The organism is Streptomyces sp. NPDC058701 (assembly GCF_042715295.1).
Taxonomy (GTDB): Bacteria; Actinomycetota; Actinomycetes; order Streptomycetales; family Streptomycetaceae; genus Streptomyces.
On sequence record NZ_JBHXSY010000001.1, the window covers coordinates 212,003 to 326,130 of the forward strand.

A 114,128-nucleotide genomic window follows, 5' to 3' on the forward strand; every position below is an offset into this window, starting at 1 on the left:
GGCGGGCGCTGTGTCGGGGTTTCCGTACACCGTTGTACGGACCGTATGAGGGGTCCCGCCCTTTGCGGGGCGAGGGGCCGACGGCCGGAGGCCGGCGCAGCCGGGCGAAGCCCGGGAGGCCGCCTGCGGCCGAGCGGTGCGAGCCCGGCATCCCAGAGTGGTCATGGCGGGCGCTGTGTCGGGGTTTCCGTACACCGTTGTACGGACCGTATGAGGGGTCCCTCCGGGGAGGGGGCCCGGCGGCCCGTGGGCCGCCGGGGTGGGGCGGGTCAGACGGTGATGGAGCGGTCCGTCGGCTTGACCGGGTACGGCAGGGCGCTGGCGCCGGTCAGGAACCGGTCCACGCCGCGGGCGGCCGAGCGGCCCTCCGCGATGGCCCACACGATGAGCGACTGGCCGCGGCCGGCGTCACCGGCGACGAAGACGCCGTCGACGTTGGTCGCGTAGGCCGCGTCGCGCTCGATGTTGCCGCGCGCGTCCAGCGCCAGGCCGAACTGCTGGACCAGGCCGTTCTCCTGGTCCGTGCCCGTGAAGCCCATCGCCAGGGTGACCAGCTGCGCCGGGAGGACGCGCTCGGTGCCGGGCTTCGGAGTGAGCTTGCCGTCGACGAACTCCACCTCGGTGAGGTGCAGCGACTGGACGTTGCCGTCCTCGTCGCCCTCGAAGTGGGTGGTGGAGACGGAGTAGACCCGCTCGCCGCCCTCCTCGTGGGCCGAGGTGACCTTGTACAGCATGGGGAACGTCGGCCACGGCTGGTGCGCGGCCCGCTCCTCCGACGGGCGCGGCATGATCTCCAGCTGCGTGACCGAGGCCGCGCCCTGGCGGTGGGCGGTGCCCACGCAGTCCGCGCCGGTGTCGCCGCCGCCGATGACGACGACGTGCTTGCCCTCGGCCGTGATGGGGGGCGCCATGAAGTCGCCCTCCTGCACCTTGTTCGCGAGCGGCAGGTACTCCATCGCGAAGTGGATGCCGTTCAGCTCGCGGCCCGGGACCGGGAGGTCGCGGGAGACCGTGGCGCCCGCCGCGATGACCACCGCGTCGAACCGCTTGCGGAGGTCGGTGGCGGTGATGTCGCGGCCGACCTCGATGCCGGTGCGGAACTTGGTGCCCTCCGCGCGCATCTGCTCGATGCGGCGGTTGATGTGCACCTTCTCCATCTTGAACTCGGGGATGCCGTAGCGCAGCAGCCCGCCGACGCGGTCGGCGCGCTCGTACACCACGACCGTGTGCCCGGCCCGGGTCAGCTGCTGGGCCGCGGCGAGGCCCGCCGGGCCGGAGCCGATGACGGCGGCGGTCTTGCCCGAGAGCCGCTCGGGCGGCTGCGGGGTCACGTTGCCGTTGTCCCACGCCCGGTCGATGATCGAGACTTCGACGTTCTTGATCGTGACGGCCGGCTGGTTGATGCCGAGCACGCACGCCGACTCGCAGGGAGCCGGGCACAGGCGCCCGGTGAACTCCGGGAAGTTGTTCGTGGCGTGCAGGCGCTCGGACGCCGCCGTCCAGTCCTCGCGGTACGCGAAGTCGTTCCACTCCGGGATCAGGTTCCCGAGCGGGCAGCCGTTGTGGCAGAACGGGATGCCGCAGTCCATGCAGCGGCCGGCCTGCTTGCTGATGATCGGGAGCAGCGAGCCCGGAACGTAGACCTCGTTCCAGTCCTTGAGGCGGTCGGCCACCGGACGGGTACAAGCGGTCTCGCGCGCTGTGGTGAGGAAGCCCTTCGGGTCAGCCATGGGTCGCCGCCTCCATCATCTTCTCAGTGGTCTCGGACTCCGAGAGTCCGGCCAGCTCAGCGGCGTCCTTGGCGGCGAGCACTGCCTTGTACGTGGTCGGGATGATCTTGCTGAATCGATCCGCCGCGGCGGGCCAGTCAGCGAGGAGCTTCGCGGCCACGGTCGAGCCGGTCTCCTCCTCGTGGCGGCGCACCACATCGTGCAGCCACTGCTTGTCCGTGTCGGACAGGTCGGTCTCGACGGCTCCCGCGTTGCCGACGTTGACGTTGGCGGGGTCGAGGTCGATGACGTACGCGACGCCTCCCGACATGCCGGCCGCGAAGTTGCGGCCCGTCTCGCCGAGGACCACGGCCCGGCCGCCGGTCATGTACTCGCAGCCGTGGTCGCCCACGCCCTCCGAGACGACGAGCGCGCCGGAGTTGCGGACGCAGAAGCGCTCGCCGGTGCGGCCGCGCAGGAACATCTCGCCGCCGGTCGCGCCGTAGCCGATCGTGTTGCCGGCGATCGTCGAGTACTCGGCGAGGTGGTCGGCGCCGCGGTCCGGGCGGACCACGATCCGGCCGCCCGAGAGGCCCTTGCCGACGTAGTCGTTGGCGTCGCCCTCCAGGCGGAGCGTGATGCCCTTCGGGACGAAGGCGCCGAAGGACTGGCCGGCCGAACCGGTGAAGGTCAGGTCGATGGTGTCGTCGGGCAGGCCCGCGCCGCCGAACCTCTTCGTGACCTCGTGGCCGAGCATCGTGCCGACGGTCCGGTTGATGTTGCGGATCGCGACCCGGGCGCGCACCGGCTGGGCCTGCTCGGCCGCGTCGGCGTTCAGCGCGTCGGCGGCGAGCTTGATCAGCTCGTTGTCGAGGGCCTTCTCCAGACCGTGGTCCTGCTCGATGAGGGCGTGGCGGACCGCGCCCTCGGGCAGCTCGGGCACGTAGAAGAGCGGCTCCAGGTCGAGGCCCTGGGCCTTCCAGTGCGTGACGGCCTTGGTGGTGTCGAGGAGTTCGGCGTGGCCGACGGCCTCCTCGATCGTGCGGAAGCCCAGCTCGGCGAGGATCTCGCGGACCTCCTCGGCGATGAACTCGAAGAAGTTGACGACGAACTCGGGCTTGCCGGAGAACCGGTCGCGCAGGACCGGGTTCTGCGTGGCGATGCCGACCGGGCAGGTGTCCAGGTGGCAGACGCGCATCATGACGCAGCCGGAGACGACGAGCGGCGCGGTCGCGAAACCGAACTCCTCGGCGCCGAGCAGCGCGGCGATGACCACGTCGCGGCCGGTCTTGAGCTGGCCGTCCGTCTGGACCACGATGCGGTCGCGCAGCCCGTTGAGCAGCAGCGTCTGCTGGGTCTCGGCCAGGCCGAGCTCCCAGGGACCGCCCGCGTGCTTCAGCGAGGTGAGCGGCGAGGCGCCCGTACCGCCGTCGTGGCCGGAGATGAGGACGACGTCCGCGTGGGCCTTGGAGACGCCCGCCGCGACCGTGCCGACGCCGACCTCGGACACGAGCTTCACGTGGATGCGCGCGGCCGGGTTGGCGTTCTTGAGGTCGTGGATCAGCTGAGCCAGGTCCTCGATGGAGTAGATGTCGTGGTGCGGCGGCGGGGAGATCAGGCCCACGCCGGGAGTGGAGTGCCGGGTCTTGGCGACCCACGGGTAGACCTTGTGGCCGGGCAGCTGGCCGCCCTCGCCGGGCTTGGCGCCCTGCGCCATCTTGATCTGGATGTCGTCCGCGTTGACCAGGTACTCGCTCGTCACGCCGAAGCGGCCGGAGGCGACCTGCTTGATGGAGGAGCGGCGCGCCGGGTCGTACAGGCGGTCCGGGTCCTCGCCTCCCTCACCGGTGTTGGACTTGCCGCCCAGCTGGTTCATGGCGATGGCGAGGGTCTCGTGGGCCTCGCGCGAGATCGAGCCGTACGACATGGCGCCGGTGGAGAAGCGCTTGACGATGTCGGCGACCGACTCGACCTCGTCGACGGAGATCGGCGGACGGGCCGCCGCGCCCTCGGTCTTGAAGCCGAAGAGCCCGCGGAGCGTCATGAGGCGCTCGGACTGCTCGTTCACCCGGTCCGTGTACTGCTTGAAGATGTCGTACCGGCGGTTGCGCGTGGCGTGCTGGAGTCGGAAGACCGTCTCCGGGTCGAACAGGTGCGGCTCGCCCTCGCGGCGCCACTGGTACTCGCCGCCGATCTCCAGCGCGCGGTGCGTGGCCGCGATGCCGGAGGCCGGGTAGGCCTTGGCGTGGCGCGCGGCCACCTCCTTGGCGATGACGTCCAGGCCGGCGCCGCCGATCTTGGTGGCGGTACCGCTGAAGTACGCCCCGACGAACTCCTCGTTCAGGCCGACGGCCTCGAAGACCTGGGCGCCGCGGTAGGAGGCGACGGTGGAGATGCCCATCTTGGACATGACCTTCAGGACGCCCTTGCCGAGCGCGTAGATCAGGTTCTTGATGGCCTGCTCCGGCTCCAGGCCGGACAGGAAGGTACCGGCGCGCAGCAGGTCCTCGACGGACTCCATGGCGAGGTACGGGTTGACCGCGGCCGCGCCGTAGCCGATGAGCAGCGCGACGTGGTGGACCTCGCGGACGTCGCCGGCCTCGACCAGCAGGCCCACCTGGGTGCGCTGCTTGGTGGCGATGAGGTGGTGGTGCACGGCGGAGGTGAGCAGCAGCGACGGGATCGGCGCGTGCTCGGCGTCCGAGTGGCGGTCGGAGAGGACGATCAGGTGCGCGCCGTTCGCGATGGCCGCGTCGACCTCGCCCCGGATCTCGTCCAGGCGGGCGGCCAGCGTCTCGCCGCCGCCGGAGACCCGGTAGAGGCCGGAGAGCGTGGCGGCCTTCATGCCCGGCATGTCGCCGTCGGCGTTGACGTGGATGAGCTTGGCCAGCTCGTCGTTGTCGATCACCGGGAAGGGCAGGGTCACGCTGCGGCAGGACGCGGCGGTCGGCTCCAGCAGGTTGCCCTGGGGGCCGAGCGAGGACAGGAGCGAGGTGACGAGCTCCTCGCGGATGGCGTCCAGCGGCGGGTTGGTGACCTGCGCGAACAGCTGCGTGAAGTAGTCGAAGAGCAGCCGGGGCCGCTCGGACAGCGCCGCGATCGGGGAGTCCGTACCCATGGAGCCCAGCGGCTCGCCGGCGGTACGGGCCATCGGCGCGAGGATGACGCGCAGCTCTTCCTCGGTGTAGCCGAAGGTCTGCTGGCGGCGGGTGACCGAGGCGTGGGTGTGCACGATGTGCTCGCGCTCGGGCAGGTCCGTCAGCTCGATCTCGCCGGTCTCCAGCCATTCGGCGTACGGAGCGGCGCCGGCCAGCCCGGCCTTGATCTCGGAGTCCTCGATGATCCGCTTCTGGGCGGTGTCGACGAGGAACATCTTGCCGGGCTGCAGGCGGCCCTTGCGGACGACCTTGGCCGGGTCGATGTCGAGCACGCCGACCTCGGAGCCGAGGACGACGAGACCGTCGTCGGTGACCCAGTAGCGGCCGGGGCGCAGGCCGTTGCGGTCGAGGACCGCGCCGACCTGGGTGCCGTCGGTGAAGGTGACGCAGGCCGGCCCGTCCCAGGGCTCCATCTGCGTGGAGTGGTACTTGTAGAACGCGCGCAGCGCCGGGTCCATGGAGGTGTGGTTCTCCCACGCCTCCGGGATCATCATCAGGACGCTGTGCGGCAGGGAGCGCCCGCCGAGGTGGAGCAGCTCCAGGACCTCGTCGAAGGAGGCCGAGTCGGAGGCGTCCGGGGTGCAGATCGGGAAGATGCGCTCCAGGGCGCCGTCGCCGAACACTCCGGAGGCCAGCTGGGACTCGCGGGCCTTCATCCAGTTGCGGTTGCCCTTGACCGTGTTGATCTCGCCGTTGTGCGCGACGAAGCGGTACGGGTGGGCGAGCGGCCAGGACGGGAAGGTGTTCGTCGAGAACCGGGAGTGGACCAGGGCGAGCGTCGACGCGAAGCGACGGTCGGAGAGGTCCGGGAAGAAGGGCTCCAGCTGGCCGGTGGTCAGCATGCCCTTGTAGACGATGGTGCGCGCGGAGAGCGACGGGAAGTACACCCCGGCCTCGCGCTCGGCGCGCTTGCGCAGCACGAACGCCTTGCGGTCCAGCTCGATGCCGGTGCTGCCGTTGCTGACGAACAGCTGGGAGAAGGCCGGCATGGTGGCGCGGGCGCCGTTGCCGAGCAGGTCGGGGGTGACGGGCACCTCGCGCCAGCCGAGGACCGTGAGGTCCTCCTCGGCGGCGATGGCCTCGATCCGCGCGACGGCCTGTGCGGAGCCGTCGGCGGGCAGGAAGGCGATGCCGACGGCGTACGCGCCGGCTTCGGGGAGCTCGAACCCGGCCACCTCGCGCAGGAACGCGTCCGGCACCTGGGAGAGGATTCCGGCGCCGTCGCCCGAGTCGGGCTCGGAGCCCGTCGCGCCGCGGTGCTCGAGGTTCCGCAATACGGTCAGCGCCTGCTCGACCAGCGTGTGGCTGGCCTCGCCGCTGAGGTTGGCCACAAAGCCGACGCCGCAGGCGTCGTGCTCGTTGCGCGGGTCGTACATGCCCTGCTGGGCGGGGCGACCGTCCATGGGCGACCAGGCGGTGGTGCTGGGGCCGGTCGCGGAGTGCGTGGATGCGGAACGCATCGGCTCTCCCGTCGTCGTCGTGGCATATGTGCATAAGCCGAGGGACGACGTTGGCCCTCTGCGAAATTTCGTGCAGATTACATGATGACGACAATCCCGAGAAGCGGATATGCCATTCCAGCATGCGGACAGTGCACGGGCAGAAAAGTGGGGACCTTGGCGGGCGAATCAGCGTGCGATCACGGGCCGAAGATCCCGGCGCGAGGGGCATCGTTGCCCCTGGGCGCCACCCGGCAGGGGCCGGGGGACGCCATGGTGTGATGCCCGGCGGACACGGAAGCGAAACCGCCGAGTAACGAACTACTTATGTCGCGTACTGCATAGTGTCTCATTCCCTGCGCGGTCAGCCTACGGCTCCACCGATCCAGGTTCCCAGGATGTACGTCACACCCGCGGCCGCGCCACCCAGGACGAGCTGGCGCAGCCCGCTGTACCACCAGGACCTGGCCGTGACCCGGGAGACGACCGCCCCGCAGGCGAACAGCCCCACCAGGGCGAGCAGCACCGCCGGCCACAGCGAGACCGCCCCGAGCAGGTACGGCAGCACGGGCAACAGCGCACCCAGTGCGAAGGAGCCGAACGAGGACACCGCCGCGACCGTCGGGGACGGCAGGTCCTCGGGGTCGATCCCGAGCTCCTCGCGGGCGTGGATCTCCAGCGCCTGCTCGGGGTCCCGGGAGAGCTGCATGGCCACCTCGCGGGCGAGGGAGGGGTCGACGCCGCGCGAGACGTAGAGCTCCGCCAGCTCCTCCATCTCGTCGACGGGGTGCTTGCGCAGCTGCTGGCGCTCCACGTCGAGCTCGGCGAGTACCAGCTCGCGCTGCGAGGCCACCGAGGTGTACTCGCCGGCCGCCATCGAGAACGCGCCGGCCGCGAGGCCCGCCAGCCCGGTGATCGCCACGACGTGCGGGGCGACGGCGCCGCCGGCGACGCCGGTCATCAGGGCGAGGTTGGACACCAGCCCGTCCATGGCACCGAAGACCGCCGGGCGCAGCCATCCGCCGTTGACGTCGCGGTGGGTGTGGTTGTCGCGGTGGGCGGTGTGCAGCGGTGCTTCGGTGTCGATGATGGACATGGCGGTGCTCTTCTCCCCTTTTGTACGAGTGGGTACGCGAAGTCGACGCGCAGCCGACGCGCGGACACCCACTCCCCCTGAACACCTCGAACCTACGCACGATTTTTGCCGCCCGCCAGCAAGGAAGGCCGTACTTACCTGCGGTTTTGCGGCTCGGCGACCGGGTGACGAGAGCCCGCGCGGGGTGTTTCGCGGCGAGCGACAAACCAGATGTCATGGCACAAATCCCCCAAGGGCTCATCATGAGTCCCATCAAATGGAGAGGCGCGCCATGGAGCTGATTGCATGCAATCCGCAGGTCCTCCTCGAACGGGCCAGGGGTGCTCTTCTGGGACTCGCGGTGGGTGACGCGCTGGGCGCCCCCGCGGAGAACATGAAACCGTCGGAGATCCGGGCCAGGTGGGGCCGCATCGAAGGCTTCGTGTCGGACGACCCGGCGGGCACCGACGACACCGAGTACGCGATCTTCTCCGGGCTCCTGCTGGCCCGGCACGGTACGGCGCTCACCGTCGCCCACGTGGAGCGGGCCTGGCACCACTGGATCGCGGACCTCGACGAGGGCCCCTTCCGCGGCGCGGGCTTCTCGGAGCGCGGCACGCTGGAGAACCTCCGCCGGGGCCTCGCGGCCCCCATCTCCGCGCAGCACCGGCACGCCTGGTCGGACGGGCTGGCGATGCGGGCGGCCCCCTTCGGGGTCTTCGCGGCCGGCCGCCCGGCCGAGGCGGCGCGGCTCGTCGCGATCGACGGCTGCGTGAGCCACGACGGGGAGGGCATCTACGGCGGCCAGGCCGTCGCGGCGGGCGTCGCGGCGGCCATGGCCGGCGGCTCCCCGGCCTCCGTGGTCTCGGCGGCCCTGTCGGTCATCCCCTCCGACTCCTGGACGGCCCGCTCCCTGCGGCGCGCGGTGACCGCCGCCCCGCGCGGCGAGCGGGCCGTACGCTCGGCCGTCGTCATCGGCGGCTACCCGTGGACGGACCTGGCGCCCGAGGCGGTGGGCCTGGCCTTCGGCGCGTTCGCCGCGTGCGGGGGCGACTTCGCCGCCTCCGTCCTGACCGCCGTGAACATGGGGCGCGACGCGGACACCACGGCGGCGGTCGCGGGCGCGCTGGCCGGCGCCATGTCGGGCGCCGAAGCGATCCCCGCCGCCTGGGCGTCGGCCATCGGCCCGGTCCGAGGCAGCTGCCTCCCCTCGATGCGGGGCTACCACGTCCTGGACATCGCGGACCTCCTCACCCCCGAATACGAGACCCCCCGATGACCCCGCCCCCGTACACCCCGGACCCCGTGACCCCCCACCCGGCTCCGCCGGCCCCGGCCCCCGCGAGCCCGGCGGCCCCGGCCGGGACGGCCGGCCGCCCGCCCGACCCGACTCCCCCGGGCGCGACGGCCCCGGACCCGGCGGCCGCCCGTGCCACGGCCCCGGAGCCCGCCCCGGCGGGCCCGGACCCGCTTCCCGGCACGACGTGCCCCGCTCCCCCGCGGTGGACGGCCGCCGCCCCGCGGACCGCCGCCCCGCCGAGCACCGCCCTCCCGGCGCCGGACACCCCGACCGCGCCGGGGGTTCCGGGGCCGGGCGGCGGCCCGGAGCCCCGTACCGCCGCCGCCGGGCTCGCGCCCGTACCGGACTCCGCGCCGCGAGCACCCCGTACGGCCGGGGTCCGGATCGCCGGGCACCCGGCCGGGCCCCCCGCGGACCTCCCCCGCCCGGAGCCCCGTACCGCCGCGGACGCGACCGGCGGCGCGGACGGCCGGCGGCGGATCGAGGGGCTGCTGCTCGGGCTCGCCGCCGGCGACGCGGCCGGCTGGCCCGCCGCCCGCCACCGCGCCAGCCGGATGCCCGAGTGGACCCGGCGCCTCACCCGGGAGCTCGACACCTTCGCCGAGCAGAACGCCACCACCACCCTCCCCGTCCCGATCGCCCTCAACCAGCCCCCGGAGCCGCTGCGCCTCGGCCCCAGCGACGACGCCGAGTGGGCGGCCTTCGCCGCCGAGTCCGTGCTCACGGCCGCCGGGGTGCTGCTCAGCGACCTCTCCCGCTCCCGCCGGATGCGCGCCGCCATCGACCTCGCGTGGAACGCCCTCGCCTCGGAGGTCGCCGCGGCCGCGGAACGCGCCCCCGAGGTGGAGTCCGCCGTGCTCCCGCTCCGCGCCCGGATCTCCGTCCGCGCCGGCCTGGGCAACCTCGCCGCCGGCCTGCGCCCGCCCGCCACCGGCCACGACAACCCGCACTACTTCGACGACGCCGCCTGCGTCCGCGCCTGCGTCCTGGCCGTCGTCCACCCCGGATCCCCGGCCACCGCCGCGGACCTGGCCGAGTTCGACGCCCGCTACACCCAGGACGGCGACGGCGTCCACGGCGCCCGCGCGATGGCCGCCGCCATCGCCACCGCCCTCGCCGGCGCGGACGTCGACGCCGCCGTCGAGGCCGCCCTCACCCAGCTCCCCGAGTCCAGCGAGATCGGCCGCAACGCCCGGCACGCCGTCGGGCTCGCCCGCGCCCACCTCGCGGCGAACGCCGAAGGCGGCGCCTTCGCCATCGTCCCCACCCTGGAACACGAGATCGTGGACCACGTGTACAGCTACGGGATCGCCGCCGCCGAGACCGTGCCCGTCGCCCTCGCGCTCGCGACCGCCGCCCGCGGCAAGGTGGCGGAGGCCGTTCCGGCCGCCGCCTGCCTGTCCCGCGTCGCGGACTCCGCCCCCGCCCTCGCCGGCGCCCTCACCGGCGCGCTCGGCGGCGGCGACTCGATCCCCGCCGCCTGGCGCGAGGCCTGCCGGACCCTGTCCGGCTGCGCCCTCCCCCGCCTCGCCGGAACCGACCTCGTCGCACTCGCCGCGCTCCTCGCGCGTACGGAACTCACCTCACCCAAGGGATGATTCGGACATGACGCTCACGTTGGAGGACCGGGCCCACGGCGCCCTCGTCGGAGCCGCCGTCGGCGACGCGCTCGGCGGCCCGGTGGAGGGCTGGACCCCGGACCAGATCGTGGAACGGCACGGTGGCCGCGTCCGCGGCATCGTCGGCCCCTGGTACGAGGACTGGCGCACGGCGCGCCCCATCGCCCCGTACCACAAGGGCGACGGACACGTCACGGACGACACCTTGATGACGCACGCGCTGGTACGGGTCTACGAGGCCGTGCGCGACCACCTCGACGCCTACGCGGTCGCCGACCACCTCGTCCCGGACCTGATGGGCAACCCCCGCTGGATCCCCGAACTGGAGGCGGAGGCACTGCCGTTGCAGCGGATCTTCCTCGCCGAGAAGTGGATCGTGACGCGGCTGCACTACGCGCACGTGGACCCGCGCGAGGCCGGCAGCGGCAACATCGTCAACTGCGGTGCGGCGATGTACATGGCGCCGGTCGGCATCGTCAACGCCGGCAACCCGGAGGGTGCGTACGCGGAGGCGCTGGACGTCGCGGGCGCGCACCAGTCCTCGTACGGACGGGAGGCCGCGGGCGTGTTCGCGGCGGCCGTGGCGGCGGCGTGCGTCCCGGGCGCCACCGCCGCCTCGGTGGTGGACACCGTCCTGGCCCTGGCCAAGGACGGCACCCGCGCGGCCGTCGCTGCGGTCGCCGAAGCGGCCTCCCGTCACCGGGACGTCGAGTCCGCCCTGGTCCCGCTGCGGGCGGCCGTCGCCCCGTACGACTCGGTGGGCCCCGAGTACCGCAAGCCGTCCCTGGGCGCCCGGCGCCCGTCCCGTCTGCACTCCATCGAGGAGCTCCCCGTCGCGCTCGGCATGCTGCTGGTCGCGGACGGCGCGTACGAACCCTCGGTGCTCGGCGCCGTCAACTACGGCCGCGACTGCGACTCCATCGCCACCATGGCGGGCGCGATCGCCGGGGCCCTCGGCGGGGAGTCCGCCGTCCCCGAGTCCTGGGCCAAGCAGGTCGCCGAGGCCAGCCGCCTCGACCTGCACGCGCCGGCCGCCGCGCTGGCCGCGGTGACCCGCGAGGTCTTCGCCCTCGACCGCTCCCGCCGCCGCACCCACGAGGCGGCCTTCACCGCGATCGCCGCCCCCCGGTGACCCGCCCCGACCCCGCCGCGCCGCCGGTCCCCCACGGGGCCACGCCCGTCGGTCCGCCCGGGTCCACCGCCGGAACGACGCCGCCCGGGACGACGCCGACCGGCGCGTCGCCGACCGGGGACGGCCGGACCCCCGACCCCGCCGGCGGCCCACCGCACGGCGGCGCCGACGCCCCCCTCGGCTTCCGCTCGGCATCCGGAACCCGGGCAGGCCGCACCGGCGTCGCCGCCACGGTCCCCGCCGGGGTCACCGCCCCCGCGCCCACCCGGCCCGGGTCCGGCCCGGAGCCGGGGCAGGGACGGGATTCCGGGCGCAGGCCGCCGGCCGCCGAGCGGGCCGTACGGGTCACCTGGGCGCAGCCCGAGGACCTCGTCGGGCACGAGCTCCGGCAGGCGGCCGAGGACGGCCGGGACCCCGGGCCCGCCCGCCGGGCCTGGCTGGCGGCCGGCGGGCATCCCGCGCCCGAGCGGGCCGGCGCCTCCCCCTGCCCGGCCGGGCCGGAGCTCCGCGCCCTCGCCACCCGGCTGCTGGACGAACTCGCCCTGCTGCCCTCTCCGCTGGCCGCCGACGAGCCCGCGTCCTGGGAGGCGGTCCGCGCCACCTGGCCGGCCGGCGCCCCGGGCCCGCGCGGCACACCGGGCCCGCCGGACGGCACCCGGCCGGGCCCCGCCGTACCGGGCCGCGCCGCCCCGGGACCCCGCGCACCGGAGCCGGCCCCCGCCGCCGGTCCCCGGCTCGCGGCCCGGCTGGAAGCCGCCTGGCTGGGGCGGGCCGCCGGGTGCCTGCTCGGCAAGCCCGTCGAGAAGCTGCCCCTGGCCGCCATCCGGGCGCTGGCCCGCGCCACCGGGAACTGGCCGCTGAACGACTGGTTCACCGCCCGGGGCGTCCCCCCGGAGCTGCTGGCCGCCCACCCCTGGAACCGCCGCTCGGCCCCGACCTCCCTCGCCGAGAACATCGACGGCATGCCCGAGGACGACGACCTCAACTACCCCCTCCTCGGCCTGCTCCTGCTCCAGCGGCACGGCAAGGGGTTCACCACCGCGGACGTCGCCCGCCTCTGGCTCGACGAACTGCCCGCCGGACGGACCTTCACCGCCGAGCGCGTCGCCTACCGCAACCTCCTCCTCGGGCTGGAGCCGCCCGCCACCGCCACCCACCACAACCCGTTCCGCGAGTGGATCGGCGCCCTCATCCGCGCCGACGTCCACGGCTGGACCCACCCCGGCAATCCGGCCGCCGCCGCGGCCCAGGCGTACCGGGACGCCACCCTGACCCACACCGGCAACGGCGTGTACGCCGCGCTCCTCGTCGCCGCGGCCACCGCCGAGGCCGCCACCGGCGCCGTGGACGTCCACGGCGCGCTGCGGGCCGGGCTGGCGGTCGTACCGCCCCGCTCCCGGCTCGCCGAAGCCGTCCGGTTCGCGATCGCCGCGGCCGCCGAGGAGCCCGACTTCGACCGCGTCGTCGACGCCCTGCACGCGCGCTACGGCCACTACCACTGGGTCCACGCCGTTCCCAACACCGCCCTGATCGCGGCCGCCCTCACCCACGCCGGCGGGGACTTCACCCGCTCCGTCTGCCGCGCCGTGTCGGGCGGCTGGGACACCGACTCCAACGGCGCCACGGCCGGAGCCCTCGCCGGACTGCTCGCCGGATCGCCGGACGCCCTCCCGGAACGCTGGACCGCCCCGCTGAGGAACCGCCTGTCCACCACCGTCCCCGGGTTCGACGGCACCGGCTTCGACACCCTCGCCCACCTCACCGCACAGGAGGCAGCACGCTCATGACGGCCATCGCCGTGCTCGGCAGTACGAACATGGACCTCGTCGCCTACGTCCCCAAGGCCCCCCGCCTCGGGGAGACCGTCACCGGCACCGCCTTCCGCACCGTGCCCGGCGGCAAGGGCGCCAACCAGGCCGTCGCGGCCGCCCGCCTCGGCGGGAGCGTGGTGATGATCGGGGCGGTCGGGGCCGACGAGTTCGGCGTACGGCTGCGCTCCGCGCTCGCCGCGGCCGGAGTCGAGACGGCCGCGCTGCGCACGGTCGAGGGGGCCAGCGGCACCGCCCACATCACGGTGGACGACGAGGGCGGCAACAGCATCGTCGTCATCCCCGGCGCCAACGGCCGCGTCACGGGGCTGGAGGCGGGCGACGACAGCCGCATCGCCGCCGCCGACGCCCTGCTCCTCCAGCTCGAACTACCCCTGGAGGCCGTCCTCGCCGGAGCCCTGGCCGCCCGCGCGCACGGGGTCCGCACGGTCCTGACCCCGGCCCCGGCGCAGCGGCTGCCGGCCGAACTCCTCGCCGCGACCGACCTCCTGGTGCCCAACGAGCACGAGGCGGCGGCCCTCACCGGGCTCACCGACCCGCACCGGGCCGCGGCGGCCCTGCTGGACGAGGTACCGGAGGTGGTCGTGACGCTGGGCGCCGCCGGGGTGCTGTACGCCGCGCGCGGCCGCGCACCGCTCACCGTGCCGGCGAGCCGGGTCCGGGCCGTGGACACCACCGCGGCCGGGGACACGTTCGTCGGCGCCCTCGCCGTGGCTCTGGGCGAGGGCCGCCCGATGCCGCTCGCGCTGCGCTGGGCCTCGGCGGCGGCCGCGCTCTCCGTCCAGCGGCCCGGGGCCCAGGACTCGATGCCCACCCGCGCGGAGGTCTACGCCTTCACCCCGCCCGGCTCCGACGCGGCGCCCGCGCCCGGCTCCGACCCGGCGCCCGGATCCGTCGGGCCCGTGGACCGGACGGCCTCCGGGAATCCCGGCCGCGGAACCCCGGCCGGCCCCGGATCCGCCGGCACCTCCGGAGCCGCCTCGTGACGCCCTCCGGCGCGGCCCCCGGCCCCGCCCCGCGCACGGCCGCCACCGGGACGGCCGCCACCGGGACAGCCGTCGGCACCGCCACCGGCACCCCTCGGGCCGCCGGCCCGGCCACCGGCGCCGCGGCGCCCGCCCCGGGGCCCCTGCGAGGGCTCCGCGTCCTCGACCTCGCCAGTCTCTTCGCCGGGCCCCTCGCCGCCACCCTGCTGGGCGACTTCGGCGCCGAGGTCGTCAAGGTCGAGCACCCCGGCCGGCCCGACCCGTCCCGGGGGCACGGCCCCGCCAAGGACGGCGTCGGCCTGTGGTGGAAGCTCCTGGGCCGGAACAAGCGGACCATGACCCTCGACCTGTCCACCCCCGGCGGCCGGGACGTCCTGCTGCGCCTCGCCGCCACCGCGGACGTCGTCGTCGAGAACTTCCGCCCCGGCACGCTGGAGAGGTGGGGCCTGGGCTGGGCCGAGCTGTCGGCCGCCAACCCGCGGCTGGTCCTGGCCCGCGTCACCGCGTTCGGCCAGCACGGGCCGTACGCCCACCGCCCGGGCTTCGGCACCCTCGCCGAGGCGATGAGCGGCTTCGCCGCGATCACCGGGGAGCCGGACGGGCCGCCGACCCTGCCGCCCTTCGGCCTGGCGGACTCGATCGCCGCGCTGACCACCGCGTACGCCGTGATGACCGCGCTCGCCGGACGCGACCGCACCGGCGTCGGGCAGGTCGTGGACCTGGCCATCATCGAGCCGATCCTCACCGTGCTGGGCCCGCACCCCCTCTGGTACGACCAGCTCGGCTACGTGCAGCCCCGCACCGGCAACCGCTCCACGAACAACGCGCCCCGCAACACCTACCGCAGCCTCGACGGGCGCTGGCTCGCGGTCTCCACCTCCGCCCAGTCCGTCGCCGAGCGCGTGGTGCGCCTCGTCGGCCGGCCCGAGCTGATCGGCGAGCCGTGGTTCGCGACGGGTTCCGGCCGGGCCGCCCACGCTCCCGTACTGGACGAGGCCGTCGGCGGCTGGATCGCCCGGCACAAGGCGGACGAGGTCCTGGCCGCCTTCGAGGACGCCCAGGCCGCGGTCGCGCCGGTCTACGACGTACGGGACGTGATGGAGGACCCGCAGTACGCGGCCCTGGACACCGTCACCGAGGTCGAGGACCCCGAACTCGGCCCGATCCGGATGCAGAACATCCTCTTCCGGCTCTCCGAGACCCCGGGCGGCATCCGCTGGGCCGGCCGCCCGCACGGCGCGGACACCGATGAGGTCCTCGCCGAACTCGGCCTGACCGGAACCGAGATCGACGCACTGCGGACGGAGGGAGTCCTGTGATCCTCACCTGGCTCTACGCACCGGGCGACCGTCCGGCGGTGGTGGCCAAGGCCCTCGCCTGCGGGGCGGACGCCGTCATCGTGGACCTGGAGGACGCCGTACCGGCCTCCCGCAAGGAGTACGCCCGCTCCGCCACCGCCGAACTGCTCGACGAGCGGCCACCGCTCCCCGTCCACGTACGCGTCAACGCCCTGGACTCCCCCTGGGGCGGCGCGGACCTCGCGGCCCTGGCCGGCCTGCACGGCCTCGCCGGCCTGCGACTGCCCAAGATCAGCTCTCCGGAGCAGATCACCACGGCCGCCGACCGGGCCGGCGGCGTCGGCCTGCACGCCCTCCTGGAGTCGGCTCTGGGGGTGGAGCGCGCGTACGAGATCGCCCGCGCCCACCCCTCCCTGCGCGGCCTCTCGCTGGGCGAGGCGGATCTGCGGGCCGACCTCGGCGTCAGCGCCGATGCGGGACTCGACTGGTGCCGCTCCCGGGTGGTGGTGGCGGCGCGGGCCGCGGGCCTCTCACCCCCGGCCCAGTCGGTGTTCCCCGACATCCGGGACCTGGAAGCACTGGCCGCCTCCTGCGCCCGCGGCCGGTCCCTGGGCTTCCTCGGCCGGGCCGCGATCCACCCCCGCCAGCTGCCGGTGATCGAGCGGGCCTACGTCCCCGCGGCCGAAGAGGTCGCCGCCGCCGAGGAGGTGCTCGGCGCCGCCCGCGACACCCCGGGGGCGCTGGCGCTGCCCGACGGCCGGTTCGTGGACCCGGCGGTGGTGGCCGCGGCCCACCGCACCCTGGCCCTGTCCCGCCGGGCGCCCACGCGGTGAGGGCACGCGGCGTCCGGACCCGGCGCGCGCCGCCCGGGGAACGCGGGAGGGGCGCCGCGCGGTGCGCGGCGCCCCTCCCGGAACATTCCGGTCAGGCCTTCCCGGCCTCCGGGCTCCCGCCCTCGGCCGGTTCCGCCTTCCGCAGGTCCGCCGTGACGGGGCCCTTCGGCTCGGCCGTGCCGGCCGGCGCGGCGTCCGCGGGCTCGGCGTCCGCGGGCGCGGCCTTCGTCAGGACGGAGGCCTTGGACTCCGCGGCCGGCTTCGCGCCGGGCTCGGCCTCGCCCTTGACGGCGCCCTGGTCCGCGTCCTTGCCTGCGCCGTCGGCGGTGTCCCGGGCTCCGGCGGCGTCCTCGGCGGCGCCGCCGGTCCCGTCCTCGCCCTTGTCCTTCGTGGCGCCGGGGGTCTCCGGCTCGACGACCGCCTCGCGGCCCGGCCGCAGCCTGGCCGACAGCACCAGGTAGACCACGGCCAGGACGAAGACGACGATCGACGTCCAGACGTTCAGCCGCAGGCCCAGGATGTGGTGCGCCTCGTCGACCCGCATGTACTCGATCCAGCCCCGGCCCACGCAGTACGCGGCGACGTACAGTGCGAACGCCCGCCCGTGGCCGAGCGTGAAGCGGCGGTCGGCCCAGATCACCAGCACGGCGACGCCGACGCACCAGAGCGACTCGTACAGGAACGTCGGGTGGTAGGTGCCGGCGACGCGGTTCGCGCCCTCGCTGATCTCCACCGCCCACGGCAGGTCGGTGGCCCGGCCGTACAGCTCCTGGTTGAACCAGTTGCCCCAGCGCCCGCAGGCCTGGGCCAGCGCGATGCCGGGGGCCAGGGCGTCCGCCCAGGCCGGCAGCGGGATGCCGCGCAGTCGGCAGCCGATCCAGGCACCCACCGCGCCGAGCGCGATGGCACCCCAGATGCCGAGGCCGCCCTCCCAGATCTTGAAGGCGTCGACCCAGTTGCGGCCCTCGCCGAAGTACAGCTGGTAGTCGGTGATCACGTGGTAGAGGCGACCGCCGACCAGCCCGAACGGCACCGCCCACACGGCGATGTCCGCGACCGTCCCCGGCTTGCCGCCTCTGGCGACCCACCGCTTGTTGCCGAGCCAGACGGCGACGAAGACGCCGACGATGATGCAGAACGCGTAGCCGCGCAGCGGGATCGGTCCGAGATGGATCACGCCGGTCGACGGGCTGGGGATGTAAGCAATGTCCATGGCAGAGCTGACGCTACCCTGCCGGGTGGTGCGGACCGCAACCACCCGGCAAGCCGAAACCAAATCCACACACGGCACAGGGGCCGCTCAGTCCCCGGACGTACCGCCCGACGGCGCCTTCGAGGATCCGGTGGACGAGCCGGCGGACGAGCCGTCCGCGCCGCCCTTCGAGGCCGTCCGCGACCCGCCGCCCGACGGCGTGGCCGACGGCGAGGCCTTCGTACCGGCACCCGCACCGCTGCCGCTGCCGTTTCCGCTGCCGGACGACGCGTCCGCCGACGGCGTGGCCTTGCCCGCCCCCTTCGCCGAGGCCTCGACCTTCTCCTTGAGCTTCTGCGGGGTCAGCGGGTTCGCCTGGTCGGCGAAGATGTCCTTGCCGTCCAGGAGCACGGTCGGGGTCCCCCGGAACTTGCCCTCCCGGAACGCCTCCTGCGACTTGGCCACCCAGCTGTTGTGGGTGCCTTCCTCGACGCAGGCCCGGAACGCGGGGGTGTCCAGTCCCTCCACCTTGCCGGCCAGCTCCAGCAGCCTGGCGTTCTTGCCGAAGGCGTCGTCGACCTCCTCCGGCTGGTTCTGGAAGAGCACGTCGTGGTACGCGGAGAACTTGCCGACGTCCTGCGCGCAGGCCGCCGCGTTGGCCGACTTCAGGGAGCCGCTGCCGCCCATGTTCCCGTCGATGAGCGTGACGATGTGGTAATCGACCTTGAGCAGGCCCTTGGCCTCCAGGTCGTGGACGGTGTCCCGGTACTGGTCCTCGAAGCCCTTGCAGGCGGGGCAGCGGAAGTCCTCCCACACGGTGAGCGTGGACTTCGCCTCGCCCTTGCCCGTCTGGATGGCGAGCGCGTCCTTGCCGGTGGCCCCCGAGGGGGCGACCACCGGACCGGCCTTGTCGGCGCCGCTCTTGCCGGTGTTGGCCGCGATCAGGCCGACGACGGCGGCCAGGCCGAGGACGCCGACCACCGCCGCCGACACGACGAGGGTCCGCCGGCGCTTGTCCCGGGCCTTCTCCCGCTGGCGCTCCTCCTGGAGTCGCTCCCGGGCCGATCGTTTCGTCGCATCGCGGTTCGCACCGTCGTTCTTCTCGCTCACGTTCCGCCAAACGAAGCAGGGAGGCACTCGCGTGCCTCCCTGCCCCCACTTCCACCCGATCGGGTTACAGAACCCGTCCGGGAAACGCTCTGCGTCAGCTCCTGCGTACGCCTTCCGCAAGCTCGGCCGCAAGCGCGCGCACCCCGGCCAGCCCGGCCGGCAGGTCCGGGGCGTCCAGCAGCAGCTTCACGAAGGCCGAGCCGACGATGACGCCGTCGGCGAAGGCGGCGACCTGCTTGGCCTGGACGGCGTTGGAGACGCCCAGCCCGACGCAGACCGGCAGGTCGGTGGTGGCGCGGGTGCGGGTCACCAGCTCCTGGGCCTGGTTGCCGACCGATTCGCGGGTGCCGGTGACCCCCATGAGGGAGGCGGCGTAGACGAAGCCGGAACCGGCCGCGGTGATCGTGGCCAGGCGCGCGTCCTTGCTGCTGGGGGCCACGACGAAGACGGTCGCCAGACCGTGCTTCTCCGCGTGCTCCCGCCACAGGGCGGACTCCTGGACCGGCAGGTCGGGCAGGATGCAGCCGGCGCCGCCCGCCGCGGCCAGCTCGGCCGTGAACCGCTCGACGCCGTAGCGGTCGATCGGGTTCCAGTACGTCATCACCAGGACCGGGGCGCCGGTGGCCGCGTGGGCCTCGCGTACGGTCCGCATCACGTCCGCGATCTTCACGCCGCCGCGCAGGGCGATGTCGTCGGCGGTCTGGATGACCGGGCCGTCCAGGACCGGGTCGCTGTGCGGGAGCCCGATCTCGACGATGTCGGCGCCGCCCGCGATGACGGCCTTGACGGCCTCGATCCCGCCGTCGACCGTGGGGAAGCCCGCCGGGAGGTAGGCGACCAGGGCGGCGCGGTCCTCGGCCTTCGCCTTGGCGAGGGTCGCGCTCAGCAGGTCGATGGTGCCGGTTCCCGTTCCGGCCGGAGTGGTGGCGTTCACTTGTCGTCCCCTTCGGAGAACTCGTTCTCGGCGACTTCCCCGTCGGCGTCGTACAGGCCGAAGTAGCGGGCGGCGGTGTCCATGTCCTTGTCGCCGCGGCCGGACAGGTTGACCACGATCAGGCCGTCCCGGCCCAGCTCCCTGCCCAGCTCCAGGGCTCCGGCCAGCGCGTGCGCCGACTCGATGGCCGGGATGATGCCCTCGGTGCGGGACAGCAGGCGCAGGGCCTGCATGGCGGCGTCGTCGGTGACCGCGCGGTACTCGCCGCGGCCGGAGTCCTTGAGGTAGGAGTGCTCCGGGCCGATGCCCGGGTAGTCCAGGCCGGCCGAGATGGAGTACGGCTCGGTGATCTGGCCCTCCTCGTCCTGGAGGACGTACGACCGGGAGCCGTGCAGGATGCCGGGCTCGCCCGCGGTCAGCGTGGCCGCGTGCTCACCGGTCTCGACGCCGTGTCCGGCGGGCTCGAAGCCGACCAGGCGCACGTCCGCGTCCGGGATGAAGGCGTGGAAGAGGCCGATGGCGTTGGAACCGCCCCCGACGCAGGCCGCGACGGCGTCGGGCAGCCGTCCCGCGCGCTCCAGGATCTGGCGGCGGGCCTCGACGCCGATGACGCGGTGGAAGTCGCGCACCATGGCCGGGAAGGGGTGCGGGCCGGCGACCGTGCCGAAGAGGTAGTGGGTCTGGTCCACGTTCGCGACCCAGTCGCGGAACGCCTCGTTGATGGCGTCCTTCAGGGTCCGGGAGCCGGACTTCACGGCGATGACCTCGGCGCCCAGCATCCGCATGCGGGCCACGTTCAGGGCCTGGCGCTGCGTGTCGATCTCGCCCATGTAGATGGTGCAGTCGAGGCCGAAGAGGGCGCAGGCGGTGGCGGTGGCCACGCCGTGCTGGCCCGCGCCGGTCTCGGCGATGACCCGGGTCTTGCCCATGCGCTTGGTGAGCAGTGCCTGGCCCAGCACGTTGTTGATCTTGTGCGAGCCGGTGTGGTTGAGGTCCTCGCGCTTGAGGAAGATCCGCGCGTTGCCCGCGTGCTCCGCGAAGCGGGGCACCTCGGTGAGGGCGCTGGGCCGGCCGGTGTAGTGGACCATGAGCTCGTTGAGCTCGGCGGCGAAGGCCGGGTCCCCCTTGGCCTTCTCGTACTCGACGGCGACCTCGTCCACCGCGGCGACGAGCGCCTCGGGGATGAACTTGCCGCCGAAGGCACCGAAGTAACCCTCGGCGTCGGGGACGTGACCCTCCGGGTCCGGAATGAAGAACTCGCTGGACATGTCCAGTGCTCCTACGGGGATGCGAGATACGGCGGGGTGGTGTTCACCGTATTGCGCCGCCCGCCCGTGACGCTCACACCCCGCTGGAGCGTGGCGTGCGTACGGTTCGGAGCGGCCCGTGCCCGGAGCCGGCGGCTCGGGGGCACAGGGCCGTACGGGGACCCCGCGCGGTACTCGCCGCGCGGCGTTCCTCGTCTACGGCGCGCTGGGGCGCCGCCATCGCATGCCGTTGACCTGACCGGGCTCGGAGCCGATCACGTACCGGACCCGCCGCCCGTGCACCCGCCGCGCGGGGGCACGGCAGCCGCGGGGGCGGCAGCCGCGCGCCAGCGGCGCGTGCGCCGTCGGCACCCCGGCCCGGCCGCGGAGGCCGGGTCGGGTACGGACGGTGGGGCGGTCGTGGGTCACGGGACGGGTCAGCTCCGTCCGTGGCGCAGCGCGGGGTGGGCGCCGGCGGCGACGAGGTCGGCCACGGCCGACTTCGGGTCGCGGCCGGTGACCAGGGACTCCCCGACCAGGACGGCGTCGGCGCCCTCGTTGGCGTAGGCGATCAGGTCGTGCGGCCCGCGGATGCCGGATTCGGCGATCTTGACGATGTGGGCCGGGATCTCCTGGACGACGCGCTCGAAGACGGAGCGGTCGACCTTGAGGTCCTTGAGGTTGCGGGCGTTGACACCGATGATCTTGGCGCCGGCGGCGACCGCGCGCTCCACTTCCTCCTCGTCGTGAACCTCGACGAGCGGGGTCAGGCCGATGGACTCGGCCCGCTCGATGAGGGAGACGAGGGCCTCCTGCTCCAGGGCCGCGACGATCAGCAGGGCGAGGTCGGCGCCGTAGGCGCGGGCCTCCCAGAGCTGGTACGCCGTGACGATGAAGTCCTTGCGCAGGATCGGGATGTCCACGCGGGCGCGGACGGCCTCCAGGTCGGCGAGCGAGCCACCGAAGCGGCGCTGCTCGGTGAGGACGGAGATGACCGCCGCACCACCCGCCTCGTAGTCGGCGGCGAGCCCTGCCGGATCGGCGATCGCGGCCAGCGCGCCCTTGGAGGGGCTGGAACGCTTGACCTCGCAGATCACCTTGACGCTGTCACCGCGCAGTGCGGCGACGCCGTCCTTGGCCTGGGGCGCCTTGGCGGCACGCTCCTTGAGCTCGTCGAGGCTGACGCGGGACTGCCGTTCGGCAAGGTCTTCGCGGACCCCTTCGATGATCTCGTCGAGCACACTCACGCGAGCGGCCCCCTTCCGGGTCGATGACGGTCGGCCGCCTTGCAGACACGTTCCACAGCAAGGTCGACACTCAAATGGTATCCGCAGGACGCCTCGGCTCGGCACCCGGTTGACGCCGTCCCAGTAACTGGACATTCGGAATGCCGGCTTCATTTGCCCTGCGTACGGGCCTCAGGGGGCCAGGGCGGAACCGAGGGAAAGGTTCCGGACGACGGCGAAGAGCAGCGCCGCGGCACCCAGACCCCACCAGTGCAGCGGCTTCAGCACGGGAGTCGGGACGGTCCCGCCGCGGACGGCGCGAACCAGCCACAGGGCCAGGAATCCCGCGAACGCGAAGTAGCCGACGACGGCGAGGGCATTTGCCCCGAAAGCTGTGACCAGATCGCCGTGGGCGAACGCGTGCGCGCTGCGCAGGCCCCCGCAGCCGGGGCACAGTACACCCGTCAGCCGGAAGAGCGGGCAGACCGGGTAGTGCCCGGGCTCGTTCGGGTCGACGGCGCCCACGTAGGCGAAGGCGCCGACGGCCGCGGCCAGGGTGAGCAGCGGGGCGGCCGGCCGCCGGACCGCGCGGGCCCGTACGCCGGGAACGGGCGCCGTGGGCGCGGGACCCCGGGGAGCCGGGCCCGCGGGATCCGGTCCCTCGGCGGGCGGAGCGGCCGGCGGGGTGGCGGGGGGTACGCGCGCCACCGGCGGCGGCCCGGCTTCGGGGGTGCGAGAGGCGTCCACCCGCTGATTCTCTCCGCTCACGTCAAAAGGCGCAGCCCGACGGGGCCGCGCCTTTCGGATGCGCCGGAACTCAGACCTTGGCCGGGGCCTTGGACGCGGCGATGACCTTGGCGAGGTCGCGGTGGGTGGCCTTCGGCGCCCCCATGCCCGCGGCCTTCATCCCCATGCCCACGACACCGCCGAGGACGACGACGACCAGGCCGGCCCAGAAGCCGAGCGGGTTCGCCAGCACCATGAAGGCACCGGAGATGCAGAAACCGATGAAGGCGATCATTACACCGGTCCAGGCGGCCGGGGTGTGTCCGTGGCTAGTGCCCGCCATGAGTTGCTCCTCGTTGCTCTGTCGCACGTGCTGTGTCGAACGCTCGGGGTCATTGTCCCGCACCGCGCGCGGGGATCGTTCAGCGGGTCGGGTCCTCGCCGCGGTCGAGAGCCTTCCACAGATCCTCGGGCCGGTCCGGGTCAATCGCCGCGGCCCTGCGGGTTCGGGGGCTGCCGTCACGCTCGTAGCGGCCCCCCATCGAGGGCCAGCTCCGGCCGAAGCGCAGCGCCAGCAGGCCGGCGGCCAGGATCAGCACCGCGCCGGCGGCCGTGACGGACGGCCACGCCGTGTGGGTCAGGCCCGCCACGTGCGCGGCGGTGTCCGCGGTCGTACGGGCCGCCTGCGCGTCCAGGGCCTCGCGGCCGTCGGCACCGAGGACGGCCGCGAGGGCCGCGCCCAGGCCGCTGAGCGCGAGCAGGCCGGAGACCAGGAGGCGGCTGCGGCCGCGCACCGCGAACACGGCGACCAGGGCCGCGAGGCCCACGATGGCCAGGGCGGCGGGCAGGCCGGTGACGTCCCGCCCGTCGGCCGTCAGCGGCAGCGCGTCGGCGCCGATCGCCGCGGTGCCCCGGGCCCAGGTCCGGCCGGAGGCCAGCAGGACGACGGTGGCGCCGAGGGCGCCGAGCAGCAGGGCGGCGGCCACGCTGCGGCGGCCGCCCCGACTGTCGGCGGAGGCGTGGCCGGCGGGGGCGCCGCCGGCTTCGTGGCCGTCGGCGCTCTCGGCGGCGGCATCGTTTCGGGGCGGGGGTACGGCACTCACGTACCCCACTATCCCCTACGCCCTCAGGAGCCGTGGAGGCGGTTCGCCGCTCCCACCGCGCGGAGCACGGCGGCCGCCTTGTTGCGGCACTCCGCGTCCTCCAGCTCGGGCACCGAGTCGGCGACGACCCCGGCGCCCGCCTGGACGTACGCCGTCCCGTCGCGCAGCAGCGCGGTGCGGATGGCGATGGCCGTGTCGGAGTCGCCGGCGAAGTCGAGGTAGCCGACGCAGCCGCCGTAGAGGCCGCGCCGGGAGGGCTCCAGCTCCTCGATGATCTGCATGGCCCGGGGCTTCGGCGCGCCCGAGAGGGTGCCGGCCGGGAAGCAGGCGGTGAGCACGTCGAAGGCCGTCTTGCCCTCGGCGACGCGGCCCGTGACCGTGGACACGATGTGCATGACGTGGGAGTACCGCTCGACGGACATGAAGTCCACGACCTCGACGGATCCCGGCTCGCAGACCCGGCCGAGGTCGTTGCGGCCGAGGTCGACGAGCATGAGGTGCTCGGCGCGTTCCTTGGGGTCGGCCATCAGCTCCTCGGCGAGCTCGTGGTCCTCCTGCGGGGTGGCGCCGCGGTGGCGGGTGCCGGCGATGGGGTGGACCATGGCCCGGCCGTCCTCGACCTTGACCAGCGCCTCGGGGCTGGAGCCGACGACGTCGAAGCCGTTCTCGAAGCGGAAGAGGTACATGTACGGGGACGGGTTGGTGGCCCGCAGCACCCGGTAGACGTCCAGCGCGGAGGCGTGGCAGGGGGTCTCGAACCGCTGCGAGGGCACCACCTGGAAGGCCTCGCCGGAGCGGATGCGCTCCTTGATGTCCTCCACGGCGGCCTGGTACTTCTCGCCGCCCCACAGCGCCGAGTACTCGGGCAGCTCGGAGGCCGGCAGCGGGGCGGGCGTGTAGGGGGCCGGGCGGGAGAGGTCGGCCTCCATCGCGTCGAGGCGGGCCACGGCGTCGGCGTACGCCTCGTCCACGCCCGAGTCGAGGGCGTTGTGGTTGATGGCGTTCGCGATGAGCTGGACGGTGCCGTCCCAGTGGTCCAGGACCGCCAGGTCGGAGGTGAGCAGCATCGTCAGCTCGGGCAGTTCCAGGTCGTCCCGGGTGTGCTCGCCGATGCGCTCCAGGCGGCGCACGATGTCGTAGCCGAGGTAGCCGACCATGCCGCCGGTGAAGGGCGGTGTCCCGCCGGCGAGGTCGCGCGGGGTGTGCAGGGCCTCGACCGTGGCGCGCAGGGCGTCGAGCGGGTCGCCGCCGGTGGGCACGCCGACGGGCGGGGTGCCCATCCAGTGCGCCTCGCCGTCGCGGACGGTCAGGGTCGCGTCGCTGCGGACGCCGACGAAGGAGTAGCGGGACCAGGAGCGGCCGTTCTCGGCGGACTCCAGCAGGAAGGTCCCCGGGCGTTCGGCGGCGAGCTTGCGGTAGAGCCCGACGGGGGTGTCCCCGTCGGCCAGCAGCTTGCGGCTCACGGGGATGACGCGGCGGTCGGCCGCGAGCTTGCGGAACGTCTCAAGATCCATGGCGGTGCGAACCTACCTGTTCTCGGCTGCGGCGATCGGAAGGACGTCGGCGTCGAAGCAGGTGCGGGTGCCGGTGTGGCAGGCGGCTCCGACCTGGTCGACCTTGACGAGCACGGTGTCGGCGTCGCAGTCGAGGGCGACGGATTTCACGTGCTGGAAGTGGCCGGAAGTATCCCCCTTGACCCAGTACTCCTGGCGGCTGCGGGACCAGTACGTGCAGCGGCCGGTGGTCAGGGTGCGGTGCAGGGCCTCGTCGTCCATCCATCCGAGCATGAGCACCTCACCGGTGTCGTACTGCTGGGCGATGGCCGGTACCAGGCCGTCGGCGGAGCGCTTGAGGCGCGCGGCGATGGCGGGGTCGAGGTTGCCGGGGCGGGGGGACGTAACCATGCGGCCATTGTGCCGGGCGGCGGGCCGCGGTACGGATCACCGTCCGCCTGATGGGCGGGCACAAGGCGGGTTCCGGCCGTAGGCTGGCCCGCATGTCTACCCATGCGAAGCGCGAACGCCTCTTGCTGGCGGACCTGTTGGAGGCGGCCGGGCCGGAGGCTCCGACCCTGTGCGAAGGCTGGACGTGCCGGGACCTCGCGGCGCACGTCGTGGTCCGCGAGCGGCGGCCGGACGCGGCGGGCGGCCTGCTGCTGAACGCGCTGAAGACCCGGCTGGACAAGGCGATGGACGAGTACCGGGCCAAGCCGTACGAGGAGCTCGTCCAGCTGATCCGGACCGGGCCTCCGAAATTCTCCGTGTACGCGCTGAAGCAGATCGACGAGGCGGCGAACGCGGTGGAGTTCTACGTGCACGCGGAGGACGTCCGGCGGGCGCAGCCCGACTGGTCGCCGCGGGAACTGGACCCGGTGTTCTCGGACTCCCTGTGGTCCCGGCTGGAGAAGCTGGCCCGCCTGACCGGGCGGCGCTCGCCGGTGGGCCTGGTCCTGCGGCGGCCCGACGGCCGGACGGCGGTGGCGCGCAAGGGCGTGCCGGTGGTGACGGTGACGGGCGAGCCGGGCGAGCTGACGCTGTTCTGCTTCGGCCGGCAGGACTCCGCCGCGGTGACCCTGGACGGTGACAAGACGGCGGTCGCGGAGCTGACCACGGCGGAACTGGGCCTGTGACGACCGGAGGCCCCGCCGGTCGGGCGGGGCCACCGGGGCCGGGCGGTTCGCGGGACGGTCAGCGGACCGGGTGGCCCGCTTCGCGCAGGGCCGTCTTGACCTCGGAGATCCGCAGGTCGCCGAAGTGGAACACCGACGCGGCCAGCACCGCGTCCGCGCCCGCCGCGATCGCCGGCGGGAAGTGCGCGAGGCTGCCGGCGCCGCCCGAGGCGATCACCGGGACGGTCACGTGCCGGCGTACGGCCGCGATCATCTCGGTGTCGTAGCCGTCCTTGGTGCCGTCCGCGTCCATGGAGTTCAGCAGGATCTCCCCGGCGCCCAGCTCGGCGGCCCGGTGGGCCCACTCGACGGCGTCGATGCCGGTGCCCTTGCGGCCGCCGTGGGTGGTGACCTCGAAGGAGCCCGAGGCGGTGCGGCGGGCGTCGACGGACAGGACGAGGACCTGTCGGCCGAAGCGCTCCGCGATCTCCTGGATGAGCTCGGGGCGGGCGATGGCGGCGGTGTTCACGCCGACCTTGTCCGCGCCGGCCCGCAGCAGCTTGTCGACGTCGTCCGCGGTCCGGACGCCGCCGCCCACGGTCAGCGGGATGAAGACCTGCTCGGCGGTGCGGCGCACCACGTCGTAGGTGGTCTCGCGGTTGCCGGAGGACGCGGTGATGTCGAGGAAGGTCAGCTCGTCGGCGCCCTCGGCGTCGTACAGCTTGGCCATCTCCACCGGGTCGCCGGCGTCGCGCAGGTTCTGGAAGTTGACTCCCTTGACGACGCGGCCGTTGTCCACGTCCAGGCAGGGGATCACGCGTACGGCGAGGGTCATGCGGACGCCTCCCCGGACCGGGTCGCGGCGTCGGCGTCGGCGTCGGCACCGGTCAGGACCGGCCCGAAGGCCTCGACCTCCACCTCGACGACCATGCCCGGGTCGACGAACCCGGACACGATGAGCATCGAGGCGGCGGGCCGGACGGAGTCGAACAGCTCCTTGTGGGCGCGGCCGACCTCCTCCACGTCGCGGGCGTGGGTGAGGTACAGGCGGGTGCGCACCACGTGCTCGGGGCCGAGTCCGGCCTGGGCGAGCGCCTTGAAGGCGACGCCGAAGGCGCCGACCGTCTGGTCGTACGGGCCACCGGCGTCGGCCGCGGTGCAGCCGGAGACCAGCACCAGGCCGTTCGGGAGCTGGACGGCGCGGGAGTAGCCGATGACGTCCTCGTAGGCGCCGCCGGAGGAGATGCGGCGTACGGCGTCGGAGCTCATGCGGAGACCACCTTCAGGGCTTCTTCCAGGGTGAAGGCCTTGGCGTACAGGGCCTTGCCGACGATCGCGCCCTCGACGCCCAGCGGGACCAGCTCGGAGAGCGCCCGCAGGTCGTCCAGGGACGAGATGCCGCCGGAGGCCACGACGGGCCGGTCCGTGGCGGCGCAGACGTTCTTCAGCAGCTCCAGGTTGGGGCCGGTCAGCGTGCCGTCCTTGCCGATGTCGGTGACGACGTAGCGGGCGCAGCCCTCGGAGTCCAGGCGGGCGAGGGCCTCGTACAGGTCGCCGCCCTCGCTGGTCCAGCCGCGGCCCTTGAGGGTGGTGCCGCGGACGTCGAGGCCGACGGCGATGCGGTCGCCGTGGTCGGCGATGGCCTTGGCGGCCCACTCGGGGGTCTCCAGGGCCGCGGTGCCGAGGTTGACGCGGGTGCAGCCGGTGGCGAGCGCCGCGGCGAGCGAGGCGTCGTCGCGGATGCCGCCGGACAGCTCGACCTTGATGTCCATCGCGCCGGTGATCTCGGCGACCAGGGCGCGGTTGTCACCGGTGCCGAAGGCCGCGTCGAGGTCGACCAGGTGGAGCCATTGCGCGCCGGAGGCCTGCCAGGCGAGGGCCGCCTCCAGCGGAGAACCGTACGAGGTCTCGCTGCCGGAGACGCCGTGCACGAGGCGGACGGCCTGTCCGTCGCGGACGTCGACCGCGGGGAGGAGTTCCAGCTTCGCTGAGGACACGGGCATCAGAGGGTCTCGATCCAGTTGGTGAGGAGCTGGGCCCCGGCGTCGCCGGACTTCTCGGGGTGGAACTGGGTGGCCCACAGGGCCCCGTTCTCCACCGCCGCGACGAAGGGTTCGCCGTGGGTGGCCCAGGTGACGCGGGGCGCGCGGATGGCCGGGTTGGTGACCTCCAGGCTCCACTCGCGCGCCGCGTAGGAGTGCACGAAGTAGAAGCGGGCGTCGGCGTCCAGGCCGGCGAAGGCCTGGCTGTCGGCCGGGGCCTCGACGGTGTTCCAGCCCATGTGCGGGACGATCGGGGCCTTGAGCGGGCCGACCGTGCCGGGCCACTCGTCGAGGCCCTCGGTCTCGACGCCGTGCTCGATGCCGCGCTCGAAGAGGATCTGCATGCCGACGCAGATCCCCATGACCGGGCGGCCGCCGGAGAGCCGGCGGCCGATGATCCAGTCGCCGCGGGCGTCCTTGAGGCCCTTCATGCAGGCGGAGAAGGCGCCGACGCCGGGGACGAGGAGCCCGTCGGCGTCCATCGCCCGGTCGTAGTCGCGGGTGATCTCCACGTCCGCGCCGACGCGCGCGAGGGCGCGCTCGGCGGAGCGGACGTTGCCGAAGCCGTAGTCGAAGACGACGACGTTCTTGGTGGGTCCGGCAGTGCTCATTCCCAGATCCCTTGGATGCGCAGGACTCCGGCGGCGAGGCACATCGCGGAGCTGATGGCGAGCAGGATGATGACCGACTTGGGCATCTTCTGCTTCTGGAAGGAGTAGACGCCGCCGGCCAGGAAGAGGCCGAGGACGATCAGGACGGTGTTGAGGCCGTTCACGGCTAGAGGGCGCCCTTCGTGGAGGGCAGGATGCCGGCCGCGCGCGGGTCGAACTCCGCGGCGTAGCGCAGGGCGCGGGCGAGCGCCTTGAACTGGCACTCCACGATGTGGTGGGCGTTGCGGCCGTACGGGACGTGGATGTGCAGGGCGATCTGGGCCTGCGCGACGAAGGACTCGAAGATGTGCCGGGTCATCGTCGTGTCGTAGGTGCCGATCATCGGCGCCATGTTCTCGGGCTCGGTGTGCACGAGGTACGGGCGGCCGGACAGGTCGACGGTCACCTGGGCGAGGGACTCGTCGAGCGGCACGGTGCAGTTGCCGAAGCGGTAGATGCCGACCTTGTCGCCCAGGGCCTGCCTGAAGGCGGCGCCGAGGGCGAGGGCGCTGTCCTCGATGGTGTGGTGGCTGTCGATGTGCAGGTCGCCCTCGGTCTTGACCGTGAGGTCGAAGAGGCCGTGGCGGCCGAGCTGGTCGAGCATGTGGTCGTAGAAGCCCACGCCCGTCGACACGTCGACCTTGCCGGTTCCGTCGAGGTTTATCTCGACGACGACCGAGGTCTCCTTCGTGGTGCGCTCGACCCGTCCGATGCGGCTCATGCCTGCTGCTCCTTCTTCAGTGCGCGAACCGCTTCCAGGAACGCGTCGTTCTCGGCCGGGGTGCCGGCGGTGACCCGCAGCCAGCCCGGTACGCCGTTGTCCCGGACCAGGACGCCCCGGTCGAGGATCTTCTGCCATGCGGTGTGGGAGTCCGGGAACCTGCCGAACTGGATGAAGTTCGCGTCGGACTCGGTGACCTCGAAGCCGATGCCCCGCAGCTCGGTGACGAGCCGGTCGCGCTCGGCCTTGAGCTGCTCGACGTAGCCGAGCAGGGTGTCGGTGTGCTCCAGGGCGGCCAGTGCCGTCGCCTGGGTGACGGCCGACAGGTGGTACGGCAGGCGCACCAGCTGGACGGCGTCCACGACGGCGGGGTGCGCGGCCAGGTAGCCCAGGCGCAGTCCGGCGGCGCCGAAGGCCTTGGACATCGTCCGGGAGACCACGAGGTTCGGCCGGCCCTCGATGAGGGGCAGGAGCGAGTCCCGGTGGCTGAACTCCACGTACGCCTCGTCCACGATCACGATCGAGGGCTTGGCGGCCTGGGCGGCCTCGTAGAGCGCCAGGACCGTCTCCGCCCCCACCGCGGTGCCCGTGGGGTTGTTGGGCGAGGTGATGAAGACGACATCGGGGGCGTGCTCGGCGACGGCCCGCTCCGCGGCCTCCACGTCGATGACGAAGTCCTCCCGGCGCGGACCGGAGATCCAGCCGGTGCCGGTGCCGCGGGCGATCAGCGCGTGCATCGAGTACGAGGGCTCGAAGCCCATCGCGGTGCGGCCGGGCCCGCCGAAGGTCTGCAGCAGCTGCTGGAGGACCTCGTTGGAGCCGTTGGCGGCCCACACGTTCTCCCGGGCGACCGGGTGCTTGCCGGTGCGCGTGAGGTAGGCGGCCAGCTCGGTGCGCAGTTCGACGGCGTCCCGGTCGGGGTAGCGGTTGAGGGTGCGGGCGGCGTCGGCCACGCGTTCGGCGATCCGCGCGACGAGCTCCTCGGGGAGCCCGTACGGGTTCTCGTTGGTGTTCAGCTGGACGGGCACGTCGAGCTGCGGGGCGCCGTACGGGGTCTTGCCGCGCAGCTCCTCGCGGACGGGGAGGTCGTCGATGCCGAGGTCGGCGGTCACTGCTGGGGGACCTTCCATGCGCTGTGCTGGTCTGGTACGGCTCCGCCAAAACGCGCCTTCAGGGCGGCGCCGTGCGCGGGCAGGTCCTCGGCCTCGGCCAGTGCCACCACGTGGTGGGTGACCTCGGCGAGGGCGTCGCGCGTGTAGTCGACGATGTGGACGCCGCGCAGGAAGGACTGCACGGACAGGCCGGAGGAGTGGCAGGCGCAGCCCGCGGTGGGCAGCACGTGGTTCGATCCGGCGCAGTAGTCGCCGAGGGAGACCGGGGACCAGGCGCCGACGAAGATCGCACCGGCGTTGCGGACCCGGGCGGCCCAGGCGGCGGCGTCGGCGGTCTGGATCTCCAGGTGTTCGGCGCCGTACGCGTCGACGACCTTGAGGCCGTCCTCCAGGCTGTCGACCAGCACGATCGCGGACTGGCGGCCGGCCAGCGCCGGCTTGATCCGGTCCTCGACGTGCTTGGTCGCGGCGACCTGCGGCTCCAGCTCCTTCTCGACCGCGGCCGCGAGCTCCTCGGAGTCGGTGACGAGGACGGCGGCGGCCAGCGGGTCGTGCTCGGCCTGGCTGATCAGGTCGGCGGCGACGTGCACGGGGTCGGCCGTGGAGTCGGCGAGGACGGCGATCTCGGTCGGTCCGGCCTCGGTGTCGATGCCGATGCGGCCGGTGAAGTAGCGCTTGGCGGCGGCGACCCAGATGTTGCCGGGGCCGGTCACCATGTTGACCGGCGGGCAGTCCTCCGTGCCGTACGCGAACATCGCGACGGCCACGGCGCCGCCCACGGCGTACACCTCGTCCACGCCGAGCAGGGCGCACGCGGCGAGGATCGTCGGGTGCGGCAGGCCCCCGAAGGGGTCCCCGTCGAAAGCGGGCTTCTGCGGCGGGGACGCGAGCGCGATCGACGCGACGCCCGCCTCCTGCGCCGGGACAACGTTCATGACGACGGACGAGGGGTAGACCGAGCGGCCGCCCGGGGCGTACAGCCCCACGCGCTCCACCGGAATCCACTTCTCGGTCACGGTTCCGCCGGGGACCACCTGGGTGGTGTGCTCGGTGCGGCGCTGTGCGCGGTGCACGATCCGGGCGCGCCGGATCGACTCCTCCAGGGCGGCGCGGACGGCCGGGTCCAGCTGCTCCAGGGCGGCGTCCAGGGCCCGGGCGGGCACCCGGACCTGCGTGAGCTCGACCCCGTCGAACTTCCGGGCGTACTCGATGAGCGCCGCCGTGCCGCGATGGTGGACGTCCTCGCAGATGGGCCGCACCTTCTCCAGGGCGGCTTCCACGTCGAACTCGGCACGGGGCAGCAGATCGCGCAGGGCGCCCCCCTCGGGGAGGGAGTCGCCGCGCAGGTCGATACGAGAGATCACCCCCCAATTCTCTCAGACCGCCCAGCGGCACCGTTCGCCTGTATCACTGGCTGATACACGCCCCGGGTGTCACAGCCGCCCGTTAGCGTTCCCCCACACGCAGGCACGGCGGAGGGGGACCGCATGACCGAGGCACGCCCGGGCGAGGCGCCGGCGGACCTCACCGGTCCCGAGCGCCGCATGTGGGAGGCGTTCCGCACGGGCGCCGTCTGCGACCTGAGCGCGCGGGCCGCCGACCGGGACGATCCGCACGCCGAGCGGGCCTGGGGGCCGGAGCGTGCCGTCCGGGCCGACGTGGTGGCGCTGCTGCTGCTCCACGGGCCGCCCCCGGTGCCGGGCAGGGTGGCCTCGCTCAAGCTGCGCGGCGTACGGATCACCGGGCGGCTCGACCTCTCGGGCGGTGCGGTGGCCCCGTACGTGGAGCTCCAGTCCTGCCGGTTCGACGGAGAGGTCCAGCTCTCGGAGGCCCGCTTCGGCACGGTGCGCCTGGTCAACTGCGCGGTCCCGCGGCTGGATGCGGCGCGGCTGCACACCGAGGGCGACCTGCACCTGCCGCGCTGCCGGGTGGCCCGGGGCATCCGGCTGACCGACGCGCAGATCGGCACCGACCTGCTGATCAGCCAGGCGGTGGTGCAGCGGGACAGCAAAGGCCGGGCCGTCGTCGCCGACGGCATGTCGGTCGCGCAGGACTTCCAGGGCGAGATGCTGGAGACCTACGGCGAGGTGAGCCTGCGGGGCGCGAAGGTCGGCGTGTCGATGAACCTGCGCGGGGCCCGCCTGCGCAACCCGTACGGGCGCTTCGCGCTGAACGCCCCGCAGCTGACCGTCGAGCGGACCCTGTACCTGACCTCGATCGCGCTGGACCACCTCCCCGGCTCCCCCTCCTCCACTCCCCCGTACGGTCTGGGCCTGATGCCGCCGGACGGGCGGCGGCAGCAGCGCTTCGAGTGCCGGGGCGGGCTGCGGCTGGACGACGGCCGCTTCGGCGACGCGATCGACTTCTACGGCGCCCGTTTCCTCCTCACCGAGGAGCAGGAGATATCCCTGCGCCGGATCCAGACCCCCGAGTTCCGCTTCGTCGGCGAGCGGCCGGAGCGCGGGCGGGTGGTGGTGTCGGGGGCCAAGGTGGTCAAGCTGGTCGACAGTTCCACCAGCTGGCCGGGCCCGGGCGGGCTCGCCATCGAGGGCTTCGTCTACGAGACCCTCGCCCCCCGGGGCCACTTCCCCCTCGCCCGGCGCCTGGCCTGGGTGGCGGCGGCCACCCCCGAGTACTCGCCGGACCCGTACGAACGGCTCGCCGCCGTGCTGCGGGCCGGCGGCGAGGACTCCGACGCCCGTCAGGTGCTGCTGACCAAGCAGCGACGCCGCCGGGCCACCCTGCCGCCCGCGGCGCGGGCCTGGGGGTACCTCCAGGACTGGACGGTGGTCTACGGGTACCGGCCGGGGCGGGCGGCGCTGTGGATGGTGGTCCTGTGGGCGGCGGGCGCGCTGCTGTTCTCCCAGCACGATCCCCCGCCGATCAAGGCGGACGAGCACCCGCAGTGGAACGCGGCCCTGTACGCGCTCGACCTCCTGCTGCCGGTGATCGACCTCGGCCAGCAGGGGCACTGGAAGGTGGAGGGCGGCTGGCAGTGGGGCGCGGCGGCCCTCGTCATCCTGGGGTGGATCCTGGCCACCACGGTGGCCGCGGGCGCGTCACGCCTGCTGAGGCGGGGGTGACGGGTCCGGGCCCGCGGCCATTACCCTGTGCCTCGTGACCACCGTTCGCCTGCCCCTGTTCCCGCTGAACTCGGTGCTGTTCCCGGGACTCGTCCTCCCGCTGAACATCTTCGAGGAGCGCTATCGCGCCATGATGAGCGAGCTCCTGAAGACGGGCGAGGACGAACCGCGCCGGTTCGCGGTCGTCGCCATCCGCGACGGCCGGGAGGTCGCGCCGACCGCGCCCGGCCTCCCGGACCAGACGGCCCTCCCCGAGCGGGGACCGGCCGCCGGTTTCGGCACGGACCCCATCCAGGCCTTCCACCGGGTGGGCTGCATCGCGGACGCGGCGACGATCCGGGAGCGGGAGGACGGCAGCTTCGAGGTCCTGGCGACCGGCACGACGCGGGTCCGCCTGGTGTCCGTGGACTCCTCGGGCCCCTACCTGACGGCGGAGCTGGAAGAGCTCCCCGAGGACAAGGGCGAGGGTGCCGGCGCCCTGGCCGAGGGGGTCCTGCGGGCCTTCCGCGCCTACCAGAAGCGGCTGGCCGGGGCCCGCGAGCGGTCCCTGACGGGCGCGGAGCTCCCCGACGAGCCGTCGGTGGTCTCCTACCTGGTGGCCGCGGCGGCGGTGCTGGACATCCCGGCGAAGCAGCGGCTGCTCCAGGCCCCGGACACGGCGACGCGGCTGGCGGAGGAGCTGAAGCTGCTGCGCGCGGAGACCGCGGTGATCCGCCACCTCCCGTCGCTGCCGGCGGTGGACCTGACCCGCTCCCCCACGAGCCCGAACTGATGGCGAGGAGGAAGGCGCAGCCGGCGGGCACCCCGGCGATCGTCGCCCTGGCGGCGGCGGGCGTCCCCTTCGCCACCCACGCGTACGAGCACGACCCGGCGCACCCCTCGTACGGCGAGGAGGCCGCCGAGGCCATGGGCGTCTCCCCGGACCAGGTGTTCAAGACGCTGGTCACGGACGTGGACGGGGTCCTGACGGTGGCCGTGGTGCCGGTGTCGGGCTCGCTGGACCTCAAGGCCCTGGCGACGGCGGTCGGCGGGAAGCGGGCGGCGATGGCCGACCCGGTGCTGGCGGAGCGCACGACGGGGTACGTCCGGGGCGGCATCTCGCCGCTGGGGCAGCGCAAGCGGCTGCGCACGGTACTGGACGCCTCGGCGTCGGACCGCGCCACGATCTGCGTGTCGGCGGGCCGCCGGGGCCTGGAGGTCGAGCTGTCCCCCGCGGACCTGGCCGCTCTGACGGGGGCCGTCCTGGCCCGCATCGCCCGCGCCTGACCGCGGGGCGGCCGACCACCGGGTCCTCGGGCCGCAGGCCCCCGCGCGTGATCAGCCTCGCGAGGTCAGCCCCGCGGGGGCTCCGGCGCGGCCGGATCGGCGTGGACGTGCGGCGGCGGGTACTGGGCGGCGGCCCACTCCGGTACCGGCTCGGGGTCGTGCGGGGACCACAGGGCCGTCAGCCCGAGGTGCACGAGCACGGCGGCCATCGGCCACGCGAGCAGCACCCCGTGCGCCAGCAGCTGGAGCGGCGCGTCGAACGGGGCCCCCTTGCCGGCCTGCCGCGCGGCGGTGACCAGATCCGCGGACGGGCCCAGCCACAGGCCGAGCCGCCAGCCCACCAGCGCGGCGAAGCAGGAGCCGACCGCCAGACCGACCACCAGCGTCACGCCGCCGGCCCGGCGCCACAGGAAGACGCCGACGGCGCTCAGCACACCCAGACCGGCGGCCAGCAGGAAGAACGTGCCGTCAGCCCCGATCCGGGCCTCGCTCTCGGAGTTCCGCAGGAACACCGCCTCCCCGTTGGAGACGTACTGCGCCCGCGGCGCCAGCCACGCCCACAGCAGTCCGAGGAGCACGCCGGCCACACCGACCGCGAGGGCGACGGCGGCGCCGTCCCGGACGTCCGCCGGGGTGACGGCGGCCTCGCCCCCGCCGGCCTTGCGGGGCGGCGGCGACGGCGGGTCGAAGGGGGAGGGCGGGGTCACGGCTTCGGTCACCCCCACATCGTGCCAGGTAAGCCCGGCACCGGCTTCAGCGGACCGCCGCCCGGCGGTACGCCCAGGTGGCGACGGCCAGCGACAGCACGCCGACGGCGGCGCACACGCCGAGGTCGAGGAGGACCACGGCCCAGTCGGGGTCCGCCGCGAAGGTACGGGCGAAGGCCTCCACCCCGTACGTGGACGGCAGCAGGTCCCGCGCCCACACGATCACCTCCGGCATCCGCTCCGGCGGCAGCACCCCCAGCAGCAGCGCCGCGGACATGCCGAGCTGTCCGGCCAGCGTGGCCAGCTCCTGGCGCGGCGCGAGCAGCCCCAGGGCCGCACCGAGCCCGGCCAGCGCGGCCCCGGCCAGCGGCACCACCGCGGCCAGGATCCACAGGCCGCCCATCGGCAGCCCGAAGAGCACGCACCCGAACACCGCGGTGACCAGGGTGCCCGGCAGGGTGAAGGAGGCGTACGCGGCGGCCGCGCCCAGCACCACCGACGCGGGCGGCACCGGCAGGGTGGCGTAGTGGTCGAGCCCTCCGCCGGCCCGCAGTTGCCCGAAGTACTGCGCGAGCAGGTTCAGCGCGACGAAGGCGACCACCAGCACGGAGGAGCCGGCCACGACGGCCCGCGCCTCCGAACCGCCGTCCACCACGCCCCGCATCAGGATCATGATGCCGACGGACTGGAAGGTGGCCACGAACAGCAGCGGGATGCGCGCGACCCGGGCCCGGGACAGCTGTGCCCGGTACACGGCGGCCAGCGCGGGGAAGAACCGCGCCTTCGGCGCCAGCTCGGCCGGGGCGCACGCGGTCCCGGCGGAGACGCCCACGGCGTCCGCGGCAGCGGTAGTCACGACTTGACCAGACCCTTCATCCGCCCACCCAGCGCCAGGTAGACGTCCTCCAGGCTCGGCGTCGCCAACGTGAAATCGTCGAGGGCGGCGAACGCCGGCCCCCCGGTGACGGCGGCCACCGCGGCTCGCGCCTCCTCCGGCGGCAGCCGCAGCACCCAGCGGCGCCCGGACTCGGCGGCCAGCGGGGCGAGCGCCGCGACCTCCGGCACCTCCAGCGGCGCGGCGGAGCGCCACACCAGCTCCAGCCGGACCTCGCCGGAGACCTTGGCCTTCAGCCCGGACGGGGTGTCGCAGGCGATGACCTTGCCCTGGTCGATGACGGCGACCCGGTCGAGGACGGTCTCGGCCTCGATGACGTTGTGCGTGACGAGCAGGACGGTCGCGCCGTACCGCTCGCGCCGCCGGTCGACGGCCGACCAGACAGCCCGCCGGGCGAGCGGGTCCATGCCGGTGGTGGGCTCGTCGAGGACCAGGAAGGGCCGCTCGCCCACCAGCGCGGCGGCGAAGCAGGCCAGGCGCCGCTGCCCGCCGGAGAGCTTCTTCAGGGGCCGCCCGGCGATCTCGGTCAGCCCGAGCTCGTCCAGTACGCGGTCGCGCGCCGCCCGCGCCGCCCGGGCGTCGAGCCCGCGCAGCCGGCCGGTGGTCTCGGCGGCCAGGGACACGGTCAGCTCGTCCAGGGCGGTGGACTCCTGCCCCAGGTAGGCGAGGAGCCGGGCCGCCCGCCCGGGGTGGCGTACGAGGTCGTGTCCGAGCAGGGTCACGGTGCCCGCGTCCGGCCGCATCAGCCCGGTGAGCTGGCGGACCAGGGTGGACTTGCCGGCGCCGTTGGGGCCGAGGAGGCCGAAGATCTCGCCCCGCCGCACGTCGAGGCAGACGCCGTCCGTGGCGCGGGTCTCGGGCAGGGCGGGAGCTCCGCGCCGACCGCGCACCGCGGGATACGTCTTGACCAGGTCACGCACCGCGCAGACCACGTCGGAGGCCGCTTCCGCGGCTGCTGCCGTGCCGCGCTTCCCGCGGGGTTCCGCCTGTGCTGTGCCCGTGCTCACGAGGGAGCAGCCTACGGGGTTCCCGCCCCTACTCGGCCGCCGGGGCCGACGGCGCCGCCGCGACTCCGGGGTCGGCGGGGCCCGCGCCGGGCGGTGCGGCCGGTACGGCGGCCACGTGCTCGGCGGCCGCGCGGACGTCGATCTCCCGCCAGAAACCGGCGCGGATGGCGTACCGGTCGTGTTCGTCGATCTGGTCGTCCTTGTGCGCGAGGAGCCCGAACCGGGCGGCGTAGCGCAGCAGCTCCCCGTCGATGCGGTGCGGGATCCGCGGGTACATCGTGGCCAGCTTCTGGAGGTGCACGCTTTCCGGGAGCCGTTCCATCCACCGCCGGGCGAACACCTGCCCGACCTCGAACGGGTCGCCGCCGACCGTGGTGATGTCCTCCTCGCGGTCCGCCCAGCGCTGCTCGGCGCTGGTGAGCTGGGCGAGGGTGGGCAGGGAGGCGGTCTCGGCGGGTTCCCCGAGCGGGCCGGCGCGGTCGATCCAGCCCTTGTCGGAGGACCAGCGCAGGGCGCTGCCGGCCGGGGGCTGACCGCCGTTGCCCCCGGCCGGCCCGGCGCTCGGCGGTCCGGGGGCCCGCAGCGAGCCGGCGAGGTCCTTGGGCGTGGGTACGGTCCTGCCCCCGGAGGCGGCGGGCGCGGGGACCGGTACGCCGCCCTGCTGCTGCTCCTCGCCCGCGGCGGTGCCGTTGCGGGCGGCCTCGGCGAGCGCGGCCTCGGGCAGCGGGGCGGAGAGGATGGCGGCGATGTCGGGCCGCGGGGCGGGCGGCGGTGAGCACAGCCCGGCCAGGTCCTTGGCCCGTACGGCGCGGGTGATCCAGGCCCGGTCCAGCACGCGGCGCTCGTCGGCCTCGGCGACGAGGTCCTCGGACTGGTTGTAGTCGCCGTCGGCGGCCTGGACGGCCCACAGGTGGACGGCGACCCCGTGCTCCTTGGCGGACATCAGCCCGGGCAGCAGGTCGCCGTCGCCGGTCACCAGGACGACGTCGGAGCAGGCGCGGTTGCGGGCCAGCTCGGTGAGTTCGGCGTGCATGGCGGCGTCGACGCCCTTCTGTGCCCAGCGTCCGTCGCTCCGGGTCAGGGCGCCCAGCCGGACGGTGACGCGGGGCATGACGCGCAGCCGCCGGTGCTCGGGCTGCGGCACCCGGTCGGGTGCGCCGTCGAACCAGTAGATGCGCAGCAGGGGCTGCTCGGTGTCGGCCTCGGCCCGCTCGCGCAGGCCCTGGATGAGGGCGGCATGGTCGACGGTGATGCGGGAGCGCGAGGGCTCCCCTGCGAGAAGGCTGGCGGCGGCGCCCAGCAGATAGCCGGCGTCCACCAGGACGACGCAGCGGTCCACGCGTTCCACCCTCTTCCGTGGGGGTCCTCTGGATATTCCCCGAGTCTGCCCGACCGCAAGGGCGTTGACGGCCGGAACTCGATCATCGGCGTGGCGGATCTCACGCGGGGCGCGGAAGAGGGCACGGGAGACCGTCGGCTACGCGCAGTAATGATCCAAAATGCGCGGTTTCTGGCGTTGTGTGAGTGTGAAGGCGTCCTGGCCCCTAGACCCTCACGGAGGCTCCACCATGGCCAAGAACAAGAACCAGAAGCAGCCGGCGAAGCAGCAGAACCGCTCGTCCGCGCCGGACCAGGCGAAGAGCTCGGCGGAGTCCTCGTCGGAGTCGATGTCCCAGGCGCCGAGTCCGATGGACATGGCCCACAAGAGCAAGCAGAAGAAGTTCGGCCACAACTGACGCCCGCGGGCCCGCGCCCGCGCGTGAAGTGACGGAAGGGCCCGCCCGGCATCGCCGGGCGGGCCCTTCCGTACGGTCGGCGGCCGTGCCTATCCGGCCAGACAGGCCGGTCCGAGCAGCACCTTGAGGTCGCCGAACAGCGCCGGGTCGGGCTTGACGCGGTGCTTGTCGAGCCGCAGGACGGTGGTCGACCGGGGGCCCTGGAGCTTGATCCGCACCTCGGTGTTGCCCTGGTGGTGGCGCAGGATCTCGCCCAGCCGGGTCACCATCGGCGGCGTGACCTTGACGGTGGGGATGGTGAGGACGACGGGCGCGTTGGTGCCGGCCGAGGAGACGTCGGGGACCATCATCTCCATCGCGACCAGCCGGGGGACGTCCTCGCGCTTGTCGAGGCGGCCCTTGACGAAGACGACGGTGTCCTCGACCAGCTGGGTGGAGACGAGCTGGTAGGTCGCGGGGAAGAACATGCACTCGATGGAGCCGGCCAAGTCCTCGACGGTGGCGATGGCCCAGGCGTTGCCCTGCTTGGTCATCTTGCGCTGGAGGCCCGAGATGATGCCGCCGATGGTGACGACCGCGCCGTCGGAGTGCTCTCCGCCGGTCAGCTGGGAGATGCCGGCGTCCGTCTTGTCGGACAGCACGTGCTCCAGGCCGAAGAGCGGGTGGTCGGAGACGTAGAGGCCGAGCATCTCGCGCTCCTGGGCGAGCAGGTAGGACTTCTCCCACTCGACGTCGGAGAAGACCACGTCGAGGCCGAAGCCGGGCTCGTCGCCCGCGCTCTCGTCGCCCATCGCGCCGAAGAGGTCGAACTGTCCCTCGGCCTCCTTGCGCTTGACCGCCACCACGTTGTCGATCATCGGTTCGTGGTGGGCGACGAGGCCCTTGCGGGTGTGGCCCATCTCGTCGAAGGCCCCGGCCTTGATCAGCGACTCGACGGTGCGCTTGTTGCAGACGACGGCCTCGACCTTGTCCAGGAAGTCGGGGAAGGAGGAGAACTTCCCCTTCGCCTTCCTGCTCTTGATGATCGATTCCACGACGTTGGTGCCGACGTTGCGGACGGCGGTGAGGCCGAAGAGGATCACGTCGTCGCCCTGGGCCGCGAAGTTCGGCTCCGACTCGTTCACGTTCGGCGGCAGGACCTTGATGCCCATGCGCCGGCACTCGTTGAGGTAGATCGCGGACTTGTCCTTGTCGTCCTTGACCGAGGTGAGCAGACCGGCCATGTACTCGGCCGGGAAGTTCGCCTTGAGGTAGGCGGTCCAGTAGGAGACGAGCCCGTAGGCGGCCGAGTGGGCCTTGTTGAAGGCGTAGCCGGCGAAGGGGACCAGGACGTCCCAGAGTGCCTTGATCGCCTGGTCGCTGAAGCCCTTCTTCTTGGCCCCCGCCTCGAAGATGACGAAGTTCTTCGCCAGCTCGTCGGGCTTCTTCTTGCCCATCACGCGACGCAGGATGTCGGCCTCGCCGAGCGAGTACCCGGCGATGATCTGGGCGGCCTTCTGGACCTGCTCCTGGTAGACGATCAGGCCGTAGGTGACGGCGAGGACCTCTTCGAGCGGGCCCTCCAGCTCCGGGTGGATCGGGGTGATCTCCTGCTGCTTGTTCTTGCGCAGGGCGTAGTTCGTGTGCGAGTTCATGCCCATCGGACCCGGCCGGTACAGGGCCGAGACGGCGGAGATGTCCTCGAAGTTGTCGGGCTTCATCAGGCGCAGCAGGGAGCGCATGGGCCCGCCGTCGAACTGGAAGACGCCGAGGGTGTCGCCACGGCCGAGCAGTTCGAAGGTCTTGGGGTCGTCGAGCGGGAGGCCGAGGAGATCGATGTCGATCCCCTTGTTGGCCTTCACCATCTTGACGGCGTCGTCCATGATCGTGAGGTTGCGCAGGCCGAGGAAGTCCATCTTCAGCAGGCCGAGCGACTCGCAGCTCGGGTAGTCCCACTGGGTGATGGTGACGCCGTCGGAGTGCCGCACCCAGACGGGCACGTGGTCGGTGATCGTCTCGCTGGACATGATCACGCCGGCGGCGTGCACGCCCATCTGCCGGACCAGTCCCTCCACACCGCGGGCGGTGTCGATGACCTTCTTCACGTCCGGCTCGTTCTCGTACATCCCGCGGATCTCGCCGGCCTCGCTGTAGCGGGGGTGCGTCGGGTCGAGGATGCCGGAGAGCGGGATGCCCTTGCCGAGGACGTCCGCGGGCATGGCCTTGGTGAGCCGGTCGCCCATGGCGTAGGGGTAGCCGAGGACGCGGGCGGAGTCCTTGATCGCGTTCTTGGCCTTGATGGTGCCGTAGGTGCCGATCATGGCGACCTTGTCGGCGCCGTACTTCTCGGTCACGTACCGGATCACCTCGACGCGCCTGCGCTCGTCGAAGTCGATGTCGACGTCGGGCATGGAGACGCGCTCGGGGTTCAGGAAGCGCTCGAAGATCAGGCCGTGGGTGATCGGGTCGAGGTCGGTGATGCCCATGGCGTACGCGACGATCGATCCGGCCGCGGAGCCTCGGCCCGGGCCCACCGCGATGCCCTGGTTCTTCGCCCACATGATGAAGTCGGCGACCACGAGGAAGTAGCCGGGGAAGCCCATCGAGATGATCGTGTCCATCTCGTACTCGGCCTGCTTCATCCGGTCCTCCGGGATGCCCCCCGGGTAGCGGCGCTCCATGCCGCGCATGGTCTCCTCGCGGAACCACGTGACCTCGGTGTAGCCGTCCGGGATGTCGAACTTCGGCATCAGGTTCCGGAACTGGAACATGCCCTCGGTGTCGACCTGCTCCGCGACCAGCCGGGTGTTGGCGCAGCCCTCCTGCCAGGCGTCCGAGGAGTCGATGGCGTACATCTCGTCCGTGGACTTCAGGTAGTAGCCGGTGCCGTCGAAGCGGAAGCGGTCCGGGTCGGAGAGGTTCTTGCCGGTCTGGATGCAGAGCAGGGCGTCGTGGGCGCCGGCCTCGCTGGCGTAGGTGTAGTGCGAGTCGTTCGTGACCAGCGGCGGGATGCCGAGCTTCTTGCCGATCTCCAGGAGCCCGTCGCGGACCCGGCGCTCGATCTCGATGCCGTGGTCCATCAGCTCCAGGAAGTACCGCTCCTTGCCGAAGATGTCCTGGTACTCGGAGGCGGCCTTGAGGGCCTCGTCGAACTGGCCGAGGCGCAGCCGGGTCTGGATCTCGCCGGAGGGGCAGCCGGTGGAGGCGATGAGCCCCTCGGACCACTGGCTGATCGTCTCCTTGTCCATGCGGGGCCACTTGGTGAGCCAGCCCTCGGCGTACGCGTCGGAGGACAGCCGGAAGAGGTTGTTCAGGCCGGTGGCGTTCGCCGCCCAGATCGTCTTGTGGGTGTAGCCGCCGGAGCCGGAGACGTCGTCGCGCTTCTGGTGCGGCTGGCCCCACTGGATGCGCCGCTTGTTGCGCCGGGACTCGGGGGCGACGTACGCCTCGATGCCGATGATCGGGGTGATCCCGGCCTTCTTCGCGGTGTGGAAGAAGTCGTAGGCCCCGTGCAGGTTGCCGTGGTCGGACATCGCGATGTGGGACATGCCCATCTCGTTGCACGCGTTGAACATGTCCTTCAGCCGCGCGGCACCGTCCAGCAGGGAGTACTGGGTGTGGACGTGCAGGTGCGTGAACGGCGGTTTGGTCACGGTGGGGATCCTCCGGCGGGGAGAGAGGGCGGCAGCTACGAATCCTACGTCTCCCGGATGACAGATCACGGGCACCGACGGGTACGGTCGTCCGTTGCAGAACCAAGGACCCCGGTCCTGCCAGCACGGTCAGCACAGCGCTCCACCCGCGCTCCACCCCGCGCCACCAGGAGGCATCCGCCATGGCGGTTCCCGAGACGACCGACGAACAGCGTGCCGAGCAGATACTCGGTGTGTTCGACACCGCGTTCGGCGAGCTCCTCGCAGCCGACCCGGCTGCCTTCCAGGTCAAATTCCGCAAGATGGCGGCCTCGGCCTTCGCCTTCTACCGCGGCACGGCCTGCCTCTTCTACGCGGACCTGGAGCGCGACGGACAGGGCGGCCCCTACGTGGACGAGCGCACCGGCCGGGTGTGGATCCACGGCGACCTGCACGCCGAGAACTTCGGCACGTACATGGACTCCAACGGCCGGCTGGTCTTCAACGTCAACGACTTCGACGAGGCGTACGTCGGCCCCTTCACCTGGGACCTGAAGCGGTTCGCGGCCTCCGTGGCGCTGATCGGCTACACCAAGGCGCTCAGCGACGAGCAGATCAGCGACCTGGTGCGGACCTACGCCGGCGCCTACCGGGAGCGCGTCCACCGCCTGGCCGCCGGGGCCAAGTACGAGGAGGTGCCCTCCTTCACCCTGGACACCGCCGACGGCCCGCTGCTGGGCGCCCTGCGCGCGGCCCGCGCGCGCACCCGCTTCTCCCTGCTGGACTCGATGACGGAGATCCGGGAGTTCGAGCGCCGCTTCGCGCCCGGCGCGGGCACCATCGAGCTCGACGCGGCGACGCGCTACAAGGTCCTGGACGCCTTCGACGGCTACCTGGAGACGCTGCCCGACGAGTCCCTGGTCCGGCCCGACTCCTACCGGGTCAAGGACGTGGTGGGCCGCCGGGGCGTCGGCATCGGCTCGGCCGGGCTGCCCTCGTACAACATCCTGCTGGAGGGGCACAGCGACGCCCTGGAGAACGACGTCGTGATCTACCTCAAGCAGGCGCAGACCCCGGCGGTCTCCCGTCACGTCACCGACCGGGCCGTCCGCGACTACTTCCACCACGAGGGCCACCGCACGGTGATCTCCCAGCGCGCCCTGCAGGCGCACGCCGACCCGTGGCTGGGGTGGACGGAGCTGGACGGCTCCGGGCAGCTGGTGGCGGAGGTCTCCCCGTACGCGGTGGACCTGGACTGGGCGGACCTGGACGACCCGGAGGAGATCGCCGCCGTCGTCGCCGACCTGGGCCGGGCCACGGCGACCATGCACGGGGCGGCCGACGAGGCGGAGAGCGGCCACTCCCTGGTCCCGTTCTCGACCGAGCGGGCCATCGACGCGGCGATCGCTGCCGACGAGGAGGGCTTCGCGGAGCTGCTCGTGGAGTTCGCCCACGCGTACGGCGCCCGGGCCCGCGCCGACCACCAGATCTTCGTGGACCTCTTCCGCAACGGCCGCCTGATGCCGTGAGCCGCGGGAGCCGGGCCCTGTGGACCGGCTCCACAGGGTCTCGTGGCACACTCGCGACGATGGACATATCAGGGGCAGGACTCCGAGGGCTGCGGGCCGCGCTGTTCAGCGCGTTCGTCGTGCTGCTGTCCGCGGGCTCTCACGTCCTGATGTCCCGGGTGCCGCTTCCGGCCCCGCTGCTGGCCGGGGCCTTCGCCGGCGTCTTCGTGATCGCCTACGCGCTGGCCGGCCGGCGGCGGGCCTTCGGGCCGATCGCCGGGCTGCTCGTACCGCTGGAGCTGGCCGCCGACACCGTCTTCACCGCCGGGCAGCACCTCTGCTACGGCCCGGCGGGCGGACCGGTCTCCGGGCCGCTGCGCGCGATGGGCCTGGACGCGCTGTGCGGCGGCTCCCCGGTGGGCGGGCCGCTGACCGAGGTGGCCGGGCCCGTCGCCGATCCGGCGACGCTGCTGGCCTCGCCCGGGCCATGGACGCCCTGGCTGCTGCTCGGGGCGCACGTGTCGGTCGGCCTGGTGGCCGCCGGGTGGCTGCACTGCGGCGAGCGGGCGCTGGCCCAGCTGCTGCGGGCGGTCGCCGTCGGCGCGTTCCGTCCGCTGCTGCTGGCGGTGGCCTCGGTGGCGCCGGCCCCGCGACCGGCGCGGCGGGTGCTGCGGTCGGTGCTCCCGGGCGCGGGGGCCCGTACCCGGTTCCCCGCCCACTCCGTGGGACGGCGGGGGCCGCCCGTGCCCGGTGCGCTCGCGCGCGCCTGACGTACGGACGACACCCCCATCACATCGCATTCCACGGAGATCACCATGAGTTCACGCAACAGCCAGGCGAACAAGGCGGCGGCCCGCGAGCGGCTCCGCGCCGAGCGCGAGGCCCAGGCGAAGAAGGACAAGGTGCGCCGCCAGCTGGTCGTGGGCGGCGCCGTCGTCGCCGTCCTCGCCATAGCCGGCGCCATCGGCTACGCGGTCGTCCAGTCCGGCAAGCCCGGCTACTGGGAGAAGGCCGCGAAGGCCGACCTGATCAAGCCGAAGAACACCGAGGGCGAGGACGGCACGACGGTCGTCGTCGGCAAGCCCGAGGCGAAGAAGACCCTGGAGCTGTACGAGGACTCCCGCTGCCCGGCCTGCGCCTCGTTCGAGCAGGCCGTCGGCGAGCAGGTCAAGAAGGACGTCGACGCCGGCAAGTACAAGCTCCGGTACTTCGGCGCCACGTTCATCGACAACGCGGTCAAGGGCGAGGGCTCGAAGAACGCGCTGAGCGCCCTGGGCGCCGCGCTGAACGTCAGCCCGGAGGCCTTCCTCGACTACAAGGCGGCGCTCTACTCCAAGGAACTGCACCCCGAGGAGACCGTCGACAGCTTCGCCAAGGACGACTACCTCCTGAAGGTCGCGGACACGGTTCCGGCGCTCAAGGGCAACGCCGAGTTCAAGAAGGCCGTCGAGGACGGCACCTACGACCGGTGGGCGCTGAAGATGTCCGAGGAGTTCGGCAAGTCCGGCGTGACGGGCACCCCGACGCTGAAGATGGACGGGAAGAAGATCGAGACGCCGGGCACGGGCGACGCGTTCACCGCGGCGATCGACAAGGCCCTGGCAGGCTGATTTCGGCCAACGGGCGGGCGGACTCCAGGAGTTCGCCCGCTCTTTGCGTTCCGAGGGATGTACGGAGGGTCATACCCGCCAGTAACATGATCATCCGTGACCAGTCATCTCCCTTCCCCCGCGCCCTCTTCCACGGGCGTCCCCGCTCCGCGCCGCCGCACGGTCGTGCTGGCCGCGGCCGCCACCGCCGCACTCGCCCCGATCGCCTCGCTGGGCGCCTCCGCGGCCCACGCCGCTCAGAGCGCGCCCGCGTTCCTCCACGGCGTCGCCTCCGGCGACCCGCTCCCCGACGGGGTCCTGCTGTGGACCCGCGTCACCCCCACCGCCGAGGCCGTGCCCGGCTCCGGCCTCGGCCCGGCCGTGCAGGTGGGCTGGGAGGTGGCCGCGGACAAGGCCTTCTCCCGGATCGTCGCCTCCGGCACCGTCGCCGCGAGCGCCGCCTCTGACCACACCGTCAAGGTGGACGTGCGCGGCCTGAGCCCGCAGACGCCGTACTGGTACCGGTTCTCCGCCGGCTCCGCCGTCTCCCCGGCCGGTCGCACCCTGACCACCCCGGCCGCCGGGACGACGACCGCCGCGGTCCGCTTCGGCGTGGTCTCCTGCGCGAACTGGGAGTCCGGCTACTTCTCCGCCTACCGCCACCTGGCCGCCCGCGCCGACCTGGACGCGGTCCTGCACCTGGGCGACTACGTCTACGAGTACGCCTCGGGGGGCTACCCGGAGGCCAGGTACACCGTCCGCCCGCACGAGCCGCGGCACGAGATCGTCTCGCTCGCCGACTACCGCACCCGGCACGGCACGTACAAGACCGACCCCGACCTCCAGGCCCTGCACCAGGCGCACCCCGTCGTCGCGATCTGGGACGACCACGAGTTCGCCAACGACGCCTGGGCGGGCGGCGCGGAGAACCACACCCCGGGCGCCGAGGGCGAGTGGGCGGCCCGCGCGGCCGCCGCCAAGCAGGCGTACTTCGAGTGGATGCCCGTACGCGCCTCCATCGCCGGCACCGTCTACCGGCGGCTGCGCTTCGGCACCCTCGCCGACCTGCACCTCCTCGACCTGCGCTCCTTCCGCTCCCAGCAGGTCAAGGTCGGGAGCGGCTCGGTCGACGACCCGGAGCGCACCCTCACGGGACGGGCCCAGCTGGACTGGCTCAAGGCGGGGCTCGCCGGCTCGGACGCGACCTGGAAGCTGGTCGGCACCTCCGTGATGATCTCCCCGGTGGCCTTCGGCTCACTGCCCGCGCACCTGCTGAAGCCGCTCGCCAAGCTGCTGGGCCTGCCCGAGGGCGGCCTCGCCGTCAACGTGGACCAGTGGGACGGCTACACGGACGACCGCAAGGAGCTGCTGGGCCACCTGAGGGACCGGAACATCAGGAACACCGTGTTCCTGACCGGCGACATCCACATGGCGTGGGCGAACGAGGTCCCGGTGAACATGGCGACCTACCCGGGCTCGGGGACGGCCGCGACCGAGTTCGTGGTCACCTCCGTGACCTCGGACAACCTGGACGACATCCTGCACGTCCCGGCGGACACCGCCTCGCTGGTCGCCGAGTCGGCCGTCAAGGCCGCCAACTGGCACGTGAAGTGGCTCGACATGGACGCGCACGGCTACGGCGTGCTCGACGTGACGGCCGAGCGGTCGCAGATGGACTACTACGTGATCTCCGACAAGCGCCGCCCGGACGCCTCGGCCGCGTGGTCGCGCTCGTACCGGACCCGGAACGGGACCCAGACGGTGGAGCGGGTGCACCAGCCGGTGCGCTGACCGGCCGTCGGACGTGCGCGGCGGCGGGGGCCCTGCCCGGTACGGGCGGGGCGCCCCGCCGCCGCCTCCCCTCAGCGGGGCGCCCCGCCGCCTCCCCGTCCGCCGGGCGGCCCGGGGGACGCCGCGCACGCCCCTACAGGGTGTCGAGGAAGCCGATCGCGACCTTCCAGGCCTGCTCGGCGGCCTCGGCGTCGTAGTCGTCCAGGCCCCCGTCGGTGAACAGGTGCCCGGCGCCCGGATAGCTGTGCACCTCCACGTCCGCCCCGGCCCGCCGCATCCGCAGGTACCAGGCCGTCAGCCAGTCGTGCGGCTCGAAGGGGTCCGGATCGGCGATGTGCAGCTGTACGGGCAGCTCGTCGACCGAGACGTCCGCCTCCAGGTCCGCCGTGCCGTGCAGGAGCAGCAGCCCGCGCGCTTTCTCGTCGGCCAGGGCCAGGTGCTGGGCGACCGAGCCGCCGAAGGAGAACCCGGCGTAGACCAGGCCGCGGTCGGAGAAGGGGGCGGAGGCCAGCACCGCACGCTTGAGCAGCTCGTCGCGGCCGATCTCGTCCTGGTGTGCCATGCCCTCCTCGACGGTCCCGAAGGTGCGCCCCTCGAAGAGGTCCGGCACCTGGACCTCGTGCCCGGCCGCGCGCAGCCGGTCGGCCGCCTCGTGGACCGCGGGCCGCAACCCGTACGTCGAATGGAAAAGCATGATGTTCATGACTCCATCGTGCCAGTTTCCGAGGACGGCTTCCGGTTACGTTCCCCTCATGGAGATGGAGACCTTGCTACGCCCCCTGATCGTCATCGGCGGCTCGTTGCTGATCACCCTGGTCGCGGGGTGGCTGCTCGACCGGCTGCTGCGGCGCATCGACCGACGGCACCCGGAGACCCCCCTGTGGGGGCTGCTGCGCCGCTGCCGGGTGCCGTTCCAGGTCGTGCTGTGCACCGCGCTGCTCCGGGGCTCCTACCGGTCGGCGGGTCTCCTTCCCGAGTACGCCTTCTACATCGGGCGGATCCTCACCCTGGTGACGATCGCCTCCGCGGCCTGGCTGACCGTGCGCATCGCGACGGCCGCGGTCGACTCCACGTACGCCCGCTACGCCTCGGCGGCCCAGGACGACGCCCGCGTCCGCCGCGTGCGCACCCAGGTGACCCTGATCCAGCGGGTGGTCACGGCGGTGGTGGTCGTGGTCGCCCTCGCGGCCATGCTGCTGACCTTCCCGCCGATGAAGGCCGTCGGCGCCTCGATGCTGGCCTCCGCCGGCGTCCTCGGCATCGTCGCGGGCATCGCCGCCCAGTCCTCGCTGGGCAACCTCTTCGCCGGCCTGCAGATCGCCTTCGGCGACACCGTCCGCATCGGCGACACGGTGGTCGTCGACAAGGAGTGGGGCACGGTCGAGGAGATCACCCTGACCTTCCTCACCGTCCGCACCTGGGACGAGCGCCGGATCACGATGCCGGTCTCGTACTTCACGAGCAAGCCGTACGAGAACTGGTCGCGCGGCGGCGCCGAGATGACCGGCACCGTCTTCTGGCACCTCGACCACAGGGCGCCGCTCGACCTCATGCGCGAGCGGTTCGGGGAACTCCTGAAGGAGATCCCCGAATGGGACGGCCGCGGCGCCGGCCTGGCGGTGACCGACACCACCCCGAGCACCGTGCAGGTCCGCGCGATCGTCACGGCGAAGAACGCCGACGACGTCTGGACCGTGCGGTGCGCGGTCCGCGAGCAGATGATCGCCTGGCTCGTCGCCCACCACCCGTACGCCCTGCCCCGCGTCACGACCTCCGAGGCCGCCGCCGCACCGGGCGACCGGGCCGCGACCGCCGAGACCCCGGGAGCCGCCGGCGCGTGAGGCCGGGGCCGCGGCGGGGGCCGACCGGCCGGCCGGCGGGGTCCCGGGGCGGGTGGGGCCCCGGCCTGCTCCGCCCTACGGGTTCCGCAGGCTGCGTACGTCCAGGTGCCGCAGCACCCGGTCCACGATCTCCGGGTCGGACCCGGCCTCGCTGCGCGCGGCCAGCACCTCGTGCCGGGCCGCGGACATCATCTCGCGCTGGATCCGCTGGACGTCCCTGATCCGCTCGACCCGTTGCGCGTACGCCTCCCGGCGTTCCTCGTCCACCATGTCGGGGCTGATGCGGGCCCCCACGTCGTACGCCCGCCGGTACAGCGTCTCCACGAGGTCCTCCGGGAGCTCCTCCACCTCCTGGATCTCCTTCAGCCGCCGCTTGGCGGCCTTGGCGGCGCGGATCGCCAGCGCCCGCTCGGCGTCGCGGTCCGCGTCGGAGTCGGCCTCCACCCCCAGGCGCCGCACCAGCCACGGCAGGGTGAGTCCCTGCACCACGAGGGTCGCCATGATCACCGCGAAGGCGATGAAGACGATCTCGTCCCGCGCGGGGAACGGTTCGCCCGCGTCGGTCTCGAGCGGGATGGCGAGGGCCAGCGCCACCGAGGCCACGCCCCGCATCCCGGCCCACCACATCACGACGCTCTCCCGCCAGCTCACCGGGATCTCCTCGTCGTAGTCGCGCCGCTTGTGCAGCTTCTGCGCGAGCCAGCCGGCCGGCAGCAGCCACACCAGCCGTACGCCGACCACCACGGCGATCACGACGCCCGCCCAGCCGGCCATCTCCCCGGCGCGCCCCTGCGCGGTGCCGAACACGTTGTGGAGCTCCAGGCCGATCAGCCCGAACGCCACCCCCGTGACCAGCATGTCGACGACTTCCCAGAAGGTGTGCCCGGCGAGCCGTCCCAGTACGTCGTCGGCGTCCGACGCGTACTCGGCCAGGAAGAGCGCCGTCGTCAGGACGGCCAGCACCCCCGACCCCTGGAGCTCCTCCGCGACCACGTACGAGACGAACGGCACCAGCAGCGTCAGGCCGATCTGCAGCGTGGCGTCGCCGAGCCTGCTCATCATGCGGTGGGTGATCCAGCCGAAGGCGAGGCCGACGACGACGGCGACGACGGCGGACAGCACGAACTCGCCGAGCGCCTCCGGCCACGAGAAGCTGCCGCTGACGGCGGCGGCGACGGCCACGTGGTAGAGCACGATGGCGGTGACGTCGTTGAAGAGCCCCTCACCCTCCAGGATCGACACCATGCGGCGGGGCAGCCCCAGCGAGCCGGCGACGGCGGTGGCGGCGACCGGGTCGGGCGGCGCGACGAGCGCGCCGAGCGCGACCGCGGCGGCGATCGGCAGCCCGGGCACGGCGGCGTGCGCGACGGCGGCGACGGCGGCCGTCGTGACGAACACCAGGGCCACGGCCAGCAGCAGGATGGGCCGGACGTTGGCGGCGAACTGGCGCCAGGAGGTGCGCTGCACGGAGGCGTACAGCAGCGGTGGGAGCACCAGCGGCAGGATGTAGTCGGGCGGGATGTCGACGTTCGGCACGGCCGGCAGCAGGGCGAGGGCCACCCCGCCGATGGTCATGAGAACGGGTGCGGGCAGTCCGAGCCGGTCTCCGAGCGGGACGGTGACCACGGCCCCGAGCAGCAGCACGAACAGCAGAGCTAGCTGATCCACTCCCCCACCCTGCCAGTCCGCCGCTCCCGGCGTGCCCGGCGAACACCTCCGCCGAACCGTGTCGGCACATCCGGCCCCGACGGCGTGTGAGGCGCGGGGCTCCGGGGGCGGAGCCGCGGGCAGCTGCGCGGCACGACGGGCGCGGGCCGGGCCGCGGTCCGCAGGAGGCCGGGTCAGCTCCCCGCGAGAGGGCGCCGCATCGAGCGGTGCGGGATGCCCGCGTCCAGGAACTCCGGCCCGTACGCCGTGTACCCGAGCCGCTCGTAGAAGCCCAGCGCGTGCGTCTGCGCGCCCAGGTCGACGGCCGTCAGGCCCCGCCCGGCCGCCTCCGCCTCGATCGCGCGGACCAGCGCCACGCCCACGCCGAGCCCGCGCGCGGACGCGGTCACGGCGAGCCGCCCCAGCGAACCGATGTCCGCGGACCCGGTCTTGGCCAGCGCGGCGGGTCCGTGCAGGAGCCGGCCCGTGCCCAGCGGTTCCCCGTCGGCGCCCACGGCCAGCAGGTGCACCGCGTCCGCGTCGTACGCGTCGTACTCGATCGCCGGCGGCACGGACTGCTCTTCCACGAACACCGCCGTCCGGACCGCGAAGCAGGCCGCCATGTCGGCCTCCCCCTCGGCCACCCGGACGGCGAAGGCGGTCACTCGCTCTCCGCCCGGATCACGTCCAGCGCGTTGCGCAGGTCGGCCGGGTAGGTGCTCTCGAACTCGACCCACTGCCCGTCCGACGGGTGCTCGAAGCCGAGCCGGACCGCGTGCAGCCACTGCCGGGTGAGGCCCAGGCGCTTGGCGACGGTCGGGTCGGCGCCGTAGGTCAGGTCGCCTACGCACGGGTGGCGGTGCGCGGCCATGTGCACGCGGATCTGGTGCGTGCGCCCCGTCTCCAGCTTGATGTCCAGCAGCGAGGCGGCGCGGAAGGCCTCGATCAGGTCGTAGTGGGTGACGGAGGGCTTGCCCTCCTGGGTCACGGCCCACTTGTAGTCGGCGCTCGGGTGGCGGCCGATCGGCGCGTCGATGGTGCCGCTCATCGGGTCCGGGTGGCCCTGGACCAGCGCGTGGTAGCGCTTGTCGACGACGCGCTCGCGGAACTGGTTCTTGAGCGAGGTGTAGGCCCGCTCCGACTTCGCGACGGCCATCAGCCCCGAGGTACCGACGTCGAGCCGGTGCACGATGCCCTGGCGCTCGGCGGCGCCGGAGGTGGAGATGCGGTAGCCGGCGGCGGCGAGGCCGCCGATGACGGTGGTGCCGGTCCAGCCGGGGCTCGGGTGGGCGGCGACGCCCACCGGCTTCATGATGACGACGATGTCGTCGTCGTCATGGACGATCTCCATGCCCGGGACGGGCTCGGCGATCACCTCGACGGGCCGCGGCGGGGCGGGCATCTCGACTTCGAGCCAGGCGCCACCGTGCACGCGCTCGGACTTCCCGACGACACTGCCGTCGACCGACACCTTTCCCGCGGCCGCGAGTTCGGCCGCCTTCGTCCGGGAAAAACCGAACATACGGGCGATGGCGGCATCGACGCGCTCGCCCTCGAGGCCATCGGGAACGGGCAGGGTTCGGATCTCGGGAATCGTACTCACCCGTCGAGTATGCAGGACTCGGCAGACGGGCCCTCCCGCGAGCGGCCTCGCGAGCGGCCCCGCGATCAGTCCTTGTGGACGGTGCCGTCCGGGTCCAGGCCCCGGAACGACAGCAGCACGATCAGGATGCCTCCGCACACGATCGCCGAGTCGGCGAGGTTGAAGACCGCGAAGTGCGCCGGCGCGATGAAGTCGACGACCGCCCCGCGGAACACGCCCGGCGAGCGGAAGATCCGGTCGGTCAGGTTGCCCAGGGCGCCGCCGAGCAGCAGGCCCAGCGCGATCGCCCACGGCAGGCTGTAGAGCTTGCGGGCCAGCCGCACGATCACGACGATCACGCTGGCCGCGATACAGGTGAAGATGATCGTGAAGGCCTCGCCGAAGCCGAAGGCGGCGCCCGGGTTGCGGACCGCCTCGAACTTCAGCAGGTCGCCGATGATCTCGATCGGCGGCTGGTGCTCCAGCTTCGCCACGACGAGCAGCTTGCTGCCGAGGTCCAGCACGTAGGCGAGCGTCGCCACGACGAGCAGTGCCACGATCCGCCGGTGCCCCCTGGGCTCCGCGGACTCCGGCTGGGAGTCGTCCCCGACCTCCGGCGTACCGATGATGCGCTCCGCCTCTGCCACGTGAGTCCCTCGAACTAGCTCGAACCAGGTTGCGACACAGCTCCGCCAGGTTCCTGGACCCTGACCGAACACGAGGGTACGTCAGAGCCCCCTCCGGGCGCCCTCCCGGCGCCCCCTCGACCTGCTCCCGCCCGCCCGCGCAGCCCGCTCCGGGAACGGCGGGGCCGGGGCCGGGCCCCGGTGCCGCCGCTCCCTAATGCCGCCGCTCCTGCTTCTGCTTGCAGTCCACGCACAGGGTGGCCCGGGGGAAGGCCTGCATCCTGGCCTTCCCGATGGGCTGCCCGCAGTTCTCGCACAGGCCGTAGGTGCCCGCCTCCAGCCGCTCCAGGGCCCGCTCGGTCTGTTCCAGCATCGAGATGGCGTTCGCCGCGAGGGCCAGCTCGGACTCCCGGGTGATGTTCTTGGTGCCCGTGTCGGCCTGGTCGTCGCCCGCGCCGTCGCCGGAGTCCCGCATCAGCCCCGAGATGGCCGCCTCGGAGGCGTCCAGCTCGGCGCGCAGCCGCAGCACCTCGCTCATCAGCTCGGTGCGCGCCTCGTCGACCTCGCCCTGCGTCCACGGGTCCTCGCCGGGCCGTACGGCGAGCTCGCCCGGCGCGGTGATCTCGGTGACGCGTGTCTTCGGCAGCCCGCTGGTGGCGGCCTCCGCCGTCTTCCTCGCCGTACCGGTGCTCTTCTTGGCAACCACTTTGCGGACTCCCGTCTTCTTCGCGGCATGCGCCGCCCCCTCGGCCGCGGCCGGCTTGGCCGTGGCCTTCCGCTTCTCGACGGCACCCGTCTCGTCGGCGGCGTCCCCGTCCCCGGCCCGGGCCGGGGACGTCTTCCCCGCGGTCGCCTTCGTGGCGGCGGCGGTCTTCCGGGCAGCGGTCTTCCGGGCGGCGGTCTTCTTCCCGGCCGGAGCCGCGTCCTCGACCGCCGCGGCCTTCCCGGCGGCCCTCTTGGCTGTACTCCCGGCGGTTTTCTTCGCCACCATGGCCGCGGCCCCTTCACATACTGTGATCATTGCTCGCGAATCGTGCCGGAACGATAAATCGACTCCGGCCCCGCGGCAACGGGAGCGGGCTCCTTCGTGGCCGACCTGAAACCGTTGTGCCCGCCCGGCAGCCCGGTAATCCGCCGCTCGCACGCCGCTGGATCCCGTACCGGCGCGTCGGCCCGTCCGGGTCACCCGCGCGCCGGCCCGGGACCCCCGCACCGCCCCCGCGCGGCACACCTCCCGGCGCCCCCGCGGCGCCGGCCCGGGCGGCCTCCCCGCGCGCCCCCGCAAACCGGTCGGCCGACCTCGCCCCCGGCCCGTACACTGGCCCCAGCGAGAGGCATGGATGGGGACGAGTAGCGTCGGACGCAGCCAGGAGCGACCCGGGGACGGTGAGAGCCCGGGGGCGAGCGCGACGTGAAGGATCACCCCGGAGCCGCCGGAAGAAAGCCGTACGCAGCCCCCGGGTCGGGTACGGCGAGTAGAACCGGCTTCGCACCCCAATGAGGGGGCCGTCGGACCTGTCCGGGGGCCAAGGAGGGTGGTACCGCGGGAGCCGTGACGGCCCTCGTCCCTCCGGACGGAAGTGACATCCCGCCGGAGGAAGAGTTCAGCCTCATGACCACACCGCCGCAGTACCGCCCGGTACCCGCCCAGGTCGACCTGCCCGCCCTCGAACACGCCGTCCTCGACTTCTGGCGCGAGAGCAAGACCTTCGCCAAGACCCTGGAGCAGTCCGAGGGCCGCCCCGAGTGGGTCTTCTACGAGGGCCCGCCCACCGCGAACGGCATGCCCGGCGCCCACCACATCGAGGCGCGCGTCTTCAAGGACGTCTTCCCCCGGTTCCGCACGATGCGCGGCTACCACGTGGCCCGCAAGGCCGGCTGGGACTGCCACGGCCTGCCCGTCGAGCTCGCCGTCGAGAAGGAGCTCGGTTTCAACGGCAAGCAGGACATCGAGGCGTACGGCATCGCCGAGTTCAACGCCAAGTGCCGCGAGTCCGTGACCCGCCACACCGACGCGTTCACCGAGCTCACGACCCGCATGGGCTACTGGGTCGACCTGGACGACGCCTACCGGACCATGGACCCCGAGTACGTCGAGTCCGTGTGGTGGTCGCTGAAGGAGATCTTCAACAAGGGTCTGCTCACCCAGGACCACCGCGTCGCCCCCTGGTGCCCCCGCTGCGGCACCGGCCTCTCGGACCACGAGCTGGCCCAGGGCTACGAGACGGTCGTCGACCCCTCGGTCTACGTCCGCTTCCCGCTGACCTCCGGCCCGCTCGCGGGCGAGGCGGCCCTCCTCGTCTGGACGACGACCCCCTGGACCCTGGTGTCCAACACCGCCGTCGCGGCGCACCCGGAGGTCCGCTACGTCGTGGCCACCGACGGCACCGAGACGGTGGTCGTCGCCGAGCCGCTGCTGGAGAAGTCCCTCGGCGAGGGCTGGACGGCCACCGGCGCGTCCTTCACCGGCAAGGAGATGGAGCGCTGGACGTACGAGCGTCCGTTCTCCCTGGTCGAGTTCCCGGAGCCGGCGCACTACGTCGTCAACGCCGAGTACGTCACGACCGAGGACGGCACCGGTCTCGTCCACCAGTCCCCCGCCTTCGGCGCCGACGACCTCGCGGTCTGCCGCGCGTACGGGCTGCCCGTCGTGAACCCGGTCCGCCCCGACGGCACCTTCGAGGAGGACGTACCGCTCGTCGGCGGCGTCTTCTTCAAGAAGGCCGACGAGAAGCTGACCGCCGACCTCGACGCGCGCGGCCTGCTCTTCAAGCACATCGCGTACGAGCACAGCTACCCGCACTGCTGGCGCTGCCACACGGCGCTGCTGTACTACGCGCAGCCGTCCTGGTACGTCCGCACCACCGCCGTCAAGGACGCGATGCTGCGGGAGAACGAGAAGACCAACTGGTTCCCGGACTCCGTCAAGCAGGGCCGCTTCGGCGACTGGCTCAACAACAACATCGACTGGGCGCTGTCCCGCAACCGCTACTGGGGCACCCCGCTGCCGATCTGGCGCTGCGAGGAGAACCACCTCACCTGCGTCGGCTCCCGCGCCGAGCTGACCGAGCTGACGGGCACCGACCAGTCGGCACTGGACCCGCACCGGCCGTACATCGACGACGTCACCTTCACCTGCACCCACGAGGGCTGCGCGCTGGAGGCCGTCCGCGTCCCGGAGGTCATCGACGCCTGGTACGACTCGGGTTCGATGCCGTTCGCACAGTGGGGCTACCCGTACAAGAACAAGGAGGTCTTCGAGAAGCGCTACCCGGCGCAGTTCATCTCGGAGGCCATCGACCAGACCCGCGGGTGGTTCTACACCCTCATGGCGGTCGGCACCCTCGTCTTCGACAAGTCCGCGTACGAGAACGTGGTCTGCCTCGGCCACATCCTCGCCGAGGACGGCCGCAAGATGTCCAAGCACCTGGGCAACATCCTGCAGCCCATCCCGCTGATGGACCAGCACGGCGCGGACGCCGTCCGCTGGTTCATGGCGGCGGGCGGCTCCCCGTGGGCGGCGCGCCGCGTCGGCCACGGCACGATCCAGGAGGTCGTGCGCAAGACCCTCCTCACGTACTGGAACACGGTGGCCTTCCAGGCGCTGTACGCCCGTACGGCGAACTGGGCCCCGTCCGCGGCCGACCCGGCGCCGGCCGACCGCACAGTGCTCGACCGGTGGCTGCTGTCCGAACTGAACACCCTCGTCGCCGAGGTGACGGGGGCTATGGAGTCGTACGACACCCAGCGCGCCGGCAAGCTGCTGTCCGCGTTCGTCGACGACCTCTCCAACTGGTACGTCCGCCGCTCGCGCCGCCGCTTCTGGCAGGGTGACGCGGCCGCGCTGCGCACCCTCCACGACGTGGTGGAGACGGTGACCCGCCTGATGGCCCCGCTGACCCCCTTCATCACCGAGCGGGTCTGGCAGGACATGATCGTCCCGGTCACCCCGGAGGCGCCGGAATCCGTGCACCTCAGCTCCTGGCCGGAGTCGGACGCCGGGCAGGTCGACCCCGAGCTCTCCCGCCACATGCAGCTGGTGCGCCGCCTGGTCGAGCTGGGCCGCGCCACCCGCGCGGAGTCGGGCGTGAAGACCCGCCAGCCGCTGTCGCGCGCGCTGGTCGGGGTCACGGGCTTCGACGCCCTGTCCCCCGAGCTGCGGTCCCAGATCACCGAGGAGCTGAACGTCTCCTCCCTGGCCTCCCTGTCGGAGGTCGGCGGGTCCCTGGTGGACACGACGGCGAAGGCCAACTTCCGCGCACTGGGCAAGCGGTTCGGCAAGGGCGTGCAGGACGTGGCGAAGGCGGTGGCCGCCGCCGACGCGGCGGCGCTGTCCCTGGCCCTGCGGTCCGGCTCCGCCGAGGTCGAGGTGAACGGCGAGACGGTGGCCCTCACTCCGGAGGAGGTCATCATCACCGAGACCCCGCGCGAGGGCTGGTCGGTCGCCTCCGACTCCGGGGCGACGGTCGCCCTGGACCTGGAGATCACCCCCGAGCTGCGGCTGGCGGGCCTGGCCCGTGACGCGATCCGCCTGATCCAGGAGGCCCGCAAGAACTCCGGTCTGGACGTGGCGGACCGGATCGCCCTGCGGTGGTCCTCGCCGGACGCGGAGGTCGTGACGGCGCTGTCCGACCACGCGGCCCTGATCGCGGACGAGGTGCTGGCCGTGGACTTCGCCTCCGGCGAGGCGGACGCCACGTACGGCGACCCCTTCACGGACGAGCCCCTGTCCCTGACGTTCCGCCTCCGCAAGGCATAACCCCACCCCCGCCCCGCCCCAGCGGCCCGTACCTCCCCTCCGGGGGGTACGGGCCGCTCCCGTCTCCCGGGTTGCCCCTCCCACCCGGCGGCACTCCCGGCGTTGGAGGCATGGGGTCCGGGGCGGAGCCCCGGGCCGTGACCCGCACCCCCCGACGACAGCGGCCCCCACACCGGCAGCGCCACCGGCCCCGGCTTCGGCACACGCGGAACGGGCCGGGCCCGGTGCCCCCGAAGGGGAACCGGGCCCGGCCCGTGAAGCGACTGCCGACGCCGAACGCGGCGCCTAGTTGTCGTCCTCGTCGATCAGGAAGCCCCGCATGGGAGACGGCGCCTGCATCGGCTGCGGCGCGGCCGGCCGCACCGGAGCCATCGGCTGGGTCATCGCCGGGGACATCTGCTGCTGGTTGCCGCCGTAGGACGGGGCACCCATCGGGGAGGGACCGCCCATGGGGGACGGGCCGCCCAGCGACGGGCCTCCCATGGAGTGGCCCATCGCACCGGCCGGAGCCATCGAGGGCGACGGCGACGGCGGAAGCGAGGGGGCGCCCGGGTTGCGCGGCGGGGCCAGCGAGTCGTCGGCCTGGGTCTCCAGCTGACGCAGCTGGGACTCCAGGTAGGACTTCAGACGCGTGCGGTACTCGCGCTCGAAGCCGCGCAGGTCCTCGACCTTGCGCTCCAGCGTGGCGCGGGCGGACTCCAGGGAGCCCATCGCGACGCGGTGCTTCTCCTGCGCGTCCCGCTCCAGCGCGTCGGCCTTGGCGCGGGCGTCCCGCTCCAGGCCCTCGGCGCGCGACCGGGCCTCGCCGACGATCTTGTTGGCCTCGGAACGGGCCTCCGCGATCGCCTGGTCGGCGGTCTGCTGCGCCAGCGACAGGACGCGGGCGGCGCTGTCGCCACCGGGGCTCTGCTGCTGGTGCTGCTGCTGGTGCATCGGCTGGCCCATGGGCTGCATCTGCTGCCCCATCGGCTGCATCTGCTGCCCCATGGGCTGCATCTGCTGGCCCATCGGCTGGCCGAGCGGGTTCTGGCCGCCCATCGACTGCTGCTGCTGTTGCTGCTGCTGCTGCTGCATGGACTGCTGGCCCATGCCCTGCGGTCCGCCCATGGGGTGCTGCTGCATGGGGCCGCCCATCGGGCCCGGACCCTGCGGTCCGTTCCCGCCGGGGCCCGGCGGCAGCTGCGGCTGGCCGCCCGGCAGCTGGGGCGGGCCCATCTGGGGCTGCTGCTGCTGCGGCGGGCCGGATATGGCCGCGGGCACGGGGGCGCCGGGGCCTCGCTGGTCCTGGGGTTCCGGCTTGCGCATGCCTTGCTGCTGCTGGTTCTGCGCGGCGGCACGCGTGGCGGCGGCCAGCTTGGCGCGCAGGTCCTCGTTCTCGCGCAGCAGGCGCGTCAGTTCGGACTCGACCTCGTCGAGGAAGGCATCGACCTCGTCCTCGTCATAGCCTTCTCGGAGGCGGACGGTCGTGAACTGCTTGTTCCGCACGTCCTCGGGGGTCAGCGGCATGTCTTCTTCACCTCTACGTAGTCGTCGGCAGTCGGCAAGACCGTATCGGGACTGTCCCCGCGCCTGCGGGGGAGCACATCGTTCACACGCTTCTCGCAGCGGTGCTCACGAAACTGATGAGGATGTAAACGATGATCATCAGAACGAAGAAGGACAGGTCGAGTGCCACGCCCCCGAGACGCAACGGCGGGATGAAACGCCGAAGAAGCTTGAGCGGTGGATCGGTGACAGTGTAGGTGGCCTCCAAAACGACCACCATCGCCTTGCCGGGTGCCCATGAACGTGCGAACTGGAACACGTAGTCCATGACCAGCCGGAAGATCAGCACGATGAGGAAGCACATCAGCGCGATGTAGACGACCTGTAGTGCGACACCCATCCCGCGCTTCCCTCTCCCCTGCTTCCGCTCTGTTCCCGGTCCCGTATCTGACGGATCGGTCTAGCTTTGGTTGAAGAACCCGCCCTCCGCGATGCGGGCCTTGTCCTCCGCCGTGACATCGACGTTAGCAGGCGACAGCAGGAACACCTTCTGTGTCACCCGTTCAATGCTGCCGTGCAGACCGAAGACGAGACCGGCGGCGAAGTCCACGAGACGCTTCGCATCCGTGTCGTCCATCTCCGTGAGATTCATGATCACCGGAGTGCCCTCACGGAAGTGTTCCCCGATGGTACGGGCCTCGTTGTAGGTCCGGGGGTGCAGCGTCGTGATGCGGTACGGCTCCCGCTCGGAGACGACCTTGGGCATGATCACGGGGGCGTTCTTCTCCAGGTTCGAGCGATCGGGTGTGATGGATGCCACGGGGGCGATTCGCGCAGGACGTCCGTTTTCAACCGGAATTGGGATGGGTTCCCGCTGCGCCGGTGGCTGTGCGACTCGTACCGGTTCGTCCGATACGGGCGCTTGGTGAACTGGCTGCTGTCGGCGGTCCCGCTCTCGGGCCCGCTCGGGTTCCGGCTCGGGCTCGAACTCGTCGTCGGGGTCGTACCCCGGGTTGTCGTACCGGTCGTCCTCCACGAGGCCGAGGTAGACCGCCATCTTGCGCATCGCGCCGGCCATTCTCTGAGTCCTCCGCTCTGTGGTGGATCGCCCTGTCGCAGGTGCCGCCGTGTCACGAATGTCACCAACTGCCCGCGATCCACGTGGTCTGCCCGCCCATCAGCGGGAATGACCATATTTTCTGCTGTGGTCCGACTTTCTTCGCGACGTTACCCGAGCCGGGGTCTCGCGCCGAGTACCGCAGTGCCGACGCGTACATGTGTCGCACCGGCCGCCACGGCCTGTTCCAGGTCCGCGCTCATCCCCGCCGAGACCATCGTGGCAGTCGGATGGTCCGCGCGCAGCCGGGATGACAATTCCACCAGCCGCTCGAAAGCGGCCTGTTCGCGCCCCGCGTACGGACCGGTCAGCGGGGCGACGGTCATCAGCCCGTCGATCCGCAGTCCGGGCGATCCGGCCACGAGGTCCGCCAACTCCGCGAGCTGCTCCGGTGCGGCGCCCCCGCGGGCACCCCGTCCGCCCGACTCGGCGTCGAGGGCGACCTGTACGAGGCAGCCGATCTCCCGGCCCGCGTTCGCGGCGGCCGCGGACAGGGCCGTCACGAGCTTCGGCCGGTCGACCGACTGCACCAGGTGCGCGTATCCCGCCACGGAACGGACTTTGTTGGTCTGCAACTGGCCGACGAAGTGCCAGGTGAGCGGCAGGTCCGCGCAGGCCGCGGCCTTGGGGGCCGCGTCCTGGTCGCGATTCTCCGCCACATGACGGACGCCCAGGTCCGCCAGCAGCCGTACGTCACTCGCGGGGTAGGTCTTGGTGACCACGATGAGGGTCACCTCGTCCCGCCCGCGCCCCGCCGCCGCACAGGCGGACGCGATGCGTTCCCGCACCCGCGCCAGGTTCTCGGCGAGCTCCGACTCACGGTCCGTCATTTATTGGTCCAACCAGACATATCCGGCAAGCCGCCCGGTCACCCGGTCGCGGCGGTACGAGAAGTGGTCCCGCGACTCCAGTGTGCAGACCGGGGATCGGCGACTCTCCATCACCCCCGCCTCCGCGAGCTGGGCGTGGACTCCGGCGACCACGTCGACGGCCGGCGTGCCCCAGCTCGTCTCGGCGCGGGCGGCCGGCACCACCGCGGCGACCTCGTCCCGCATCCCGGCCGGCACCTCGTAGCAACGGCCGCAGACCGCGGGTCCGGTACGGGCGGTGATCCGCCCCGGCTCGGCCCCGAGGGCCACCATCGCCTCGACGGCGGCGGGCACCACCCCGGCGACCAGCCCCGGCCGTCCGGCGTGCGCGGCCCCCACGACCCCGGCGACGGGGTCGGCCAGCAGGACCGGCGTGCAATCGGCGGTGAGCACGGCGAGGGCGAGCCCCCGACGGGCGGTCACCACGGCGTCCACGCAGGGGATGTCCGTACCGGCCCCCCACGGTCCGTCCACCACCGCGACGTCCCGGCCGTGCACCTGGTTCATCCAGACCACCCGCTCCGGCTCGATGCCCAGGGATCCCACCGCCCGTGCCCGGTTCGCCAGAACGGCGGCAGGGTCGTCTCCGACCGCGCCGCCGAGGTTGAGCTCTTCGTACGGAACGGCGCTCACTCCGCCCCACCGGTCGGTGAAGGCGAAGTGGGCGCCGCCCACGTGGTGCTGCTCCGATGTCACTTCAAGAAGTCCGGGACATCCAGTTCCTCGGCCGGGCTGTCCTGGTACGGCCGGGCCGTCGGGACCTGCGGCGCGGGGGCCTGGACCTCGACCGGGGCCGGCTCGACCGGGGCCGGGGGCTCTTCGCGCGGGGTGACCGAGCCGAGGCCGCCGAAGGCCGGACGGGCCGGCTCCACCGAGCGGACCGGCGCGGGGGCCGGCTCCTCGCGCTTCGTGGACGCGGCGCCGATCACGTTGTCCCGGCGGGCCGGGGGCTGTCCGCCGTCGAACCCGGCCGCGATGACGGTGACCCGCACCTCGTCGCCGAGCGCGTCGTCGATGACGGCACCGAAGATGATGTTCGCCTCGGGGTGCGCGGCCTCGCTCACCAGCTGCGCGGCCTCGTTGATCTCGAAGAGACCGAGGTCCGAGCCACCGGAGATGGAGAGCAGCACACCGCGGGCGCCGTCGATGGACGCCTCCAGCAGCGGCGAGGAGATCGCCATCTCGGCCGCGGCCACCGCGCGGTCGTCGCCGCGGGCCGAGCCGATGCCCATCAGGGCCGAGCCAGCCTCGGACATCACGGACTTGACGTCGGCGAAGTCGAGGTTGATCAGACCCGGAGTGGTGATGAGGTCGGTGATGCCCTGGACGCCCGACAGCAGGACCTGGTCGGCCGACTTGAAGGCGTCCAGCACGCTGACCTGGCGGTCCGAGATGGACAGCAGCCGGTCATTGGGGATGACGATGAGGGTGTCGACCTCTTCGCGGAGCTCGGCGATGCCGTCCTCCGCCTGGTTCGCACGGCGCCTGCCCTCGAAGGTGAACGGGCGGGTGACCACACCGATCGTCAGGGCGCCCAGGGAGCGCGCGATGTTGGCCACGACGGGTGCGCCGCCGGTGCCGGTGCCGCCGCCCTCACCGGCGGTGACGAAGACCATGTCGGCCCCCTTGAGGACCTCCTCGATCTCCTCACGGTGGTCCTCTGCCGCCTTGCGACCGACGGCCGGATTGGCGCCGGCGCCGAGGCCCCGGGTGAGTTCGCGGCCGACGTCGAGCTTGACGTCGGCGTCGCTCATCAACAGCGCCTGGGCGTCCGTGTTGATGGCGATGAACTCGACGCCCTTGAGACCGACCTCGATCATTCGGTTGATGGCATTGACACCACCGCCGCCGACACCGATGACCTTGATGACTGCGAGGTAGTTCTGCGGTGCTGCCACGTCGAAGGCCTCTCGCCTCGAGTTACGTGTCGCCGCCTCGCGGGCCTGCGGTGCGACGACTGATGCCGAAATAGGGACGGTTCGAACGCGCCGACCCGAACCCTCACCCTGAAGTTTAGGGTTAGGGGTGTGTCTGTTCCTCGGACTCTTCCGAACAGGACACTAAGTCGACAAGTAGCGCGTGTTCAACGAACACGCCGAACCTCCCGTTTTTCTTTTCACCCTATGTGATCACCCGTATCGCTGGCCAACCAGGGTGCGTCGGTGTTGGACCCGACGTCAACTCCCGGACACAGCAGGGGCGGTGGGGACGGTCACGTCGAAGTGATCGGCCTTGGGCGCGGCTTTCAACAAAGCGGTCAGCGCACGCCCCTTCGCGTCACTCTGTTCGCCGCTCCCCCAGGCCACGGTGCGCCCCCGGGTCAGCTCCAGCACGACCGAGTCGTACGAACCCACCTTGACCTGCAGGGTCTCCGCGGCCACCGGTCCGGGGAGCGATCCGGCGACGAGCACGGCCTCCTGGAGCAGCCGCTCCTCGTCGAAACGGCGGGCGCTCGGCGAGCCGGCCGCGTTCAATTCAAGCACCGGAACACCCCCGGGTGCTTTCGGAACCGTGTCGAATCGCACACCCGAAGCGTCCACTTCCACGAAGTCGGCGCCCTTTTTGATGAGCAGGACGGGTTTGCGTTCCGTCACTTTCAGCCCGATTCCGTGCGGCCAGGCCCGTACGACATCGACCGAATCGATACGCGGCAGGCGGCCCCTGACGCGGTTTTCGATCTCGTCGGTGTCCACGCTCACCAGGGGTGCGCCGACCGGCACCGCCGCGGCGGCCAGGACCTGCTCGGGCGTGAGCACGTCCGTGCCGGCGGCGGTGACCCTCTCGACGCGGAGCCAGGAGGAGCCGTAGAGCACCCAGGCGGCGCCCCCCGCGAGGAGCGCCCCGGCCACCAGGCAGGCCAGTACGGGGCCCCGGCGCAGGCGTCCGCCGGGGCCCCGCGGGCCGGACCTCTGCGACGACGCGGGGGGCTTGGGGGGCCCGGGGCGCCCGGGAGAGCCGGGGCCCTTGCGGGAGGGTCCGCCAGAACCCGGTGTGCCGCGCTGTGCGGTCGTAGCTCCGGCCACTCCTGTGCCTCCTGCGTCTGTGCGTTCCCGCCTCAGCGGGCCCGGTGTGCCGCGATCGCCTCGTACACCATGCCGACCAGCAGCTCGTCGGCGTCCCGGCGGCCGAACTCGCCGGCGGCGCGGGACATCTCGTACAGGCGGTGCGGGTCGGACAGCACCGGCAGGACCTGGCCGAGCACCCACTCGGGCGTCAGCTCCGCGTCGTCCACGAGCAGGCCGCCGCCGGCCTTGACCACCGGCTGGGCGTTGAGCCGCTGTTCGCCGTTGCCGATCGGCAACGGGACGTAGGCGGCCGGGAGCCCGACGGCGGACAGTTCGGCGACGGTCATCGCGCCCGCGCGGCACAGCATCATGTCGGCGGCGGCGTACGCGAGATCCATCCGGTCCACGTACGGTACCGGCACATAAGGCGGCATCCCGGGCATGTTGTCGACACGCGGCAGTTCGTTCTTCGGGCCCACCGCGTGCAGGATCTGGATCCCGGAGCGCTGGAGGGTCGGAGCGACCGCCTGGATCACCTCGTTGAGGCGGCGGGCGCCCTGCGAGCCGCCGGAGACGAGCAGCGTCGGCAGGTTGGGGTCCAGGCCGAACGCGGCGCGCGCCTCGGGGCGTACGGCGGCCCGGTCGAGGGTGGAGATCGTGCGGCGCAGCGGGATGCCGACGTAGCGGGCCCCGCGCAGCTTGCTGTCGGGGGTGGAGACCGCGACGGCGTGGGCGTACCGGGAGCCGATCTTGTTGGCCAGTCCGGGCCGGGCGTTGGCCTCGTGGACGATGATCGGCACCCCGAGCCGCTTGGCCGCGAGGTAACCGGGCAGCGCCACGTAGCCGCCGAAGCCGACGACGCAGTCGGCCTTGGTGCGGATGAGGATCTCCTCCGCGGCCTTGATGGTGCCGCGCAGCCGCCCGGGGACCGTGATCAGCTCCGGGGTGGGCTTGCGGGGCAGCGGCACGGCGGGGATCAGACCCAGCTCGTAACCGCGTTCCGGCACCAGGCGGGTCTCCAGTCCGCGCTCCGTGCCGAGGGCGGTGATGCCCACTGAAGGGTCCTGCCTGCGCAGGGCGTCCGCGAGGGCGAGCGCCGGCTCGATGTGGCCGGCGGTCCCCCCACCGGCGAGTACGACATGCACCGAAATTCACCGCTCTCCGGACGGACGCTTCTTGACGCGCCGTCTCATCGATTTCCATCTCACCCCGGTCCGCCGCCAGCCGGTCTTCGGCTGTCGCATCGCGAGGGCCGCGCGCGCCGCCGGCTCCTCCCGCGCGAACGCGATGAGCAGTCCGACCGCGAACATCGTCGGCAGCAGGGCCGACCCCCCGTAGGAGAACAGCGGGAGCGGGACTCCGGCGATCGGCAGCAGGCCGAGCACCGCACCGATGTTGATCACGGCTTGCGCCGTGATCCAGGTGGTCACGCCTCCCGCGGCAAACCGTACGAAGGAGTCCTCCGTGCGTCCGGCCACGCGGATACCCGCATAGCCTAGGGCCGCGAACAGGGCGAGTACCGACAGCGTGCCCGCCAGACCCAGTTCCTCCCCGGTGATGGCGAAGATGAAGTCGGTGTGGGCTTCGGGTAGTTGTCCCCATTTCTCCACACTGGCCCCGAGCCCGGAACCGAACCAGCCGCCCGAGGCGAGGGCGTAGATCCCGTGCACGGCCTGCCAGCAAAGGTCGTTCTTGCCCGGTTCTGTCGCCCCGAGGCACGACAGCCGGTCCATCCGGTGCGGGCTCGTCTTGATGAGCAGTGCGACGATCACACCCGCGAACGCCAGCACCCCCACGAACAGCCGCGTCGGGGCGCCCGCGAGCCACAGCAGGCCGAACAGGATGGCGCCGAGGATCATCGCGGTGCCCATGTCGCCGCCGAGCATGATCAGCCCGAGCAGCAGGAACGCCACCGGGACCAGCGGCACCAACAGGTGCTTCCACTGGCTCAGCAGGTTCTTGTCGCCCTTGCGCGCGAGCAGGTCGGCGCCCCACAGGATCAGCGCCAGCTTGCCGAACTCGCTGGGCTGCAACATGAACGGACCGCCGAGGGAGATCCAGTTCTGGTTGCCGTTGATCGACACCCCTATCCCGGGAACCTGGACCAGGGCCATCAGGAAGAGCGTGCCGGCGAGCACCGGATAGGACAGTGCCCGGTGGAGTTTGACCGGCATGCGGGATGCGGCGAACAGCAGGCAGGCGCCGATCAGGGCGGCCAGGAACTGCTTCTTGAAGAAGTACGCGTCACCGAGCCCGAGCTGCAACGCCTTGATCATGGAGGCCGAGTAGACCATCACGAGGCCGAGCACGGTGATGAGCAGCGAGCTGCCGAAAATCAGGTAATACGCGGTGAGGGGACGGTCCCACGCCTTGCGCACCTGCTCCTGCGTGCGCCGGAACCGGGCCAGCGGCCCGCGTCCGGCGGACCGCCCGGCGCCCGCCGCCGGGCGCTTGCGGCCCTGCGCCCTCGCGGCGGAAGGCCGCCGCCCCGGAAGCATCTGCTTGGCCGGCATCTGTGATCTTCCCCTCCACTCGTACGACGCGAGCGGCCCGCCGGAGGGAACCCGTTGCGGAGCCTTCGGCCTAGGCGCTCTCGGCGGCCAGTTCGCGCACCGCGTCGGCGAACGCGTCCCCGCGCTTGTTGTAGTTCGCGAACATGTCCATGGATGCGCAGGCGGGCGCCAGCAGGACCGTGTCGCCGGGCTCGGCGAGCCGGGCCGCCTCCCGCACCGCCGCGGGCATCGCCCCAGTGTCGGTCCGGTCGAGGTCGGTGACCGGGACCTCGGGCGCGTGTCGCGCCAGCGCCTCGGCGATCAGCGCCCGGTCGGCGCCGATCAGCACGACGGCGCGCAGCCGCTTCGCGGACTTCCGTACGAGCTCGTCGAAGGTCGCGCCCTTGGCGAGGCCCCCGGCGATCCACACGACCGGCTCGAAGGCCGCCAGAGAGGCCTCCGCGGCGTGCGTGTTGGTGGCCTTGGAGTCGTCGATGTACGTGACGGAGTCGACCTCGTCCACGTACGCGACGCGGTGGGCGTCCGGGCGGAAGTTGCGCAGCCCGTCGCGGACCGCGCGCGGTTCCACGCCGAAGGCGCGGGCCAGGGCGGCCGCGGCGAGGGCGTTGGCGATGTTGTGCGGGGCGGGCGGGTTGACGTCCTCGACCTGCGCCAGCTCCTGCGCGTTCTTGTGCCGGTCGGCGACGAACGCGCGGTCGATGAGGATGCCGTCGACCACGCCGAGCATGGAGGGGCCGGGGGCTCCGAGCGTGAAGCCGATGGCCCGGCAGCCCTCTTCGACGTCGGCCTCCACCACGAGGTCCTCGGTGGCCCGGTCGGCGACGTTGTAGACGCAGGCGACCGTGTTGCCCTCGTAGATGCGGCCCTTGTCGGCGGCGTACGCCTCCATCGAGCCGTGCCAGTCGAGGTGGTCGGGCGCCAGGTTGAGCACGGCCGCGGAGTGGGCGCGCAGGGACGGCGCCCAGTGCAGCTGGTAGCTGGAGAGCTCGACGGCGAGCACGTCGTACGCGCCCTCCTGGAGCACCACGTCGATGATCGGGGTCCCGATGTTGCCGACGGCCGCGGTCCGCAGGCCGGCGGCCTTGAGGATCGACGCCAGCATCTGGGTGGTGGTGGTCTTGCCGTTGGTCCCGGTGATGGCGAGCCAGGGGGCGGCGTTCTCGCCGCGCAGCTGCCAGGCGATCTCCACGTCGCCGACCACGTCGACGCCTGCCTCCGCGGCCGCCGCGAAGAGCGGGCTGTCGGGCTTCCAGCCGGGCGAGGTGACGACCAGGTCGGTCCCCTCGGGCAGGGTCTCCGCGTCCGCGAGGCGCACCGCGATCCCGGCGGCCTCCAGCTCCGCGGCGCGGGCGCGGTGGCCCTCGCTGTCGCCGCCGTCGACGACGGTCACGGATGCGCCGAAGCCGGCCAGGGCGCGGGCGGCGCTGACGCCGCTCACGCCGAGACCGGCGACGGTGATGTTCTTGCCCTGCCAGGACGTCACTTGTCCGCTGCCCATCCCGCGTAGAAGAGACCGAGACCCACGATCACGCACATGCCCTGGATGATCCAGAAGCGGACCACCACGAGGACTTCGGACCACCCCTTGAGTTCGAAGTGGTGCTGCAGCGGTGCCATCCGGAAGACGCGCTTGCCAGTCAGCTTGAAGGAGCCGACCTGGATGACGACCGACATGGTGATGAGGACGAAGAGACCGCCGAGGAGCGCCATCAGGAACTCGGTGCGGGAGCAGATCGCGAGGCCGGCGAGCGCGCCGCCGAGGGCCAGCGAGCCGGTGTCGCCCATGAAGATCTTCGCGGGCGAGGTGTTCCACCACAGGAAGCCGAAGCAGGCGCCCATCAGGGCGGAGGCGACGACGGCCAGGTCGAGGGGATCTCGTACCTCGAAGCAGGCGTTCGGGTACGGCAGGGTCTGCGCGTTGGCGCAGGACTCCTGGTACTGCCAGACGCCGATGAAGGTGTAGGCGCCGAAGACCATCACGGCGGCGCCGGTGGCCAGGCCGTCCAGACCGTCGGTCAGGTTCACGCCGTTGGACATAGCCAGGATCATGAACAGGGCCCAGACCACGAACAGCACCGGGCCGATCGACCAGCCGAAGTCCGTGACGAACGACAGCTTCATGGAGGCCGGGGTAAGCCCGCGCGAGTCCTTGAACTGGAGCGCGAGCACCGCGAACGCGATGCCGACGATCAGCTGCCCGGACATCTTCGCCTTGGCCCGCAGGCCGAGCGACCGCCGCTTGACGATCTTGATGTAGTCGTCGAGGTAGCCGACGACGCCCATGCCCGCCATGAGGAACAGCACGAGCAGGCCCGAGAGGCTCACCGGCTCGCCGGTGATGACCTTCGTCAGGGCGTACGCGATGAGCGTCGCCAGGATGAAGGAGATGCCGCCCATGGTGGGCGTGCCCTTCTTCCCGGCGTGGCCGCGGGGGCCGTCGTCGCGGATGAACTGGCCGTAGCCCTTGCGGGCCAGCAGCTTGATCAGCAGCGGGGTGCCGACGAGGGTCAGGAACAGGCCGATGACTCCGGCGAACAGGATCTGCCTCATCGGTCGGCGACCCCGCCCTCGCGCTCCAGCAATGCCAGCGCGACCCGCTCCAGACCGATCGACCTCGAAGCCTTCACCAGCACGACGTCACCCGGGCGCAGCTCACTGCGCAACAGGTCGACCGCCGCCTGCGCGTCGGACACGACCACCGACTCCTCACCCCACGAACCCTCGTTATATGCGCCCAGTTGCAACCAGGACGCTTCCCTGCCCCCGACTGCGACGAGCTTGCTCACGTTGAGCCGGACGGCAAGCCGTCCCACCGCGTCGTGTTCGGCGAGCGATGCGTCACCGAGCTCGGCCATGGGGCCGAGCACCGCCCACGTGCGTCCCCCGCCGGCCCGCGCGGAGCCCCCCATCGCGGCAAGTGCGCGCAGAGCGGCCCGCATGGACTCCGGGTTCGCGTTGTAGGCGTCGTTGACGATCGTCACGCCGTCCGCCCGCTCGGTGACTTCCATCCGCCACCGGGACAAGGTGCCCGCCCCGGAGAGCGCGGTGGCGATCTCCTCGACGGACATGCCCAGTACATGGGCGACGGCGGCCGCGGCGAGCGCGTTCGACACGTGGTGCTCACCGTACAGCCGCAAGGTCACTTCGCCGCACCCGGTGGGTGTGTGGAGTGTGAAGGAGGGCTGTCCCGCGTCCGTCATGCGGACGTCGGTGGCCCGTACGTCGGCGTCCTCGGCCTCGCCGAAGAGCACCGTACGGGCCTTGGTGCGGGCGGACATGGGGCGTACGAGCGGGTCGTCGGCGTTGAGCACGGCGATGCCGCCCTCGGCCTCGGACGGCAGTGCCTCGACCAGCTCGCCCTTGGCCAGCGCGATCTGCTCCCGGCCGCCGAACTCGCCGATGTGGGCGGTTCCGACGTTCAGCACGAGCCCGATGCGCGGCGGGGTCAGGCCGGTGAGGTAGGCGATGTGGCCGATCCCCCGGGCCCCCATCTCCAGCACCAGGTGCCGGGTCTCCGCGGTGGCCTTCAGCGCGGTGAGCGGCAGGCCGATCTCGTTGTTGAGGGAGCCGGGCGTCCACACGGTGGGGGCGTGGGTCTGGAGCACCTGGGCGATGAGGTCCTTGGTGGACGTCTTGCCGGCGGAGCCCGTCAGGGCCACCACGTCGGTGCCGAGGCGTTCGACGACGGCCCGGGCGAGGGCGCCGAGCGCCTTCTCGACGTCGGGCACGACGACGGCGGGCACGCCGACGGGCCGGGCCGCGAGGACGGCCGCCGCGCCCGCGGCGACCGCGCGCTCCGCGTAGTCGTGGCCGTCGACGTACTCGCCGTCGAAGGCGGCGAAGAGGCTGCCGGCCTCCACCTGGCGGGAGTCGATGACGACGGGCCCGCTGATCCGCACCGACGGATCCGGTATGTCGTGGGGCCGCCCGCCGGTGATGTCGGCGATCTCGGCGAGGGAGAGGTCGATCACTGGTTCACCTCGGCCTGTGGGGCGTTCGTTGCTCTGCTCTGCGCAGCCTGGCGTTCGATCGCGGCGCGGAGCACCGTGCGGTCGTCGAAGGGGCGTACGGTGCCCGCGGTCTCCTGGCCCTGCTCGTGGCCCTTGCCCGCCACCAGGACGGTGTCCCCGGGCTCGGCGCGCGCCACGGCGGCGGCGATGGCCGCGGCCCGGTCGGCGTCGACCAGGACGGTGCCGCGCTCGGCGGGGGGTACGGACACGGCGCCTTCGAGCATCGCGGCGAGGATCGCGAGGGGGTCCTCGGAGCGCGGGTTGTCGGAGGTCAGGACGGCGGTGTCGGCGTACCGGGCGGCCGCGGCGCCCATGGGGCCGCGCTTGGTGGTGTCGCGGTCGCCTCCGCAGCCGAGCACGAGGTGCAGCCGGCCCTCGGTGACCTCGCGCAGGGCGCGCAGGACGGACTCGACGGCGTCCGTCTTGTGGGCGTAGTCGACGACGGCGAGGTACGGCTGCCCCGCGTCCACCCGCTCCAGCCGGCCGGGGACCCCGGGGACCGCGGCGACGCCGTCGGCGGCGGTCTGCGGGTCGATGCCGGCGGCGGCGAGGGTGACGATCGCGGCGACGGTGTTGGCGACGTTGAACGGGCCGGGCAGCGGCGCGGTGGCCCGGACGCGCTGTCCGTCGGGGCCTGTCAGGGTCAGGGTGGAGCTCGCCGGGCCGAACACCACGTCCTCGGCACGCCAGTCGGCGGCCGGGTCCCCGGTGGCGGAGAAGGTGGTGACCGGGATCGCCGCCTCCTTGGCGAGGCGGCGGCCGTACTCGTCGTCGAGGTTGACCACGCCGAGGCGGGCGCGGCGCGCGGTGAACAGCCCCGCCTTCGCCTGGAAGTAGTCCTCCATGCCGGAGTGGAACTCCATGTGCTCCGGGCTCAGGTTGTTGAAGACGGCGACGTCGAAGACGCAGCCGTCCACGCGCCCGAGCACCAGGGCGTGGCTGGAGACCTCCATGGCGACGGCCTCGACCCCGCGTTCGCGCATGACGGCGAACAGGGCCTGCAGGTCGGTGGCCTCGGGGGTGGTCCGCTCCGACTTGATGCGCTCGTCGCCGATGCGCATCTCGACGGTGCCGACGAGCCCGGTGCTGCGGCCGGCGGCCCGGAGCCCGCCCTCGACGAGGTACGCCGTGGTGGTCTTGCCGGAGGTGCCGGTGATGCCGATCTGGAGCAGGCCCTCGCCGGGCCGCCCGTAGATCGCCGCGGCCAGCTCGCCCATCCGGCCGCGCGGGTCCGGGGCGGTCAGGACCGGCAGTCCGGTCGCGGCGGCGCGCTCCGCCCCCGCGGGGTCGGTCAGCACGGCGGCGGCGCCGAGGCCGGCGGCCTGGGCGGCGAAGTCGGCGCCGTGGGTGCGGGCGCCCGCCAGGGCCGCGTACAGGTCTCCGGGGCGCACCGCACGGGAGTCGTGGGTGATGCCGGTGATCTGTGTGGCGGCCGGTTCCGGCAGGCCCAGCAGCGCTGCCAGGGCGCCCAGTGGCGTCGGGCTGGCGGACTCGGGCCGGGGCGCTCCAGGCGGCACTGCCGGGGCGTCCTTCTGGGTGGTTCTGGGCTGATCAGCGTGGGACACGGCGGTGAGCGTACCGGGCGCGGCGGGCCGCTCGCGAAGCGAGGGCCCGGCCCCGGTGCCGGCGGTCGGCTGGTTCCCGGGTTTCGGGGTGATCGTTGTCACTGGTGGTGCCTCACGCATTTCTGGCGGGCCGGTCGGGCTGGGGGTCACCGACCGGGCTGCGGACTGGGCTGCTGGGCGGGCTGCGGGCCGGGTTCGAAGGTGACCGGGAGTCCGGCGGGGGCGGTTCCGGTGGGGGCGACCTGGAGGGTCTTGAGGGCGAACTCCATGACCTTCTTGTAGATGGGGCCGCAGATCTGGCCGCCGAAGTAGCTGCCCTTGGTGGGGTTCTGGATGGCGCAGTAGACGGTGACGCGGGGCTTGTCCGCGGGTGCGAACCCGGCGAAGGAGGCGGTGTAGCCCTTGTAGCGGCCGGTGGCCGGATCCACCCGGTTGGAGGTGCCGGTCTTGCCGCCGACCCGGTAGCCGGGGATGCGGGCCTTGGTGCCGGTGCCGTCCTGGTCGTCGACCACGGATTCGAGCATCTCGGCGAGGGTCTTGGCGGTCTCCTTGCTGACCACCTGGCTCCGTTCCGGGGCCGGGGCGGGGGTGAAGCGGCCGTCGGGGCCCTTGGTGCCGCGCACGAGGGTCGGCTCGATCCGGACCCCGCCGTTGGCGATGGTCGAGTACACGGAGGCCGCCTGCATGGCGTTGAGGGACATGCCCTGGCCGAAGGGGATCGTGTACTGCTGCGAAGTGGACCAGGCCTCCGGCGCGGCGAGGATGCCGCGGGACTCGCCGGGGTAGTCCAGGCCGGTGGGCTGTCCCATGCCGAACTTGGTGAGGTAGGAGTGCAGCACCTTGTTGGCCTCGGGCTGGGTGGGGCCGAGCTGCCCGGTGGCCAGGATGGTGCCGATGTTGGAGGACTTGGCGAGGACGCCGTTGAGGGTCAGGTACCAGGTCGGGTGGTCGATGTCGTCCTTGAAGAGCCGGTCCCCGCGGTGGAGCCGGTTGGGGACCTCCACGTGGGTGCCGGGGGTGGCCTTCTTCTCCTCCAGTACGGCGGCCATGGACATCACCTTGGCGGTGGATCCCGGCTCGTACACGTCCTGGAGCGCCGCGTTGCCCATGGCGGTGGAGCGGGCGCGGGTCAGGTCGTTGGGGTCGAAGCCGGGGGCGTTGGCCATGGCGAGGATCTCGCCGGTGCCGGTGTCCTGGACGATGACGTAGCCGCGGTCGGCGCCGGACTTCTCGACCTGCTCGGCGATGGCGCTCTGGGCCGCCCACTGGATGTCGCGGTCGATGGTCAGCTCGATGTCCTCGCCGGGTACGGCGGGCTTCTCGCTGGATCCGGCGGTGGGCACGCGGCGGCCGCCGGACTGGGCGTAGGTGACCTCGCCGTCCTTGCCGGACAGCTTCTTGTCGAGGGAGGACTCCAGGCCGCCGCCGCCCTTGCCCTCGGCGTTGACGTACCCCAGTATCCCGGCGGCGAGGTCGCCGCCCGGGTACACGCGCTTGCTGCTGTTCTCGTTGAACACGCCGGCCAGGACGTTGGCGCCGGGACCGTTGTTGCGCTTGTCGGCGGCCGCCTTGTCCGCGAAGACCCGCTTGAGGTCCTTGATCTGGTTCCAGACCTGGGGGGTCTGGCGGTAGGCGATCACGACGTAGCGGGTGTTCGGCGTCTTCAGCCGCGCGGCGAGCTCCGCGGCGTCCTTGCCGAGGATGGGCGCGAGGAGGGCCGCGGCCTGCTCGGGGGCGTCCGGGGCCTTGCTGTCCTGCGGGGTGAACATCTTCGGGTCGGCGGTGATGTCGTACGCGTCGACGCTGGTGGCCAGGGCCACGCCCTTGCGGTCGGTGATCTCGCCGCGCTCGGCGGCCAGTCGGACGCTGGTGTAGCGGTTCTTGGAGGCCTCGGCCGAGAAGGCCGGGGCGTCCACGGCCTGGACCTGGAGCAGCCGGACCACGAAGGCGAGCATGACGAGGGTCAGGCCGACGCCGACCAGGCGCAGCCGGGGCCTGGGGCTGCCGAGCCGGATGGTGTGCGGCCTGGACGGGCCGGCCGCGGGGCGGCGGGTCGCGGGCCGGGACGCGGGGCGCGCGCCGCCCGCGGCGCGGGCCCGGTCCCCCGGGCGCGGCCGCCCGGGACCGGGGACCCGCCTGCGCGGCGGCTCCTGCGGGCTCACGCCGCGCCCCCGGAGGGGCGGCGGGGGGCGCCGCGGAGCGGGTCCGTGCCCGGGTTCCGGGGGCTCCGCCCCGCTCCGGGGGCGGGCGGGGCGGGGGTGGATCCCGCAGGGGTCCGCGTCACGACGTCACCTTCCGGGGGGCTGGCTGGGCTGCTGGGAACCGGCGGGGGCGGCCGCCGGGGACGCCGGTGGGGCGGAGGCGGAGGGCGACCCGGCCTGGGGCGGCGCGCCCGGGGTCTGGGAGGGGTTCGGGGCCGGTGCCTGGCCCTGGAAGGGTGCCGGGGACGGCGGCGGGGTCGGGGTCGGGGCCTCGGCCGGGGCGGCGGCGCCGGCGACCTTGCCGTCCGGGCTGATGAAGACCGGGCTGCCGCCGGGGACCAGGCCCAGCTCCTGCGCCCGGCGCTGTAGCGCGTCGGGGGCGGAGTAGGCGTCGACGTCGCGCTGGAGCGCCTGCTCCTCGTCGGTGAGGACGGTGGTCTCCTTCTTCAGCTTGCTCAAGCGGAAGGAGCCCTCGTTCAGCGCCGAGTTCAGCAGCAGCAGGCTGATCAGGCCGCCGCCGAGCAGGGCCACGACGAGCAGGACGAACGGCATGCGGGCCGCCTGTCCGGCGGAGTTCGCGGGACGGGCGCCGGGGCGGCCGCCGAGGGCCTTGCCGACCCGGGCCGCCCGGCCGCGCGTCAGTGTGGCGAACTTCCCCGCCCTGCCGCCCCCGGCCGTCACAGCTTCGCCTCCCGGATGCGTTCGACACCGCGGCAGCGTGCCGGGGCGGCCCGCCGGTTCTCGGCGATCTCCTCCTCGGTGGGCAGTTCCGCACCGCGCGTCAGCAGCTTCAGCTTCGGCTGGTACTTCTCCGGGACCACCGGCAGGCCGGGCGGGGCCGTGGAGGTCGCGCCCGCGGCGAAGACCTGCTTGACCAGGCGGTCCTCCAGCGAGTGGTACGAGAGCACCGCGATCCGGCCGCCGACGGCGATCCGGTCGACCGCCGCCGGGATCGCCCGCTCCAGGCCCGAGAGCTCGCCGTTGACCTCGATGCGCAGCGCCTGGAAGGTGCGCTTGGCGGGGTTGCCGCCGGTGCGCTTGGCCGCCTGCGGCAGGGAGTCGCGGATCAGCTCGACCAGCCGGGCGCTGTTGGTGAAGGGCTCCTTCTCCCGCTCCCGGACGACCGCGGACACGATCCGCTTGGCCTGCTTCTCCTCGCCGTACTGGCGCAGGATGCGCACGAGCTCGCCCGGCGCGTAGGTGTTGAGCACCTCGGCGGCACTGATGCCCGTCGTCTGGTCCATCCGCATGTCCAGCGGCGCGTCCTGGGCGTACGCGAACCCGCGGTCGGCCTCGTCGAGCTGCATGGAAGAGACGCCGAGGTCGAAGAGGACGCCCTGGACGGTCCGGATGCGCAGCCCGTCCAGGGCCTCGGCGAGGTCGGCGTAGATCGCGTGGACGAGGGTGGCCCGGTCGCCGAAGGGTGCGAGCCGTTCGCCGGAGAGCCGCAGGGCCTCCTTGTCGCGGTCGAGGCCGATCAGGCGCGCCTCCGGGAAGCGGGTGAGCAGGGCCTCGCTGTGGCCGCCGAGGCCGAGGGTGCAGTCGACGACGACGGCCCCGGGCCTCTCCAGCGCCGGGGCCAACAGGTCCAGGCACCGCTGGAGCATCACCGGGACATGTCGGGACTCGCTAGTCAAAGCGCCCTCTCAGATAACGGCGCACCGCGCGCACGCACCGCCGGGTCCCCCATCCGCTCGGGAGCGGTACCCGTCCGGCGGCACCGGGGAAGCCGGCCCCGGCCGGCCGGTGAGCGGGAGGGGGCCGGGCCGTGCGTACGCACCGCGCACGCGGAGTGTTCGTCGGGGGCCGGGCGGCCGGTCAGGGCCGGGCTCCGGCCGGTTCGCGTCACTTTAGTGCAACGGTCGCCGCGGTCAACGAACCGCCCCGCGCGGCGTGCGACCCTCTCCGAGGGAAGCGGCAAATGCCGTGAATCACCCGTACGGGCGCCTCCACCTCACCCCTGTGGGTTAGCTCACACCAAGGCCGGTTGACCTTCTTTGTCCGTCCTCACCAACGGCCCGCACCGGGCGTGACCATTAACGTCGTACCCATGACGACATCCGCTTCCCTGCCCGCCAACCCCGCGTCCGAGGACTCCGGTGCCGGCGTCACCGACCGCCTGGTCGAGGCGAACCGGCGGTACGCCGCGAAGTTCGCCGACCCCGGCATGGACGCCCGCCCGGTGCTGCGCGTCGCCGTCGTGGCCTGCATGGACGCCCGCCTCGACCTGCACGCCGCCCTCGGCCTGGAACTCGGCGACTGCCACACGATCCGCAATGCGGGCGGCGTGGTCACCGACGACACCATCCGCTCCCTCACCATCAGCCAGCGGGCCCTCGGGACCCGCACGGTGATTCTCATCCACCACACCGGCTGCGGCCTCGAAAGCCTGACCGAGGACTTCCGGCACGAGCTGGAGGACGAGGTCGGCCAGCGCCCGGCCTGGGCCGTGGAGGCGTTCCGGGACGTCGACCAGGACGTCCGCCAGTCCATGCAGCGGGTGCGGACCAACCCCTTCCTGCCGCACACGGACGATGTGCGAGGCTTCGTCTTCGACGTGCACACCGGCCTCCTGCGGGAGATCCATTCCGGCTCCTGAGTGACACGAGGCCGTAGCGCCGTCAAGAATGCGGGGAGACGCCCTCCGGGAACCCCCGGAACCGGTGTCCGTGTTTCGGGGTGGGCCGGTCATGCGCCAAGGGCGATCGGCCCGGGGAAAGGGCCGAGGAGAACCAGGTGACGACGTATGACGACCGAGCGAGCCTCGCGGATCTGACCAGCACGGCGGAGCGCGTGCGCCAGTCGGTCGAAAGCGTGATCGAGGGCAAGCCGGAGGTCGTGCGCCTCGCGCTGACCGTCCTGCTCGCCGAGGGGCACCTGCTGATCGAGGACGTCCCCGGCGTCGGCAAGACCATGCTCGCCAAGACGCTCGCCAAGTCCATCGACTGCTCGGTGCAGCGCATCCAGTTCACCCCGGACCTGCTGCCCTCCGACATCACCGGCGTGAGCATCTACGACCAGCAGCGGCGCGAGTTCGAGTTCAAGCCGGGCGCGATCTTCGCGCAGATCGTCATCGGCGACGAGATCAACCGCGCCTCGCCCAAGACCCAGTCCGCGCTGCTGGAGTCGATGGAGGAGCACCAGGTCACCGTCGACGGCACCACGTACGCGCTGCCGACCCCCTTCATGGTCGTCGCCACCCAGAACCCGGTGGAGATGGAGGGCACCTACCCGCTCCCCGAGGCGCAGCGCGACCGCTTCATGGCCCGCGTCTCCGTCGGCTACCCGAGCCCCGAGGCCGAGCTCCAGATGCTCGACGTGCACGGCGGTCTCTCCCCGCTCGACGACCTCACGGCCGTCGCGCACGCGCACGACATCGTCAAGCTGATCGAGGCCGTCCGCGAGGTGTACGTCGCCGAGCCCGTCCGGCGCTACGTCGTCGACCTGGTCTCGGCCACCCGCAGCCACCCTGACCTGCGCCTGGGCGCCTCCCCCCGCGCCACCCTGCACCTGCTGCGCGCGGTGAAGGCCTCCGCCGCGCTCTCCGGCCGGGAGTACGTGCTGCCCGACGACGTGCAGGCGCTGGCCTCCCCGGTGCTGGCGCACCGGCTGCTGCCCACCGCGCAGGCCCAGCTGAACCGGCGCACCGCCGAGCAGGTCGTCCAGGACATCCTGCAGCGCACCCCCGTGCCCGCGGCGCACGCCCGCGGCGAGATGCCGCCCGGCGCCGGCATCCGGGGCTTCTGATGGACGCCGGTGGCCCGGCGGAGGGAGGCCGCGGCGCCGGCGGGCTGCGCGCGTCGCTGTCCGGGCTGACCACGCGCGGCCGCTCGTTCCTGGCCGCCGGGATCGCCGCCGCCGCCTGTGCGTACGTACTGGGACAGGGCGAACTGCTCCGGGTCGGGCTGCTGCTGGCCACGCTGCCGCTGATCTGCGTCCTGGCGCTGCACCGGACCCGCTACCGGGTGTCGGGCAGCCGCCGGCTCACCCCCGGGCGGGTCTCCGCGGGCGCCGAGTCCCGGGTCCAGCTGCGCCTGGACAACGTCTCCCGCCTTCCCACCGGCCTGCTCATGCTGCAGGACCGGGTGCCGTACGTGCTGGGCCCGCGCCCCCGGTTCGTGCTGGACCGGGTCGAGCCCGGCGGGCGCCGCGAGGTGTCCTACCGGGTCCGTTCCGACCTGCGCGGCCGCTACCCTCTGGGCCCGCTCCAGCTGCGGCTCAGCGACCCCTTCGGGCTGGTCGAGCTGACCCGCTCGTTCTCCGCGTACGACACCCTCACCGTCATCCCGCGCACCGAGCCGCTGCCCCCCGTCCGCCTGGGGGGCGAGGCGTCCGGCTACGGCGACGGCAGCCGACGCTCGCTGGCCCTGGCGGGCGAGGACGACGTGATCCCCCGCGGCTACCGGCGCGGCGACGACCTGCGCCGGGTCCACTGGCGCTCCACCGCGCGGTACGGCGAGCTGATGGTGCGCCGCGAGGAGCAGCCGCAGCGCAGCCGGGCGACCGTCCTGCTGGACACCCGGCGCCTGGCCTTCGAGGGGGCGGGCCCCGACTCGGCGTTCGAGTGGGCGGTGTCCGGGGCCGCCTCGACCCTGGTGCACCTCCTGGAGCGGGGCTTCTCGGTGCGGCTCCTCACGGACACCGGCGACTCGGTGCCCGGCGAGGGCGGCAGCGGCGGGTTCTCCGCCTCCGGCGGGCAGGACTCCGCCACGGCCGCCGGACTGATGATGGACACCCTCGCCGTGGTCGGCCACTCCGACGGCGCCGGGCTCTCGCGGGCCCACGACGCGGTGCGCGGCAGCGGCTTCGGCGGCAACGCCGGGGACGGGCTGCTCGTGGCCTTCCTCGGCGACCTGGACGACGTACAGACGGAGCTGGCCGCCAGGATGCGCCAGCGCGCCGGGGCCGCCGTGGCCTTCGTGCTGGACTCCGCCACCTGGGCGGGCCGTCCGGCACAGGAGCACGCGCTGCCCCCCGTCGAGGAACGGCTGCGCAGGCTGCGCGACGCGGGCTGGACGGCACTGGCCGCCCCGCCCGGGGTCGCCTTCGGCGAGCTGTGGAGACAGGCCGGAAGGACTCCGACCGGCCCGGGTACCACCGGAGGTCGGGGATGAGCGGGCGCGCGAGACTGACGCTGTTCGCGGCACTGGCGACGCTGCTCACCTCGTGGTCGCTGGCCCCGCTGGTGGAGTCGGCGACCTGGCTGCTGCAGGCGGCGCTGCTGCTGGCGGTGCAGAGCGCGGTGGGCGCCGGGGCGCGGCGGGTGCCGCTGGCGCGGTCGCTGACCGTGGCCGCGCAGCTGCTGGTGTCGCTGCTGCTGCTCGCGCTCCTCTTCGGCGGCAGGGCCGGTTCCGGCGGGTCCGGCCCGGTGGCCTACCTGGTGACGGACTTCGGGGCGCTGTTCCGGCAGGGCGCCCTCGACGTCGGCGAGTACGCGATCCCCGCCCCGCTGACCGACGGCATCCGGCTGCTGCTGGTCTCCGGGGTGCTGCTGATCGGGCTTCTGGTGGACCTGCTGGCGGTGACCATGCGCGCCGCCGCGGCGGCCGGGCTGCCGCTGCTCGCGCTGTACTCGGTGGCCGCGGGCCTGTCGGGCGGGGGCCGGGCCTCCTGGGTCTCCTTCCTGCTGGCGGGCTGCGGGTACCTGATGATGCTGCTGAGCGAGGGCCGCGACCGGCTGGCGCAGTGGGGGCGCGTCTTCGGCGGGGCCCCGCCCGGCCGGGTCTCGGCCGCCTCGGGCCTCGGCGCGGGACCGGGCGGCGGCCGGGCGACGGCGCCCGGGCGGACCGGGCGGCGGATCGGCGTGACGGCCCTGGGCCTGGCCCTGGTGGTGCCCGCGCTGCTGCCCGCGCTCGGCAGCGGGCTGATGGGCCCGCAGGGCGGCGGTGACGGGAGCGGTGGCGGAACGGGCGGCACGATCTCGGCGGTCAACCCGCTGGTGTCGCTGCAGAACAGCCTGAACGCGCAGGACAACCGGGTGGTGCTGAAGTACCGGACGGACAGCCCGCAGCAGGGCGAGCAGTACCTGCGGATCCTGGCACTCGACGAGTTCAACGGGGTCAAGTGGGAGGCCTCGGGCAGGGCACTGACCGATGTGCCCGAGCGGCTGCCGAACCCGCCCGGTCTCGGCGAGCAGGTCCGCCAGGGCGCGCAGGAGGTGCAGACCAGCGTCTCGGCGGCCGAGGGCTACAGCCAGCGCTACCTCCCGATGCCGTACCCGGCGACGGCGGTCGAGATCGGCGGCAGGTGGCGCTTCGAGCCGACCGGCCGGACCCTGGTCGGGGACCAGCTGGGCAAGGAGCGCTTCCAGAACGTCCAGGGCGCGCGGTACACCGTACGGAGCCTGCTGCTGAAGCCGACGGCCCGGCAGCTGCAGAACGCCCCCGCCCCGAACGCGGCCGTCCAGGCCGAGTACACGAAGCTGCCGGACACGCTGCCCCCGGTGGTCGGGGAGACGGCGCGCCAGGTCACGCAGGGCGCGCGGGACGACTACACGCGGGCCGTGAAGCTGCAGGACTACTTCGCCGTGAGCGGTGGCTTCCGTTACAACACGAAGACCGCCTCGGGGACGGGCTCGCAGGCCGTCGCCCGCTTCCTGGACGAGAAGGAGGGCTTCTGCGTCCACTTCGCGTTCTCGATGGCGGCGATGTCCCGCTCGCTCGGCATCCCGGCGCGGGTCGCGGTCGGCTTCACCCCCGGCGAGCGGCAGTCGGACGGCAGCGTGAACGTGACGATGCGGGACGCGCACGCCTGGCCGGAGCTGTACTTCGAGGGCGTGGGCTGGACCCGGTTCGAGCCCACGCCGCGGTCGGGCATCTCGGTGCCGGACTACTCCCGGCCGCAGGCCCCGGTGGCCCAGCCGTCGGCGCCCGCGCCGCTGCCCTCGACGGGCGCGTCGGCCCCCGCGCCGGCGCCGTCCGCGTCCGAGGAATGCCCGCCGGAGCTGAAGAGGCTCGGCGAGTGCGGCGGCCCGGTGCTCCAGCAGAACGCCTCGGGCGGGGGCGGGATCTCCCCGCTGGCCGTGCTCGGCTGGGTCGCGGCCGCGGTGGTGGTCCTGGGGCTCCCACTGCTCCCGCTGCTGTGGCGGACCAGGGCGCGGGCCCGCCGGCTGGGCACCGGTGAGGTGCCGGCGGCCTGGCGGGAGCTGCGCGACACCGCCTGGGACGTGGGTGTGCCGCCGGACGGGGCGCTGTCCCCGCGCCGGGCCGCGGCCCGCGTCGTGGAGCTGGGCGCGCTGGAGCCGGAGGCCGCCGCGGCGGTCCACCGGGTCGCGGGCGCCGTGGAACGGGAGCTGTACGCGCCGCCGGGCGCGCGGGCGCCGTACCCGGGACTGGCGGACGACGTGCTGCTGGCCCGGGCCGGGCTGCTGGCCGGAACCGGCCGCGGCGGGCGGCTGCGGGCACTGCTGCTGCCGCGCTCGGCGGCCCGGGTGTCCTGGGCGGTGTCCGCCCGCCGGGCGGCACTGGCCTCGGCGGTCGCGGCCCGGCTGGCGCCGGTCAGGCTGGCGGCCGGCCGGTTGCGGCTGCCCCTGCGGGGGCGCGGCTGAGGCCGTGCGGAGGCGGGGCGGGCGGGGCCGGATCGCGCGGGACGCGGTCCGGCCCCGCCGCCGTACGGGGGCGTCCGCTCCCGGAGCACCGGGCGCGGGCACGGCGTGCGGGCACGGCGGCAGGGGGCGCGGCGTCGCGGGCACGGCGGCAGGGGCGCGGAGGCACGGGAGCTGCGACGCGGGCGCCGTGGCACGGAAGCTGTGCCACGGACGCCGTGGCACGGGTACGGCGGGGCCCGCCCCGCTGCGGCCGGGGGTGAACGCACGGACGCGGCGGGGCTCGATCCCCCCGAGCCCCGCCGCGTCCGCGTACCGCGTCACCGGTTCCCCCGCCCGGTCACGGAGGAGGGGCCCGGTCCGCTCCGCGGCCCCGTGTCCGCGGTGCGGACCGGGTCTCCTGTCCGTTGCCCCCAGTCTGCCGTCCGCGCAGGTGGGGGCCCATCCGCGCGCGTACTCATCTCCGTGTCTGAGTACGGGTACTCAGACGCCGCGGCGGGCCCCACCAGTTCTACGGGCCGCCGCCCCGGGACGGCACCGCCGACCGGGGGGCACCGCGGGCCCGCGGGCGGGTCGTCCGGGCCGCCGGGTCAGCGGTTTCCGCTGACCCGGCCCCGCAGCAGCAGGGACAGGGCGGAGTGGACGTCGTCCAGCGACCGCTCGCTCTGGAAGGACTGCCAGTCCAGGGCGGCCACCAGCACCATCCCGACCATCGCGGCCGCCGTGAGCGGGACGTCGATCTCGGCGCTCAGCTCACCGCGCTCGACGCCCTCGCGCAGCACGGTCTCGACGACGGCCACCGCCTCCCGGCGGACCACCATGAGCGTGGACTGCCAGGTCCGGTTGGTCCGCCACAGCTCGGCCACGTACAGCTGGGTGAAGGCCGGGTAGCGGTCGATGAAGACGAGGCCGGCCCGGATCATCGCGTCGAGCGCCTCGACCCGGGTGCCGCCCCGGGCCTCGGTCTCCTCCGCCGCCGTCCGCAGCGAGACGGTCAGCAGTCCGACCCCGTGCCGCAGCAGCTCCTCGAACAGGTCGTTCTTGCTGGCGAAGTTGTAGTAGACGGTGCCCTTGGCCACGCCCGCCCGCTCGGCGATCTCCTCGACCGTGGTCGCCGAGAAGCCCTTCTCGGCGATGAGGGTCACGGCCGCTTCGTAGAGCTTCTGCCGGGTGGCCTGGCGTCGGCCGCCGGTGACCGTGCCGCCCGTACCGGTGCTGCTGCTTTCCATGGCGCTGATTCTCACAGGTCGACACATCCCCCACGGGCTCGGTGCTACAGGCTCAGTTCCGGGTGCAGCCGGTCCATGGTCCACACCTGCTTGCCGCGGGCCGCGAGCGCGGTGAGGGTCAGCGCCCCCACGGTGAACGCGGTCAGCACGGCGCAGCCCTGCCACACCGGGGTGAGGTCCCCGCCGGTGATGAGGCGCCGCAGGCTCTCGACGACGTACGACATCGGCAGGTACGGGTGGATCGCGTTGAAGAAGCCGGGACTGGTCTGAACGGGGTAGGTACCGCCCGCCGACGTCAGCTGGAGCATCAGGACGGCCAGGACCAGGATGCGTCCGGCGGCGCCGAACTTGGCGTTCAGCCACTGGACGATCGCCGCGAAGCAGCCGGTGACCAGGAACAGGAAGCCGACGGTGAGCGCCGGCCGCTCCATCTCCAGGCCGAGGCCCCAGTGGAGCACGGCCATCAGCAGGCCCACCTGCGCGGCGCCGAGGCCCGCCACGGGCAGCCAGCCGGCGAGGGCGATCCGCCAGGGCGAGGCGCCGGCGGACAGGGCCCGCCGGTTCATGGGGGCGATGAGCATGTAGGCGACCATCGCGCCGACCCAGAGGGACAGCGGGATGAAGTAGGGCGCGAAGCCGGTGCCGTAGTTGGGGGCCTTGTGCAGGGACTGGTTGGCCAGCTGGACCGGGTCGGCCATGACCTCGGTGCGGGCGTCGCGCTGCTGCTGGTCGTAGTCGGGGATCTTGCCGACGCCGTCGTGCAGGCCTCCGGCGAGCTCTCCGCTGCCGTCGACGAGCTTGTAGATGCCGCCGTCGAGGCTGTGCGCGCCGTCGCCGAGCTTGCCGACGCCGGCGTCGATCTTGCCGGAGCCGGTGGTGGCGGAGCCGAGGCCGGTGTGCAGCTGGGCCATGCCGGCGGCGACCTGGTGGGCGCCCTTGTTGAGGGCGTTCACCTGGGTGACGGCGGCGTCGATGTCGGTGGAGAGGGCGGGCGCCCGCTCGACGACGAGACGGGCCTGCTTCTCCAGGTCGGTCAGCTGCTTCTTGAGGGTGCTGAGGTCGCCGTTGGCGCCCTTGACCAGGGTGTCGACGTCGCCGCTGAGCTCGGCGGCCTGCGCGGCGTCGTCCTTGACCTTCTTCAGGTCGGCGCAGGAGGCGAGGAGCGGGTCGACCCCGGGGGTGAGGCAGCGCTTCGTGTAGTACGAGTCCAGGCCCGAGGCGACCTGCCTGGTGCGGGTGGCGGCGAGCGGGGCCTTCTCGGCGATCTTGTCGAAGTGGCTGTTGACCACCCCGGCGGCGTCGGCGACCAGTTCGGCGCTGGCGGCGAGCTGCTTGGGGTCCTTGAGGAACGGCTTGGCCTTCTCGGACACGCCGTTGACCGTGTCGGCGACCTTCTGGGTGCCGTCGGCGACGTCCTTGGTGCCGGTCTGCAGCTTGGCGGCGGCCGTGTTGAGCTTCTGCAGGCCCCCGGTCAGCTCGCCGGTCTTCTCCTTGGCCGTGTCGAGGCCGTCGGCGAGCTCCTTCGCGCCCTCCTTGGCCTTGCCCGCCCCGTCCTTGAGCTTGTCGGCGCCGTCGGCGGCCTCGGCCGTCTTGTCGTGCAGGTCGGAGAAGGAGACGAAGATCTTGTCGAGGAAGCCGCGGGAGGCGTTGGTGGACGCCGCGGAGCGGACCTCGGCGAAGACCGTGCGGGAGATCGAGCCGACGATGTAGTTGTTGGCGTCGTTGGTGCGCACCTGGAGGGCCCCGGTGGTGGGGTCCTCGCCGGAGCTGGAGGCGATCTTCGCGCTGAAGTCGGCGGGCATGGTGAGGGAGAGGTAGTACGTCCCGTCCTCCAGCCCCTTCTCCGCCTGCTCGGCGCTCACCTCGCGCCAGTCGAAGGTCTTGCTGTCGTGGAGCTTCTTCGTTATCTCGCCGCCGGCGTCGAGCTGCTTGCCGTCGACGGTGGCGCCCCGGTCGGAGTTGACGAGGGCAACGGGCACCTTGTCGAGCCGGCTGTACGGGTCCCAGAAGGACCACAGGTACAGGGCTCCGTAGAGCAGGGGCAGCAGGAGCAGCGCGACAAGGGCGGCGCGGGGCAGCTTCCCCCGCCCGAACCGTTTGAGCTCAAGCGCGGCCAGCTTCGGCGATCGCATCGTCCGCCCCCTTCGTGTCGTCGGTGCCGTTCTCGGCGTCGTCCTCGGTGCCGCTCTCGGCGTCGTTCTCGGCGTCGTTCTCGGCGTCGGCTGCCTTCTCGGTGCCGGCGTCGGCTGCCTTCTCGGTGCCGGCGTCGGCCTCGGACTCGGCGGCCTTCGACGCCTCGTCGCCGTCGTCGTCACCGGAGGCGGCGCCCTTCCGCCCGGCCGCCCCCCACGTGACCTTGGCGTCGTCGGCGGCCCGGCGGGCCCGCGGCGCCGCGTCGGGCTCGGCGGGCTCGGCGGGCTCGGCGGCGGCCGGCTCGGCGGGCGCCTCCTGCTGCGCGGGGCCGGTGCGCAGGACGACCGCGTCGTCCGGGGCCTCCCTGCTGACCGCGAGAACCGTGGTCCCGCGGGCGGCGATCGAGCGGAGCAGGGTCCAGGCCTCGGCGCGCTCGGCATCCGAGAGCTTGAGGTCGAGGTCGTCCAGGGCCAGCAGGCGCGGCGAGCACAGCAGGGCGATGGCCACGGACAGCCGTACGTACTCCAGCCGTTCCAGGTCCCGCACCGAGGTGCGCGGTCCCTTCGGCAGGGTCGCCAGGTCCAGCCCGGCGGCGGCGAGGGCGTCGTCGATCCGGGCCCGTGCGCGGGCCTTGCGCTCGGCCCGGGGGCGCAACAGGGCGCGGACCGGGCCGTCGTAGCGGCGCTGGAGCAGGGCCCCCTCACGCAGCTGCTCGGCGACGGTGAGGGCCTGGTCGAGGTCGTTGACCCCGGGGACCGGGCCGAGGGCGGCGATGCGGCGGACCGCGGCCATCTTCTTCGGCAACCGGTGACGGCCGATCTCGGCGTGGCCCTCGGTGGCCTTCATCCGTCCGGTGAGCGCGAGGAGCAGGCAGGTCCGCCCGCTGCCGGAGGGGCCCTCGACCACGATGAGCGAGCCGGGCGCCGCGTCGACGCCGACGCCCCGGAAGGCCCAGCCGCGGGGTCCCTTGAGTCCGAAGTCCTCGGCTTTCACGGACGCGCCGTGCGGGCTGTCCACGCCGTCCCCCTTCGTTTTGAACTGACCGGTCAGTTCAAAAACTAGCACCTTCTTCCGCATCAGGTGCGCAGCAGGGGGTAGTTGTCGGTCTGTCACTCGCGTACCCGCAGGTCAGCGCGATTGTCAGTGGCCCCCGTCACGATGGGGCTACGCAACGACAGGAGGTTCGTCATGGCCACACCGTCCCCGTCCCCTGTCCACCCCGTCCTGCGCAAGTCGGCAGCCCCACCGGCCGCCGTCGATCTGCTCGCCAAGGCGCGCGACGGCCTGGCGGAGGCGGCGCAGCTGTCCCGTCCCAACGAGCGGTACGCCACCGCCCACCTCGCCGCGCTGCGCACCGCCGCGGCCGTGCTCGCCGCGCGCGGCCGGCCGGAGCCGGTGCACCCGCGCCGGCGGCCCCGCATCCGCAGCGCCTGGGAGGTGCTGCCGGAGATAGCACCGGAGCTGGCCGAGTGGAGCGCCCTGTTCGCGTCCGGCGCCGACCGCCGGGCCCGGGCCGAGGCGGGGATAGCGGACGCGGCGAGCGGCCGGGACGCGGACGACCTCGTGCGTGCGGTGTCGATGTTCCTGCGCCTGGTCGAGCGGATGCTGGCCGTCCAGCCACCCCCGCAGACCCTGCCGCAGCCGCGTCCGGAGCGTCCGGACGCGGGATGAGCTGCCCGGCCGGGGAAGGCAATAGGGTGGGGCACTGACCGCTCACCCTTACCGCGCCGAGGAGCCATCAGCCGTGTCGGACACTTCCCGCCCCCGTGCCTCCCTCCGCACCGCCGTGGTGTGGGAGGTCCTCAAGGAGGCGCTCGACCGCCGGGTCAAGGCGACCGGGCGGGACGTGCTGGACGTGCTCGACACCGGCGGCGGCACCGGCAAGTTCGCCGTCCCGGTGGCCCGCCTGGGCCACCGGGTCACCGTGGTCGACCCCAGCCCGAACGCGCTGTTCGGGCTGGAGCGCCGGGTGGCCGAGGCCGGCGTGGCCGACCTGGTGCGCGGGGTCCAGGGCGACGCCCAGGGCCTGCTGGACGTGGTCGACCGCGACGCGTACGACGTGGTCCTCTGCCACGGCGTGCTGGAGTACGTGGACGACCCGGCCGAGGGCGTGGCCAACGCGGTCGCGGCCCTGCGCCCCGGCGGGGTCCTCAGCCTGCTCGCCGCCGGCCTCGGCGGGGCCGTTCTCGCCCGCGCCCTGGCCGGACACTTCACCGAGGCCCGCACCGCCCTCACCGACCCGGCCGGGCGGTGGGGCTCCGGCGACCCGGTGCCGCGCCGCTTCACCGCCGAGCAGCTCTCGGAGCTCGTCGGCGGGGCCGGCCTGGCGGTCGGCGCGGTGCACGGCGTACGGATCTTCGCCGACCTCGTACCGGGGGTCCTGGTGGACACGGAGCCCGGCGCGGTGGAGGCGCTGCTGCGCCTGGAGGAGGCCGCCGCCGAGCTGCCGGCCTTCCACGCGGTCGCCACCCAACTGCACGTCCTGGGCGCGAAGCAGTCCTGATCTGCGATCTTCCGGGGACGGAGTCGGCCACTCGCCCTCCGATCCGGCGCTCGGCCCCGTATGATCGGGTGCAGTGACCGGCATGGTGGACGCGCCGTTGGGGAATGAGCGCCTCAATGACCGCCCCCGCGGCGGTTCCGTTCGCGCAGCGGTGCGGTGGCTGGGCTATTTTGAGGCTGAAGCTGTTTTAAGAACGTGGCATAGAGGGCGGGTATCACGGGGGCGATTCCCCGCCTATCCTGAAGGGGACCCCTGGTCGCCACCCCCGCGACCGACGGATGAGGAGGACTCCCGTGCCGCTCTCGGAGCACGAGCAGCGCATGCTCGAGCAGATGGAGCGAGCGCTGTACGCCGAAGATCCCAAGTTCGCGACAGCGCTCGAGGGAAGCGGACTGCGTACGTACACCCGTCGCCGGGTGTACCAGGCAGTCGCTGGCATTGTGGTGGGTATCGCGCTCCTCATGACCGGCGTGATCTGGCAGGACGTGCTCTGGATCAGCGTGGTGGGATTCCTCGTCATGCTGGCCTGTACGGTCCTCGTGGTCACCGGTTGGCGCAAGGCACCCAAGCCCGGCGAGCAGCCCGTCTCCGGCAGTGCAGGCGGTTCGGCCCACGGCCAGAACCGGCAGCGTCGGTCGATGATGACCCGCATCGAGGAACGGTGGCAGCGCCGCCGTGACGAGCAGGGGCAGTAGCCCCGCACACAACGAGGGTGAGGGGACGGCCGCCTGCGGGCGGCCGTCCCCTCACTGTTCTGCGTTGCGCCCGCCGGTCCCCGTTTTCTGCGGCATGATGACCCGGTGAGTGTGCTCCCCCTGGTCTTCACCAGCGGCTGGGCCAGCGGGATCAACGCTTATGCCGTGGTCCTCCTGCTCGGCGTCTTCGGCGCGACCGGACTGACCGACGAGGTCCCCGCGTCGTTGCAACGCACCGACGTGCTGATCGTCGCGGCGGTGCTGTTCCTGTGCGAGGCCGTCGCCGACAAGATCCCGTACCTGGACACCGTCTGGGACGCCGCCCACACCGTGATCCGCCCGCTGGCCGGAGCCGTCGTGGGCGCGCTGCTGGCCGGGCAGAGCGGTTCGCTCTCCGACATCGCCGCCGGTACCGTCGGCGGCACCACGGCCCTGGCCAGCCATTTCGTCAAAGCCGGCACCAGGATGGCGATCAACACCTCGCCCGAGCCGTTCAGCAACATCGTGGTGAGCACCGCCGAGGACCTCGGCGTGGCAGGCATCCTCACCTTCGCCATGTTCAACCCGCAGGCCGCCGCGATCATCGCGGCCGTCCTGCTCGTCGCCGGGCTGGCCATACTGTTCTTCCTCTGGAGCCGCATCCGCCGCTTCCTGCGCCGCCGGGCACAGCGCCGCGAGGAGAAGCGGCTCGCCGCCGAGGTCCGTACCCACACCACCGCGCCACCCGGCTGACCTCGCTCGATAGGCTCGGCCGCATGGCACGAATTGCGGTGATCGGCGCCGGGATGGGCGCGATGGCGACGGCGGCCCGACTGGCCGTGGCGGGGCACCGGGTGACGGTGTACGAGCGCGGCACCACGTACGGCGGAGCCGTCGGGCGCCATGAACGCGGGGGCTTCGCCTTCGACACCGGGCCCGGCCTGCTGCACCTGCCCGCCGTCTACCGCGACCTGTTCGTGAAGACCGGCAAGCGGCCGCTGGAGACCTGCGTCGACCTGGTCCAGCTGGACCCCTCGGCCCGGCACCTGCTGCCCGCCTCCGGCGTCGACGTCACCCTGCCCGGTGCCTCGCGCGGCGGGGTCGCCGCCGCCCTCGACGGGGCCTTCGGCTCCGGCGCGGGAGAGCGCTGGAACGGCGTGCTGGGCCGCGCCCGGGACGCCTGGGACGCCACCCGCCGCCCGCTGCTGGAGGAGCCGCTGCGCGCCGGCCCGCAAGCCCTGGGCAGCGACCCGTACCCCGCCCTGCGCCGGAGCGGCCTGCTGCGGCGCCGGCCGCCGACCCTGGCCGAGGTGGCCGCGCGCGAGCTCGGCGGCGGACTGGGCGAGCTGCTGACCGGGCTGGTGGCCTCGTACGGGATCGCTCCCGGGCGGGCACCCGGCTCGGCGGCCGTCCTGCCCTACATGGAGCAGACGTTCGGCAGCTGGTACGTCCGCGGCGGGATGCGGGCCCTGGCCACCGCCGTGTACGAGCGCTGCCGCGAGCGGAAAGTGGAGTTCGTCTTCGGCGCGGAGGTCCGCGAGGTCCTGGTGCGCGGCGGCCGGGCGGCGGGGCTGCTGCTGGCGGACGGTACCGAGGCGGCCGCTGACTCCGTGGTGTGCGCGGTCGACCCCAGGCTGCTCCCGGAGTCCTTCCTGCCCCGGCCGCCGGAGGGCGTGCCCGTACGCGGGGAGGGCGTGCCCAGCCGGCTGACGCTCCTGCTCGCCCTGCGCGGCGCCCGGCCCGCGGACGCGGTGCACCGCACCCTCGTGCACTCCCCCGGGGTGCTCGCCACGGTGCTGCGGCCCGACGACCCGGCGACCCGGCCCGACGCGGACCACGAGGCGGTCACCGTGACCGCCGTGTGCCCCGCCGGGAACGCGAGCGCGGGCCCCCGGCCGGAGGAGCTGCTGGACCTCGCCGCGGCCGCCGTACCGGACCTGCGGGAGCGGCTGCTGTGGCAGGAGGCGCGCACCCCGGCCGACGTCGAGGCGGCGACGGGTGCGCGGGGCGGCTCGGTGCCGGCGCCCGCCCTCGCGGGGGCCGGCGGCCGGCTGCTGTACCCGGCGAACACCACGGCCGTGCCCGGGCTGTACCTCGCGGGGGGCTGGGCGCACCCCGGCGGCGGGCTGGCGCACGCCGGGATGACGGGGGCCCTGGTGGCCGGACTGATCGTGGAGGGCGCGGAGTTCCGCGGCTCCCAGTGACCCGGCGGCCTCTCACCCGGCAGTCGGTCACCCGGCGGCCGGTCACCGGCACGCCGGCCCCGGCCGCGGCTCAGTGGCGGTACTGCCCGTACTCCCCGCCGCCCTGCTGCGGGTAGGGGTACTCCTGCGGCGGCTGGGCCTGCTCCTCGCCCGGGTAGGGCTGGCCCCCCGGGTCGGTGGTCCGCTGCTGCGGGACCCAGACCCCGCCGGGCGGGGTGTCCATGGAGTACTGCTGTCCCTGGTCGGGGTAGGGGGTGTAGGCGCTGTAGTCGTAGGCCTGCGCCGGGGCGGCGCCGCCGGTGCCGATGTACGGGTCCGAGTAGGCCGCGTAGACCTGCTGCTGCCCGCCGGCCTGGTAGCCGCCGGAGTAGTCGTAGCCGTAGCCGTCGGACTGGCCCACCGGGTCGTAGGAGGCGGCGTACTGGTGGGCGTCCTGCTCCGCTGTGGTGAACGGCGAGGCGAACGCGGCCGTCCGGTCCGCGTCGCCGGGTGACGTGAAGCTCTGGATGCCGTAGGACCCGGTGTCCTCGGGGACCGGCTCCGGGCTGTAGACGTCCTCGTCCCCGGATCCGGAACGGCGCGGCGCGCCCTGCTCCGCGGCCGCGTCGGCGGACTCGTCCGCGGAGCCGTACTCCAGGGCGGTGACCCGGAGCGCCGGCTGGGGACGCGGGCTGCCGGACCTGCGGCGCCCGGACTGCCGTACCGGTTGCGGGCGGCGCCGGCGCAGTGCCCAGCCGGCCACGAAGCCCTTGCGGAAGGAGAGCGTCACCAGGATCTGGCCCAGGGCGAACGCGGCGGCGCCCGCGCCGATGACCAGCACCGACGGCAGGGCGACGCCGGCGACCACGCCCAGGAAGCCGGTGAACGCGAGCAGGCGCCAGCGGAGCCGGGCCTTGTTCTGCATCAGGACCTCGGCAAGCAGCCACAGCGCGACGATGCCGAACGCGATGTAGAGGACCGTCATTCCCACGCATGGCCCCTCTCGGTGCGGCGGACCGCCCGACAACGGGGCCCGCCGATCAGGCCCGCTGGTGCAGGCCCAGGTTCTCGTAGATTTCGAGAGACGCCGTGGAGTTGTTCAGCGTGATGAAGTGCAGCCCCGGGACACCCTCGGACAGCAGCCGCGCGCAGAACTCCGTGGCGAACTCGATGCCAATGGAGCGTACAGCGGCCGGGTCGTCCTTGACCGCGAGCATGCGCTCTTTCACGTTCGCGGGGAAGAGCGCGTTGCTGAGTTGCGGCAGCCGGTCGAGCTGCTTGATGCCCACAACAGGCATGACCTCGGGGATGATCGGGGTCTCGCAGCCCGCCTTCTCGACGCTGTCGCGCAGGCGGAGGTAGTTCTCGGGATCGAAGAACATCTGGGTGATCGCATAGTCGGCGCCCGCACGGCACTTGTCCGTGAAGTGCCGGATGTCCGTGTCCCAGTCGGTCGAGCGCGGGTGCATCTCGGGGAAGGCCGCGACGCCGACGCAGAAGTCTCCCGACTCCTTGACCAGCCGGACCAGGTCCGCGGCGTAGTGCACACCCTCGGGGTGCGCCACCCACTCGCCCATGGGGTCGCCCGGCGGGTCTCCGCGCACGACCAGCATGTTCCGGATGCCCGCGTCGGCGAACTGCCCGATGACATTGCGCAGCTCGGCCACCGAGTGGTCGACGGCGGTGAGGTGGGCGACGGGGGTCAGGGTGGTGTCCGCGGCGATCTGCTGGGTGGCGCGGACGGTGCCACCCCGGGTGGAGCCGCCGGCCCCGTACGTGACGGAGACGAAGCTCGGACCGACCGCCTCGACCCGGCGCAGCGCGTTCCAGAGGTTGCGCTCGCCCTTTTCCGTCTTCGGGGCCCAGAACTCGAAGGAGTACGAGCGCCCGGACGCGATGAGCTCGCGGACCGTGTGTGCGCGGTCCGACCAGGTGGAAGCGGTACCAGAGGCCATACCCGCAGGTTAGACGCGCTGCGGCGCACTCCGAAGCGGTGTCCGTCTTTTGGACATGTTTTTGGACAGCCCGGCCGGTCAGCCGAGGCGGGCGCGGACCCGCCCCGCGAGCTCGGCGGCAGCGGCGCCGGGGTCGGACGCCTCGGTGAGGGCGCGGACGACGACGACACGGGTGGCGCCGGCGTCGAGCACCTCGTCCAGATTCGTGCGGTCGATGCCGCCGATGGCGAACCAGGGCCGGTCCTGCTCCAGCGAGGCCGCGTACCGGACGAGCCCGAGGCCGGGGGCGAACCGGCCGGGCTTGGTGGGGGTGGGCCAGCAGGGGCCGGTGCAGAAGTAGTCCACGCCGGGCTCGGCGGCGGCCGCGTCCACCTCGGACTCGGCGTGGCAGGAGCGGCCGATCAGCACCTGCCCGCCGAGAACGGCGCGGGCCGCGGGGACCGGGATGTCACCCTGGCCGAGGTGCAGGACGTCGGAGCCGATGGCGTGCGCGACGTCCGCGCGGTCGTTGACGGCGAGCAGCTTGCCGTGGCGCCGCGCGGCCTCGGCGAACACCCGGAGGTGGTCGAGCTCCTCGCCCGCCTCCATGCCCTTGTCGCGGAGCTGGACGATGTCCACGCCCCCGGCCAGGACCGCGTCGAGGAACTCGGGGAGGTCACCCTGGCGCTTGCGGGCGTCCGTGCACAGGTAGAGCCGGGCGTCGGACAGCTGCATGGGTGTACCCCCCGTGATGGAAGCGGCGTACGGGCGGCCTCGCGGGGCCCGTACGCCGCGGTGGAGCGGATGCGGTTCAGGTCAGAGGGCGAGCGCCTGAGCGCGGCGCTTCACCTCCGTGCCGCGATTCTCGCTCAGCGCCTGCACGGGGGTGCCGGGCAGGGTCGGGTCCTCGGTGAAGAGCCACTCCAGGATCTCCTCCTCGGAGAAGCGGTCGTCGCGCAGCACGGTCAGGAGGCCCACGAGGCCCTTGACGACCTTGTCGCCGTCGATGAAGGGGGCCGGCACCTGCAGGGAGCGGTTCTCGCCCCGGCGCACGGCGATCAGCTGCCCTTCCTTGACCATCTGGCGGACCCGCGTCACCTCGATGTTCAGCTTCTCCGCGATGTCGGGGAGGTACAGCCAGGCGGGGACAAGGGCATCGATCTTTGCGTCAATCTCGGTCACGGGTACAAGCCTGCCACCTCGGACTGGCGGCCGGTACCCGGGCGGCCCCGTACGGGTACCGGCGCCGCCGGCCGGGGGGTGTCGGCGGAGTCGTTCCGTACGCCCGGAGGGCCCCGCACGGCAGGAGCGGGTTCGACGACACCCCCTGAGGGCTGTCCCGCAATCCCTGGCGGGCGCGCGACGCCAGGGATTGCGTGACAGCCCTCAGCGGGCCGTCGCCTTCAGCGGGACGGCCGGATCGGCGACCCGGTCGGGGTCCAGTGCGGTGCCCGACTCGATGAGCCTGCGGCCCTGTGCGAGGTCGCGCGGGCGGCCCACGGCCAGGACGGCCACCAGGGCGCCGTCGCGCAGCCAGCACACCGACCAGGCGGGTGCGGCCGGGTCGCCGCGCCAGAGCAGGGTGTCGGCGCCGCCGTGGTGGCCCGCGTACTGGACGAACCGGCCGAACTGCTCCGACCAGAAGTACGGGACCGGGTCGTAGACCTGGACGGGCTCCCCCGCCAGGACGTTCGCCGCGACGGCCCGGGGTCCCTGGAGGGCGTTGTCCCAGTGGTGGACGAGGAGGCGGGTGCCGTACCGGTCGGAGGGGAAGGAGGCGCAGTCGCCGACCGCGTAGACCCCGGGCAGGGAGGTGCGCAGGTGGGCGTCGGCGGTGACCGAGCCGTCGGGGCCCAGTTCGACGCCGCTCCCGGCCAGCCACCCGGTGGCCGGACGGGCGCCGATGCCCACGACCACGGCGCCGGCCGGCAGGCTGCGGCCGTCCGCCAGGAGGACCCGGCCGCCCTCGATCCCGGCGACGCGGGCGCCGGTGAGCAGTTCGGCGCCGGCCTCCTCGTACCAGCGGGCCATGGGTGCGGCGACCTCGGCGGGCAGGGCTCCGGCCAGGACCCGGTCGGCCGCTTCGACCACGGTCACCGCGCAGCCGGCCTCGCGGGCGGCGGTGGCGAACTCGGCGCCGATCCAGCCGGCCCCGACGACGACCGCGCGGTCGGCGGCGGCCAGGACGGGCCGCAGCCGCGCGGCGTCGTCGAGGGTGCGCAGCAGGTGCACGCCGGGGACGCCCTCGGTGCCGGGCAGGGTCAGCGGGACGGCGCCGGTCGCCAGCACGAGGGTGTCGTACGGGACGGGGCCCGACCCGGTGTCCAGTTCCCGGTCGGCGGCCCGCAGCCCGGTGACCTCGGTGCCGAGCATGAGCCGGATGCCGAGCCCTTCGAAGTCGACGTCGAAGGCGGAGTCCTCGGCCTTGCCGAGCAGGACCGCCTTGGACAGCGGGGGGCGGTCGTAGGGCTGGTGCGGCTCGGCTCCCAGCAGGGTCACGGGACCGGTGAAGCCCTGCTCCCGCAGGGCGACCGCGGTCTGCACGCCGGCCATTCCGGCGCCCACGATGACGACGCCGCTCTGTGTCTGTTCCGTCTGCTCGCTCACGCGGCCACCCTAATCTTCTGACGGCCCATCAGGAACAGGTGCCGCCTTACCCGCCGTCCGGCCCGGGGTTAGTCTGGCAGGCGTACCTATCGCGGGAGTCCGGGCGCACCGGGCTGAGAGGGAGGCTGGGCGGCCTCCGACCGTACGAACCTGATCCGGGTCATGCCGGCGAAGGGAGGGGCTGGACGCCCATGCACTCATCTCGAACGTCCCGGAAGGGATCCGACGTCCTCGTCATCGGGGGCGGCGTCATCGGACTCGTCACGGCCTGGCGGGCGGCCCGCCGCGGCCTCACCACTGTGCTCGCCGACCCGGCGCCCGGCGGCGGCGCGGCCCAGGTCGCGGCGGGCATGCTCGCCCCCGTCACCGAGCTGCACTACGGCGAGGAGGCGCTGCTGGGCCTCGGGCTCGCCTCCGCCGCCCGCTATCCGGAGTTCGCGGCCGAACTGGCCGAGGCGAGCGGCGGCCTGGACATCGGCTACCGGGCCTGCGGCACCCTCGCCGTCGCACTCGACTCCGACGACCGGCTTCACCTGCGCGAGCTGCACGCCCTGCAGCGCCGCTGCGGCCTGGAGACGCAGTGGCTCACCGGCCGCGAGTGCCGGCGCCTGGAGCCGATGCTGGCCCCCGGCGTACGCGGCGGCCTGCGCGTGGACGGCGATCACCAGGTCGACCCGCGCCGGCTGGCGGCCGCCCTGCTGGCCGCCTGCGAGCGGACCGGGGTGGGCGTCCACCGGGCGCGGGCCACGCGGCTGCTGGTCGGCGCCGACCGGGCGACGGGCGCCGTGCTCGACGACGGTACGGAACTGCTCGCCGACCAGGTGGTCCTGGCGGCGGGCTCGTTCAGCGGCCGGCTGGAGGGCGTGCCGGCGGAGGTGACCGCCCCCGTACGTCCGGTCAAGGGCCAGGTGCTGCGGCTCACGGTGCCCGCGGCGTACGGGGCGTTCCTGTCCCGGACCGTACGGGCGGTCGTCCGCGGCAGCCACGTCTACCTGGTGCCGCGCGAGAACGGCGAGCTGGTCATCGGAGCCACCAGCGAGGAACTCGGCTGGGACACCACCGTCACCGCCGGCGGGGTCTACGAGCTCCTGCGCGACGCCCACGAACTGGTGCCCGGCATCACCGAACTGCCGCTCACCGAGACCCGCGCGGGGCTGCGGCCCGGCTCCCCGGACAACGCCCCGCTGCTGGGCCCCACCGACCTGCCGGGGCTGCACCTGGCCACCGGGCACTACCGCAACGGGGTGTTGCTGACCCCCCTCACCGGCGACGTGATGGCGGAGCTGCTGGCCACGGGCGAACTGCCTCCGGTCGCCCGCCCCTTCAGCCCGCGCCGGTTCTCCACCGCACGTCAGGAGTCGTACGCATGACCATCTCCGTCAACGGCGAGCCGCGCGAGGTCGCGGCCGGCACCACCCTCGACGCGGTGGTCGCCATCCTGACGGCCGCCCCCTCCGGGGTGGCGGCCGCGCTCAACGAGACCGTGGTCCCGCGCGGGCAGTGGACGGCCACCCCGGTGGGCGACGGCGACCGGGTGGAGATCCTCACCGCGGTCCAGGGGGGCTGAGCGGCATGGCTGACGACCTCTTCGCCCTCGGCGGCCGGACCTTCTCCTCCCGCCTGATCATGGGCACGGGCGGGGCCCCGAGCCTGGACGTACTGGAACGCGCGCTCGTCGCATCCGGCACCGAGCTCACGACGGTGGCGATGCGCCGCCTCGACCCGACCGTCCAGGGCTCCGTCCTGTCGGTGCTGACGCGGCTCGGCATCGCGGTGCTGCCGAACACGGCGGGCTGCTTCACGGCGGGCGAGGCGGTGCTGACGGCCCGCCTCGCCCGCGAGGCGCTCGGCACGGACTGGATCAAACTGGAGGTGGTGGCGGACGAACGGACGCTGCTGCCCGACGGGATCGAGCTGCTGGACGCCGCCGAAATCCTGGTCGACGAGGGCTTCACGGTCCTTCCGTATACGAACGACGACCCGGTGCTGGCGCGGAAGCTGGAGGACGCGGGCTGCGCGGCGATCATGCCGCTGGGCTCCCCCATCGGCTCCGGGATGGGCATCCGCAACCCGCACAACTTCGAGCTGATCACCGAGCGGGCCGGGGTCCCGGTGATCCTGGACGCGGGCGCCGGCACCGCGTCCGACGTCGCGCTGGCGATGGAACTGGGCTGCGCGGCGGTGATGCTGGCCTCCGCCGTGACGCGGGCGCAGGATCCGGTGCTGATGGCCGCGGCCATGCGGGACGCGGTGTCGGCGGGGCGCCTGGCCCACCGGGCGGGCCGCATTCCGCAGCGCCGCTTCGCCGAGGCCTCGTCCCCGGCCGAGGGCCGCGCCGCCCTCGACCCGGAGCGTCCGGCCTTCTGACCAGGGGCCTCGTCGCGGCCGGTCCGGGTCTCCCGGCCCCCCGGCCGGGGCGCGTCCGCCCGGTGGCCGCCGGCTCCGCGACGGCGCGCGGCTCCGTAGCCGTGGACTCACAGCCGGCGACGGCCCGCAGTCGGATCCGTCACAGCTGCGCTGCAAGCCGCCCCGAGCGGCCCGGGCGACCGCGCGCCGCTCGTACACTCGGCGCGTGGACACGACCCTGGATGACCCTCTCGTCGGGCGCGTACTCGACGGCCGCTACCGCATCGACGCGCGCATCGCGGCCGGTGGCATGGCCACGGTCTACCGGGCCGTCGACACCCGCCTCGACCGCGTCCTCGCCCTGAAGGTGATGCATCCGCAGCTCGCCGAGGACGGTGCCTTCGTCGACCGGTTCATCCGGGAGGCGAAGTCCGTGGCGCGCCTCGCGCACCCGAACGTGGTGGCCGTCTTCGACCAGGGCACGGACGGGCCGTACGTCTACCTGGCCATGGAGTACGTCTCCGGCTGCACCCTGCGCGACGTCCTGCGCGAGCGCGGCGCGCTCCAGCCGCGGGCCGCGCTCGACATCTTCGAGCCGGTCCTCGCCGCGCTCGGCGCCGCGCACCGGGCCGGCTTCGTCCACCGCGACATGAAGCCCGAGAACGTCCTGATCGGCGACGACGGCCGGGTCAAGGTCGCCGACTTCGGCCTGGTCCGCAGCGTCGACGCCGTCACCAGCACCACCGGCTCCGTCCTCGGCACCGTCTCGTACCTGGCGCCCGAGCAGATCGAGAACGGCGTCACCGACACCCGCGTGGACGTCTACGCCTGTGGTGTCGTCCTGTACGAGATGCTCACCGGCGCCAAGCCCCACACCGGCGCCACCCCCGCGCAGGTGCTCTACCTGCACCTCCACGAGGACGTCCCGCCGCCCTCGGCCTCCGTCCCCGGGCTCCCCGTCGGGCTCGACGAGCTCGTCGCACAGGCCGCCGCCCGCAATCCGGAGCTGCGGCCCTACGACGCGGTCTCCCTGCTGGGGCTGGCCCGCGAGACCCGGGCCCGGCTCAGCGACGGCGAACTGGACGCCCTGCCGCCGCAGGCCCGCGCCGAGGGCCGGTCGGCCGCCGAGGACCGCACCGGCGTGATCGCCCGTCCCGTGGACGCGCCGCGGCCCGCGGACCGCACCTCGCGGCTGGAGAGCCCGGCGCTCCCGCTCGCGCCGCACCGGCCCGTACGGAACCGGCGCCGCGGCCCGCGCCGCCGGACGCTCCTCGTCATCGCCGGGGTGCTGCTCGCGCTCGGCCTCGGCACGGGCGTCTGGTACATCAACGCGGGGCAGTTCACCCAGGTCCCCAACGTCCTCGGCAAGAGCGAGCAGCAGGCCAAGGCGCAGCTGTCGGCGGCCGGACTCGGCGTGAAGCGCGTCGACCGGAAGTTCAGCGACGCCTTCGACCGCGGGACGGTCATGAACTCCGACCCCGCGGGCGGCCGGCGCATCCGCGGCAACGGCGCGGTGACGCTGACCGTCTCCCGCGGCCCGGAGGTCGTCTCGGTGCCCAACCTGAAGGGCCGGACGCTGGAGCAGGCCAAGGCCGAGCTGACCCGGGCCGGTCTGGCCCCCGGTGTCGTCGCCCAGGCCTTCAGCCAGGACGTCGCGCGGGGATCGGTCATCTCCTCGGACCCGGCGGGCGGCGAGCGGCGGGCCCCCGACACGGCGGTCGCGCTGGTGGTCAGCAAGGGCCGCCCGGTGGAGGTACCGAGCGTGGCCGGGCTGCCCCTCGAACAGGCGCGGACCGCCTTGGAGGGCGCCGGGCTGCGGTCGGCCGCGGCCGACGAGCAGGTCAACTCCCCCCTGCCGGCCGGTACGGTCGCCAACCAGTCGGTCGGCGCCGGCGCCCAGGCCGCAGCCGGGGACGTCGTCACCCTGACCGTCTCCAAGGGCCCCCGCCAGCTCCCGGTGCCGGACGTGACCGGCCAGAACGCGGACGCGGCCCGCCGGACCCTGGAGGGCGCGGGCTTCAAGGTGCGGGTGGAGCGGCCCCTCTTCTCCTTCAGCAACACGGTGGCGCTCCAGTCGGTGCCCGCCGGCCAGAACGCCCCCGAGGGCAGCACCATCACCATCCGGACCAAGGGGCTGTAGGGGTACGTGGAGCACGTGACGCACGAGGACGGGGCGGACCGCGCCGCCCTGCGCAACCCGGTGGGCGGGCACGTCCCGGTCGCCGGCGGCCTCGCCAAGGTGGGGCTGGCCTACGCGCGCGAGATGGGCGCCGAGGCGGTGCAGGTCTTCGTCGCCAACCCGCGCGGCTGGGCCACCCCGACCGGCAGCCCGGTGCAGGACGAGCGGTTCCGCGCCGCGTGCGCGGCCGGGTCGATCCCGGCGTACGTGCACGCCCCGTACCTGATCAACTTCGGGTCGCACAACGCGGCGACCGTGGAGAAGTCGGTGGAGTCCCTGCGCCACTCGCTGCGGCGCGGCCGGGAGATCGGCGCGCTCGGGGTCGTGGTGCACACCGGATCGGCCACCGGGGGCCGCCCGCGCGAGGCGGCGTACGCGCAGATCAGGGAGCACATGCTGCCGCTGCTCGACGAGCTGACGCACGAGGACGACCCGTTCCTGCTGCTGGAGTCCACGGCCGGGCAGGGCTCCTCGCTGTGCTCGACGGCCGAGGAGTTCGGGCCGTACTTCGAGGCGCTGGACCGGCACCCGATGCTGGGGATCTGTCTGGACACCTGCCACCTCTTCGCCGCCGGGCACGATCTGGCGGAGCCCGGCGGGACGAAGCTGACGCTGGACCTACTGGTGGACACGGTGGGTGAGGGCCGGCTGAAGCTGGTGCACGCGAACGACTCGGAGGCGGCCGTGGGCGCGCACCGGGACCGGCACGCCAACATCGGCCGCGGCCACATCGGCCGGGAGGCCTTCGCGGAGCTGTTCACGCACCCGGCGATGGCGGGCGTACCGCTGATCACCGAGACGCCGGGCGGCCCGGAGGGGCACGCGGCGGACGTGGCACTGCTGAAGGAGCTCCGCGGGTCGGGTTGACCAGCGGGGCGGGAATACCCCAGAGGGGTATACCGTTCCCTTCGTCGGCAGAACCGCGAGCGGACATTCCCCAGGGAGTCGTCATGGAGCAGTCGCACGCGCACCACGGACACGACGACGGGCACGGGCACGGCACCGGAGGACCGGTCAGCTGGGCGGAGGCCGCCCGGGCCACCCTCCACTGCCTCACCGGCTGCGCCATCGGCGAAGTCCTCGGCATGGTCATCGGCACCGCGCTCGGATGGGGGAACGTCCAGACGATGGCCCTCGCGATCGTCCTCGCGTTCTTCTTCGGCTACGCGCTCACCCTGCGCTGGGTCCTCGCGGCCGGCGTGGGCCTGCGTGCGGCCGTCCGGGTGGCGCTGGCCGCGGACACCCTGTCGATCGCCGTCATGGAGCTGATCGACAACGGCGTGATCGCGCTGTGGCCCGGCGCGATGGACTCCCACCTCACGGAGCCCGTGTTCTGGACCGTCCTGGCGATCGCCCTGGCCGCCGCGTTCGTGATCACGACCCCGGTCAACAAGTGGATGATCGGCCGCGGCAAGGGCCACGCGGTCGTCCACCGCTACCACCGCTGAGGGCGGACCCCGCTACAGCTCGGGACCGTCCCCCGGCTCCTCCTGGTACGAGTAGCGCTGCTCGCGCCAGGGGTCGCCGATGTTGTGGTAGCCCCGCTCCTCCCAGAAGCCCCGCCGGTCCGCGGTCATGTACTCGATGCCGCGGACCCACTTGGGACCCTTCCAGGCGTACAGGTGCGGAACCACCAGCCGCAGCGGGAACCCGTGCTCGGCGGTGAGGAGTTCACCCCCCTGATGGGTGGCGAAGACGGTCCGGTCGGAGGCGAAGTCGGCCAGCCGCATGTTGGAGCTGAAGCCGTACTCGGCCCACACCATCACGTGGGTGACCTGCGGCGCCGGGGGCGCCAGAGCGAGGATCGTACGGGTCAGCACCCCGCCCCATTCGGCGCCCAGCATGCTGAACTTCGTGACGCAGTGCAGGTCCGCCACGACCGAGTCGAACGGCAGGGCCGCGAACTCCTCGTGGTTCCAGCAGTGCTTGTCGCCGCCGGCCGTCGCGCCGAAGACGCGGAACTCCCAGCGGTCCGGCTTGAACTTGGGTACGGGACCGTAGTGGGTGACCGGCCAGCCCCGCTGCAACCGCTGCCCCGGTGGAAGCTCCGACTGCTCTGCTCCCGGAGATTCCCGGCTTTCCGGCTGACCCATGTCTCCATGGTGACAGATTGGGCAGGGTGGTCATGACCAGGTCTGGCCCGATTCGGGCAAGTCCCGGCAACTCCCACTAAGGAGGCACTTACTGGACTGCCTCCGGCAGCGGTGCAAGGATGCGCGCACCTGCCCCGTCACATAGTTGACACTGCCTGGAAGGAGCCTCTGCGATGCAGGGCGACCCCGAGGTCCTTGAGTTTCTGAACGAGCAGCTGACCGGTGAGCTGACGGCCATCAACCAGTACTGGCTGCACTACCGCATCCAGGAAAACAAGGGCTGGACCAAGCTCGCCAAGTACACGCGTGAAGAATCCATCGACGAGATGAAGCACGCGGACAAGATCACCGAGCGCATCCTGATGCTCGACGGTCTGCCGAACTACCAGCGCCTCTTCCACGTGCGCGTCGGGCAGACGGTCACGGAGATGTTCCAGGCGGACCGCCAGGTCGAGGTGGAGGCGATCGACCGCCTCAAGCGCGGCATCGAGGTCATGCGCGGGAAGGGCGACATCACGTCCGCCCGCCTCTTCGAGGACATCCTGGAGGACGAGGAGCACCACATCGACTACCTCGACACCCAACTGGAGCTCATCGAGTCCCTCGGCGAGCCGCTGTACATCGCGCAGCTCATCGAGCAGCCCAGCTGACCTGCGGGCTTACGAAAGCTAGGCGGCTTCCACGAGGGTCGGCGCGCGCGCCGGCTCCACGTCGGCGGCGAGCACGGCCGCCGCGCTGCCCTTCTCCAGCAGGTCCCGGCGCGGGCACGCACCGCGTCCGAGCATGCCCTGGATGGTGCGCACGCAGGAGCCGCAGTCGGTGCCGGCCTTGGTGGCCGAGGCTATCTGGCGCGGGGTGCAGGCCCCGGCCGCCGCGTGGTCCTTGACCTGCTTGTCGGTGATCCCGAAGCAAGAGCAGACGTACACGCGGTTCACCTCTCTGGACGGAATGGTTCGGCGGCCACCCCTGTTCGGTGAGGCTTACCTAACCGTACCCAAAGTTAGGCAACCCTAAAAGCCCCCGGCACGACGATGGGGCGCGGATCACATCGATCCGCGCCCCTTTGCCGTGGGAAACCACGTACTGATCGGGTGGGCCTACTGGTCCCGGTACATCTCGGCGACCAGGAACGCCAGGTCCAGGGACTGGCTGCGGTTGAGCCGCGGGTCGCAGGCCGTCTCGTAACGCTGGTGCAGGTCGTCGACGAAGATCTCGTCGCCGCCGCCCACGCACTCGGTGACGTCGTCACCGGTGAGCTCGACGTGGATGCCGCCCGGGTGGGTGCCCAGGGCCTTGTGGACCTCGAAGAAGCCCTTGACCTCGTCGAGCACGTCGTCGAAGCGGCGCGTCTTGTGACCCGAGGCCGCCTCGAACGTGTTGCCGTGCATCGGGTCGGTGACCCAGGCGACGGTCGCGCCGGAGGCGGTGACCTTCTCGACCAGCGCGGGGAGCTTGTCGCGGACCTTGTCGGCGCCCATGCGGACGACGAACGTCAGCCGGCCCGGCTCGCGGTCCGGGTCCAGGCGGTCCACGTACGTCAGCGCCTCGTCGACCGTCGTGGTGGGGCCGAGCTTGATGCCGATCGGGTTGGCGATCTGCGAGCAGAACTCGATGTGCGCGTGGTCCAGCTGGCGGGTGCGCTCACCGATCCAGACCATGTGGCCCGAGGTGTCGTACAGCCGGCCCGTCCGCGAGTCGGTGCGGGTCAGCGCGCCCTCGTAGGCGAGCAGCAGCGCCTCGTGCGAGGCGTAGAACTCGACGGCCTTGAACTCCGCCGGGTCGGTGCCGCAGGCCTTCATGAAGTTCAGCGCGTTGTCGATCTCCCGCGCGAGCTGCTCGTAGCGCTGTCCGGACGGGGAGGACCGCACGAAGTCCTGGTTCCAGGCGTGCACCTGGCGCAGGTCGGCGTAGCCGCCGGTGGTGAAGGCGCGCACCAGGTTCAGCGTCGAGGCCGACGCGTGGTACATGCGCTTCAGCCGCTCGGGGTCCGGGATCCGGGCCTCTTCGGTGAAGGCGAAGCCGTTGACGGAGTCGCCGCGGTAGGTCGGCAGCGTGATGCCGTCGCGGGTCTCGGTGTCCTTGGAGCGCGGCTTGGAGTACTGGCCCGCGATGCGGCCGACCTTGACGACGGGCACGGAGGCCGCGTACGTCAGGACGGCGCTCATCTGGAGCAGCGTCTTCAGCTTGGCGCGGATGTGGTCGGCGGACACGGCGTCGAAGGCCTCTGCGCAGTCGCCGCCCTGCAGCAGGAACGCCTCGCCCTTGGCGACGGCTCCCAGACGGGCGCGCAGCTGGTCGCACTCACCCGCGAAGACGAGGGGAGGATACGACTCGAGGTCCGCGACGACAGCGCGCAGGGCCTCGGCATCGGGGTACGAAGGCTGCTGCGCCGCGGGAAGGTCTCGCCAGGTCGCCTTGGCGGCGGGGGCTTGGGGTTCAGCGTTCACGGTCACCCCGTACACATTACGGCGTCCTACGGCGCGCCCTGCCCGAAGACCACAACGTGAGACGGATGTCCGGACATGGCGGGGAGCGGACTCTCCGCCTCCGCAGCGGGGCGGGCCGGGGTCCTCGCATGTACGCACCCGCGCACCGGAACGGGTGTCGAGGTGCTCCTCGGTCCGGGGGTACCGACCGGTCTCCCGCGGCGGCGGGACACCGGTCAGTACGGGGCGACGAGGGTGTTCTCCGAGCGGCGGCCCGCCAGGTGGTCGGCCACGTTGGCGACGGTGGTGTCGATGATCTGCCCCACCGCGTCGCTCGTGTAGTACGCCTGGTGCGAGGTCACCAGCACGTGCGGGAACGTGACGAGCCGGGCGAGCGTGTCGTCCTCCACCGCCTCCAGGGACTTGTCCAGGAAGAAGACCCCCGCCTCGGCCTCGTACACGTCCAGTCCCACGCCCGCGAAGCGGCCCGCCCGCAACTCCGTGACCAGCGCGTCCGTGTCGATCAGCCCGCCCCGGCTGGTGTTCACCAGGATCGCGTCGTCGCGCATCAGCCGCAGCGCGTCCGCGTCGACGATGTGGCGGGTCGAGTCGAGCAGCGGCACGTGCAGGCTGACCAGGTCGGAGGAGGCGAGCAGCTCCTCCTTGCCGACGTACTTCATGCCGAGCTCGACGCACGCCGGGTTGCGCGCCACGTCCCAGCCGAGCAGGTTCATCCCGAAGCCGTGCGCGATCCGGGTGAACGCCTCCCCGATCTTTCCGGTGCCGAGGACGCCCGCCGTGCGGCCGCGCAGGTCCCGTCCCATCAGCCCGTTCAGCCGGAAGTCGAAGTCCCGGGTCCGGATGGAGGCCCGGACGATCCGGCGGTTCACGGCCATCGCCAGTGTCCAGGCGAATTCGGCCACCGCGTACGGGGAGTAGTACGAGACCCGGCTGACCGTCATGCCCAGCTGCCGGGCCACGTCCAGGTCGATGTTGTTGAAGCCGGTGGACCGCTGGGCGATCTGCTTCGTGCCGCCCGCCGCCAGGGTCCGCAGCACCCGGCCGTTCAGGTCGGCGTTCACGCTGGAGGAGACGACCTCGTACCCCGCCGCGATGGGCGCGGTGTCCTCGCTGAGGAAGACGTCGAGGCAGCGGATCTCGTGCTGCCCCGCGAAGGCGCGCTCCAGGAGCGGCCTCTCGTCGGCGGTCACACCGAATGCCAGGATCTCCACGTTTGCTCCCGTACGTCGAACCATGGACCGTTCGTCACCTTATGACCCGTGATCTTCGGGCGCCGCCCCGCGTCAGCCGAAGAAGACCCCGGCCTCCCGGTACAGCGCGGGGTCCACCGTCTTCAGCTTCGCCGCGGCCTCGGCCATCGGGACCCGGACGATGTCGGTGCCCCGGAGCGCGACCATCTTGCCGAAGTCCCCGTCGCGCACCGCGTCGATCGCGTGCAGCCCGAAGCGGGTCGCGAGCCACCGGTCGAACGCGCTGGGGGTACCGCCGCGCTGGACGTGCCCGAGCACCGTCGTACGGGCCTCCTTGCCGGTGCGGGCCTCGATCTCCTTGGCCAGCCACTCGCCGACCCCCGACAGCCGGACGTGGCCGAAGGAGTCCTTGGTGGCGTCCTTGAGGACCATGTCGCCGTCCTTGGGCATGGCGCCCTCCGCGACCACGACGATCGGCGCGTGGCTCGCCTCGAACCGGGAGGTGACCCAGGCGCAGACCTGATCGACGTCGAAGCGCTGCTCGGGGATGAGGATGACGTTGGCGCCGCCCGCGAGCCCCGAGTGCAGGGCGATCCAGCCCGCGTGCCGGCCCATGACCTCGCAGACCAGGACCCGCATGTGCGACTCGGCAGTAGTGTGCAGCCGGTCGATGGCCTCGGTCGCGATGCCGACGGCGGTGTCGAAGCCGAAGGTGTAGTCGGTGCCGGAGAGGTCGTTGTCGATGGTCTTCGGGACGCCGACGCAGGGGATGCCGTACTCGTCGTTCAGCCGGGCCGCGACTCCGAGGGTGTCCTCGCCGCCGATGGCGATGAGCGCGTCCACCTCGTACTTGGCGAGGTTGTCCTTGATGGCCCGTACGCCGTTCTCCCGTTCGAACGGGTTGGTGCGCGAGGAGCCCAGGATGGTGCCGCCGCGGGGCAGGATCCCGCGGACGGCCGGGACGTCGAGCGGTACCGCGGTTCCGTCGGCGGCTCCGCGCCAGCCGTTGCGGAAGCCGATGAACCGGTACCCGTACTCCTGGTCGCCCTTGCGGACGACGGCCCGGATCACCGCGTTGAGCCCGGGGCAGTCGCCGCCGCCGGTCAGCACTCCGACCTTCATGGGTTCTCCCTTCGCCATGGCGGTCACGCTAGTGGTGACACAGGTCACAGCAAGGGTCCTGAAGGGGTCGGTTCGCGTGGAACACGGGGTCGTCGCGGCGCCCGTTCACCCGCACGGGGACGCCGGTACGCCGTACGCCACCCCGGGCGGTGCTCCGTTCGAGGCGGTCAGGCGTCGTCGAGGCCGCGCTCGATGGCGTACCGGACGAGCTCCACCCGGTTGTGCAGCTGGAGCTTGCCCAGGGTGTTCTGGACGTGGTTCTGGACCGTGCGGTGCGAGATGACGAGCCGCTCCGCAATCTGCTTGTACGAGAGCCCCTTGGCCACCAGCCGCAGCACCTCGGTCTCCCGGTCGGTCAGCTGGGGCGCCTTCGGCTCGTCGGAGGCGGCCGGTGCCGGGTCGGTGGCCAGGCGCCGGTACTCGCCGAGCACCAGACCGGCCAGGCCGGGCGTGAAGACCGGGTCGCCGGCGGCCGTGCGGCGGACCGCGTCGATGAGCTCCTGGGCGCCGGCGGACTTCAGCAGGTAGCCGGTCGCACCGGACTTCACCGCCTCCAGCACGTCCGCGTGCTCGCCGCTGGCCGACAGGACCAGGACCCGCAGCGCCGGGTTGGCGCCGACCAGCTCCTTGCAGACCTGCACTCCGGGCATGCCGGGCAGGTTGAGGTCGAGGACCAGCACGTCGGGCGTGGTGGCGCGGGCCCGGCGGACCGCCTCGGGTCCGTCGCCGGCCGTCGCCACCACGTCGAACCCGGCGGCGGCGAGGTCGCGGGCGACCGCGTCCCGCCACATCGGGTGGTCGTCGACGACCATGACCCGGATCCCGTGCAGTGCGTTCGGTTCGTTCACGTCGGTGCGCTCGCTCATCTCTCGTCCGTTCTCCCCCTGGGTACTTTCAGTTCCACTTCGGTGCCCTGCCCGGGGACGGACACCAGCTCGGCGCTGCCACCGAGGTCGCGCAGCCGGCCGCGGATGGACAGGGCCACCCCCATCCGCCCCTCGCCCTCGGCCTGGTCGAGCCGGCCGGCGGGGATGCCCGGGCCGTCGTCCCGTACGGTCACCACCACCTCGTCGCCCCAGTCCTCGACCAGGATCCAGGCGCGGGCCCCGTCCCCCGCGTGCCTGCGCACGTTGTCGAGGGCGGCGCCGACCGCCGCGGCCAGCTCCTTCGCCGCGGGCACCGGCAGCGGCACCGGGGTGCCCGGCTCGGCGAAGCTCACCCGCGAACCGGCGTGCGGGGCGAGGAGCGTCCGCAGGTCCAGCTCGCCGCCGTCGCCCGGCTCCTCCACCTCGTACGTGTCCACCAGCGCACCGAGCGCTCCGTCGCGGGAGACCCGCGAGGGGTGCACCAGCCCGCTGGAGACCAGGGTGCGCAGGGCGACCTCCTGCTCCCCCGCCATGCGGCCGAGGTCGGCGGCCTCGCCGCCCAGTTCGGCGCCTCGCCGCTGGACCATGGCGAGGACCTGGAGGACGCCGTCGTGGATGTCGCGGGCGAGGCGCTCCCGTTCCCGGGTCGCGGCCTCGATCTCCAGGGCGCGGGCGAGGGTGGCCTCGCTGGCCCGGGCGACCTCGACGACGTAGCCGATGGCGATGGAGGCGACCCACACGAGCAGGACGTTGTGCAGGGTGTCGCGGGTGGGCTCGCCGCCGTGGATGACGATGTTGGCCGCGGCCACGAAGGTGGAGGCGAACCCGGCCCACCGCCAGCCGCCCTTGATGGCGAAGGCCAGGACGGAACCGGCCGTCCAGATGGAGGGCAGGGTCGGGCCGCCGTCCGCGATCCGCTCGTGGCTGTCGGCGAGCGGGGTGAGCAGGATCCCGGCGAGGGCGACGGTGAGGTCGGCGCCGAGGAAGCGCTTGGTGCAGCTGGCGGCGTTCGCCACCCGCGGGGAGGCGGCCAGCGTCCACACGGCGAGGACGCAGAGGTAGCCGACGGCGACCGCGGGACGGGCGAACTGCCGGTACGAGGCGGCGAACAGCAGTACCGCGTAGATCATGGTGAGCAGCCGGTAGGCCGTCAGGGCCCGCCACAGCGGCTGCTCGACCGACATGCGCACGACGCGTTCGCGCTTCGCCATCTCCCCACCCCCCCGCGGGCGGTTCGCCCGCCGCTACTCGGTCTTGCCTTCGGGCTGCGCGCCCTTCTCGACCTTCTCGGCCTTGGCGGCCTTCTCCGCGTCGGCGATCTGACGCTTGGCCGCCGTCGCGTAGATGTCGACGTACTCCTGGCCGGAGAGCTTCATGATCTCGTACATGACCTCGTCGGTCACCGAGCGGAGGATGAAGCGGTCCCCGTCCATGCCGTGGTAGCGGCTGAAGTCCAGCGGCTTGCCGATCCGGATCCCCGGGCGCATCAGCTTGGGGACCACCTTGCCGGGCGGCTGGATCTTCTCGGTGTCGATCATCGCCACCGGGATCACGGGCGCTCCGGTGGCCAGGGCCACGCGGGCCAGGCCGCCGGGCTTTCCGCGGTAGAGGCGGCCGTCGGGTGAACGCGTCCCCTCCGGGTAGATACCGAACAGCTCCCCGCGTTCGATGACGTCGACGCCGCTCTTGATCGCGGCCTCGCCGGCCCCGCGCGCGCCGGAGCGGTCCACCGGGAGCTGGCCGACGCCCTTGAAGAAGGCGGCCGTCAGCCTGCCCTTGACGCCCGGGGAGGTGAAGTACTCCGCCTTCGCGATGAAGGTGACCTTCCGGTCCAGCACGGCCGGGAGGAAGAAGGAGTCGGAGAAGGACAGGTGGTTGCTCGCGAGGATCGCCGGCCCCTCCGCGGGAATGTTCTCGAGGCCCTCCACCCACGGCCTGAAGGCGAGCTTCAGGGAACCGCCGATGGAGAACTTCATTGCGCCGTAGATCAACTCGAAAGCCTTCCTGTGTCTGTCGAACAGACCTTATCCCTTGGCTCCGCCGGGAGCGGCCCGACGACCCTGGTCGGTACCACCCCGGTCGCGTACGGTGAAGTCACACAGAGCAACGCCCCCACCCGACGTACATCATGATCAAGGAGACCCTGGTGCCCGTCCTCCCTGGAGCCGAGCCGTTCCGCCACGAGGGCGGAGAGGTCGGCGTCCTCCTCTGCCACGGCTTCACCGGCTCCCCCCAGTCGCTGCGCCCCTGGGCCGAGTACCTCGCCGGGCGGGGCCTCACGGTGTCGCTGCCGTTGCTGCCCGGGCACGGAACGCGCTGGCAGGACATGCAGCTCACCGGCTGGCAGGACTGGTACGCCGAGGTGGACCGCGCACTGCGGGAGCTGCTGGACCGGTGCACGCAGGTGTTCGTCTTCGGGCTGTCGATGGGCGGCGCGCTGAGCCTGCGGCTGGCGGCCAAGCACGGGGACGCGATCAGCGGCCTGGTCCTGGTCAACCCGGCCAACAAGGTCCACGACCCGCTCGCCGTCGCCCTGCCGGTGGCCAGGCACTTCATCCGGTCGACGCCGGGCATCGTCAGCGACATCGCGAAGCCCGGCTCGGAGGAGGTCGGGTATGACCGCATCCCGACGCACGCCGCGCACTCGCTGCGCCGGTTCCTGCAGCTGGTCGACGCGGAACTGCCGCAGGTGACGCAGCCGCTGCTGCTGCTGCACAGCCCTCAGGACCACGTCGTACCGCCGGCCGACTCGGCTCGCGTCCTGGCGCGGGTCTCGTCGACGGACGTCACCGAGACCCTGCTGGAACAGAGTTACCACGTCGCGACGTTGGACCATGACGCGGAGCGGATCTTCGCGGACAGTTTTGCGTTCGTCGGCCGGCTGGCGGAGAGCGTGGGCAGGGAGGGGGCGGAGGCGGGTGGCTGAGCACGAGGAGCAGTCGGGCGGGGTTCCGCCGCTGGACGAGGAGGCGGCGTGGGCCGCGATCGTCGCCGGGTACGGGCAGGAGCCGCCGGACCCGCCGGGGGCCCGGCCGTTCAAGCCGATCGAGAACCTGCTGCTGCCGGAGGAGGACGTGAAGCCGCTGCCCTCCGAGGCGGGCCCGAAGACGGGGTCCACGACCGGCTCCGCGGCGGACGCGGAGCCGGAACCCGTGCCTGAGCCGGCGGCGGACACGAAGCGGAAGCCGGAGCCGCCGGCGGAGCCGGGTTCCGGCCCGGCCGCGGAGCCCCCGGCGGCGGCGGCGCTGGGCAGCTCGGTGGTCTTCGCGCCGGGCGTGGGCGGGGCGGGCCCCCGGGACCACTCGCTCGCCGAGCCCGGGGACGACGACCTGACGGCGGCCGAAGAGGGCCACTTCGTGCCCCCTGAGCCGGAGTTGCCGCCGGCGGACACGACGTCGAAGTTCGCGTGGCTCGCGGTGGTCGGCGGCCCCGTGCTGCTGCTCTTGGCGGTGCTGCTGCAGTGGCAGATGACCTGGTGGCTCACGACGCTGGGCATCGGCGGCTTCCTGGGCGGCTTCGCGACGCTGGTGGGGCGCATGGCGCACGACGACGACGAGGACGACGACCCGGGCCGCGGCGCGGTCGTCTAGGGCGGGGCGCCGGCCGGGGGTGGAGCCCCACCCCCGGCCGGCACACAACCCCAGCCCCGGACCCCACGATCCCGCAGGGGCACGATCCCAACCCCGGGCCTCACGGTTTCACCCCCGCAGGGGCACGATCTCAGCCTCCGGGCCTCACGATTCAGTCCCGCAGGCGCACGATCCCAGCCCCGGGCCTCACGGTTCCACCCCCGCCGGGGCACGATTTCGGCCTTGCCGGCGTATGGGGCGCGGAGCCTCGGCGGCGGCCCCGCGACATCGAAGCCGCAGCGCCCCAGCCCGTCCGCCCCCGCGGGCCCCGCCGGGGCACGATTCCAGCCTCGCCGGCGTTTGAGGCGCGGGGTCCGGGGCGGAGCCCCGGCGGCGGCCCCCCGAACCAGGCGCCCGAACCGGCCTGCCCGGCCGGCCCCCGGCTACGGCTGCGGCGCCGGCGCCGGCAGCCGCAGCACCGCCAGCACCGGCAGGTGATCGGTCGCGGCCGCCAGATCTGCGGCCTCCACCCCCGCCAGCCCCGCAGGGACCCCGCAGGCCAGCACCTCCACGCCCCCCGTCACGAAGACCGCGTCGATGCGCCGCTCCGCGCCCCGCGCCGGGAAGGTGTGCTCCCCGCCCCACGGCGCGACCGTCCGGCAGTCCCGCAGGCCCGTGGCCAGGCGGCCGAAGGCCGGCCCGTCAGGGGTCTCGTTCACGTCGCCGGCCGCGATCCCGTACGGGACGTCCATCGCCGCGAGCCGGTCCATCAGCAGTCCCGCCTGGTCCACCCGCTCGGCCCGGTCCAGCGACAGGTGCGCGGAGACCAGCCCGACCCGCGCCGCCCCGAAGCGGACGACGGCCGTGGCGAAGCCCCGGCGGTGCAGGCCGGGGGTCAGCGGCAGCAGTACGTCCTCCGTACGCTCCACGAAGGCCCGCAGCGAGCAGAGCAGCAGCGGTCCGGCCGCCGTCGCTCCGCCGCCCAGCACCACCAGGTCGCACTTGGCGGCCAGCCGGGCCGCGTGCTTGCGCCACCGGAAGAACCGGGGCGCCTCCTGGACGAACACCAGGTCCGGCGCGCACGCCCGGATGACCCGGGCCAGCGCGTCCTCGTCGTCCCGCAGCGAGCGGATGTTGTAGCCGAGTACCCGGATCACGGCAGAACCGTCGGGCTCCGTAAGAGACGTGGGCAGCGCGGGCAGCGCGGGCAGCAGGTCCATGCCCGCAAGATACGCAGCTGCCCGCCGCTCCCCCAGGGGGCGCGGCGGGCGGTCACGTCACAAGGAGGGCTCAGCCCTGGCGCGCGAGGTCGGCGGCGCCGACGAGGCCGGCCTTCCCGCCCAGTTGGGCGGCGAGCACCTGCGCGTGCGGACGCCACGCGCCGCCGATCAGCCAGCGCTTGAACGACTTGCGGATCGGGTCGAGGACGAGGTCGCCCTCGTCCGAGACGCCGCCGCCGACGATGAAGGCCGACGGGTCGAACAGCGAGGCCAGGTCGGCCAGGCCCGCGCCGGCCCAACGGGCCAGTTCGCGGAAGGAGTCGACGGCCACCAGGTCGCCCTGCCGGGCGGCCTGGCTGATGTGCTTGCCCTCGATGCCCTCGGGGGTCCCGTCACCGAGCGAGAGCAGGAACTTCGCGTTCTCGGGGGTGGCGTTGGCGCGCTGCTTGGCGTACCGCACGAGCGCGCGCCCGGACGCGTACTGCTCCCAGCAGCCCTGACTGCCGCAGCCGCACAGCAGGCCGTCGGGGACGACCCGGATGTGCCCGAACTCGGCGGCGACGCCGAAGCGGCCGCGGCGCAGCTTGTTGCCGATGATGATGCCGCCGCCCAGGCCGGTGCCCAGGGTGATGCAGATGACGTCCTCGTGGCCCTGGCCGGCGCCGAACCGGTACTCGCCCCAGGCCGCGCAGTTCGCGTCGTTCTCGACGACGACGGGCAGGCCGATGCGCTGCTCGACCTTGTCCTTGAGCGGCTCGTGCCGCCAGTTGATGTTCGGTGCGAAGAGCACCGTCGCGCGCTTGTCGTCCACGTATCCCGCGGCGCCGA

At 73.1% G+C, this 114,128-nt stretch carries 103 protein-coding genes and 1 riboswitch (1 of these 104 cut by a window edge); of the genes, 36 read left to right on the top strand and 67 right to left on the bottom strand.

Annotation, left to right across the window (positions count from 1 at the left end; genetic code table 11):
* Positions 1–269: 269 nt before the first annotated feature.
* The 3 genes from ACFWW8_RS01010 to ACFWW8_RS01020 form a co-directional block, all read right to left on the bottom strand.
* Positions 270–1,730 carry a glutamate synthase subunit beta gene (locus tag ACFWW8_RS01010; protein WP_386521851.1) on the bottom strand — a complete coding sequence of 487 codons (1,461 nt, stop codon included), beginning with the start codon at positions 1,728–1,730 and terminating at the stop codon, positions 270–272.
* Positions 1,723–6,270 carry a glutamate synthase large subunit gene (gltB, locus tag ACFWW8_RS01015; RefSeq protein ID WP_386522211.1) on the bottom strand — a complete coding sequence of 1,516 codons (4,548 nt, stop codon included), beginning with the start codon at positions 6,268–6,270 and terminating at the stop codon, positions 1,723–1,725. Before gltB ends, ACFWW8_RS01010 begins: the two co-directional genes overlap by 8 nt.
* Positions 6,271–6,670: 400 nt before the next feature.
* A complete protein-coding gene (locus ACFWW8_RS01020) occupies positions 6,671–7,402 on the bottom strand; it encodes a VIT1/CCC1 transporter family protein (RefSeq protein ID WP_386521853.1) in 732 nt (243 codons plus the stop codon).
* 271 nt (positions 7,403–7,673) lie between these two features.
* On the opposite strand from ACFWW8_RS01020, the gene ACFWW8_RS01025 reads away from it, so the two are divergent.
* The 7 genes from ACFWW8_RS01025 to ACFWW8_RS01055 all read left to right on the top strand — a co-directional run bounded on the left by ACFWW8_RS01025 (position 7,674) and on the right by ACFWW8_RS01055 (position 16,378).
* On the top strand, positions 7,674–8,660 hold the full coding sequence (locus tag ACFWW8_RS01025; protein ID WP_386521856.1) for an ADP-ribosylglycohydrolase family protein: 987 nt from the start codon (positions 7,674–7,676) through the stop codon (positions 8,658–8,660).
* A complete protein-coding gene (locus ACFWW8_RS01030) occupies positions 8,657–10,279 on the top strand; it encodes an ADP-ribosylglycohydrolase family protein (RefSeq protein ID WP_386521858.1) in 1,623 nt (540 codons plus the stop codon). Before ACFWW8_RS01025 ends, ACFWW8_RS01030 begins: the two co-directional genes overlap by 4 nt.
* A gap of 7 nt (positions 10,280–10,286) precedes the next feature.
* The gene (locus ACFWW8_RS01035; RefSeq protein ID WP_386521860.1) at positions 10,287–11,432 is read left to right on the top strand and encodes an ADP-ribosylglycohydrolase family protein; all 1,146 of its coding nucleotides are present in this window, start codon (positions 10,287–10,289) and stop codon (positions 11,430–11,432) included.
* Positions 11,429–13,219, top strand: coding sequence for an ADP-ribosylglycohydrolase family protein (locus ACFWW8_RS01040; protein ID WP_386521862.1), 1,791 nt, complete (start codon positions 11,429–11,431; stop codon positions 13,217–13,219). Before ACFWW8_RS01035 ends, ACFWW8_RS01040 begins: the two co-directional genes overlap by 4 nt.
* A complete protein-coding gene (rbsK, locus tag ACFWW8_RS01045) occupies positions 13,216–14,247 on the top strand; it encodes a ribokinase (protein ID WP_386521864.1) in 1,032 nt (343 codons plus the stop codon). Before ACFWW8_RS01040 ends, rbsK begins: the two co-directional genes overlap by 4 nt.
* Before the next feature lie 143 nt (positions 14,248–14,390).
* Positions 14,391–15,566 (top strand): CaiB/BaiF CoA transferase family protein, encoded by a 1,176-nt coding sequence (locus ACFWW8_RS01050; RefSeq protein WP_386522214.1) that lies wholly within the window; start codon positions 14,391–14,393, stop codon positions 15,564–15,566.
* Entirely contained in the window at positions 15,563–16,378 is an 816-nt protein-coding gene (locus tag ACFWW8_RS01055) for an HpcH/HpaI aldolase/citrate lyase family protein (protein ID WP_386521867.1), read from the top strand. Before ACFWW8_RS01050 ends, ACFWW8_RS01055 begins: the two co-directional genes overlap by 4 nt.
* Positions 16,379–16,469: 91 nt before the next feature.
* Here ACFWW8_RS01055 and lgt read toward each other — a convergent pair whose 3' ends face one another.
* From lgt to hisI, 11 genes are all read right to left on the bottom strand, one after another.
* A complete protein-coding gene (gene lgt / locus ACFWW8_RS01060) occupies positions 16,470–17,591 on the bottom strand; it encodes a prolipoprotein diacylglyceryl transferase (protein WP_386521870.1) in 1,122 nt (373 codons plus the stop codon).
* A gap of 87 nt (positions 17,592–17,678) precedes the next feature.
* The gene (locus ACFWW8_RS01065) at positions 17,679–18,680 is read right to left on the bottom strand and encodes a DsbA family protein (RefSeq protein WP_386521873.1); all 1,002 of its coding nucleotides are present in this window, start codon (positions 18,678–18,680) and stop codon (positions 17,679–17,681) included.
* A gap of 94 nt (positions 18,681–18,774) precedes the next feature.
* On the bottom strand, positions 18,775–19,614 hold the full coding sequence (trpA, locus tag ACFWW8_RS01070) for a tryptophan synthase subunit alpha (RefSeq protein ID WP_386521876.1): 840 nt from the start codon (positions 19,612–19,614) through the stop codon (positions 18,775–18,777).
* The gene (gene trpB, locus ACFWW8_RS01075) at positions 19,611–20,882 is read right to left on the bottom strand and encodes a tryptophan synthase subunit beta (RefSeq protein ID WP_386521879.1); all 1,272 of its coding nucleotides are present in this window, start codon (positions 20,880–20,882) and stop codon (positions 19,611–19,613) included. The genes trpA and trpB overlap by 4 nt, the downstream gene beginning before the upstream one ends.
* Positions 20,883–21,077: 195 nt before the next feature.
* Entirely contained in the window at positions 21,078–21,233 is a 156-nt protein-coding gene (trpM, locus tag ACFWW8_RS01080; protein ID WP_386522218.1) for a tryptophan biosynthesis modulator TrpM, read from the bottom strand.
* A gap of 65 nt (positions 21,234–21,298) precedes the next feature.
* On the bottom strand, positions 21,299–22,108 hold the full coding sequence (gene trpC, locus ACFWW8_RS01085; RefSeq protein ID WP_351280289.1) for an indole-3-glycerol phosphate synthase TrpC: 810 nt from the start codon (positions 22,106–22,108) through the stop codon (positions 21,299–21,301).
* A gap of 171 nt (positions 22,109–22,279) precedes the next feature.
* A complete protein-coding gene (locus ACFWW8_RS01090; protein WP_386521881.1) occupies positions 22,280–22,834 on the bottom strand; it encodes a DUF2752 domain-containing protein in 555 nt (184 codons plus the stop codon).
* Between the two features lie 70 nt (positions 22,835–22,904).
* Positions 22,905–23,156 (bottom strand): HGxxPAAW family protein, encoded by a 252-nt coding sequence (locus tag ACFWW8_RS01095; protein WP_386521884.1) that lies wholly within the window; start codon positions 23,154–23,156, stop codon positions 22,905–22,907.
* Positions 23,157–23,235: 79 nt separating this feature from the next.
* A complete protein-coding gene (locus tag ACFWW8_RS01100) occupies positions 23,236–23,925 on the bottom strand; it encodes a TIGR02234 family membrane protein (RefSeq protein WP_386521887.1) in 690 nt (229 codons plus the stop codon).
* 14 nt (positions 23,926–23,939) lie between these two features.
* Positions 23,940–25,430: an anthranilate synthase component I gene (locus tag ACFWW8_RS01105; RefSeq protein WP_386521890.1), complete on the bottom strand. Its 1,491-nt coding sequence runs from the start codon at positions 25,428–25,430 to the stop codon at positions 23,940–23,942.
* Positions 25,431–25,442: 12 nt separating this feature from the next.
* Positions 25,443–25,820: a phosphoribosyl-AMP cyclohydrolase gene (gene hisI, locus ACFWW8_RS01110; RefSeq protein ID WP_383923983.1), complete on the bottom strand. Its 378-nt coding sequence runs from the start codon at positions 25,818–25,820 to the stop codon at positions 25,443–25,445.
* Between the two features lie 92 nt (positions 25,821–25,912).
* Here hisI and ACFWW8_RS01115 point away from each other — a divergent pair, with 92 nt between their 5' ends.
* Positions 25,913–26,545 carry a TIGR03085 family metal-binding protein gene (locus ACFWW8_RS01115; RefSeq protein WP_386521893.1) on the top strand — a complete coding sequence of 211 codons (633 nt, stop codon included), beginning with the start codon at positions 25,913–25,915 and terminating at the stop codon, positions 26,543–26,545.
* 58 nt (positions 26,546–26,603) lie between these two features.
* Here ACFWW8_RS01115 and hisF read toward each other — a convergent pair whose 3' ends face one another.
* The 8 genes from hisF to hisD are packed head-to-tail and all read right to left on the bottom strand — an operon-like array spanning position 26,604 to position 32,413.
* Positions 26,604–27,359 (bottom strand): imidazole glycerol phosphate synthase subunit HisF, encoded by a 756-nt coding sequence (gene hisF / locus ACFWW8_RS01120; RefSeq protein ID WP_267720953.1) that lies wholly within the window; start codon positions 27,357–27,359, stop codon positions 26,604–26,606.
* Positions 27,356–27,793, bottom strand: coding sequence for a RidA family protein (locus ACFWW8_RS01125; RefSeq protein WP_386521895.1), 438 nt, complete (start codon positions 27,791–27,793; stop codon positions 27,356–27,358). The genes hisF and ACFWW8_RS01125 overlap by 4 nt, the downstream gene beginning before the upstream one ends.
* Complete coding sequence (gene priA / locus ACFWW8_RS01130; RefSeq protein WP_386521897.1) at positions 27,790–28,527, bottom strand: bifunctional 1-(5-phosphoribosyl)-5-((5-phosphoribosylamino)methylideneamino)imidazole-4-carboxamide isomerase/phosphoribosylanthranilate isomerase PriA; 738 nt, start codon at positions 28,525–28,527, stop codon at positions 27,790–27,792. The genes ACFWW8_RS01125 and priA overlap by 4 nt, the downstream gene beginning before the upstream one ends.
* Entirely contained in the window at positions 28,527–29,177 is a 651-nt protein-coding gene (gene hisH, locus ACFWW8_RS01135; RefSeq protein ID WP_386521899.1) for an imidazole glycerol phosphate synthase subunit HisH, read from the bottom strand. Before hisH ends, priA begins: the two co-directional genes overlap by 1 nt.
* A complete protein-coding gene (locus ACFWW8_RS01140) occupies positions 29,174–29,341 on the bottom strand; it encodes a hypothetical protein (protein ID WP_386521902.1) in 168 nt (55 codons plus the stop codon). The genes hisH and ACFWW8_RS01140 overlap by 4 nt, the downstream gene beginning before the upstream one ends.
* A 2-nt stretch (positions 29,342–29,343) precedes the next feature.
* Entirely contained in the window at positions 29,344–29,937 is a 594-nt protein-coding gene (hisB, locus tag ACFWW8_RS01145) for an imidazoleglycerol-phosphate dehydratase HisB (protein ID WP_030385546.1), read from the bottom strand.
* Entirely contained in the window at positions 29,934–31,049 is a 1,116-nt protein-coding gene (locus ACFWW8_RS01150; RefSeq protein ID WP_386521903.1) for a histidinol-phosphate transaminase, read from the bottom strand. Before ACFWW8_RS01150 ends, hisB begins: the two co-directional genes overlap by 4 nt.
* Positions 31,046–32,413 (bottom strand): histidinol dehydrogenase, encoded by a 1,368-nt coding sequence (hisD, locus tag ACFWW8_RS01155; protein WP_386521905.1) that lies wholly within the window; start codon positions 32,411–32,413, stop codon positions 31,046–31,048. The genes ACFWW8_RS01150 and hisD overlap by 4 nt, the downstream gene beginning before the upstream one ends.
* 123 nt (positions 32,414–32,536) lie before the next feature.
* On the opposite strand from hisD, the gene ACFWW8_RS01160 reads away from it, so the two are divergent.
* The 3 genes from ACFWW8_RS01160 to ybaK are packed head-to-tail and all read left to right on the top strand — an operon-like array spanning position 32,537 to position 35,398.
* Complete coding sequence (locus ACFWW8_RS01160) at positions 32,537–34,132, top strand: oxidoreductase (protein ID WP_386521908.1); 1,596 nt, start codon at positions 32,537–32,539, stop codon at positions 34,130–34,132.
* 34 nt (positions 34,133–34,166) lie between these two features.
* Complete coding sequence (locus tag ACFWW8_RS01165; RefSeq protein ID WP_386521911.1) at positions 34,167–34,904, top strand: LON peptidase substrate-binding domain-containing protein; 738 nt, start codon at positions 34,167–34,169, stop codon at positions 34,902–34,904.
* Entirely contained in the window at positions 34,904–35,398 is a 495-nt protein-coding gene (gene ybaK, locus ACFWW8_RS01170) for a Cys-tRNA(Pro) deacylase (RefSeq protein ID WP_386521913.1), read from the top strand. Before ACFWW8_RS01165 ends, ybaK begins: the two co-directional genes overlap by 1 nt.
* Before the next feature lie 65 nt (positions 35,399–35,463).
* Here ybaK and ACFWW8_RS01175 read toward each other — a convergent pair whose 3' ends face one another.
* The 4 genes from ACFWW8_RS01175 to ACFWW8_RS01190 are packed head-to-tail and all read right to left on the bottom strand — an operon-like array spanning position 35,464 to position 39,355.
* Positions 35,464–36,117, bottom strand: coding sequence for a hypothetical protein (locus tag ACFWW8_RS01175; RefSeq protein ID WP_386521916.1), 654 nt, complete (start codon positions 36,115–36,117; stop codon positions 35,464–35,466).
* 34 nt (positions 36,118–36,151) lie between these two features.
* A complete protein-coding gene (locus tag ACFWW8_RS01180) occupies positions 36,152–36,961 on the bottom strand; it encodes an ABC transporter permease (protein WP_386521918.1) in 810 nt (269 codons plus the stop codon).
* Positions 36,958–38,007 (bottom strand): ABC transporter ATP-binding protein, encoded by a 1,050-nt coding sequence (locus tag ACFWW8_RS01185; protein ID WP_386521920.1) that lies wholly within the window; start codon positions 38,005–38,007, stop codon positions 36,958–36,960. Before ACFWW8_RS01185 ends, ACFWW8_RS01180 begins: the two co-directional genes overlap by 4 nt.
* A 28-nt stretch (positions 38,008–38,035) precedes the next feature.
* Positions 38,036–39,355: an NYN domain-containing protein gene (locus tag ACFWW8_RS01190; RefSeq protein WP_386521922.1), complete on the bottom strand. Its 1,320-nt coding sequence runs from the start codon at positions 39,353–39,355 to the stop codon at positions 38,036–38,038.
* 220 nt (positions 39,356–39,575) lie between these two features.
* Between ACFWW8_RS01190 and ACFWW8_RS01195 the strand changes: the two genes are divergently transcribed.
* Positions 39,576–39,743, top strand: a complete 168-nt coding sequence (locus tag ACFWW8_RS01195) for a hypothetical protein (protein ID WP_386521923.1) — start codon at positions 39,576–39,578, stop codon at positions 39,741–39,743.
* Positions 39,744–39,832: 89 nt separating this feature from the next.
* On the opposite strand, the gene dnaE is transcribed toward ACFWW8_RS01195, so the two are convergent.
* A complete protein-coding gene (dnaE, locus tag ACFWW8_RS01200) occupies positions 39,833–43,375 on the bottom strand; it encodes a DNA polymerase III subunit alpha (RefSeq protein WP_386521926.1) in 3,543 nt (1,180 codons plus the stop codon).
* A gap of 182 nt (positions 43,376–43,557) precedes the next feature.
* On the opposite strand from dnaE, the gene ACFWW8_RS01205 reads away from it, so the two are divergent.
* The 4 genes from ACFWW8_RS01205 (at position 43,558) to ACFWW8_RS01220 (ending at position 48,242) form a co-directional block, all read left to right on the top strand.
* Positions 43,558–44,883 carry a DUF2252 domain-containing protein gene (locus ACFWW8_RS01205; RefSeq protein WP_386521928.1) on the top strand — a complete coding sequence of 442 codons (1,326 nt, stop codon included), beginning with the start codon at positions 43,558–43,560 and terminating at the stop codon, positions 44,881–44,883.
* Between the two features lie 59 nt (positions 44,884–44,942).
* Positions 44,943–45,632, top strand: coding sequence for a hypothetical protein (locus tag ACFWW8_RS01210; protein WP_386521931.1), 690 nt, complete (start codon positions 44,943–44,945; stop codon positions 45,630–45,632).
* 45 nt (positions 45,633–45,677) lie between these two features.
* A complete protein-coding gene (locus ACFWW8_RS01215) occupies positions 45,678–46,472 on the top strand; it encodes a DsbA family protein (protein WP_386521933.1) in 795 nt (264 codons plus the stop codon).
* Positions 46,473–46,568: 96 nt separating this feature from the next.
* The gene (locus ACFWW8_RS01220; protein WP_386521935.1) at positions 46,569–48,242 is read left to right on the top strand and encodes an alkaline phosphatase D family protein; all 1,674 of its coding nucleotides are present in this window, start codon (positions 46,569–46,571) and stop codon (positions 48,240–48,242) included.
* A 133-nt stretch (positions 48,243–48,375) separates the two neighbouring features.
* Here the strand turns inward: ACFWW8_RS01220 and ACFWW8_RS01225 are convergent, their stop codons facing one another.
* Positions 48,376–48,945, bottom strand: coding sequence for a dienelactone hydrolase family protein (locus ACFWW8_RS01225; RefSeq protein ID WP_386521937.1), 570 nt, complete (start codon positions 48,943–48,945; stop codon positions 48,376–48,378).
* A gap of 55 nt (positions 48,946–49,000) precedes the next feature.
* Here ACFWW8_RS01225 and ACFWW8_RS01230 point away from each other — a divergent pair, with 55 nt between their 5' ends.
* Complete coding sequence (locus ACFWW8_RS01230; protein WP_386522221.1) at positions 49,001–50,083, top strand: mechanosensitive ion channel family protein; 1,083 nt, start codon at positions 49,001–49,003, stop codon at positions 50,081–50,083.
* A gap of 75 nt (positions 50,084–50,158) precedes the next feature.
* Here ACFWW8_RS01230 and ACFWW8_RS01235 read toward each other — a convergent pair whose 3' ends face one another.
* From ACFWW8_RS01235 to ACFWW8_RS01255, 5 genes are all read right to left on the bottom strand, one after another.
* Positions 50,159–51,751: a Na+/H+ antiporter gene (locus ACFWW8_RS01235; RefSeq protein WP_386521940.1), complete on the bottom strand. Its 1,593-nt coding sequence runs from the start codon at positions 51,749–51,751 to the stop codon at positions 50,159–50,161.
* Positions 51,752–51,924: 173 nt separating this feature from the next.
* Positions 51,925–52,353, bottom strand: a complete 429-nt coding sequence (locus ACFWW8_RS01240; protein WP_386522224.1) for a GNAT family N-acetyltransferase — start codon at positions 52,351–52,353, stop codon at positions 51,925–51,927.
* 38 nt (positions 52,354–52,391) lie between these two features.
* Positions 52,392–53,333: an RluA family pseudouridine synthase gene (locus ACFWW8_RS01245; RefSeq protein ID WP_267720927.1), complete on the bottom strand. Its 942-nt coding sequence runs from the start codon at positions 53,331–53,333 to the stop codon at positions 52,392–52,394.
* Positions 53,334–53,398: 65 nt separating this feature from the next.
* Positions 53,399–53,959, bottom strand: a complete 561-nt coding sequence (gene lspA, locus ACFWW8_RS01250; RefSeq protein WP_386521942.1) for a signal peptidase II — start codon at positions 53,957–53,959, stop codon at positions 53,399–53,401.
* Positions 53,960–54,152: 193 nt separating this feature from the next.
* A complete protein-coding gene (locus ACFWW8_RS01255; RefSeq protein WP_386521945.1) occupies positions 54,153–54,929 on the bottom strand; it encodes a TraR/DksA family transcriptional regulator in 777 nt (258 codons plus the stop codon).
* A gap of 621 nt (positions 54,930–55,550) precedes the next feature.
* On the opposite strand from ACFWW8_RS01255, the gene ileS reads away from it, so the two are divergent.
* Positions 55,551–58,697: an isoleucine--tRNA ligase gene (gene ileS, locus ACFWW8_RS01260; RefSeq protein ID WP_386521947.1), complete on the top strand. Its 3,147-nt coding sequence runs from the start codon at positions 55,551–55,553 to the stop codon at positions 58,695–58,697.
* A gap of 285 nt (positions 58,698–58,982) precedes the next feature.
* Here the strand turns inward: ileS and ACFWW8_RS01265 are convergent, their stop codons facing one another.
* The 16 genes from ACFWW8_RS01265 to rsmH form a co-directional block, all read right to left on the bottom strand.
* Complete coding sequence (locus ACFWW8_RS01265; RefSeq protein WP_386521950.1) at positions 58,983–60,203, bottom strand: DivIVA domain-containing protein; 1,221 nt, start codon at positions 60,201–60,203, stop codon at positions 58,983–58,985.
* A gap of 82 nt (positions 60,204–60,285) precedes the next feature.
* Positions 60,286–60,582 carry a YggT family protein gene (locus tag ACFWW8_RS01270; protein ID WP_007263603.1) on the bottom strand — a complete coding sequence of 99 codons (297 nt, stop codon included), beginning with the start codon at positions 60,580–60,582 and terminating at the stop codon, positions 60,286–60,288.
* Between the two features lie 60 nt (positions 60,583–60,642).
* The gene (locus ACFWW8_RS01275) at positions 60,643–61,260 is read right to left on the bottom strand and encodes a cell division protein SepF (protein ID WP_386521952.1); all 618 of its coding nucleotides are present in this window, start codon (positions 61,258–61,260) and stop codon (positions 60,643–60,645) included.
* Positions 61,261–61,409: 149 nt separating this feature from the next.
* A complete protein-coding gene (locus ACFWW8_RS01280) occupies positions 61,410–62,129 on the bottom strand; it encodes a YggS family pyridoxal phosphate-dependent enzyme (protein WP_386521955.1) in 720 nt (239 codons plus the stop codon).
* Positions 62,130–62,843, bottom strand: coding sequence for a peptidoglycan editing factor PgeF (gene pgeF / locus ACFWW8_RS01285; RefSeq protein ID WP_386522227.1), 714 nt, complete (start codon positions 62,841–62,843; stop codon positions 62,130–62,132).
* A 17-nt stretch (positions 62,844–62,860) separates the two neighbouring features.
* The gene (gene ftsZ, locus ACFWW8_RS01290) at positions 62,861–64,066 is read right to left on the bottom strand and encodes a cell division protein FtsZ (RefSeq protein WP_386521957.1); all 1,206 of its coding nucleotides are present in this window, start codon (positions 64,064–64,066) and stop codon (positions 62,861–62,863) included.
* A 279-nt stretch (positions 64,067–64,345) separates the two neighbouring features.
* The gene (locus ACFWW8_RS01295) at positions 64,346–65,191 is read right to left on the bottom strand and encodes a cell division protein FtsQ/DivIB (RefSeq protein ID WP_386521960.1); all 846 of its coding nucleotides are present in this window, start codon (positions 65,189–65,191) and stop codon (positions 64,346–64,348) included.
* A gap of 32 nt (positions 65,192–65,223) precedes the next feature.
* Positions 65,224–66,318, bottom strand: coding sequence for an undecaprenyldiphospho-muramoylpentapeptide beta-N-acetylglucosaminyltransferase (murG, locus tag ACFWW8_RS01300; RefSeq protein WP_386521962.1), 1,095 nt, complete (start codon positions 66,316–66,318; stop codon positions 65,224–65,226).
* A 6-nt stretch (positions 66,319–66,324) separates the two neighbouring features.
* The gene (ftsW, locus tag ACFWW8_RS01305) at positions 66,325–67,686 is read right to left on the bottom strand and encodes a putative lipid II flippase FtsW (protein ID WP_386521965.1); all 1,362 of its coding nucleotides are present in this window, start codon (positions 67,684–67,686) and stop codon (positions 66,325–66,327) included.
* A gap of 70 nt (positions 67,687–67,756) precedes the next feature.
* The gene (gene murD / locus ACFWW8_RS01310) at positions 67,757–69,184 is read right to left on the bottom strand and encodes a UDP-N-acetylmuramoyl-L-alanine--D-glutamate ligase (RefSeq protein ID WP_386521968.1); all 1,428 of its coding nucleotides are present in this window, start codon (positions 69,182–69,184) and stop codon (positions 67,757–67,759) included.
* Positions 69,166–70,236 carry a phospho-N-acetylmuramoyl-pentapeptide-transferase gene (gene mraY, locus ACFWW8_RS01315; RefSeq protein ID WP_386521970.1) on the bottom strand — a complete coding sequence of 357 codons (1,071 nt, stop codon included), beginning with the start codon at positions 70,234–70,236 and terminating at the stop codon, positions 69,166–69,168. Before mraY ends, murD begins: the two co-directional genes overlap by 19 nt.
* The gene (murF, locus tag ACFWW8_RS01320) at positions 70,233–71,657 is read right to left on the bottom strand and encodes a UDP-N-acetylmuramoyl-tripeptide--D-alanyl-D-alanine ligase (protein ID WP_386521973.1); all 1,425 of its coding nucleotides are present in this window, start codon (positions 71,655–71,657) and stop codon (positions 70,233–70,235) included. Before murF ends, mraY begins: the two co-directional genes overlap by 4 nt.
* On the bottom strand, positions 71,654–73,363 hold the full coding sequence (locus tag ACFWW8_RS01325) for a UDP-N-acetylmuramoyl-L-alanyl-D-glutamate--2,6-diaminopimelate ligase (protein ID WP_386521976.1): 1,710 nt from the start codon (positions 73,361–73,363) through the stop codon (positions 71,654–71,656). The genes murF and ACFWW8_RS01325 overlap by 4 nt, the downstream gene beginning before the upstream one ends.
* A 44-nt stretch (positions 73,364–73,407) precedes the next feature.
* The gene (locus ACFWW8_RS01330; RefSeq protein ID WP_386521979.1) at positions 73,408–75,423 is read right to left on the bottom strand and encodes a peptidoglycan D,D-transpeptidase FtsI family protein; all 2,016 of its coding nucleotides are present in this window, start codon (positions 75,421–75,423) and stop codon (positions 73,408–73,410) included.
* A gap of 126 nt (positions 75,424–75,549) precedes the next feature.
* Positions 75,550–76,143: a hypothetical protein gene (locus ACFWW8_RS01335; RefSeq protein ID WP_386521981.1), complete on the bottom strand. Its 594-nt coding sequence runs from the start codon at positions 76,141–76,143 to the stop codon at positions 75,550–75,552.
* Positions 76,140–77,099 carry a 16S rRNA (cytosine(1402)-N(4))-methyltransferase RsmH gene (gene rsmH / locus ACFWW8_RS01340; protein ID WP_386521983.1) on the bottom strand — a complete coding sequence of 320 codons (960 nt, stop codon included), beginning with the start codon at positions 77,097–77,099 and terminating at the stop codon, positions 76,140–76,142. The genes ACFWW8_RS01335 and rsmH overlap by 4 nt, the downstream gene beginning before the upstream one ends.
* Before the next feature lie 350 nt (positions 77,100–77,449).
* Between rsmH and ACFWW8_RS01345 the strand changes: the two genes are divergently transcribed.
* The 4 genes from ACFWW8_RS01345 (at position 77,450) to ACFWW8_RS01360 (ending at position 83,008) form a co-directional block, all read left to right on the top strand.
* Positions 77,450–78,061, top strand: a complete 612-nt coding sequence (locus ACFWW8_RS01345) for a beta-class carbonic anhydrase (RefSeq protein WP_386521986.1) — start codon at positions 77,450–77,452, stop codon at positions 78,059–78,061.
* A gap of 137 nt (positions 78,062–78,198) precedes the next feature.
* Positions 78,199–79,209, top strand: coding sequence for an AAA family ATPase (locus ACFWW8_RS01350; RefSeq protein WP_386521989.1), 1,011 nt, complete (start codon positions 78,199–78,201; stop codon positions 79,207–79,209).
* Entirely contained in the window at positions 79,209–80,576 is a 1,368-nt protein-coding gene (locus tag ACFWW8_RS01355; RefSeq protein ID WP_386521992.1) for a DUF58 domain-containing protein, read from the top strand. The genes ACFWW8_RS01350 and ACFWW8_RS01355 overlap by 1 nt, the downstream gene beginning before the upstream one ends.
* Positions 80,573–83,008 (top strand): transglutaminaseTgpA domain-containing protein, encoded by a 2,436-nt coding sequence (locus ACFWW8_RS01360; RefSeq protein WP_386521995.1) that lies wholly within the window; start codon positions 80,573–80,575, stop codon positions 83,006–83,008. The genes ACFWW8_RS01355 and ACFWW8_RS01360 overlap by 4 nt, the downstream gene beginning before the upstream one ends.
* A gap of 587 nt (positions 83,009–83,595) precedes the next feature.
* On the opposite strand, the gene ACFWW8_RS01365 is transcribed toward ACFWW8_RS01360, so the two are convergent.
* The 3 genes from ACFWW8_RS01365 to ACFWW8_RS01375 are packed head-to-tail and all read right to left on the bottom strand — an operon-like array spanning position 83,596 to position 87,384.
* Positions 83,596–84,234 (bottom strand): TetR/AcrR family transcriptional regulator, encoded by a 639-nt coding sequence (locus ACFWW8_RS01365; protein WP_383900358.1) that lies wholly within the window; start codon positions 84,232–84,234, stop codon positions 83,596–83,598.
* A 44-nt stretch (positions 84,235–84,278) separates the two neighbouring features.
* Positions 84,279–86,366 (bottom strand): YhgE/Pip family protein, encoded by a 2,088-nt coding sequence (locus tag ACFWW8_RS01370; RefSeq protein ID WP_386521998.1) that lies wholly within the window; start codon positions 86,364–86,366, stop codon positions 84,279–84,281.
* Positions 86,338–87,384, bottom strand: a complete 1,047-nt coding sequence (locus ACFWW8_RS01375) for an ATP-binding cassette domain-containing protein (RefSeq protein WP_386522001.1) — start codon at positions 87,382–87,384, stop codon at positions 86,338–86,340. Before ACFWW8_RS01375 ends, ACFWW8_RS01370 begins: the two co-directional genes overlap by 29 nt.
* A 171-nt stretch (positions 87,385–87,555) precedes the next feature.
* Between ACFWW8_RS01375 and ACFWW8_RS01380 the strand changes: the two genes are divergently transcribed.
* The 5 genes from ACFWW8_RS01380 to ACFWW8_RS01400 all read left to right on the top strand — a co-directional run bounded on the left by ACFWW8_RS01380 (position 87,556) and on the right by ACFWW8_RS01400 (position 91,748).
* Entirely contained in the window at positions 87,556–88,038 is a 483-nt protein-coding gene (locus ACFWW8_RS01380) for an SAV_6107 family HEPN domain-containing protein (protein ID WP_386522004.1), read from the top strand.
* Positions 88,039–88,111: 73 nt separating this feature from the next.
* Positions 88,112–88,870 carry a methyltransferase gene (locus ACFWW8_RS01385; protein ID WP_386522006.1) on the top strand — a complete coding sequence of 253 codons (759 nt, stop codon included), beginning with the start codon at positions 88,112–88,114 and terminating at the stop codon, positions 88,868–88,870.
* Between the two features lie 293 nt (positions 88,871–89,163).
* Positions 89,164–89,565 (top strand): DUF3040 domain-containing protein, encoded by a 402-nt coding sequence (locus tag ACFWW8_RS01390; protein ID WP_386522007.1) that lies wholly within the window; start codon positions 89,164–89,166, stop codon positions 89,563–89,565.
* A 105-nt stretch (positions 89,566–89,670) separates the two neighbouring features.
* Positions 89,671–90,297: a DUF4126 domain-containing protein gene (locus tag ACFWW8_RS01395; protein ID WP_386522009.1), complete on the top strand. Its 627-nt coding sequence runs from the start codon at positions 89,671–89,673 to the stop codon at positions 90,295–90,297.
* A gap of 23 nt (positions 90,298–90,320) precedes the next feature.
* A complete protein-coding gene (locus ACFWW8_RS01400) occupies positions 90,321–91,748 on the top strand; it encodes a phytoene desaturase family protein (protein WP_386522011.1) in 1,428 nt (475 codons plus the stop codon).
* 70 nt (positions 91,749–91,818) lie between these two features.
* On the opposite strand, the gene ACFWW8_RS01405 is transcribed toward ACFWW8_RS01400, so the two are convergent.
* From ACFWW8_RS01405 to ACFWW8_RS01425, 5 genes are all read right to left on the bottom strand, one after another.
* Entirely contained in the window at positions 91,819–92,718 is a 900-nt protein-coding gene (locus tag ACFWW8_RS01405) for a hypothetical protein (protein ID WP_386522014.1), read from the bottom strand.
* Between the two features lie 49 nt (positions 92,719–92,767).
* Positions 92,768–93,682: a methylenetetrahydrofolate reductase [NAD(P)H] gene (metF, locus tag ACFWW8_RS01410; RefSeq protein ID WP_386522016.1), complete on the bottom strand. Its 915-nt coding sequence runs from the start codon at positions 93,680–93,682 to the stop codon at positions 92,768–92,770.
* 78 nt (positions 93,683–93,760) lie between these two features.
* Positions 93,761–94,396 carry a thiamine phosphate synthase gene (thiE, locus tag ACFWW8_RS01415; RefSeq protein WP_386522018.1) on the bottom strand — a complete coding sequence of 212 codons (636 nt, stop codon included), beginning with the start codon at positions 94,394–94,396 and terminating at the stop codon, positions 93,761–93,763.
* Between the two features lie 81 nt (positions 94,397–94,477).
* Positions 94,478–94,843 carry an Rv2175c family DNA-binding protein gene (locus ACFWW8_RS01420; protein WP_386522020.1) on the bottom strand — a complete coding sequence of 122 codons (366 nt, stop codon included), beginning with the start codon at positions 94,841–94,843 and terminating at the stop codon, positions 94,478–94,480.
* A 204-nt stretch (positions 94,844–95,047) separates the two neighbouring features.
* Entirely contained in the window at positions 95,048–96,268 is a 1,221-nt protein-coding gene (locus tag ACFWW8_RS01425; RefSeq protein WP_386522023.1) for an NAD(P)/FAD-dependent oxidoreductase, read from the bottom strand.
* A gap of 81 nt (positions 96,269–96,349) precedes the next feature.
* A riboswitch (TPP riboswitch) is annotated at positions 96,350–96,462 on the top strand.
* Here ACFWW8_RS01425 and thiO point away from each other — a divergent pair.
* The 6 genes from thiO (at position 96,460) to ACFWW8_RS01455 (ending at position 102,241) form a co-directional block, all read left to right on the top strand.
* On the top strand, positions 96,460–97,638 hold the full coding sequence (gene thiO / locus ACFWW8_RS01430; RefSeq protein ID WP_386522026.1) for a glycine oxidase ThiO: 1,179 nt from the start codon (positions 96,460–96,462) through the stop codon (positions 97,636–97,638). It overlaps the preceding riboswitch by 3 nt.
* Entirely contained in the window at positions 97,635–97,835 is a 201-nt protein-coding gene (thiS, locus tag ACFWW8_RS01435; protein WP_383927911.1) for a sulfur carrier protein ThiS, read from the top strand. Before thiO ends, thiS begins: the two co-directional genes overlap by 4 nt.
* 5 nt (positions 97,836–97,840) lie before the next feature.
* Complete coding sequence (locus ACFWW8_RS01440; RefSeq protein WP_386522029.1) at positions 97,841–98,635, top strand: thiazole synthase; 795 nt, start codon at positions 97,841–97,843, stop codon at positions 98,633–98,635.
* A gap of 205 nt (positions 98,636–98,840) precedes the next feature.
* Positions 98,841–100,754 (top strand): Stk1 family PASTA domain-containing Ser/Thr kinase, encoded by a 1,914-nt coding sequence (pknB, locus tag ACFWW8_RS01445; RefSeq protein ID WP_386522032.1) that lies wholly within the window; start codon positions 98,841–98,843, stop codon positions 100,752–100,754.
* A gap of 48 nt (positions 100,755–100,802) precedes the next feature.
* On the top strand, positions 100,803–101,660 hold the full coding sequence (locus ACFWW8_RS01450) for a deoxyribonuclease IV (RefSeq protein ID WP_386522230.1): 858 nt from the start codon (positions 100,803–100,805) through the stop codon (positions 101,658–101,660).
* Between the two features lie 83 nt (positions 101,661–101,743).
* Positions 101,744–102,241, top strand: coding sequence for a DUF4396 domain-containing protein (locus ACFWW8_RS01455; protein WP_386522035.1), 498 nt, complete (start codon positions 101,744–101,746; stop codon positions 102,239–102,241).
* Positions 102,242–102,253: 12 nt separating this feature from the next.
* On the opposite strand, the gene ACFWW8_RS01460 is transcribed toward ACFWW8_RS01455, so the two are convergent.
* Positions 102,254–102,886, bottom strand: a complete 633-nt coding sequence (locus ACFWW8_RS01460; protein WP_386522037.1) for a sulfite oxidase-like oxidoreductase — start codon at positions 102,884–102,886, stop codon at positions 102,254–102,256.
* A gap of 173 nt (positions 102,887–103,059) precedes the next feature.
* Between ACFWW8_RS01460 and bfr the strand changes: the two genes are divergently transcribed.
* The gene (bfr, locus tag ACFWW8_RS01465; protein WP_383927899.1) at positions 103,060–103,536 is read left to right on the top strand and encodes a bacterioferritin; all 477 of its coding nucleotides are present in this window, start codon (positions 103,060–103,062) and stop codon (positions 103,534–103,536) included.
* An 18-nt stretch (positions 103,537–103,554) separates the two neighbouring features.
* Here the strand turns inward: bfr and ACFWW8_RS01470 are convergent, their stop codons facing one another.
* From ACFWW8_RS01470 to ACFWW8_RS01500, 7 genes are all read right to left on the bottom strand, one after another.
* Complete coding sequence (locus tag ACFWW8_RS01470; protein WP_386522040.1) at positions 103,555–103,812, bottom strand: bacterioferritin-associated ferredoxin; 258 nt, start codon at positions 103,810–103,812, stop codon at positions 103,555–103,557.
* Positions 103,813–103,983: 171 nt separating this feature from the next.
* The gene (locus ACFWW8_RS01475; RefSeq protein WP_386522043.1) at positions 103,984–105,348 is read right to left on the bottom strand and encodes a class II 3-deoxy-7-phosphoheptulonate synthase; all 1,365 of its coding nucleotides are present in this window, start codon (positions 105,346–105,348) and stop codon (positions 103,984–103,986) included.
* A gap of 200 nt (positions 105,349–105,548) precedes the next feature.
* Complete coding sequence (locus ACFWW8_RS01480) at positions 105,549–106,544, bottom strand: 2-hydroxyacid dehydrogenase (protein ID WP_386522046.1); 996 nt, start codon at positions 106,542–106,544, stop codon at positions 105,549–105,551.
* Positions 106,545–106,616: 72 nt separating this feature from the next.
* Positions 106,617–107,645: a 6-phosphofructokinase gene (locus tag ACFWW8_RS01485; protein WP_386522233.1), complete on the bottom strand. Its 1,029-nt coding sequence runs from the start codon at positions 107,643–107,645 to the stop codon at positions 106,617–106,619.
* Positions 107,646–107,812: 167 nt separating this feature from the next.
* Positions 107,813–108,511: a response regulator gene (locus ACFWW8_RS01490; protein WP_386522049.1), complete on the bottom strand. Its 699-nt coding sequence runs from the start codon at positions 108,509–108,511 to the stop codon at positions 107,813–107,815.
* Entirely contained in the window at positions 108,508–109,722 is a 1,215-nt protein-coding gene (gene macS, locus ACFWW8_RS01495) for a MacS family sensor histidine kinase (protein ID WP_386522052.1), read from the bottom strand. The genes ACFWW8_RS01490 and macS overlap by 4 nt, the downstream gene beginning before the upstream one ends.
* A 33-nt stretch (positions 109,723–109,755) precedes the next feature.
* The gene (locus tag ACFWW8_RS01500) at positions 109,756–110,487 is read right to left on the bottom strand and encodes a lysophospholipid acyltransferase family protein (protein WP_386522236.1); all 732 of its coding nucleotides are present in this window, start codon (positions 110,485–110,487) and stop codon (positions 109,756–109,758) included.
* Positions 110,488–110,657: 170 nt separating this feature from the next.
* Here ACFWW8_RS01500 and ACFWW8_RS01505 point away from each other — a divergent pair, with 170 nt between their 5' ends.
* Both ACFWW8_RS01505 and ACFWW8_RS01510 read left to right on the top strand, forming a co-directional pair.
* Positions 110,658–111,437, top strand: a complete 780-nt coding sequence (locus tag ACFWW8_RS01505) for an alpha/beta hydrolase (protein WP_386522055.1) — start codon at positions 110,658–110,660, stop codon at positions 111,435–111,437.
* Positions 111,430–112,101, top strand: a complete 672-nt coding sequence (locus ACFWW8_RS01510) for a hypothetical protein (protein ID WP_386522058.1) — start codon at positions 111,430–111,432, stop codon at positions 112,099–112,101. Before ACFWW8_RS01505 ends, ACFWW8_RS01510 begins: the two co-directional genes overlap by 8 nt.
* Positions 112,102–112,523: 422 nt before the next feature.
* Here the strand turns inward: ACFWW8_RS01510 and ACFWW8_RS01515 are convergent, their stop codons facing one another.
* Both ACFWW8_RS01515 and ACFWW8_RS01520 read right to left on the bottom strand, forming a co-directional pair.
* Positions 112,524–113,300 (bottom strand): endonuclease/exonuclease/phosphatase family protein, encoded by a 777-nt coding sequence (locus tag ACFWW8_RS01515; RefSeq protein ID WP_386522060.1) that lies wholly within the window; start codon positions 113,298–113,300, stop codon positions 112,524–112,526.
* Between the two features lie 70 nt (positions 113,301–113,370).
* On the bottom strand, positions 113,371–114,128 hold the 3' portion of the coding sequence (locus tag ACFWW8_RS01520; protein ID WP_386522063.1) for an ROK family glucokinase. The gene runs 184 nt beyond the window's last position; 758 of the gene's 942 nt are visible here — the last part of the coding sequence; the start codon falls outside the window, past its right edge; the stop codon is at positions 113,371–113,373.

Excerpts from the sequence above, each read along its gene's own strand:
- ACFWW8_RS01215 (WP_386521933.1), top strand. The coding sequence starts at position 45,678 with ATGAGTTCACGCAACAGCCAGGCGAACAAGGCGGCGGCCCGCGAGCGG.
- ACFWW8_RS01370 (WP_386521998.1), bottom strand. The coding sequence starts at position 86,366 with ATGCGATCGCCGAAGCTGGCCGCGCTTGAGCTCAAACGGTTCGGGCGG.
- ACFWW8_RS01440 (WP_386522029.1), top strand. The coding sequence starts at position 97,841 with ATGGCTGACGACCTCTTCGCCCTCGGCGGCCGGACCTTCTCCTCCCGC.
- ACFWW8_RS01205 (WP_386521928.1), top strand. The coding sequence starts at position 43,558 with ATGGCGGTTCCCGAGACGACCGACGAACAGCGTGCCGAGCAGATACTC.
- ACFWW8_RS01280 (WP_386521955.1), bottom strand. The coding sequence starts at position 62,129 with ATGACGGACCGTGAGTCGGAGCTCGCCGAGAACCTGGCGCGGGTGCGG.
- ACFWW8_RS01485 (WP_386522233.1), bottom strand. The coding sequence starts at position 107,645 with ATGAAGGTCGGAGTGCTGACCGGCGGCGGCGACTGCCCCGGGCTCAAC.
- rbsK (WP_386521864.1), top strand. The coding sequence starts at position 13,216 with ATGACGGCCATCGCCGTGCTCGGCAGTACGAACATGGACCTCGTCGCC.
- ACFWW8_RS01125 (WP_386521895.1), bottom strand. The coding sequence starts at position 27,793 with ATGAGCTCCGACGCCGTACGCCGCATCTCCTCCGGCGGCGCCTACGAG.
- ileS (WP_386521947.1), top strand. The coding sequence starts at position 55,551 with ATGACCACACCGCCGCAGTACCGCCCGGTACCCGCCCAGGTCGACCTG.
- hisF (WP_267720953.1), bottom strand. The coding sequence starts at position 27,359 with ATGACCCTCGCCGTACGCGTGATCCCCTGCCTGGACGTGGACAACGGC.
- ACFWW8_RS01500 (WP_386522236.1), bottom strand. The coding sequence starts at position 110,487 with ATGAAGTTCTCCATCGGCGGTTCCCTGAAGCTCGCCTTCAGGCCGTGG.
- thiS (WP_383927911.1), top strand. The coding sequence starts at position 97,635 with ATGACCATCTCCGTCAACGGCGAGCCGCGCGAGGTCGCGGCCGGCACC.
- ACFWW8_RS01035 (WP_386521860.1), top strand. The coding sequence starts at position 10,287 with ATGACGCTCACGTTGGAGGACCGGGCCCACGGCGCCCTCGTCGGAGCC.
- hisI (WP_383923983.1), bottom strand. The coding sequence starts at position 25,820 with ATGGTTACGTCCCCCCGCCCCGGCAACCTCGACCCCGCCATCGCCGCG.
- ACFWW8_RS01195 (WP_386521923.1), top strand. The coding sequence starts at position 39,576 with ATGGCCAAGAACAAGAACCAGAAGCAGCCGGCGAAGCAGCAGAACCGC.
- ACFWW8_RS01355 (WP_386521992.1), top strand. The coding sequence starts at position 79,209 with ATGGACGCCGGTGGCCCGGCGGAGGGAGGCCGCGGCGCCGGCGGGCTG.
- metF (WP_386522016.1), bottom strand. The coding sequence starts at position 93,682 with ATGGCCTCTGGTACCGCTTCCACCTGGTCGGACCGCGCACACACGGTC.
- hisB (WP_030385546.1), bottom strand. The coding sequence starts at position 29,937 with ATGAGCCGCATCGGACGGGTCGAGCGCACCACGAAGGAGACCTCGGTC.
- ACFWW8_RS01265 (WP_386521950.1), bottom strand. The coding sequence starts at position 60,203 with ATGCCGCTGACCCCCGAGGACGTGCGGAACAAGCAGTTCACGACCGTC.
- bfr (WP_383927899.1), top strand. The coding sequence starts at position 103,060 with ATGCAGGGCGACCCCGAGGTCCTTGAGTTTCTGAACGAGCAGCTGACC.
- ACFWW8_RS01360 (WP_386521995.1), top strand. The coding sequence starts at position 80,573 with ATGAGCGGGCGCGCGAGACTGACGCTGTTCGCGGCACTGGCGACGCTG.
- hisH (WP_386521899.1), bottom strand. The coding sequence starts at position 29,177 with ATGAGCACTGCCGGACCCACCAAGAACGTCGTCGTCTTCGACTACGGC.
- macS (WP_386522052.1), bottom strand. The coding sequence starts at position 109,722 with ATGGCGAAGCGCGAACGCGTCGTGCGCATGTCGGTCGAGCAGCCGCTG.
- thiE (WP_386522018.1), bottom strand. The coding sequence starts at position 94,396 with ATGCAGCTGTCCGACGCCCGGCTCTACCTGTGCACGGACGCCCGCAAG.
- ACFWW8_RS01455 (WP_386522035.1), top strand. The coding sequence starts at position 101,744 with ATGGAGCAGTCGCACGCGCACCACGGACACGACGACGGGCACGGGCAC.
- ACFWW8_RS01275 (WP_386521952.1), bottom strand. The coding sequence starts at position 61,260 with ATGGCCGGCGCGATGCGCAAGATGGCGGTCTACCTCGGCCTCGTGGAG.
- ACFWW8_RS01025 (WP_386521856.1), top strand. The coding sequence starts at position 7,674 with ATGGAGCTGATTGCATGCAATCCGCAGGTCCTCCTCGAACGGGCCAGG.
- ybaK (WP_386521913.1), top strand. The coding sequence starts at position 34,904 with ATGGCGAGGAGGAAGGCGCAGCCGGCGGGCACCCCGGCGATCGTCGCC.
- thiO (WP_386522026.1), top strand. The coding sequence starts at position 96,460 with ATGCACTCATCTCGAACGTCCCGGAAGGGATCCGACGTCCTCGTCATC.
- ACFWW8_RS01105 (WP_386521890.1), bottom strand. The coding sequence starts at position 25,430 with ATGGATCTTGAGACGTTCCGCAAGCTCGCGGCCGACCGCCGCGTCATC.
- ACFWW8_RS01225 (WP_386521937.1), bottom strand. The coding sequence starts at position 48,945 with ATGAACATCATGCTTTTCCATTCGACGTACGGGTTGCGGCCCGCGGTC.
- ACFWW8_RS01380 (WP_386522004.1), top strand. The coding sequence starts at position 87,556 with ATGGCCACACCGTCCCCGTCCCCTGTCCACCCCGTCCTGCGCAAGTCG.
- gltB (WP_386522211.1), bottom strand. The coding sequence starts at position 6,270 with ATGGACGGTCGCCCCGCCCAGCAGGGCATGTACGACCCGCGCAACGAG.
- mraY (WP_386521970.1), bottom strand. The coding sequence starts at position 70,236 with ATGAGGCAGATCCTGTTCGCCGGAGTCATCGGCCTGTTCCTGACCCTC.
- ACFWW8_RS01230 (WP_386522221.1), top strand. The coding sequence starts at position 49,001 with ATGGAGACCTTGCTACGCCCCCTGATCGTCATCGGCGGCTCGTTGCTG.
- ACFWW8_RS01270 (WP_007263603.1), bottom strand. The coding sequence starts at position 60,582 with ATGGGTGTCGCACTACAGGTCGTCTACATCGCGCTGATGTGCTTCCTC.
- ACFWW8_RS01255 (WP_386521945.1), bottom strand. The coding sequence starts at position 54,929 with ATGGTGGCGAAGAAAACCGCCGGGAGTACAGCCAAGAGGGCCGCCGGG.
- ACFWW8_RS01160 (WP_386521908.1), top strand. The coding sequence starts at position 32,537 with ATGACCGAGGCACGCCCGGGCGAGGCGCCGGCGGACCTCACCGGTCCC.
- ACFWW8_RS01020 (WP_386521853.1), bottom strand. The coding sequence starts at position 7,402 with ATGTCCATCATCGACACCGAAGCACCGCTGCACACCGCCCACCGCGAC.
- ACFWW8_RS01400 (WP_386522011.1), top strand. The coding sequence starts at position 90,321 with ATGGCACGAATTGCGGTGATCGGCGCCGGGATGGGCGCGATGGCGACG.
- ACFWW8_RS01210 (WP_386521931.1), top strand. The coding sequence starts at position 44,943 with ATGGACATATCAGGGGCAGGACTCCGAGGGCTGCGGGCCGCGCTGTTC.
- trpB (WP_386521879.1), bottom strand. The coding sequence starts at position 20,882 with ATGTCCAGCGAGTTCTTCATTCCGGACCCGGAGGGTCACGTCCCCGAC.
- ACFWW8_RS01115 (WP_386521893.1), top strand. The coding sequence starts at position 25,913 with ATGTCTACCCATGCGAAGCGCGAACGCCTCTTGCTGGCGGACCTGTTG.
- ACFWW8_RS01460 (WP_386522037.1), bottom strand. The coding sequence starts at position 102,886 with ATGGGTCAGCCGGAAAGCCGGGAATCTCCGGGAGCAGAGCAGTCGGAG.
- lgt (WP_386521870.1), bottom strand. The coding sequence starts at position 17,591 with ATGGACATTGCTTACATCCCCAGCCCGTCGACCGGCGTGATCCATCTC.
- ACFWW8_RS01240 (WP_386522224.1), bottom strand. The coding sequence starts at position 52,353 with ATGGCGGCCTGCTTCGCGGTCCGGACGGCGGTGTTCGTGGAAGAGCAG.
- ftsW (WP_386521965.1), bottom strand. The coding sequence starts at position 67,686 with ATGCCGGCCAAGCAGATGCTTCCGGGGCGGCGGCCTTCCGCCGCGAGG.
- ACFWW8_RS01095 (WP_386521884.1), bottom strand. The coding sequence starts at position 23,156 with ATGGCGGGCACTAGCCACGGACACACCCCGGCCGCCTGGACCGGTGTA.
- ACFWW8_RS01515 (WP_386522060.1), bottom strand. The coding sequence starts at position 113,300 with ATGGACCTGCTGCCCGCGCTGCCCGCGCTGCCCACGTCTCTTACGGAG.
- ACFWW8_RS01010 (WP_386521851.1), bottom strand. The coding sequence starts at position 1,730 with ATGGCTGACCCGAAGGGCTTCCTCACCACAGCGCGCGAGACCGCTTGT.
- ACFWW8_RS01365 (WP_383900358.1), bottom strand. The coding sequence starts at position 84,234 with ATGGAAAGCAGCAGCACCGGTACGGGCGGCACGGTCACCGGCGGCCGA.
- priA (WP_386521897.1), bottom strand. The coding sequence starts at position 28,527 with ATGCCCGTGTCCTCAGCGAAGCTGGAACTCCTCCCCGCGGTCGACGTC.
- ACFWW8_RS01030 (WP_386521858.1), top strand. The coding sequence starts at position 8,657 with ATGACCCCGCCCCCGTACACCCCGGACCCCGTGACCCCCCACCCGGCT.
- ACFWW8_RS01490 (WP_386522049.1), bottom strand. The coding sequence starts at position 108,511 with ATGAGCGAGCGCACCGACGTGAACGAACCGAACGCACTGCACGGGATC.
- murD (WP_386521968.1), bottom strand. The coding sequence starts at position 69,184 with ATGGGCAGCGGACAAGTGACGTCCTGGCAGGGCAAGAACATCACCGTC.